100 protein-coding genes and 1 tRNA gene are annotated in these 108,611 nt (G+C 64.9%); 52 read left to right on the top strand and 49 right to left on the bottom strand.

Going from position 1 to position 108,611, the window contains the following annotated elements; genetic code table 11:
• Positions 1 to 221: 221 nt before the first annotated feature.
• Entirely contained in the window at positions 222 to 1,175 is a 954-nt protein-coding gene (locus B5V03_RS03970) for an N-carbamoyl-D-amino-acid hydrolase (RefSeq protein ID WP_129267979.1), read from the bottom strand.
• A gap of 250 nt (positions 1,176 to 1,425) precedes the next feature.
• On the opposite strand from B5V03_RS03970, the gene B5V03_RS03965 reads away from it, so the two are divergent.
• Together B5V03_RS03965 and B5V03_RS03960 are read left to right on the top strand one after the other, a co-directional pair.
• The gene (locus B5V03_RS03965; protein ID WP_129267978.1) at positions 1,426 to 1,650 is read left to right on the top strand and encodes a hypothetical protein; all 225 of its coding nucleotides are present in this window, start codon (positions 1,426 to 1,428) and stop codon (positions 1,648 to 1,650) included.
• Between the two features lie 204 nt (positions 1,651 to 1,854).
• Entirely contained in the window at positions 1,855 to 2,181 is a 327-nt protein-coding gene (locus B5V03_RS03960) for a hypothetical protein (RefSeq protein WP_129267977.1), read from the top strand.
• A 33-nt stretch (positions 2,182 to 2,214) separates the two neighbouring features.
• Here the strand turns inward: B5V03_RS03960 and B5V03_RS03955 are convergent, their stop codons facing one another.
• Positions 2,215 to 3,189: a tripartite tricarboxylate transporter substrate binding protein gene (locus tag B5V03_RS03955; RefSeq protein ID WP_129267976.1), complete on the bottom strand. Its 975-nt coding sequence runs from the start codon at positions 3,187 to 3,189 to the stop codon at positions 2,215 to 2,217.
• A gap of 413 nt (positions 3,190 to 3,602) precedes the next feature.
• A tRNA-Pro gene (locus tag B5V03_RS03950) sits at positions 3,603 to 3,679 on the bottom strand.
• A gap of 50 nt (positions 3,680 to 3,729) precedes the next feature.
• Between B5V03_RS03950 and B5V03_RS03945 the strand changes: the two genes are divergently transcribed.
• The 6 genes from B5V03_RS03945 to B5V03_RS03920 all read left to right on the top strand — a co-directional run bounded on the left by B5V03_RS03945 (position 3,730) and on the right by B5V03_RS03920 (position 9,604).
• On the top strand, positions 3,730 to 4,737 hold the full coding sequence (locus tag B5V03_RS03945; RefSeq protein ID WP_129267975.1) for an L-threonylcarbamoyladenylate synthase: 1,008 nt from the start codon (positions 3,730 to 3,732) through the stop codon (positions 4,735 to 4,737).
• Between the two features lie 101 nt (positions 4,738 to 4,838).
• Positions 4,839 to 6,266 carry an FAD-binding oxidoreductase gene (locus B5V03_RS03940; RefSeq protein ID WP_129267974.1) on the top strand — a complete coding sequence of 476 codons (1,428 nt, stop codon included), beginning with the start codon at positions 4,839 to 4,841 and terminating at the stop codon, positions 6,264 to 6,266.
• The gene (locus B5V03_RS03935; protein ID WP_129267973.1) at positions 6,263 to 6,697 is read left to right on the top strand and encodes a GNAT family acetyltransferase; all 435 of its coding nucleotides are present in this window, start codon (positions 6,263 to 6,265) and stop codon (positions 6,695 to 6,697) included. Before B5V03_RS03940 ends, B5V03_RS03935 begins: the two co-directional genes overlap by 4 nt.
• Positions 6,694 to 7,275, top strand: a complete 582-nt coding sequence (locus B5V03_RS03930; RefSeq protein WP_129267972.1) for an NUDIX domain-containing protein — start codon at positions 6,694 to 6,696, stop codon at positions 7,273 to 7,275. Before B5V03_RS03935 ends, B5V03_RS03930 begins: the two co-directional genes overlap by 4 nt.
• Positions 7,276 to 7,443: 168 nt before the next feature.
• Positions 7,444 to 8,373: a glycine/sarcosine/betaine reductase selenoprotein B family protein gene (locus tag B5V03_RS03925; protein ID WP_129267971.1), complete on the top strand. Its 930-nt coding sequence runs from the start codon at positions 7,444 to 7,446 to the stop codon at positions 8,371 to 8,373.
• Positions 8,374 to 8,410: 37 nt separating this feature from the next.
• Positions 8,411 to 9,604 carry a CaiB/BaiF CoA transferase family protein gene (locus B5V03_RS03920; protein WP_129267970.1) on the top strand — a complete coding sequence of 398 codons (1,194 nt, stop codon included), beginning with the start codon at positions 8,411 to 8,413 and terminating at the stop codon, positions 9,602 to 9,604.
• Between the two features lie 194 nt (positions 9,605 to 9,798).
• Here B5V03_RS03920 and B5V03_RS03915 read toward each other — a convergent pair whose 3' ends face one another.
• A complete protein-coding gene (locus tag B5V03_RS03915) occupies positions 9,799 to 10,563 on the bottom strand; it encodes an SOS response-associated peptidase (protein WP_129267969.1) in 765 nt (254 codons plus the stop codon).
• A 63-nt stretch (positions 10,564 to 10,626) separates the two neighbouring features.
• Here B5V03_RS03915 and B5V03_RS03910 point away from each other — a divergent pair, with 63 nt between their 5' ends.
• The 4 genes from B5V03_RS03910 (at position 10,627) to B5V03_RS03895 (ending at position 12,397) form a co-directional block, all read left to right on the top strand.
• Positions 10,627 to 11,127: a hypothetical protein gene (locus B5V03_RS03910; protein ID WP_129267968.1), complete on the top strand. Its 501-nt coding sequence runs from the start codon at positions 10,627 to 10,629 to the stop codon at positions 11,125 to 11,127.
• Between the two features lie 3 nt (positions 11,128 to 11,130).
• The gene (locus B5V03_RS03905) at positions 11,131 to 11,565 is read left to right on the top strand and encodes an NUDIX hydrolase (RefSeq protein WP_129267967.1); all 435 of its coding nucleotides are present in this window, start codon (positions 11,131 to 11,133) and stop codon (positions 11,563 to 11,565) included.
• Positions 11,566 to 11,612: 47 nt separating this feature from the next.
• Entirely contained in the window at positions 11,613 to 11,990 is a 378-nt protein-coding gene (locus tag B5V03_RS03900) for a TIGR02301 family protein (protein ID WP_129267966.1), read from the top strand.
• Between the two features lie 140 nt (positions 11,991 to 12,130).
• On the top strand, positions 12,131 to 12,397 hold the full coding sequence (locus B5V03_RS03895; RefSeq protein ID WP_129267965.1) for a hypothetical protein: 267 nt from the start codon (positions 12,131 to 12,133) through the stop codon (positions 12,395 to 12,397).
• A 178-nt stretch (positions 12,398 to 12,575) separates the two neighbouring features.
• Here the strand turns inward: B5V03_RS03895 and B5V03_RS03890 are convergent, their stop codons facing one another.
• From B5V03_RS03890 to B5V03_RS03870, 5 genes are all read right to left on the bottom strand, one after another.
• Positions 12,576 to 12,896 carry a cupredoxin domain-containing protein gene (locus tag B5V03_RS03890; protein ID WP_129267964.1) on the bottom strand — a complete coding sequence of 107 codons (321 nt, stop codon included), beginning with the start codon at positions 12,894 to 12,896 and terminating at the stop codon, positions 12,576 to 12,578.
• Between the two features lie 9 nt (positions 12,897 to 12,905).
• On the bottom strand, positions 12,906 to 13,439 hold the full coding sequence (locus tag B5V03_RS03885; RefSeq protein ID WP_129267963.1) for a DUF4142 domain-containing protein: 534 nt from the start codon (positions 13,437 to 13,439) through the stop codon (positions 12,906 to 12,908).
• Between the two features lie 90 nt (positions 13,440 to 13,529).
• Positions 13,530 to 14,234 carry an RNA polymerase sigma factor gene (locus B5V03_RS03880; RefSeq protein ID WP_129267962.1) on the bottom strand — a complete coding sequence of 235 codons (705 nt, stop codon included), beginning with the start codon at positions 14,232 to 14,234 and terminating at the stop codon, positions 13,530 to 13,532.
• A 73-nt stretch (positions 14,235 to 14,307) separates the two neighbouring features.
• The gene (locus tag B5V03_RS03875) at positions 14,308 to 15,177 is read right to left on the bottom strand and encodes a sulfurtransferase (protein ID WP_129267961.1); all 870 of its coding nucleotides are present in this window, start codon (positions 15,175 to 15,177) and stop codon (positions 14,308 to 14,310) included.
• A gap of 152 nt (positions 15,178 to 15,329) precedes the next feature.
• On the bottom strand, positions 15,330 to 16,664 hold the full coding sequence (locus B5V03_RS03870) for a dihydroorotase (RefSeq protein ID WP_129267960.1): 1,335 nt from the start codon (positions 16,662 to 16,664) through the stop codon (positions 15,330 to 15,332).
• Between the two features lie 101 nt (positions 16,665 to 16,765).
• On the opposite strand from B5V03_RS03870, the gene B5V03_RS03865 reads away from it, so the two are divergent.
• From B5V03_RS03865 to B5V03_RS03840, 6 genes are all read left to right on the top strand, one after another.
• The gene (locus B5V03_RS03865; RefSeq protein WP_129267959.1) at positions 16,766 to 17,641 is read left to right on the top strand and encodes a YgfZ/GcvT domain-containing protein; all 876 of its coding nucleotides are present in this window, start codon (positions 16,766 to 16,768) and stop codon (positions 17,639 to 17,641) included.
• A complete protein-coding gene (locus B5V03_RS03860; RefSeq protein WP_129267958.1) occupies positions 17,638 to 18,264 on the top strand; it encodes a DNA-3-methyladenine glycosylase I in 627 nt (208 codons plus the stop codon). The genes B5V03_RS03865 and B5V03_RS03860 overlap by 4 nt, the downstream gene beginning before the upstream one ends.
• Positions 18,261 to 18,875 (top strand): YfbR-like 5'-deoxynucleotidase, encoded by a 615-nt coding sequence (locus B5V03_RS03855; protein ID WP_129267957.1) that lies wholly within the window; start codon positions 18,261 to 18,263, stop codon positions 18,873 to 18,875. The genes B5V03_RS03860 and B5V03_RS03855 overlap by 4 nt, the downstream gene beginning before the upstream one ends.
• A 145-nt stretch (positions 18,876 to 19,020) precedes the next feature.
• Positions 19,021 to 19,527: a tyrosine phosphatase family protein gene (locus tag B5V03_RS03850; RefSeq protein ID WP_129267956.1), complete on the top strand. Its 507-nt coding sequence runs from the start codon at positions 19,021 to 19,023 to the stop codon at positions 19,525 to 19,527.
• A 19-nt stretch (positions 19,528 to 19,546) separates the two neighbouring features.
• Positions 19,547 to 20,515, top strand: coding sequence for an NUDIX hydrolase (locus tag B5V03_RS03845; RefSeq protein WP_129267955.1), 969 nt, complete (start codon positions 19,547 to 19,549; stop codon positions 20,513 to 20,515).
• A gap of 49 nt (positions 20,516 to 20,564) precedes the next feature.
• The gene (locus tag B5V03_RS03840; RefSeq protein ID WP_129267954.1) at positions 20,565 to 23,285 is read left to right on the top strand and encodes a DUF2339 domain-containing protein; all 2,721 of its coding nucleotides are present in this window, start codon (positions 20,565 to 20,567) and stop codon (positions 23,283 to 23,285) included.
• 3 nt (positions 23,286 to 23,288) lie between these two features.
• Here B5V03_RS03840 and B5V03_RS03835 read toward each other — a convergent pair whose 3' ends face one another.
• From B5V03_RS03835 to B5V03_RS03805, 7 genes are all read right to left on the bottom strand, one after another.
• On the bottom strand, positions 23,289 to 24,977 hold the full coding sequence (locus B5V03_RS03835; RefSeq protein WP_164987773.1) for a methyl-accepting chemotaxis protein: 1,689 nt from the start codon (positions 24,975 to 24,977) through the stop codon (positions 23,289 to 23,291).
• A 255-nt stretch (positions 24,978 to 25,232) separates the two neighbouring features.
• Positions 25,233 to 27,203 carry a methyl-accepting chemotaxis protein gene (locus B5V03_RS03830; RefSeq protein ID WP_129267952.1) on the bottom strand — a complete coding sequence of 657 codons (1,971 nt, stop codon included), beginning with the start codon at positions 27,201 to 27,203 and terminating at the stop codon, positions 25,233 to 25,235.
• Between the two features lie 206 nt (positions 27,204 to 27,409).
• Positions 27,410 to 29,116: a methyl-accepting chemotaxis protein gene (locus B5V03_RS03825; RefSeq protein ID WP_129267951.1), complete on the bottom strand. Its 1,707-nt coding sequence runs from the start codon at positions 29,114 to 29,116 to the stop codon at positions 27,410 to 27,412.
• 318 nt (positions 29,117 to 29,434) lie between these two features.
• A complete protein-coding gene (locus B5V03_RS03820; RefSeq protein WP_129267950.1) occupies positions 29,435 to 29,668 on the bottom strand; it encodes a DUF6894 family protein in 234 nt (77 codons plus the stop codon).
• A 154-nt stretch (positions 29,669 to 29,822) separates the two neighbouring features.
• Positions 29,823 to 30,422, bottom strand: a complete 600-nt coding sequence (locus B5V03_RS03815) for a hypothetical protein (RefSeq protein WP_129267949.1) — start codon at positions 30,420 to 30,422, stop codon at positions 29,823 to 29,825.
• Between the two features lie 113 nt (positions 30,423 to 30,535).
• On the bottom strand, positions 30,536 to 31,522 hold the full coding sequence (gene acuI, locus B5V03_RS03810; RefSeq protein ID WP_129267948.1) for an acrylyl-CoA reductase (NADPH): 987 nt from the start codon (positions 31,520 to 31,522) through the stop codon (positions 30,536 to 30,538).
• A gap of 39 nt (positions 31,523 to 31,561) precedes the next feature.
• Positions 31,562 to 32,815 (bottom strand): MFS transporter, encoded by a 1,254-nt coding sequence (locus B5V03_RS03805; protein ID WP_129267947.1) that lies wholly within the window; start codon positions 32,813 to 32,815, stop codon positions 31,562 to 31,564.
• Positions 32,816 to 33,152: 337 nt separating this feature from the next.
• On the opposite strand from B5V03_RS03805, the gene nadA reads away from it, so the two are divergent.
• The 3 genes from nadA to nadC are packed head-to-tail and all read left to right on the top strand — an operon-like array spanning position 33,153 to position 36,763.
• Complete coding sequence (gene nadA / locus B5V03_RS03800; protein ID WP_129267946.1) at positions 33,153 to 34,259, top strand: quinolinate synthase NadA; 1,107 nt, start codon at positions 33,153 to 33,155, stop codon at positions 34,257 to 34,259.
• Between the two features lie 9 nt (positions 34,260 to 34,268).
• Complete coding sequence (locus B5V03_RS03795) at positions 34,269 to 35,873, top strand: L-aspartate oxidase (protein ID WP_129267945.1); 1,605 nt, start codon at positions 34,269 to 34,271, stop codon at positions 35,871 to 35,873.
• Positions 35,874 to 35,884: 11 nt separating this feature from the next.
• Complete coding sequence (nadC, locus tag B5V03_RS03790; RefSeq protein ID WP_129267944.1) at positions 35,885 to 36,763, top strand: carboxylating nicotinate-nucleotide diphosphorylase; 879 nt, start codon at positions 35,885 to 35,887, stop codon at positions 36,761 to 36,763.
• Between the two features lie 113 nt (positions 36,764 to 36,876).
• Here nadC and B5V03_RS03785 read toward each other — a convergent pair whose 3' ends face one another.
• The 3 genes from B5V03_RS03785 to B5V03_RS03775 all read right to left on the bottom strand — a co-directional run bounded on the left by B5V03_RS03785 (position 36,877) and on the right by B5V03_RS03775 (position 42,063).
• Positions 36,877 to 38,343, bottom strand: a complete 1,467-nt coding sequence (locus B5V03_RS03785; protein WP_164987772.1) for a cell wall hydrolase — start codon at positions 38,341 to 38,343, stop codon at positions 36,877 to 36,879.
• Positions 38,344 to 38,886: 543 nt separating this feature from the next.
• Positions 38,887 to 41,811 (bottom strand): pyruvate, phosphate dikinase, encoded by a 2,925-nt coding sequence (ppdK, locus tag B5V03_RS03780; RefSeq protein WP_164987771.1) that lies wholly within the window; start codon positions 41,809 to 41,811, stop codon positions 38,887 to 38,889.
• Positions 41,812 to 41,907: 96 nt separating this feature from the next.
• A complete protein-coding gene (locus B5V03_RS03775) occupies positions 41,908 to 42,063 on the bottom strand; it encodes a DUF3096 domain-containing protein (protein ID WP_007594951.1) in 156 nt (51 codons plus the stop codon).
• Positions 42,064 to 42,283: 220 nt separating this feature from the next.
• Here B5V03_RS03775 and B5V03_RS03770 point away from each other — a divergent pair, with 220 nt between their 5' ends.
• A complete protein-coding gene (locus B5V03_RS03770; RefSeq protein ID WP_164987770.1) occupies positions 42,284 to 42,637 on the top strand; it encodes a DUF1236 domain-containing protein in 354 nt (117 codons plus the stop codon).
• Positions 42,638 to 42,880: 243 nt separating this feature from the next.
• Here the strand turns inward: B5V03_RS03770 and glyS are convergent, their stop codons facing one another.
• The 6 genes from glyS to B5V03_RS03740 all read right to left on the bottom strand — a co-directional run bounded on the left by glyS (position 42,881) and on the right by B5V03_RS03740 (position 48,765).
• Entirely contained in the window at positions 42,881 to 45,223 is a 2,343-nt protein-coding gene (gene glyS / locus B5V03_RS03765) for a glycine--tRNA ligase subunit beta (RefSeq protein WP_129267940.1), read from the bottom strand.
• Positions 45,223 to 46,158 carry a glycine--tRNA ligase subunit alpha gene (locus B5V03_RS03760; protein WP_129267939.1) on the bottom strand — a complete coding sequence of 312 codons (936 nt, stop codon included), beginning with the start codon at positions 46,156 to 46,158 and terminating at the stop codon, positions 45,223 to 45,225. The genes glyS and B5V03_RS03760 overlap by 1 nt, the downstream gene beginning before the upstream one ends.
• A gap of 199 nt (positions 46,159 to 46,357) precedes the next feature.
• The gene (locus tag B5V03_RS03755) at positions 46,358 to 46,546 is read right to left on the bottom strand and encodes a hypothetical protein (protein ID WP_129267982.1); all 189 of its coding nucleotides are present in this window, start codon (positions 46,544 to 46,546) and stop codon (positions 46,358 to 46,360) included.
• Between the two features lie 106 nt (positions 46,547 to 46,652).
• Positions 46,653 to 47,561: a S49 family peptidase gene (locus B5V03_RS03750; protein ID WP_129267938.1), complete on the bottom strand. Its 909-nt coding sequence runs from the start codon at positions 47,559 to 47,561 to the stop codon at positions 46,653 to 46,655.
• 216 nt (positions 47,562 to 47,777) lie between these two features.
• Positions 47,778 to 48,545 carry a tRNA1(Val) (adenine(37)-N6)-methyltransferase gene (locus B5V03_RS03745; protein WP_129267937.1) on the bottom strand — a complete coding sequence of 256 codons (768 nt, stop codon included), beginning with the start codon at positions 48,543 to 48,545 and terminating at the stop codon, positions 47,778 to 47,780.
• Positions 48,538 to 48,765, bottom strand: coding sequence for a DUF2007 domain-containing protein (locus B5V03_RS03740; RefSeq protein ID WP_129267936.1), 228 nt, complete (start codon positions 48,763 to 48,765; stop codon positions 48,538 to 48,540). The genes B5V03_RS03745 and B5V03_RS03740 overlap by 8 nt, the downstream gene beginning before the upstream one ends.
• Before the next feature lie 133 nt (positions 48,766 to 48,898).
• Between B5V03_RS03740 and B5V03_RS03735 the strand changes: the two genes are divergently transcribed.
• From B5V03_RS03735 to B5V03_RS03715, 5 genes are all read left to right on the top strand, one after another.
• Positions 48,899 to 49,906: a polyprenyl synthetase family protein gene (locus B5V03_RS03735; protein WP_092029327.1), complete on the top strand. Its 1,008-nt coding sequence runs from the start codon at positions 48,899 to 48,901 to the stop codon at positions 49,904 to 49,906.
• Between the two features lie 491 nt (positions 49,907 to 50,397).
• Entirely contained in the window at positions 50,398 to 50,913 is a 516-nt protein-coding gene (locus tag B5V03_RS03730) for a winged helix-turn-helix transcriptional regulator (protein WP_129267935.1), read from the top strand.
• Position 50,914: 1 nt separating this feature from the next.
• Entirely contained in the window at positions 50,915 to 52,177 is a 1,263-nt protein-coding gene (fabF, locus tag B5V03_RS03725; RefSeq protein ID WP_129267934.1) for a beta-ketoacyl-ACP synthase II, read from the top strand.
• A gap of 74 nt (positions 52,178 to 52,251) precedes the next feature.
• Complete coding sequence (locus B5V03_RS03720) at positions 52,252 to 52,884, top strand: LysE family translocator (protein WP_129267933.1); 633 nt, start codon at positions 52,252 to 52,254, stop codon at positions 52,882 to 52,884.
• On the top strand, positions 52,877 to 53,755 hold the full coding sequence (locus B5V03_RS03715) for an alpha/beta fold hydrolase (RefSeq protein ID WP_129267932.1): 879 nt from the start codon (positions 52,877 to 52,879) through the stop codon (positions 53,753 to 53,755). Before B5V03_RS03720 ends, B5V03_RS03715 begins: the two co-directional genes overlap by 8 nt.
• A 101-nt stretch (positions 53,756 to 53,856) precedes the next feature.
• Here the strand turns inward: B5V03_RS03715 and B5V03_RS03710 are convergent, their stop codons facing one another.
• The 3 genes from B5V03_RS03710 to B5V03_RS03700 all read right to left on the bottom strand — a co-directional run bounded on the left by B5V03_RS03710 (position 53,857) and on the right by B5V03_RS03700 (position 58,542).
• Complete coding sequence (locus B5V03_RS03710) at positions 53,857 to 54,741, bottom strand: 4-(cytidine 5'-diphospho)-2-C-methyl-D-erythritol kinase (protein ID WP_164987769.1); 885 nt, start codon at positions 54,739 to 54,741, stop codon at positions 53,857 to 53,859.
• A gap of 28 nt (positions 54,742 to 54,769) precedes the next feature.
• Entirely contained in the window at positions 54,770 to 56,566 is a 1,797-nt protein-coding gene (locus B5V03_RS03705; RefSeq protein WP_129267930.1) for a tetratricopeptide repeat protein, read from the bottom strand.
• A gap of 314 nt (positions 56,567 to 56,880) precedes the next feature.
• Entirely contained in the window at positions 56,881 to 58,542 is a 1,662-nt protein-coding gene (locus B5V03_RS03700) for an electron transfer flavoprotein-ubiquinone oxidoreductase (protein WP_129267929.1), read from the bottom strand.
• Positions 58,543 to 58,676: 134 nt separating this feature from the next.
• On the opposite strand from B5V03_RS03700, the gene B5V03_RS03695 reads away from it, so the two are divergent.
• Positions 58,677 to 59,483, top strand: coding sequence for a uracil-DNA glycosylase (locus B5V03_RS03695; protein WP_129267928.1), 807 nt, complete (start codon positions 58,677 to 58,679; stop codon positions 59,481 to 59,483).
• A 150-nt stretch (positions 59,484 to 59,633) separates the two neighbouring features.
• On the opposite strand, the gene B5V03_RS03690 is transcribed toward B5V03_RS03695, so the two are convergent.
• From B5V03_RS03690 to B5V03_RS03675, 4 genes are all read right to left on the bottom strand, one after another.
• Positions 59,634 to 61,142, bottom strand: a complete 1,509-nt coding sequence (locus tag B5V03_RS03690; protein ID WP_129267927.1) for a glycosyltransferase family 39 protein — start codon at positions 61,140 to 61,142, stop codon at positions 59,634 to 59,636.
• 99 nt (positions 61,143 to 61,241) lie between these two features.
• Positions 61,242 to 62,003 (bottom strand): ribonuclease HII, encoded by a 762-nt coding sequence (locus tag B5V03_RS03685; RefSeq protein ID WP_129267926.1) that lies wholly within the window; start codon positions 62,001 to 62,003, stop codon positions 61,242 to 61,244.
• A gap of 77 nt (positions 62,004 to 62,080) precedes the next feature.
• Positions 62,081 to 62,536: a VOC family protein gene (locus B5V03_RS03680; protein WP_129267925.1), complete on the bottom strand. Its 456-nt coding sequence runs from the start codon at positions 62,534 to 62,536 to the stop codon at positions 62,081 to 62,083.
• Between the two features lie 22 nt (positions 62,537 to 62,558).
• Positions 62,559 to 63,722, bottom strand: coding sequence for a PA0069 family radical SAM protein (locus tag B5V03_RS03675; RefSeq protein ID WP_129267924.1), 1,164 nt, complete (start codon positions 63,720 to 63,722; stop codon positions 62,559 to 62,561).
• 212 nt (positions 63,723 to 63,934) lie between these two features.
• Here B5V03_RS03675 and B5V03_RS03670 point away from each other — a divergent pair, with 212 nt between their 5' ends.
• Complete coding sequence (locus B5V03_RS03670) at positions 63,935 to 66,322, top strand: phosphoketolase family protein (RefSeq protein WP_129267923.1); 2,388 nt, start codon at positions 63,935 to 63,937, stop codon at positions 66,320 to 66,322.
• Between the two features lie 4 nt (positions 66,323 to 66,326).
• Entirely contained in the window at positions 66,327 to 67,520 is a 1,194-nt protein-coding gene (locus tag B5V03_RS03665; protein ID WP_129267922.1) for an acetate/propionate family kinase, read from the top strand.
• Positions 67,521 to 67,783: 263 nt separating this feature from the next.
• Here B5V03_RS03665 and B5V03_RS03660 read toward each other — a convergent pair whose 3' ends face one another.
• Complete coding sequence (locus tag B5V03_RS03660) at positions 67,784 to 68,635, bottom strand: RMD1 family protein (protein WP_129267921.1); 852 nt, start codon at positions 68,633 to 68,635, stop codon at positions 67,784 to 67,786.
• Positions 68,636 to 68,962: 327 nt separating this feature from the next.
• Between B5V03_RS03660 and B5V03_RS03655 the strand changes: the two genes are divergently transcribed.
• Positions 68,963 to 69,538 (top strand): glycosyl transferase, encoded by a 576-nt coding sequence (locus B5V03_RS03655; RefSeq protein WP_129267920.1) that lies wholly within the window; start codon positions 68,963 to 68,965, stop codon positions 69,536 to 69,538.
• A 62-nt stretch (positions 69,539 to 69,600) separates the two neighbouring features.
• Positions 69,601 to 70,530 (top strand): bifunctional helix-turn-helix transcriptional regulator/GNAT family N-acetyltransferase, encoded by a 930-nt coding sequence (locus tag B5V03_RS03650; protein ID WP_129267919.1) that lies wholly within the window; start codon positions 69,601 to 69,603, stop codon positions 70,528 to 70,530.
• A gap of 185 nt (positions 70,531 to 70,715) precedes the next feature.
• Here the strand turns inward: B5V03_RS03650 and moaB are convergent, their stop codons facing one another.
• Positions 70,716 to 71,279: a molybdenum cofactor biosynthesis protein B gene (moaB, locus tag B5V03_RS03645; protein WP_129267918.1), complete on the bottom strand. Its 564-nt coding sequence runs from the start codon at positions 71,277 to 71,279 to the stop codon at positions 70,716 to 70,718.
• Positions 71,280 to 71,442: 163 nt separating this feature from the next.
• Positions 71,443 to 72,375, bottom strand: coding sequence for a KPN_02809 family neutral zinc metallopeptidase (ypfJ, locus tag B5V03_RS03640; protein ID WP_129267917.1), 933 nt, complete (start codon positions 72,373 to 72,375; stop codon positions 71,443 to 71,445).
• 412 nt (positions 72,376 to 72,787) lie between these two features.
• Between ypfJ and B5V03_RS03635 the strand changes: the two genes are divergently transcribed.
• The 3 genes from B5V03_RS03635 to B5V03_RS03625 all read left to right on the top strand — a co-directional run bounded on the left by B5V03_RS03635 (position 72,788) and on the right by B5V03_RS03625 (position 75,243).
• Positions 72,788 to 73,915, top strand: coding sequence for a site-specific DNA-methyltransferase (locus tag B5V03_RS03635; RefSeq protein ID WP_129267916.1), 1,128 nt, complete (start codon positions 72,788 to 72,790; stop codon positions 73,913 to 73,915).
• A gap of 182 nt (positions 73,916 to 74,097) precedes the next feature.
• Entirely contained in the window at positions 74,098 to 74,424 is a 327-nt protein-coding gene (locus B5V03_RS03630; RefSeq protein ID WP_129267915.1) for a hypothetical protein, read from the top strand.
• 132 nt (positions 74,425 to 74,556) lie between these two features.
• The gene (locus B5V03_RS03625; RefSeq protein WP_164987768.1) at positions 74,557 to 75,243 is read left to right on the top strand and encodes a glutathione S-transferase family protein; all 687 of its coding nucleotides are present in this window, start codon (positions 74,557 to 74,559) and stop codon (positions 75,241 to 75,243) included.
• 51 nt (positions 75,244 to 75,294) lie between these two features.
• Here B5V03_RS03625 and B5V03_RS03620 read toward each other — a convergent pair whose 3' ends face one another.
• The 3 genes from B5V03_RS03620 to B5V03_RS03605 all read right to left on the bottom strand — a co-directional run bounded on the left by B5V03_RS03620 (position 75,295) and on the right by B5V03_RS03605 (position 80,575).
• Positions 75,295 to 77,304 carry a HAMP domain-containing methyl-accepting chemotaxis protein gene (locus B5V03_RS03620; RefSeq protein WP_129267913.1) on the bottom strand — a complete coding sequence of 670 codons (2,010 nt, stop codon included), beginning with the start codon at positions 77,302 to 77,304 and terminating at the stop codon, positions 75,295 to 75,297.
• Between the two features lie 318 nt (positions 77,305 to 77,622).
• Positions 77,623 to 79,632 carry a methyl-accepting chemotaxis protein gene (locus tag B5V03_RS03615; protein ID WP_164987767.1) on the bottom strand — a complete coding sequence of 670 codons (2,010 nt, stop codon included), beginning with the start codon at positions 79,630 to 79,632 and terminating at the stop codon, positions 77,623 to 77,625.
• A gap of 499 nt (positions 79,633 to 80,131) precedes the next feature.
• Positions 80,132 to 80,575: a nuclear transport factor 2 family protein gene (locus tag B5V03_RS03605; RefSeq protein ID WP_164987766.1), complete on the bottom strand. Its 444-nt coding sequence runs from the start codon at positions 80,573 to 80,575 to the stop codon at positions 80,132 to 80,134.
• 91 nt (positions 80,576 to 80,666) lie between these two features.
• Between B5V03_RS03605 and B5V03_RS03600 the strand changes: the two genes are divergently transcribed.
• Positions 80,667 to 81,581 (top strand): LysR family transcriptional regulator, encoded by a 915-nt coding sequence (locus tag B5V03_RS03600; protein WP_129267910.1) that lies wholly within the window; start codon positions 80,667 to 80,669, stop codon positions 81,579 to 81,581.
• A 192-nt stretch (positions 81,582 to 81,773) separates the two neighbouring features.
• Here the strand turns inward: B5V03_RS03600 and B5V03_RS03590 are convergent, their stop codons facing one another.
• Entirely contained in the window at positions 81,774 to 82,394 is a 621-nt protein-coding gene (locus B5V03_RS03590) for a glutathione S-transferase family protein (protein WP_129267909.1), read from the bottom strand.
• Positions 82,395 to 82,521: 127 nt separating this feature from the next.
• Between B5V03_RS03590 and B5V03_RS03585 the strand changes: the two genes are divergently transcribed.
• On the top strand, positions 82,522 to 83,802 hold the full coding sequence (locus B5V03_RS03585; RefSeq protein WP_129267908.1) for a flavin-dependent oxidoreductase: 1,281 nt from the start codon (positions 82,522 to 82,524) through the stop codon (positions 83,800 to 83,802).
• A gap of 167 nt (positions 83,803 to 83,969) precedes the next feature.
• Here the strand turns inward: B5V03_RS03585 and B5V03_RS03580 are convergent, their stop codons facing one another.
• The 3 genes from B5V03_RS03580 to mutY all read right to left on the bottom strand — a co-directional run bounded on the left by B5V03_RS03580 (position 83,970) and on the right by mutY (position 86,385).
• The gene (locus B5V03_RS03580; RefSeq protein WP_129267907.1) at positions 83,970 to 84,407 is read right to left on the bottom strand and encodes a cupin domain-containing protein; all 438 of its coding nucleotides are present in this window, start codon (positions 84,405 to 84,407) and stop codon (positions 83,970 to 83,972) included.
• Between the two features lie 388 nt (positions 84,408 to 84,795).
• Positions 84,796 to 85,215: a PaaI family thioesterase gene (locus B5V03_RS03575; RefSeq protein WP_129267906.1), complete on the bottom strand. Its 420-nt coding sequence runs from the start codon at positions 85,213 to 85,215 to the stop codon at positions 84,796 to 84,798.
• A 51-nt stretch (positions 85,216 to 85,266) separates the two neighbouring features.
• A complete protein-coding gene (gene mutY, locus B5V03_RS03570) occupies positions 85,267 to 86,385 on the bottom strand; it encodes an A/G-specific adenine glycosylase (RefSeq protein ID WP_129267905.1) in 1,119 nt (372 codons plus the stop codon).
• 160 nt (positions 86,386 to 86,545) lie between these two features.
• Here mutY and B5V03_RS03565 point away from each other — a divergent pair, with 160 nt between their 5' ends.
• From B5V03_RS03565 to B5V03_RS03525, 9 genes are all read left to right on the top strand, one after another.
• On the top strand, positions 86,546 to 87,040 hold the full coding sequence (locus tag B5V03_RS03565; RefSeq protein ID WP_129267904.1) for a DUF721 domain-containing protein: 495 nt from the start codon (positions 86,546 to 86,548) through the stop codon (positions 87,038 to 87,040).
• A 138-nt stretch (positions 87,041 to 87,178) separates the two neighbouring features.
• Positions 87,179 to 87,835, top strand: coding sequence for a DsbA family protein (locus B5V03_RS03560; protein ID WP_129267903.1), 657 nt, complete (start codon positions 87,179 to 87,181; stop codon positions 87,833 to 87,835).
• A gap of 217 nt (positions 87,836 to 88,052) precedes the next feature.
• Positions 88,053 to 91,517, top strand: coding sequence for a chromosome segregation protein SMC (gene smc / locus B5V03_RS03555; RefSeq protein WP_129267902.1), 3,465 nt, complete (start codon positions 88,053 to 88,055; stop codon positions 91,515 to 91,517).
• 60 nt (positions 91,518 to 91,577) lie between these two features.
• A complete protein-coding gene (locus B5V03_RS03550) occupies positions 91,578 to 92,555 on the top strand; it encodes a small ribosomal subunit Rsm22 family protein (protein WP_164987765.1) in 978 nt (325 codons plus the stop codon).
• Positions 92,556 to 92,693: 138 nt separating this feature from the next.
• Complete coding sequence (locus tag B5V03_RS03545; protein WP_129267900.1) at positions 92,694 to 93,254, top strand: LemA family protein; 561 nt, start codon at positions 92,694 to 92,696, stop codon at positions 93,252 to 93,254.
• Positions 93,255 to 93,287: 33 nt separating this feature from the next.
• Complete coding sequence (locus B5V03_RS03540; RefSeq protein WP_129267899.1) at positions 93,288 to 94,532, top strand: M48 family metallopeptidase; 1,245 nt, start codon at positions 93,288 to 93,290, stop codon at positions 94,530 to 94,532.
• Positions 94,533 to 94,739: 207 nt separating this feature from the next.
• On the top strand, positions 94,740 to 95,492 hold the full coding sequence (locus tag B5V03_RS03535) for a hypothetical protein (RefSeq protein ID WP_129267898.1): 753 nt from the start codon (positions 94,740 to 94,742) through the stop codon (positions 95,490 to 95,492).
• A gap of 63 nt (positions 95,493 to 95,555) precedes the next feature.
• Positions 95,556 to 96,224, top strand: a complete 669-nt coding sequence (locus B5V03_RS03530) for a hypothetical protein (protein WP_164987764.1) — start codon at positions 95,556 to 95,558, stop codon at positions 96,222 to 96,224.
• A 90-nt stretch (positions 96,225 to 96,314) separates the two neighbouring features.
• Positions 96,315 to 96,647 (top strand): GIY-YIG nuclease family protein, encoded by a 333-nt coding sequence (locus tag B5V03_RS03525; RefSeq protein WP_129267896.1) that lies wholly within the window; start codon positions 96,315 to 96,317, stop codon positions 96,645 to 96,647.
• A gap of 5 nt (positions 96,648 to 96,652) precedes the next feature.
• Here B5V03_RS03525 and B5V03_RS03520 read toward each other — a convergent pair whose 3' ends face one another.
• The 7 genes from B5V03_RS03520 to petA form a co-directional block, all read right to left on the bottom strand.
• Positions 96,653 to 97,192: an adenine phosphoribosyltransferase gene (locus B5V03_RS03520; protein WP_129267895.1), complete on the bottom strand. Its 540-nt coding sequence runs from the start codon at positions 97,190 to 97,192 to the stop codon at positions 96,653 to 96,655.
• A gap of 9 nt (positions 97,193 to 97,201) precedes the next feature.
• Positions 97,202 to 99,367, bottom strand: a complete 2,166-nt coding sequence (locus B5V03_RS03515) for an anthranilate synthase component I (protein WP_129267894.1) — start codon at positions 99,365 to 99,367, stop codon at positions 97,202 to 97,204.
• A 262-nt stretch (positions 99,368 to 99,629) separates the two neighbouring features.
• Positions 99,630 to 99,749, bottom strand: coding sequence for a type II toxin-antitoxin system RelE/ParE family toxin (locus B5V03_RS43005; protein WP_129267893.1), 120 nt, complete (start codon positions 99,747 to 99,749; stop codon positions 99,630 to 99,632).
• 136 nt (positions 99,750 to 99,885) lie between these two features.
• Positions 99,886 to 100,143, bottom strand: a complete 258-nt coding sequence (locus B5V03_RS03505; RefSeq protein WP_129267892.1) for a hypothetical protein — start codon at positions 100,141 to 100,143, stop codon at positions 99,886 to 99,888.
• 43 nt (positions 100,144 to 100,186) lie between these two features.
• Positions 100,187 to 100,861 carry a dienelactone hydrolase family protein gene (locus B5V03_RS03500; protein ID WP_129267891.1) on the bottom strand — a complete coding sequence of 225 codons (675 nt, stop codon included), beginning with the start codon at positions 100,859 to 100,861 and terminating at the stop codon, positions 100,187 to 100,189.
• A gap of 143 nt (positions 100,862 to 101,004) precedes the next feature.
• Positions 101,005 to 103,068 carry a cytochrome b/c1 gene (fbcH, locus tag B5V03_RS03495; RefSeq protein ID WP_129267890.1) on the bottom strand — a complete coding sequence of 688 codons (2,064 nt, stop codon included), beginning with the start codon at positions 103,066 to 103,068 and terminating at the stop codon, positions 101,005 to 101,007.
• Between the two features lie 62 nt (positions 103,069 to 103,130).
• Positions 103,131 to 103,661 carry a ubiquinol-cytochrome c reductase iron-sulfur subunit gene (gene petA, locus B5V03_RS03490; RefSeq protein ID WP_026232845.1) on the bottom strand — a complete coding sequence of 177 codons (531 nt, stop codon included), beginning with the start codon at positions 103,659 to 103,661 and terminating at the stop codon, positions 103,131 to 103,133.
• A gap of 279 nt (positions 103,662 to 103,940) precedes the next feature.
• On the opposite strand from petA, the gene B5V03_RS03485 reads away from it, so the two are divergent.
• The 6 genes from B5V03_RS03485 to B5V03_RS03460 all read left to right on the top strand — a co-directional run bounded on the left by B5V03_RS03485 (position 103,941) and on the right by B5V03_RS03460 (position 107,694).
• A complete protein-coding gene (locus tag B5V03_RS03485; protein WP_129267889.1) occupies positions 103,941 to 104,399 on the top strand; it encodes a tRNA (cytidine(34)-2'-O)-methyltransferase in 459 nt (152 codons plus the stop codon).
• Positions 104,400 to 104,417: 18 nt separating this feature from the next.
• The gene (queE, locus tag B5V03_RS03480; protein ID WP_129267888.1) at positions 104,418 to 105,050 is read left to right on the top strand and encodes a 7-carboxy-7-deazaguanine synthase; all 633 of its coding nucleotides are present in this window, start codon (positions 104,418 to 104,420) and stop codon (positions 105,048 to 105,050) included.
• A 17-nt stretch (positions 105,051 to 105,067) separates the two neighbouring features.
• Positions 105,068 to 105,433 (top strand): 6-pyruvoyl trahydropterin synthase family protein, encoded by a 366-nt coding sequence (locus B5V03_RS03475; protein ID WP_129267980.1) that lies wholly within the window; start codon positions 105,068 to 105,070, stop codon positions 105,431 to 105,433.
• Positions 105,434 to 105,543: 110 nt separating this feature from the next.
• Positions 105,544 to 106,431, top strand: a complete 888-nt coding sequence (gene hemF / locus B5V03_RS03470) for an oxygen-dependent coproporphyrinogen oxidase (protein ID WP_164987763.1) — start codon at positions 105,544 to 105,546, stop codon at positions 106,429 to 106,431.
• A complete protein-coding gene (locus B5V03_RS03465) occupies positions 106,422 to 107,171 on the top strand; it encodes an HAD family hydrolase (protein ID WP_129267886.1) in 750 nt (249 codons plus the stop codon). The genes hemF and B5V03_RS03465 overlap by 10 nt, the downstream gene beginning before the upstream one ends.
• A gap of 325 nt (positions 107,172 to 107,496) precedes the next feature.
• Positions 107,497 to 107,694 (top strand): DUF2158 domain-containing protein, encoded by a 198-nt coding sequence (locus B5V03_RS03460; RefSeq protein ID WP_129267885.1) that lies wholly within the window; start codon positions 107,497 to 107,499, stop codon positions 107,692 to 107,694.
• Positions 107,695 to 108,611: the final 917 nt, after the last annotated feature.

Below are 108,611 nucleotides of genomic sequence, written 5' to 3'. Positions count from 1 at the left end.
AGGGACTACCCGCCCTGCCCGCACCATGTCGTGCCGACGCTGCTGCGTCCACCGCAAGCCCGGCTCGCGTATCGTGACGACAACATGATCGCCCCTCAAGGATGAGCCGGGATGGGCGACACATACGACAAATCCGAATTTCGGTAAAGTGGAATATTTTCGCGCGGGTGGGTTGACAGAGGCGCGACACAGGCCGGCGCAGGGCGAAGTCCCGTAAGGGGTCACCCCTTCACCGCCGTCCCATCCGCCATCGTCGTCACGCCCTTCCGTTCCACGATCATCCCATAGGCCCGCGGCTGGCGATGAATGTCGAAATTGAAGGTCGTGCGCTTATAGGAATTGCACAGATCGAGATCGCAGCGGGCCAGCGCGATCTCGTCACCCTTGGTCGTGCAGCGCGCGATGATCTCGCCGGAGGGCGCGATGATGCAGCTGCCGCCGATGTGGTCGACGCCCTCTTCGACGCCAGCCTTGGCGACGCCGACCACGAAGGTCCCGTTCTGGTAGGCGCCGGACTGCATCACCAGATGATTGTGGAACAGCGAGAGGTCGTCGTGCTCCGGCGCCGGCGGATTGTGCACCGGCGTGTTGTAGCCGATCATCACCATCTCGACGCCTTGCAAGCCCATCACCCGATAGGTCTCGCTCCAGCGGCGGTCATTGCAGATCGCCATGCCCATCACGCCGCCGAAAGCATCGGTCACGTCAAAACGGCTGCCGGGCTCGAAATAGCGCTTCTCCAGATGCTGGAATTCGCGCCACGGCTCGTGCTCGGCATGGCCGGGCAGATGAACCTTGCGATACTTCAGGACGATCGCGCCGCTCTTGTCGACGAGGATGGAGGCGTTGTAGCGCCTGACGACACCGGCCTCGACGGTCAACTCGGCATAGCCGAGATAGAATCCGATGCCGAGTTCGCGGCCGAGATCGAACAGGCCTCTCGTCTCAGGCCCCGGCATCTCGCGCTCGAAGAAGCCGTCGATCTCGGCCTGATCCTCAAAATACCAGCGCGGGAAGAATGTCGTCAGCGCGAGCTCGGGATAGACGATCAGATCGCAGCCGTTCGCGTGCGCCTGGCGCATCAAGGCCATCAGCCGCGCCACGACCGCGGTCCTCGTCTCCGCTCGCGCAATCGGGCCGAGCTGGCCGGCCGCCACATTCACAAATCTCGCCACGAGTCCGTCCTTCGCTTCGCGTCCTGCACTTGCGTCACCGGCGGTTTTCGGGCGCCGTCGTGATCGCACACATGCAGAATCCGCGCCTAGGGCGCTCTTCGCGCAAGGACAGACCGATCCGCGCCTTCAATCAGGGAACCATCGTTGCCAATCTGCAACGGTTCCCGACGAACTAAGACCTGACAAAAGAAACGCCCATTGCCGCCACGAACCCTGCTCACAACGCCGTGAGACTATCAGGGGAACGACGATGCGTGCACAACGCGTTTGGAAAGTGAACGGGGCCGCCAACATCGGGCACCTTCAATCGAGACTGGACGATCTGAACAACCGCCTCAGCCAGCTCGAAAGCCAGCATCCGGAGAGCCGGAAGGTCGAAGAACTGAGATCGAGCGCGCTCAGCCTGTCGCGCGAGATCGACGACATCCGCTGCGCCGAGGCGACACAGGCCTTGAGCGAGTTGCTGCGGAAGTAGGCCGCCCTCTGGCGATTCGGCACCGCGCAGGAACCAACGCCGCGCACCGCCATTTTCCATGTTGAGCATGGAGCAAGATCATGACCAGGCACCTGACGCGAGCCCACCTCGCGCGCGGCGTGGCCGGCGCGGTGTCCGCGCTGGTCCTGTGCGCGACGGCGGCCTTCACCATCGCGCGCCACTTTGCGTTGTGAGGGATTTCGCATGACGTCCGACCCAGAGGAATCGGTGAGGCTACAAGGTTTTGGCGAGATGACGTTGCGCACCGCGGTCGCAACGCTGATGGCGCTCGCGCCGCGCGAGCGATCCGACGCCGCGATCTTCCGCGTCCGCGATGATGTACGTCTGGCCGAGAGCGAAATCGCGGACCTCGCCTCGGAGTGGGGCATGACGCCGATGGCTGAAATCAGGTCGCCAAAACTCGTCCCGGAGCAGCATTGGCAGGACATCGTTCGCGGCATGGTGCGCGAGGCCCCACTGCCGGCGCTGATGGTGGCGTTCATGCTCGGCGTGCTGGTGGCGAGGCGGTAGTCTCGCGACACCCGCCGGCTACGGCAAGGTTGATTACTTCTGCTCGTTCGCGCGCATGTCTTCGGCATAGGGGCGCAAAGCCTCGGACATGTCGTCGAGGCGTTTCTGCCACTCAGCACCAGGCAGGAAGGCGATCACCGGTTCGTCGCCGGGCGAGCTCGTCACGAACTCGGGATTGCGCAGGCCTTCGGCAATCCCGGCTTCCAGCTTCCTGACGATGTCGTCCGGAACGCTCTTCGGGACCGCGAAGCCGCGCTCTGCCGTCGTCATGACCGGAAAGCCCGCCTCCTCCGCCGTCGGAACGTCCGGCAGCGATGGAAAGCGCTTCTTCGACAGGATCGCGATGACGCGAAGTGGCCCCTTGTTGGTGCCATGCAGTTCGGGAATCTCGCTGAGCGTGACCATTCCGATGTCCAGATGCCCGCCCAGCAGATCGGTCCGCTGTGCGGCCGTTCCTCTGTAGGAGATTTCGTTGGGCTCGACCTTCGCGGCCGCTGCAAGCATGCGAATGGCCAAATGACCGTTGGTGCCGGCACCATTGTGACCAAACGTCACCGAGCCCGGCTTGCTGCGAAGCGCGGCAATGACATCAGGCAAATTGCTGAATCTGCTGTCCGCTGGCACCACGACGACGTTCGGATCCTCGACGACGCGAGCGACCAGCCGGATGTCGTCCGTGGTGTATTGGGTTTTGCGAGTCATCGGCAAAAAATTGTAGCCGGGAACGTTGACGACGCCGATCGAATAGGCGTCGGGCGCCGCGCGCGCGATCGCAGCGAACGCGATCTCTCCACCGGCGCCAGGCTTGTTCAAGACGACAAACTTCGCCTTGCCGCCTAGCGCGCGCTCAACGAAGGGAAGCAGCTTGCGAGCCATGACATCGGTGCCGCCGCCTGGCGCAAAGCCGACCACGACTTCGATTGGCTTGTCGTCCGGCCATGCCGCCCGTGCCGACCCGCAGGAAGCGAGGCCAAAAGCTGCGACGAGCGCGACGATCTTCTTGTTCATGATTTCCAACCCTGTTTTTTGTTGTTGGCCGATCGCGCTCTCGAACGCGCGATCGACTGTGGGTTCATCTAGCCGTCGGCCTGACCGAATGGCAATCGATTGTCCCGGGCGCGGGCGCTTGACGAGCTACGGCGGTTTTGAGGCAATTGCGGAAGCGTCAGAGGAAGCCGCGTCGCGGTCCTTGCTTGGCGGCGCTTTTGATCGGCTCGCTGGCGGCGGGATGGTCGTCCTCTGACCTACCGCATAACGCCGGAGCATCGATGCCGGCGAAAAGGAAGCCATGCCGCCCCAGCAAGCCGCCCTGCCCGGCCAAATCGGCCGTGGACCCGCTCCGAAAATCGTTGCAAAAAGGGCTCCCGAGGCGCTGGCGGCCGGTCCGCCAAGCCTCTGGAAAACGTCAACTTTTGGAAGAATGGTCGGAGTGGCAGGATTCGAACCTGCGACCCCTGCGTCCCGAACGCAGTGCTCTACCGGGCTGAGCCACACTCCGACAAGAAGGCGGCTTATAGCGTCGGGTTTGACGCACCGCAAGCGGCCGGCATGAGGAATTTTGTCCCTGTGAAAACGGGTCTTGAAACGCTGATTTTACCGGCTGGCGAGGCCGGCGCGGATGCCGCCGCCCGGACGCTGGCCGCCGGCGGGCTGGTCGCGTTCCCGACGGAGACGGTCTACGGGCTCGGGGCGGACGCCGCCAACGCCACCGCGATCGCCCATCTCTATGCCGCCAAGGGGCGGCCGGCCTTCAACCCGCTGATCGCCCATGTCGCCGACCTCGCCGCCGCGCGCCGGATCGGGCGGTTCGATCCGCGTGCGTTGAGGCTTGCGGAAGCGTTCTGGCCGGGGCCGCTGACGCTGGTGGTGCCGAAGACGGACGACTGTGCGGTGGCTGAGTTGGCTACCGCTGGGCTCGACACGGTCGCGATCCGCATCCCGGCCCATCCAGTGGCGGAGGCAATTTTGCGCGCCTTTGGCGGGGCGGTGGTAGCGCCGTCCGCCAACATCTCCGGCCACGTCTCGCCGACGCTGGCGGCGCATGTCGCGAGCGATCTTTTGGGGCGGATCGACCTGATCATCGACGGCGGGCCAGTCGCGGTCGGCGTCGAATCGACCATTGTCGGCTGCCTCAACGCGCCGATGCTGCTGCGCCCCGGCGGGCTGTCGCGCGAACGGATCGAGGCCGTGCTCGGCTCAGCCCTGGCGCGGCCGCCGGTGGAGGCCGGGAGCGACGACAGCCAGCCGCTGGCGCCGGGCATGCTGGCCTCGCATTACGCGCCGCGCGCCGCCGTGCGGCTCAACGCGCAGGACGTGGCACCGGGCGAAGCGCTGCTGGCGTTCGGTCCTGAGCGCCTGCCCGGCCTGGAGGCCGTCGCTGCTGTCATGAATTTGTCGCCCGCGGCTGATCTCGATGAAGCCGCCGCCAATCTGTTCGGCTATCTTCGCAGTCTGGATGCGAAGAGCCCGCGGGCGATCGCTGTCATGGCGATTCCCGAGGACGGTCTGGGCGAAGCCATTAACGACCGGCTGCGCCGGGCCGCCGTCGCGCGGTGAAGCATGATCCGGACCCGAAGGGCCGCGTTAGCGCAAAGTGTGTAGCGGTTTTCCGATAAGATCATGCGCAAGAGAATAAGAGCGAAGCAAGAGACGAGACAATGAACATCAACAAGCCTGCCACCCCTCCGCTTGCGCCCGAGCTGATCGACCAATTCCGCAAGATCGTCGGCGAGCGCCACGCGATCACCGAGGCGGCCGACATCGAGGCTTACGTCACCGAGGAGCGAAATCTGTTCCACGGTCGCTCGCCGCTGGTGCTGCGTCCGGGCTCGACGGCGGAAGTCGCCGAAATCTGCAAGCTCGCCTCCAAACACAACATCGCGCTGGTGCCGCAGGGCGGCAATACTGGGCTCGTCGGCGGCCAGACGCCGCACAATGGCGAGGTCGTGGTGTCGCTGCGGCGCCTGGACAAGATCCGCGAGGTCGACACCGCCTCAAACACCATGACGGTCGAAGCCGGCGTGGTGCTGCAGATCGCGCAACAGAAGGCGTCCGATGTGGACCGGCTGTTTCCGCTGTCGCTCGGCGCCGAAGGCAGCTGCACCATCGGCGGCAATCTCTCGACCAATGCCGGCGGCACCGCCGCGCTCGCCTATGGCGTCGCGCGCGAGATGGCGCTGGGGCTGGAAGTGGTGCTCGCCGATGGGCGCGTGCTCAATTCGCTGTCGAAGCTGAAGAAGGACAACACCGGCTACAATCTGCACAACCTCTTCATCGGCGCCGAGGGCACGCTCGGCATCATCACCGCGGCGACATTGAAACTGTTTCCGAAGCCGCGGGCGATCGAGACCGCCTATGTCGGGCTGAAATCGCCGGAGGCCGCGCTGAAGCTGCTCACGATTGCGCAAAGCGAAGCCGCCAATGCGCTGACGAGTTTCGAGCTGCTGTCGGAAATGGCGGTGGACTTCTCGGTCCGCCACGGCATCGACGTGCGCGATCCGCTGGCCGAGAAGCATCCCTGGTACGTGTTGATGGAATTGTCATCCCCGAGCGAGGATGCCCGCACGCCGCTGGAGACGATCCTGGCCCGCGCCATGGAGGAGGAGATCGTCGACGACGCCGTGATCGCGGCCAACCTCACCCAGCGCAACAATTTCTGGAAGCTACGCGAGGAGATGTCGTCGGCGCAGAAGCCGGAGGGCGGCTCGATCAAGCACGACATCTCGGTGCCTGTTGCCGCCGTGCCCGCGTTCATCGACGAAGCCAACGCCGCCGTGGTGAAGCTGATTCCGGGGGCGCGGCCGGTGCCATTCGGCCATCTCGGCGACGGCAATCTGCACTACAATGTCAGCCAGCCTGTTGGCGCCGACACCGCGGATTATCTGGCGCGCTGGCACGAGATGAACGCGGTCGTGTTCGCGATCGTGCTGCGCATGGGCGGCTCGATCTCTGCCGAGCACGGCATCGGCGTGCTCAAGCGCGACGAGCTGCCCGACGTCAAGGACAAGACGGCGATCGAGCTGATGCGGTCGATCAAGGCGATGCTCGATCCGCAGGGCATCATGAATCCGGGGAAAGTGCTGTGACTGTGTCGCTTACGATTGACGCCATTGGGGATGCAGATGTCGAGAACGTCGTCGAACTGTGGCAGCGCTGCGGCCTGACGCGGCCCTGGAACGACCCGCATGCCGACATCGCGCTGGCGCGGCGCCGCGAGAACTCGACCGTGCTGATCGGCCGCGACGGCGGCGCAATCGTTGCCACCGTCATGGTCGGCCATGACGGCCATCGCGGCTGGGTCTATTACGTCGCGGTCGATCCCGATATCCGCAAGCGCGGCTTTGGCCGGGTGATCATGGCGGCGGCCGAAGACTGGCTGCGCGCGGCCGGCATCGCAAAACTCCAGTTGCTGGTCCGCCGCGAGAATGCGCAAGCCAATGCGTTCTACCAGTCGCTGGGTTTCGAGGAGTCCACCTCGGTGATGTTCCAGAAGTGGCTCGACGGAAGACAGCAATGACCATCTCCGACCGCGTCCGCATCAAGGACGTCCGCGTGCTCTCGAACGGCTGGACCACGCTGAAGAACACCACGTTCGACTACCGGCGCGCCAATGGCGAGTGGCAGACGCAGCACCGCGAGACCTATGAGCGCGACAACGCCGCCGCCGTGCTGCCATATAATCGCGCCGGGCGCACGGTGATCCTGGTCAAGCAATTCCGCCTGCCGGCCTTTATCCGCGGCTACGACGATCTCCTGATCGAAGCGGCCGCCGGTGTGCTCGACGATGCCTCGCCCGAGATGCGCATCCGCGCCGAGGCCGAGGAAGAGACCGGCTACCGCCTGGACCACGTCCACAAAGTGTTCGAGGCCTTCATGAGCCCCGGCGCCATCACCGAAAAACTGCATTTCTTCGTCGCCGAGTACGAGCCTTCGATGCGGGTCAGCGACGGCGGCGGCCTCGAACATGAAGGCGAGGACATCGAGGTGCTGGAGCTCGGCATCGACGAGGCGCTGGCGATGATCGCGGACGGCCGGATCATCGACGGCAAGGCGATCATGCTGCTGCAATATGTGGCGCTGCATGTGTTTAAGTAACTAGAGCCATCCGCGCGCACGGTGCCAACCCTTCTCCCCTTGTACAAGGGGAGAGGAAAAACAGCACCCGCGGAGCTGCAATTCAGACCTGCGTCACCCCCGCCCCCGTTGAGCAACGCGAAAACTATCTCTAGTCTGGCCCCAACCAAGAACCAGGAGACGCGCCCCATGTCCGCTTCGCGCGACGACGAATTCGGCTTTGCGCCCGACTACGACGCCCCCATTCCCTATATGCAGCGCACGCGGGATTATTACACCGCGATCGGGTACACCACGGCGTATCGCTGGGCGCACTACACCGAGGCGCCGTTCCAGCCGCTGAAGAAGCCGCTTTCGCAGTCGCGGGTCACCATCGTCACCACCGCTGCGCCGTACGATCCGACCAAGGGCGACCAGGGGCCGGGCGCGGCGTATAATGGCGGCGCGAAATTCTATCAGGTCTATGACGGCGATACGGCGAAGCAGCACGATCTGCGCATCTCGCATATCGGCTACGACCGCAAGCACACCACGGCCACCGACAACGGCACCTGGTTTCCGCTGCCGCAGCTTCTGAAGGCGAGCGCCGCGGGACGGATCGGCGAAGTGGCGCCGCGGTTCTTCGGCGCGCCGACCAACCGCAGCCATCGCGTCACGCTCGACACCGACGCGCCGGAGATCCTGGCGCGGGCCGTCGCGGACAAGGTCGATGTCGCCGTGCTGGTGCCGAATTGCCCGGTCTGCCACCAAACCACCGCGCTGGTGGCACGGCATCTCGAAGCCAACGGCATTCCGACCGTGATCATGGGCTGCGCCAAGGACATCATCGAGCACGCCGCCGTGCCGCGCTTTCTGTTCAGCGATTTCCCGCTCGGCAATTCCGCCGGCAAGCCGCATGACGTCGCCTCGCAGGCGCAGACGCTCGAACTCGCGCTCAAACTGCTGGAGAGCGCGAGCGGGCCGCAGACAACGATGCAGTCGCCGCTGCGCTGGAGCGAGGACGCCTCCTGGAAGCTCGACTACAACAACGTCGCTCAGCTTTCGCCGGAAGAACTGGCGCGCCGCCGCGCCGAATTCGACAAGCAGAAGGAGATCGCGCGCGGCAACCGCGCCGCCTGACGTCCTCCGACAACGAAAACAAGATAGGGAGAGCGACGTGACGCGACCGTTCGAAGGCGTGAAGATTTTGGACTTCACGCAAGTGCTGGCCGGCCCCTATGCGAGCTACCAGCTCGCGCTGCTGGGCGCCGACGTCATCAAGGTCGAGCGGCGCGAGGGCGAGGACATGCGCCGCACGCCGCTCTCGCGCGAATGGGCCGAGCGCGGGCTCGCGCCCGCGTTCCAGGCCATCAACGGCAACAAGCGCAGCCTGACGCTCGATCTGCAAAAGCCCGATGCAATCGCGATCGTGAAGAAGCTGGCGGCACAGGTCGACGTCGTGATGGAAAACTTCCGCCCGGGCGTGATGGATAAGCTCGGGATCGGCTATGAAGCGTTGTCCGCGATCAATCCGAAGCTGATCTATTGCGCGGTGTCAGGTTTTGGCCAGACCGGCCCGCACCGCCTGCAGCCCGGCTATGACGGCAAGATGCAGGCGCTGTCCGGCATCATGGCGATCACGGGCCATCCCGAGACGGGCCCGACCCGCGCCGGCTTTGCCGTGTGCGACGTGCTTTCGGGCGCAACCGCCGCGTTCGGCGTGTCGAGCGCACTGTACCAGCGCGACCGCACTGGCAAAGGCCAGCTCATTGACGTCTCCATGCTGGAGGCGACGATGGCGTTCCTCTCGGGACAGATCGCCGACTGGTCGGTTGCGGGCCATCGCCAGCAGCTGTCAGGCAACCAGGCGGTCAGCCGCAGGACGACGGCGAATTTGTTCAGATGCGGCGACGGCCACATCCTGCTCGCCGTCAACAACGAGAAGCAATACCGCGCGCTGATGTCCGCGCTCGGCCGCGAGGACACGCTGAGCGACCCGCGCTTCGCCGACTGGTTCGCGCGCAACGAGAACGAGCCGGCCCTGCGCGCCATTATCGAAGAGGCGCTCGCAGCAAAGCCCGCGCGCGAATGGGAGACGATTTTGGAGGACGCCGGCGCGCCCTGCGCCAGCATCTGGAAGGTCGAGGAGGTCATCGACCATCCGCAGATCAAGGCGCGCGGTGCGATCCAGGAGCTGGACACGCCCTACGGCCGCCTGCGCTTTGCCGGCAGCGGATTCAAGCTCGCGCATGGCGGGGGCAAGCTCGACCGGATGGCGCCGGAGCTGGGTGCGGATACGGAGACGGTGCTGGGTGAACTGGGGTTTGATGCGGCGGAGATCGCGGCGTTGAGGGCGCGAGAGATTGTTTGAAAACTCCGCTGCAATTCCGCTGTCGTCCCGGACAAGCGTCCGCGCAGATCCGGGGACCCATAACCACAGGACGTGGTTATGACGCGAGATGGTAACTCCGAGTCTTCGCCAAATTCCTCCCTGTGGTTATGGGTCCCGGATCGGCGCGCTTGAAGCGCGCTTGTCCGGGACGACAGCGGAGTTTTTGGCCTCACCTAGAACAACGACCCCTGCCCGTCATCCGTCGACCCGGCCGCAGCCTTCCGCACCGCCTTCTTCGGCTTCACCGCCTCCACCTCCGCCTCCATCTCCTCCGCGCTGATCGGCAGCACGAGCTGCTCATCGTCATTGGCGACGCGGTTGACGCGGGCAGAGACGGGATGCCAGGCGAACTCGCCGATGCGCGGCGCGGTCATCAGCGGCAGGATCGCATCGATCTCGTCGCCCCTGATGTCGAGCCAGCGTTCGAAATCGCGCGGGCTGATTGTCACGGGCACGCGGTCATGCAGCGCGGCCAAATCCTCGCCCGCCGCCGCCGTGACGATCGCGACCGTGTCGACCTCCTCGCCGTTCGGCCCGGCCCAGGTCTCGAACACCGCAGCAAAGCCAAGGGGCTCGCCATCGGCGCGGTGGATGAAGAACGGCTGCTTGCGGCCGTCGACCGCCTTCCATTCATAGTACCCGTCGGCCGGGATCAGGCCGCGACGCCGGCGAATCGCGCGTTTGAATGCGGGCTTCTCCAGCACCGTCTCCGAGCGGGCGTTGATCAGCAGTGTAAATCCCTTTGGATCCTTGACCCAGCCCGGCAGCAATCCCCAGCGCATCAGACGGAAATGCCGCGCGCCGTTCTCGATCAGCACGACCGGAATCGGCTGCGTCGGGGCGACATTGTACCGGGGCGGAAAATTCGGCTGCTCAATGTAGCCAAACAGTTGCCGTAAAGCCGCGGGGGCCGAAGTTATGACAAAGCGTCCACACATCCTGGGGTGTCTATATAGGGTCCGTTCAGGTCCTTTTAACCCCGAACGTTAACACTGCGGCAGATGAGCTCAATGGCCTCCCAGCCGGCGCGAATGCATGGACAGACGGGACCCGAGGCCGCGGCCTGGGCCGAGCGGCTGCGCGTGGCCAACATCAACCCGCGGACCGGGCTTGCCACTGACTATCTCAACCATTTCAATGAAGCAGTGATGCTGCTGGAAATGGTTCCTGACATGCCCGAATGCGCGGAAGATTTTCTGACCTGGTCGCCGCTGTCCTATGCCGAGCATTTCACGGCGTCGAATTTCAAGGCACGGGATCTCGCCATCGAGGCCTATGAGAAGGCCGAGCCCAACGTTCGCGCCCAATTCGACCACATCACCGACACCATGACCTCGATCCTGACCGCGGTCGGCTCGGCCATGCGCGAGGTCGAGAAGGACACGACCCGGGTTCGCCTCGCCGAGCAGGCCACGCTCTGGGTCAAGCCGCTGATCGCCGCCTGCGGCGGCATCATCAATGGCGGCGCGGAAGCCGACATCGATACCATCATGGCGAACTGAGCTGTGGCCGGCCTCGTCCAGCCCACCCATCCCCAACTTGCGGTCTCAGCCGCGATTTTCCGCGACGGCAAGGTGCTGCTGACCCGCCGCGCCCGCTCACCCGCAAAAGGGTTCTATTCACTGCCTGGCGGCCGGGTCGAGTTCGGCGAATCGCTGCATGAGGCCCTGAGCCGCGAGGTTGAGGAGGAGACAGGGCTCGAAATCGAGATCATCGGCCTTGCCGGCTGGCGCGAGGTGCTGCCGGCGGCAGCAGGCGCCGGCCATTACCTCATCATGTCCTTTGCCGCCCGCTGGACGGCTCGGGAGCCGGTCCTGAATGACGAGCTCGACGATTACCGCTGGATCGCCCCGGACGTCCTGGCGAGCCTCGGCGACCTCAAGCTGACCGGGGGGCTGGAGGAGGTCATCCAGTCCGCCCACCGGCTGATCGGACCCTGACGGCCCCGCCTTGCGTCATCAGCCCCGAGGGGGCATACACCCCGCCGATGTCCACGCGATTTCTGGCCATTTTTGCTCTGATTCTCGCCTGCGCCTCCGCGCCCACGAGGGCCCAGGACGTGGCGGCGCCCTTTGACGCCGATTTGCAGCGGCTGGCCGAGATCCTCGGCGGCCTGCACTATCTGCGCGGCATCTGCGGGTCGAACGAGGGCAACAAATGGCGCAGCGAGATGCAGGCGCTGATCGATGCCGAAACCCCCTCCGGCGACCGCCGCACCCGCATGATCGCCGGCTTCAACCGCGGCTATAACGGCTTTCAGCAGACCTACCGGAGCTGCACGCCGGCCGCGACGGTGGCGATCCGCCGCTATATCGAGGAAGGCTCGAAGATCTCGCGCGATCTCACGGCGCGCTACGCGAACTGAGCTCTCGGGAACAACGACATCGTCTTTGTCCACCGCCATTAACCGTTCCTAAAGATGTGGCCTAGCGGTCGTTAATGCGCGTGCTACACCTCACGTGCAGCGCGTCGCCGTGGATCGCGCCCCAGCCCTGATCGAGTTTCATGAGCCATCCAGTGTCCTACGCCCCCGCCCGCGCGTCGCTGCCCGATCACGAGCAGAAGCAGGCCGCATTGAGCTATCTCAACGAGGCCTGGGCCGAAGCGCGCCATGATGGCGTCGACGGCGACTGCCTGGCACAGGCAAGCCTGTTTGCGGCGCTGGCCGAGCTCGTCGGAACCTATGGCGAAGACGCGGTGGCGAAATTCGTCGAGGGTTTTCCCGCCCGCATCCGTAACGGCGAATTCTCCGTCGACATTTCGAGGCAGTGAGCGCTTATCGAAAATGACCCCGCCACGCGGGCGGGGCCAGTTGACGGATGAATGACTCTGCGACGAGGTCGCGAAGTCTGATGCATTTATCGCACGGAAGCCATTTCCGCCGGACAAGCATTAGTCTCGCCACGCCCGGGAGATGTTCCCGGCAGAGTCGGGATTGCGCCCCTCTCCGTCACGGCTCGACCTTGAGCGTCGCTTTCATGTTGGGATGATAGCGGCAGTAGTAGCCGATCGTTCCTGCCTTCTTCAGAACCGATGTCACCGACTTCGTCGGCGGCAAAGTCACGTCGAAGTCGCCGTTCTTCGCGGTGGCGGTGTGGGCGAAGACGTCCTTGTTGATCCATTCGATGGTATCGCCGACCTTCGCGGACATCTCAGCCGGTGAGATCACGAGATTCTCCATCGTAATCTCTATGGTCGCGGCGCGAGCCGGGACGACCAGCGACAGCAAGGTGACCGCAAGTGCGATCGAAGCGAGGCGTCCCGGCTTCATCGAGCCCCCTTACTTCAGCTCGGCCGCGACGTGCTCGGCGTGTTGCTGATGACCCTGGAAGATTTTCAGGCCGGTCTGCAACAGGCTCTTCAGCTCGGCATTGCCAGCGGAGGGGATGAGCTGGGTTTCCAGCGCGCCGTTGACCGCCTTGTGGTAGGCGACCTCGTTCGCGACATAGGCCTTGTCGAAGGCAGCACCATCCAGCTTGTCGAGCTCGGCCAGCTTGTCGCTCGCCTGCTTCGACAGCGCCTTGCTGGTGTCGTTGTCCTCAGGCGTGACGTTCAGCTTCTTGACCAGCGCGAGCGCCTGCTTGTTGACCGCTTCGTGGTCGCGCAGCATGTCCTCGGCGAACGCCTTCACGTCCTTGTTCTTGGCCTTCTTCTGCGCCTGCTTGGCGGCGTTGATGTCGATCACGCCGGCAGTGTAGGCGATGTGGGCGATCTGTGGATCGGTCGGCTTGTCGGCGGCGCTGGCGCCTTGTAACAGCAAGGGGCTGGACAAAAGAATTGCTGCGGCAGTCGCCGCGCTCCATCGAACGAACATGGCTTGACACTCCTGTGGCGCCGGACGTTTTGCCGGTGCGTTGGTTCACAGGAATTGGATGGGAATTTTGCGCGGAGGTTCCCGAAAAATTCAGCCGCCGACGCCGAGCCGCTTCAACACGGCTACCGTCAGGCGCTCGCAGCGCCAGCCCGCAAACGGGAATGCGTCCATCATCACCGGGCCGATCTCCTTCTCGACGTTCTCGCGCAGCATGGTGCGGGCGCGGTGCAGCCGCGTCTTCACGGTCTCGGGCTTCACGCCGAGCAGATCGGCGGTTTCCTCGATGTTCATGCCCTCCATGACGCGAGCGACGAACACCATCCGAAAAACATCCGGCAACTCATCGATGGCGCGTTCGACGACGCGCTGGATTTCACGTTGGGCCATGGTCCTTTCCGGATCGCTCGCCGGAGAAACGGGAAATTTGATGATCTGCGCCTCGAGCGCGGCTTCAGGCACCGCGCCGAGCTCAACATGCGGCTTGGCGCTGCGCGCCCGGCCAAGCGCCTCGTTGATGGCAATGCGTGATAGCCAGGTCGACAGCCCGGAGTCGCCGCGGAAACCGTCGAGATGGGTGAAGGCGCGAACGTAGGTTTCCTGCACCACGTCCTCCGCTTCGCTGTCGCTGCGCAAAATGCCGCGCGCGAGGCGGTAGAGCCGGCGGTTATTGGCCTGCATGATCTCGCGCAACGCGGCCTCGTCCCTGCCCCGCGCGCGGTCGATCAGCTCGGCTTCCGATGTCCTGATTTCTGGTGTCTTGGCGCCGGCGGACAGGCCGGCTGCGGTCCGTTGCATGGCGGTCACCTGTCTCGTTGGTTCCGAACATTGGATGCAGGCCGGCGGAAAAGGTTCCCGACTTTCTTTGCCCCTAATCCGTCTCGATCGGGAGCGCCGGGTCTCTCGCCCATTCGCCCATGGAGGCGTCGTAAAGCGTGAGCTTGTCGTAGCCGAGCTGCGTCAGCATCAGCAGGTCGATCGTCGCCGAGATGCCACCGCCGCAGTAAAGGATCACGTTCTTGTCACGCGTGACGCCCTGGGCGGTGAATTTTGCTTCGGCATCGGCGAGCGAGGTGAGGGTCTTGTCGGCGTTCACGAGCGTCGCCGCCGACACATTGACGCTGCCGGGAACGCGGCCGGGCCGGCCGTAGCGACTCGGCTCGAGACCTTGATGAAATTGTGGCCCGAGTGCGTTGACGATCACGGTCGAGGGATCGCCGATCCGCGCCTTTACGGCGTCCTTGTCGACGAAGAACCCTGCGCGCGGTGCGGCCTTGAAGCTCACGGCCGGATAGCCCTTCGGCGCGCCCATCTCGATCGGGCGCCCCTCTTCCTTCCATTTGTCGAGACCGCCGTCGAGCACCTGCGCATCGACGCCGAGCGAGCGCAGCATCCACCAGAACCTCGTCGACCACATCATGGTGCCGATGCTGTAGAGCACGATGGTCTTGGATGCGTCAGCGCCGTGGCGGCCGAAGGCGGCCTCGAGCTGGGCGACACCAGGCATCATGAAGAATTGTTGCGCCGAGGTGTCGGAGAACTCGCCTTGCAGGTCGAGGAAATCGGCGCCGGGAATGTGGCCGGCCGCGAATGTCTTGTCGCCGGGAACCGCGCGATACGGCACGTCGCTGCCGGGTGGGACCGGCTCGTTGTAGGTCGTGCAATCGTAGAGGCGAAGATTGGGATCGCCGAGAATGGCGGCGAGTTGCTCGGTGGTGATGAGGGGTGTCGGTTGGGGCATCTAACTGCTCTCCCTGTCGAGGGAGTGTAGCTCTCTCCCCTCGTCATTGCGAGCGTAGCGAAGCAATCCAGACTGCCGCCGCGGAAAGATTCTGGATTGCTTCGCTACGCTCGCAATGACGGGGATGGTGCGTTCGTTCCCCGAAAGAAGCCCTACTGCTTCAACGTCTCCAGAAACCGCACCGGCTCGCCCTGCGAGGGCGTCACCAGCTCACCCTGCCACATCACGCGGCGGCCGCGGATGAAGGTGCCGACGGGCCAACCGGTGACGCGGACGCCGTCATAGGGGGTCCAGCCGGCTTTGGACGCGACCCATTTGTTGGTGATGGTCTCGCTGCGCTTGAGGTCGACGATGGTGAAGTCGGCGTCGTAGCCGGCGGCGATGCGACCCTTGCAGGCCATGTTGTAGAGCCGCGCCGGGCCGGCGCTGGTGAGATCGACGAAACGGGCGAGAGAAAGCCGGCCGGCATTGACGTGATCGAGCATCAGCGGCACCAGCGTCTGCACGCCGGTCATGCCGGAGGGCGAAGCGGGATAGGTCTTCTGCTTCTCTTCCAGCGTATGCGGGGCGTGGTCGGAGCCGAGCACGTCGATGATACCCTGCTCGATGCCGCGCCAGATGCCGGCGCGATGGTCCGCGCCGCGCACCGGCGGGTTCATCTGCGCGAGCGTACCGAGCCGCTCGTAGCATTCGGGCGCGACCAGCGTGAGATGATGCGGCGTCGCCTCGCAGGAGGCGACGTCCTTGTGGTCGCGCAAGAACTCGATCTCTTCCTTGGTCGAGATGTGCAGCACGTGGATGCGCTTGCCCGTCTCGTGCGCGAGCTTGACCAGACGCTGCGTCGCCATCAGCGCCGCGGTTTCGTCGCGCCAGACCGGATGCGAGCGCGGGTCACCCTCGATGCGCAGCGACTTGCGTTCGTTGAGGCGGTACTCATCCTCGGCATGGAACGCAGCGCGGCGGCGGATCACCTGAAAAATGCGGCGCAGGCTTTCGTCGTCCTCCACCAGCAGCGCGCCGGTCGACGAGCCGATGAACACTTTTACGCCGGCGCAGCCCGGTGCACGTTCCAGCACCGGCAGGTCCTGCACATTCTCGCGGGTGCCGCCGATGAAGAAGGCGAAATCGCAATGCATGCGGTGATGGGCGCGCTTCACCTTGTCGGTGAAGGTGGCTTCCGTCACGGTCAATGGAGACGTGTTGGGCATCTCGAACACGGCGGTGACGCCGCCCATCACGGCGCTGCGCGAGCCAGTCTCGAGGTCTTCCTTCTGCTCCAGCCCGGGCTCGCGGAAATGCACCTGCGTGTCCATCACGCCGGGCAGGATGTGCAGGCCCTTGCAATCGATCACGTCCGCAGCGCTAGCTTGCGACAACGGGCCCAGCTCGGCGATGCGGCCGTTGGTGATGCCGATATCGCGAACCCCCTCGCCGTCCTGGTTGACGACGGTGCCGCCTTTGAGGATCACATCGAAGCGCTGGGTCATGGCTGGAGGCCTCTCTCATCCCCAAGCGCGGGGCTTGAGGTCTTGTCGTTTATGCCTTGCGGGCTTACGTTCCGGAGCAACATGTCGCAAGAGATTTTCGCATGAAATCAGCGTTTCTTCCTGACCGGGGCGTGATCAAGGTCGCGGGCGAGGACGCGCGCAACTTCCTCAACGGCCTGATCACGACCGATGTCGACAAGCTCAAGCCGGGCCTGGGGCGATTCGGCGCGCTGCTGACGCCACAGGGCAAGATCATCGTGGATTTCCTGATCACGGAGGTGCCCGCAGGCCATGGCGGCGGGTTCCTGATCGATTGTCCGAAAGCGCTGGCCGAGGGCCTCGCCACCAAGCTGAAATTCTACAAGCTGCGCGCCAAGGTCACGGTGGAAAACCTTGATCTCGGCGTGCTCGCGGCCTGGGACGGTGCGCTTGCCGCGCAGCCGGACCTCGCCTTTGCCGATCCGCGCAATGGCGAGCTCGGCTACCGCATCCTGATCCCCGAGGATCTCAAGCAGAAGCTCTCCGATCTCATCGGTGCGGAGCTGGTCGATGCCGCCGCCTACGAGGCGCACCGCATCGCGCTCGGCGTGCCGCGCGGCGGGCTCGATTTCATGTACAGCGATGCGTTCCCGCACGAGACCAACATGGACCGTCTCGCCGGCGTCGATTTCGACAAGGGCTGTTATGTCGGCCAGGAGGTCGTCTCGCGCATGCAGCATCGCGGCACCGCGCGCACGCGCAGCGTGAAGGTGCTGCTCGATGATCTCTCGCCCGAGGCCGGCGTCAGTGTTATGGCCGGCGACAAGTCCGTCGGCACCATGGGCTCGTCGGCGCAAGGCAAGGGTATCGCGCTGGTGCGCATCGACCGCGTCGCCGATGCGCTCGATGCTGGCCAGCCGCTCACTGCCGGTGGCCTCACTCTCACGCTCGCCGAACCCGAAGTCGTCCGCATTCCCTTGAAGCAGCCCATCGCATGAGCCGTGCCCCCCGCCTGCATCCCGACGGAAAGACGCGCTGCCCCTGGCCCGGCGAAGATCCGCTCTATGTCGCCTATCACGACACCGAATGGGGCGTGCCGGAATATGACGACCGCGCGCTCTATGAAAAGCTGATCCTCGACGGTTTCCAGGCCGGCCTGTCCTGGATCACCATCCTGCGCAAGCGCGACAATTTCCGCAAAGCCTTCGATGATTTCCAGCCGGAGAAGATCGCGCGCTACAACGACAAGAAGGTGCACGCGCTGATGAACGATGCCGGCATTGTTCGCAACAAGGCCAAGATCGACGGCGCGATTTTGAGCGCAAAGTCGTATCTCGACATCATGGAGAAGGGCCCGGGCTTTTCGAAGCTGCTGTGGGATTTCATGGACGGAAGGCCCAAGGTCAACAATTTCAAGACCACCGCGAGCGTGCCGGCCTCGACGCCCTTGTCGGCGCAGATCTCAAAGGACCTGTCGTCACGCGGCTTCAAGTTCGTCGGCCCGACCATCGTCTACGCCTTCATGGAGGCGACCGGCATGGTCAACGACCATCTCGTCGACTGCCATTGCCACGCGAGCTGCGGCAAGTCGCAGCGCAAGCCACGTCTCAAGGCCAAATGACGGCGAAGAAGACGGCACGCGACGTCGCCTCCCGCGCCTGGCAGCGCATGCTGTCGGGCCGGCGGCTCGACCTGCTCGATCCCTCTCCGCTCGACGTCGAGATCGCCGACATCGCGCATGGGCTGGCGCGTGTCGCGCGCTGGAACGGGCAGACCACCGGCGCGCATATCTTCTCGGTCGCACAGCACACGCTGCTGGTGGAGACCGTGATGCGGCACGAGAACCCACGCGTCGATCAGCGCGTGCGGCTCGCAGCGCTGCTGCACGATGCACCCGAATATGTCATCGGCGACATGATCTCGCCGTTCAAGGCGGTGCTCGACGGCCATTACAAGGCGGTGGAGAAACGCCTGCTCGGCGCCATCCACATCCGCTTCGGCCTGCCGCCGGCGCTGCCGGACGAAATGACGCAAGCCATCAAGGCCGCCGATCGCGGTGCGGCCTATCTGGAAGCGACCGAGCTCGCCGGCTTCAGCGATGCCGAGGCCAAACGCCTGTTCGGCAAGGATCCCGGCCTCTCCGACAGCGTCCGGCGCGACTATCTCACGCCCTGGACCGCGGCGCGGGCCGAGAAGCAGTTTCTGGAGCGGTTTGGCGCGGTGTTTGCGTAGCACCTTCGAAGCAGGTCCCGTAGGATGGCAAAGGCGCGCTTGCGCCGTGCCCAACATCTTCCCGCGTTTGCGGCAAAAGTGGTGGGCACGCGTCGCTTTGCCCACCCGACGGCACCGGCTATAATCGCCGGCAAAAAGGTCCGCCATGATCCACGTCTGTTCCCTCGCCGCGCTTCCCGAAACCGTCCGCATCACCGGGGCCAGCCATGTGCTGACCGTGATGGCCAATGTCGAGCAGGTGGCGCGTCCGGTGTCGGTGCTGCCGGCCAACCATCTCAAGGTGTCGATGGACGACATCACCGAGGAGATGGACGGTTTTGTCGCGCCATCCGAAGGGCATATCGAGCAGGTGTTGAACTTCGTACGCGGCTGGGACCGCGGCGCGCCGCTGGTGGTGCATTGCTATGCCGGCATCAGCCGCTCCACCGCGAGCGCGTTCGCGGCCGTCTGCGCGCTCAATCCGGATCGCGACGAGGTCGAGATCGCCAGGAAGATCCGCGCGGCCTCGCCGATCGCCTCGCCGAACCGGCGCATCGTCGGCCTCGCCGACCGCGCATTGGGGCGCAACGGCCGCATGCTGCGCGCACTCGACGAGATGGGCCCGGGCGCGATGATGGTCGAGGGACGTCCCTTCCTGATCGAGCTCGAATGACACCTGCGATCATCATCGCATGAGCGACAAGCTGCTGACCCCGATCGAGATCGGCCTGACCGCGGCGATCGTCGCGATCGAGGACCATGAGCCGTTGATCCTTTCCGCGCGCGGCACCGATGGATTGGCCGGCCTGCCGTTCGGTCCGTTCGATGCGCCGAGCCATCGCACCTTCGAGATCGGCCTGCGCGCCTGGGTCGAGGAACAGGCGGGCTTGCGGCTCGGCTATGTGGAGCAGCTCTATACGTTTGGCGATCGCGGCCGTCACGCGGAGGCGGGCGACACCGGTGCGCATATGGTGTCGATCGGATATCTCGCACTCACGCGCGCCGTCGGCGGCGAGCTTGCCGCTAATGGCGCGAGCTTCGAGCCTTGGTATCGCTTCCTGCCCTGGGAAGACTGGCGCGAGGAGCCGCCCGCGATCATCGCGCGCGACATCATTCCGGCGCTGACCAAGTGGGCGGAGGAGGAGACGCCGGAGACGACGCGCGCGCTTCCGCGCAGGGATCGCGTCCGGTTCTATTTCGGTCTCGACGGCGCACCCTGGGACGAGGAGCGCGTGCTCGACCGCTACGAGCTGCTCTACGAGGCCGGGCTGATCGAGGAAGCCCGGCGCGACGGCCGTCCTGCGGCATTGGCGCGCAAGACGCTGCCCGCGCTCGGCACCTCGATGCGCTTCGATCACCGCCGGATCCTCGCCACGGGAATCGCGCGGCTGCGCGCAAAACTGAAGTATCGTCCTGTGGTGTTTGAACTTTTGCCCGCCGAGTTCACACTCACTGAGTTGCAGTACACGGTGGAGGCGATCTCCGGCCGGCACCTGCACAAACAAAATTTCCGCCGTCTGGTCGAAACCGAAGCCCTGGTCGAACCGACCGGGGTGATGTCGACACAGACGGGCGGACGCCCGGCGGCGCTTTACCGCTTCCGCCGTGATGTGCTCCAGGAGCGACCCGCGCCGGGCTTGCGCGTCCGCTCCCGGCGCTAGAGTTTAAGATTCGCGACCGGCCCCTGCCCGCCGGTTGGCTGGAGGCTTCATGTTCGACGGCCCGTTTGACGTCTTTGCGCTGATCATTGCGGTCATCGCCATCCTGATCGCGATCAAGGCGTCCAGCCAGGCGGCCGAGCTGCGCCGCCGGCTGAGCTCGCTCGAAGAGATGTTTTACGCGCAACGGCGGGTGGTGCAGCCGCCGCCGCTGATGCCCGCGCCGGTGCAGGCTGAGGCGCCCGCGACCACGGCCGCAGAGCCACCACCGCTTGCGCCGGACGCCGAACCTGCGCCGCCTCCGCTCGTCACCGAAGAGGTTTCACCGCCGCCGCTCGTAGCGAGCAAGGAGGCCGATGCACCGCCGCCCCTGCCCGCACCTGCGGCTGATTCTAGAGAACCTGGCTTCGAGGAGCGGCTCGGCACGCGCTGGGTGGTGTGGATCGGCGGCCTTGCGCTGGCGCTCGGCGGCTTCTTCATGGTGCGCTACTCGATTGAGGCCGGCCTCGTCGGCCCCGGCGTGCGCGTGTTCCTCGGCGGCCTGTTCGCAGCCGCGCTGCTGGGCGCCGGCGAATGGTCGCGGCGCAAGGAGAGCATCTCAAACATCGCCGCGCTGCCGATCGCCAATATCCCCGCGATCCTCACCGCGGCCGGAACGGCGGTCGCGTTCGCGACCATCTATGCGGCGTACGCTCTCTACGGCTTCCTCGTGCCCGCGACGGCCTTCGTGCTGCTCGGCATCGTCGCGATGGGCACGCTTGCCGCCGCGCTCTTGCACGGACCCGCGCTCGCCGGCCTCGGCGTGGTCGGCGCGTTCGTGACGCCGGTCCTCGTCTCCAGCGGCAAGCCGGACTATTGGGCGCTCTACATCTATCTTGCCATCGTCACGGCCGCGAGCTTCGGCCTCGCGCGCATTCGGCTGTGGCGCTGGCTCGCGGTGACCACCATCGCCTTCGCCTTGCTCTGGGTTTTCCCGGGCCTCGACACCGGCGAATTGCAGGTCGCACCGCACGCCTTCCACGTCATCGCGGGCTTTGTGCTCGCCGCGCTGCTCGTGGTCTGCGGCTTCATGTTCGGTCCGACGATCGAGGACGGGGAGATCGAGCCGGTGTCGTCGAGCTCGCTCGGCGCTTATCTGTTCGGCGCGATGTTGATCGTGCTGTCGAGCGCGCATGCTGATCTGGCGCTGACCGCCTTCACCCTTCTGGTCGGCGGAACGCTGTTCGTTGCCTGGCGTGCGCCCGCAGCCACGGGTGCGCTGGGCGCCGCCGCGGCGACTGTCTTCATCGTGTTCGCGGAATGGGCCGTGCGCGCCAATCCTGACATGCTGGTGCTGCCGGGTGGCCCCATGCCCGGCGTCGGACCCGTTGCAACCGACGGCTCGGTGACGCTGCATCTGGTGACGGCCGCAGTCTTCGCCGCCGGCTTCGGCGTCGCGGGCTTCCTCGCGCAGGGCCGGTCGAGCTCGGCGATCATTCCCGTGGTGTGGTCAGCGGCCGCTGTCGCCACACCCATCGCGATCCTCGTTGCGCTCTACGCACGCATCGCCCATCTCGACCGTTCGATCCCGTTCGCGATCCTCGCGGTGCTACTTGCCGCAACCTTCGGCGCTGCGACGGAAGCGCTTTCGCGCCGCGAAGATCGACCGGGCGCTCCGACCTCCATCGCGCTGTTCGCGACCGGCACGCTCGGTGCGCTCGCGCTGGCGTTGACGTTTGCGCTGGAGAAGGGCTGGCTCACGATTGCGCTGGCGCTGATGTCGCTCGGCACCGCCTGGATCTCGTTGCAGCGGCCGATCCCGGTCCTGCGCCGGCTGGCAGCCATCTTTGCCGCGATCGTCACCGCGCGTATCGCTTACGATCCCCGCATCGTCGGCGATGCCGTCGGCACCACGCCGATTTTCAACTGGCTGCTGTGGGGTTACGGCCTGCCCGCGGCCTCGTTCTGGGGGGCGAGCATCTTCCTGCGCCGCCGTGGCGACGACGCACCGCTGCGCACAGTCGAGGCTGCCGCGATCCTGTTCACGGCCCTGTTCGCCTTCATGGAGATCCGCCATTTTGCCACCGGCGGCGACATGACCTCGCCGCCGTCGCTGCTCGAATGCGCGCTTCAGGTCTGCATCGCGCTCGCCATGGCGATCGGGCTGGAACGCCTGCGGCTGCGCAGCCGCAGTATCGCGCACAATGTGGGTGCGATCGTGCTCACCGCGATCGCCGGCCTGATCAGCGTGTTCGGCCTCTTCATCCTGGAGAATCCACTGATCTGGTACGTCGATGTCGGCGGCGCATTGTTCAACCTGCTGCTGCTCGGCTACGCGCTGCCGGCGGTGCTGATGCTGTTGCTCTCCTATGCCGTGGTCGGCGAGCGAGGCAAGGTCTACGCCAACACGATCGCGGGCGGCGCACTGGTGTTCGCGCTTGCCTATGTCACGCTGGAGATCCGCCGCTTCTATCACGGCCCGATCCTCTCCACCGGCGCGACGACGGGGGCCGAGCAATACACCTATTCGATCGGCTGGCTCGGCTTCGGCGTGGTGCTGCTCGGAATCGGCATCCTCGTCAACTCGGAACGGGCGCGGCTGGCGTCGGCCGCCGTGATCGCGTTGACGATCCTGAAGGCCTTCGTGATCGACATGTCGACGTTGACAGGCGTCTACCGCGCGCTGTCGTTCATGTGCCTCGGCATCGTGCTGGTCGCGATCGGCTGGCTCTACCAGCGCATCCTGTTCCGGCGGCAGGTCGTGCCGCCGCCGGCTCCGCAGACGAATATTTGAGGATCAGGCCGCGCGGACCGAATCCAGGAATTGCGCGACCTCGACCTTGAGGCGCGTGCTGTCGGTCGCGAGCGATTTCGCCGCCGACAACACCTCGGTCGAGGCCTCGCCGGTCTCGATCGCACCGCGCTGCACGTCGGTGATGTTCGACGAGACCTCCTGCGTGCCGACCGAGGCCTGCTGCACGTTGCGCGAAATCTCCTGCGTCGCGGCGCCCTGCTCCTCGACGGCGGCGGCGATGGCCGCCGACACCTCGGACAGACGCTCGATGGTACCGCCGATCTCCTGGATGGCACTGACGGATTCCTGCGTCGCGGCCTGGATGCCCGACACCTGCGCGCCAATCTCGCCGGTCGCCTTCGCGGTCTGCTCAGCCAGCGCCTTGACCTCGGACGCGACGACGGCAAAGCCGCGGCCGGCTTCACCGGCACGCGCCGCCTCGATGGTGGCGTTCAGCGCCAAGAGATTGGTCTGGCCGGCGATGGTGTTGATGAGCTCGACGACGTCGCCGATGCGGGACGCCGCCTGCGACAGCGCGTTGACGCGGTCATTGGTCCGCGTCGCCTGCTCGACGGCTTCCGCCGCCATCCGCGCCGAATCCTGCACGCGGCGGCTGATCTCGGTGATCGAGGACGACAGCTCCTCCGAGGCGGATGCCACGGCCTGGACGTTGGTGGAGGCTTCCTCGGACGCTGCTGCGACCACAGTCGCAAGCTCCTGCCCGCGCTGCGCCGTATTGGTCAGCGTGGTCGCGGACGCTTCAAGCTCGGTGGACGCCGCGGAGACGGTACCGACGACTTCGCCGATCATCGCCTCGAACTTGCGGGTGATGGCATCGACGCGGCGGCCGCGCTCGATCTTGGCCTCGGCATCGGCCGCAGCGGCCTCGTCGGCGGCCTTCTTCGCGATCAGCGCCTGCTTGAAGATCTGGAGCGCATCCGCCATCGAACCGATCTCGGTCTTCTCACCGCGATGCGGCACCTCGGCCGAGAGGTCACCTTCGCCGAGCGATTGCATCGGACGGATGATTGAAGCGATACCACGAGACACGTCGCGCACGAGATAATAGGCAGCTCCGATCGCGATCACGACTGAGAGGACGATGATGCCGACCAGCACGCGGAAGATCGTGGCGTAGCTGTCAGCGGCCTGCCTGGTCTCGAGTTCGGCACCGCGGTTGTTCATCTCGATGCCCTTCTGAAGCAGGGGATCGGCGGCCTGGGCCATCTTCGCGACCCTGGTCTGCAACAGCTCGTTGGCATCGGCCGGGAATTTGCCGACGCTCTTGCGCGACAGCGCCATCACGTCCTGCACGCCGTTCAAATACTCGCCCCACGCCTTGGTCCATTGCTCATAGAGCGCGCGTTCCTCGGCAGACGTGATCAGTGGTTGATAGACCTTGCGGGTCTGGTCGATGCGCCCCTGCAGCGAGGCGAGGCGTTTCTCTGCCGCGTCCTTGCCTTCGGCGCTATCCTGCATCAGGTGCAGGCGGAGCGCGACACGCAGCTCGTTGACGTCGGCGCGGATCGAGCCGAGCGCGCGCACGCTCGGCAGCCAGCTCTCCGCGATCTCGACGGTATGCGAATTGATGTTCTGCATGGTGCCGATCGCCGTCACGCCGACGCCGGCGAGCGAGAGGACGAGGACCGACAACACGGTCAGAAGCTTGAAGACGATCGACAACTTCGACATCACGACAAATCCCGATGATACCTAGCAACGCACAAGTCGCCCGCGCCGCAATCGTCTCGACGGACGACGGGGCGGAGGTCATTCCAACAATGCTGGCTGGTTCTTATCCGGTAAGATTGCGCCCATAGTTGCAAACAGGCGTTAACAGGGACCTACGTAAACCTGCGGATTTCCCTGTCGCCGCGGTCACATGTTCCGCAACCATGTGTTGCAGCGGAGCGAACATCGCGCGGCGGCGCACCAGCGCACCGCATGTCACGCCGCGCGCACTGACTCCAGGAAGCGGGCGACCTCACTCTTCAGCCGGTTGCTCTCCTGCGACAGCGATTGCGCCGCCGAATGCACCTGCGCTGACGCGGCCCCGGTCTCGCCGGCGCCGCGCTGGACGTCGCCGATATTCGCCGAGACTTCCGAGGTGCCCTGCGCGGCATGCTGGATGTTGCGGGAGATCTCCTGCGTCGCTGCGCCTTGTTCCTCTACTGCGGCAGCGATGGTCGACGAAATCTCCGACATCCGAGCGATGGTGTCGCCGATCTCCTTGATGGCGCCAACCGAGTCTTCGGTCGCGGTCTGGATCGCGCCGATGTGCTGGCTGATCTCGCCCGTGGCTTTCGCGGTCTGCTCGGCGAGCGCCTTCACTTCGGTCGCGACCACCGCAAAACCCTTGCCGGCTTCGCCGGCCCGCGCCGCCTCGATCGTCGCATTCAGCGCCAGCAGGTTGGTCTGGCTGGCGATGGTGTTGATCAGCTCGACCACGTCGCCGATGCGGGCGGCGGCCTTCGTCAGCTCAGCGACGCGCGCATTGGTGCGCTGCGCCTGTCCGACCGCGACGTCGGCGACGCGGGCCGATTCCTGCACCTGGCGGCTGATCTCGGAGATCGATGAGGTCATCTCCTCGCTCGCCGAGGACACCGACTGCACGTTGGCGGACGCCTCCTCCGAGGCCGCCGCCACGGCGGTCGCAAGCCCGTTGCCGCGCTCTGCGGCCCGCGTCAGCGTGTTGGAAGAAGCCTCGAGCTCGGTCGCCGCCGACGACACAGTCTCGATGATCTCGCCGACTGCGCCTTCGAAACTATTGGCGAGACGCTGCATGTCGGCCTTGCGCTGCTCGCGCCCATGCGCGTCAGCCTCGGCCTGCTCGGCGCGCAGCCGCTCGGCCTCCGCCATGCTGGTCCTGAACACTTCAACTGCACCGGCCATCTCGCCGATCTCGTCGTTCCGTCCGATCCCGGGAACGGAAATCGAAAGCTCGCCGCGCGCGAGCCGCGTCATCGCAGCGATCATGTCACCGAGCGCTTTCGAGATCGAGCGCCCCAGCAGGAAGCCGACCACGGAGAGCACGACGACGGTGATGCCAAAGGCAACGACCATCCACAGACGCACCGCCTCGCGCGTTGCGGCTTCAGCGGCGTCAGCCTGCTTGTACGCGGCATCGACGGCGGTCCGGACCTCGACCATGACAGGCTCGATCTCGCGGAAGGTCTTCATCATGCTGGCGTCGAGGGCCGCACTCTGCTGCGCGGCCTCGGCCCAGGCCGCGAACCCGGACAGGTATTTCTGGAGCTTGGCCGTGATGTCGTTCATCACCGCCTCAGGGACTGCAACGACCTCTATCGCCTTGGAGAATTCAACCGCAGCCTTCTTCACCTCGGCAATGTATTTCGGGTCGCGCCGCAGCATGAAGTCCTTCTCGTGCCGGCGCATCATCAGCATCCAGGTCGTCGTCCTGGGATCGTCGATCTCCTTCAGCTTGGCCTCGATGTCGTGCACGGCGGCGCGAAGCGAGCCGGACAGGCCGAGCGTCTCGTTCAACCCGAGCCTGGTCTCGGCCGCCACCAGCGTCGCGAAGTCCGACGCGTAACGCTTGAAGCCGTCCTGGGCCAGCTTCATCTTGTCCGACAGCCCATTCATGCCGCCGGCCGCCATCAGCCGCTGCACCTCGTCGAAATCGCGGTTGATCGGCCCAATCAGCTCGGCATGCGCCTTGGCGTAGTTCTCGGTCCGGCGCTGCTGAAAATTCTTCTCGTTGCGGCGTGCCTCCAGCATCTCGATCGAGAGCTGCTTGTCGAGATCTGCGATTGTCCGGGCGCCATTGGCGACCGCGCGGGAGCCGTCCTGGGAGAGGCTGCCGACCTCGTAGATCGCGCCGAAGGCAACGAGACCCAACAGCCCGAACAGTCCGATCGCCATGACCTTATGGGTAAGACGAATGGAAAGGCCGCTCATTGAATGTGCTCCAACAGGCTTGGTACGCAATACGGGGAGGGCGGCAAGCCGCCCGGAATATTGCGGGGATCATGACTGCGTCGGTTTTCCGGAAAGTTAACCGTGCGGCACTTCGCACCGCACTATCCGCTGCGAACGCGTGCGAGCCGCCGCGCATCCTCGCGCGGCGGTTGCAACAGACTAACGATGGATGAAGACGGCCGCCCTCAGGCGGCGCGCACTGTGCCGAGGAACTTGCCGACCTCGAGCTTGAGGCGGTTGCTGTCGCCGGACAGCATCTGTGCCGCCGAGAGCACCTGGGAGGAGGCCGATCCGGTCTCGCTCGCCCCGCGCTGCACCTCGGTGATGTTGGACGATACCTGCTGGGTCCCTTCCGCGGCCTGCGCCACGTTGCGGGAAATTTCCTGCGTCGCTGCGCCCTGCTCCTCGACGGCGGCGGCGATGGTCGAGGAAATCTCCGACAGTTTTTCGATCGTGTCGCTGATGTCCTTGATAGCGCCGACCGAATGTTCGGTCGCGGCCTGAATACTGGCGATCTGCTGGCCAATCTCGCCGGTCGCCTTCGCGGTCTGCTCGGCGAGCGCCTTCACTTCGCTCGCGACCACCGCAAAGCCCTTGCCCGCCTCGCCGGCGCGCGCCGCCTCGATCGTGGCGTTGAGCGCCAGCAAATTGGTCTGGCCCGCAATGGTGTTGATCAGCTCGACGACATCGCCGATCCGCATCGCCGCCTTGGACAGCTCGCCGACCCGATCGTTCGTGGTGCGGGCCTGGCTCACCGCCTCGCTCGCGACCCGTGCCGACTCCTGCACCTGGCGGCTGATCTCGGTGATCGAGGACGACAGCTCCTCGGTCGCAGAGGCCACCGACTGCACGTTGGTGGAGGCTTCCTCGGAGGCCGATGCGACGACGATCGCAAGCTGCTGGGCGTGCTCGGCGGTCGAAGTCAGTGTCGTGGCGGAGGCCTCGAGCTCGGTCGAGGCCGAACTCACGGTCTCGATCACTTCGCCGACGGCGGCCTCGAACTGATCGGCAAGCTGCATCATGTCCTGACGCCGCTGCGCCGCGCTACGCTGCTCCATCTCCCTCTGCTCGGCTTCCATCCGGATCTTGGCGATGCCATTCTCCTTGAAGACCTCGGCAGCCTTGGCGACGTCGCCGACCTCGTCCCTGCGCCCGCCGCCGCGAACCTCGACGGCGTAATTGCCTGCGGCCAGCTCTTGCAGCAAGCCGACAATGGCGCGAATGGGCTTGGCGACGCCGTACTGGCCGAGCACAAACCCGACCACGCCGCCGACGACGACGCCGATGGCCGCCAGCACGATCAATACCCGCGAGGTCGATTCATATTGCTCCCGCGCCTCGCGTGTCTTCTCCTCGACCCGCGCATTCAGCCGATCGGCCACATCGCGAATCCTGGTCTGGAGGTTCTCGGCAGCCGCACTGCTTTTCATCGCAGTATCGCGCAGCTTGTCGGCCCTGTCGCTGAGCTTTGCCGATTTCTCGCCGTCGACGACCGTCAAGGTCACATCGAGCTGGCTCTTGTAGGCGGAGAATGCCTCGCGCACGGCGGGCAGCATCGCCTGGACCTGCTCGTCGCGAGACCCGGTGACATGATCGATGCGCTCCTGGTATTGCTTGAGCTGTACGCTGATCGCCTCCCGCGCCGAAAGGCGATTCTCGTCGCGGGGATCGAGCGCGCTGCGGAACTCCGCGCGATTGAGCGCGATCACGCTCTGGTTCGCGCGTGCGGCCGACAGGGCTCGGCGTGCAGCGCTCGACATGGCGTCGGCCTTGTCGTTGAGATCGGCGAGCGCGGACATGCCGATATAGGCAATGCTCGCGGCGATCGCGCAAAGCAGCGCAACGATGCCGAGGATCTTGGTGAGGATGCGGAAGCGGCCCAGGAAATGCATTGGTGGCTCTCAAAGATGCTTAAATCGGGTTAAGCATCTCGCCGAAGGATTCCCAGTGTCTTAAGAACGGCGGCCGTACAACCACGGGTTTAGTGACTGGCTTCCTTACCTACCGTCGGTTCCAGATCGCGCGGACAGACGGGCTCAGGCTGCCCGGACCGTCTCCAGAAATTTTCCGACCTCGAGCTTGAGACGATGGCTGTCGCCTGACAGAATCTGCGCGGCGGACAGCACCTGCGAGGATGCCGATCCGGTCTCGCTCGCCCCGCGCTGCACCTCGTCGGATTCGTTAACGCGGCGCCATCGTTCGCGGCCGTGTCAACTTACCGCCTCCCCGACGAGACTGATCCGAAACACCGGCTTCTTGTTCTCGTCGAGCAGTTCCATGCACCATTTGGCGTTCGGCTTCAGGTTGCGCGCGATGCTGGCGAGCAGGTTGGCAGAAACCTCGCTCATCTCGGTCCAGGCGGCGTCGCGATCCTCGAACTCGTACGGCTGATCGGCGGCACCGGAATAGCGGCCGGTGCTGATGCGGAAGAAGTACAGCGACATCGTAAAACCCTTGCGCCCCCCGGCCGTCCGCAAACTGGGGCGCGAACAGCTACCAACGCATGAAAGCCGCCGTCCGTATGAATACGGCGCGGCGGCTTCGCTGTCGGTGAATGTTTTCAACGAGAAGAGGCGCGGACCGTCCCGCGCAGCCTGTTCACTGGGTGGAGCGGCGCAGCTCCAGCGGGGCGTCGTTCCTGGCGGGCTCCGATTTGGCTTCGGACTTCACCGGGTCGAGGCGGCCGCTCTCGACACGCGGCGTCTCGATGCGCGCGGCAACTTCGGTGTTCGTCGCGCCGACCGACCCGGTGTGCTCCGAAGAGCGCAGCGAGCGCGGACGCGCTACGGCGCGCGCCATCAGCATCTGATTGCCGCCCTGGTGGTGGAAGTCGCAATAGGCGAAGCCCATGCCCGACACCGAGCCGCGGAAGCTGCGATCGTCGGTCTTTTCCAGATTGAAACAGGGCTCGAACGGAATGCCCTTGATCGAGGCGCAGACGTTCTGGCCGCGGATCTGGAGCGTATTGCCGGGCAGGCGGAGATGTTTCACCGGGCCTGCGCCCGAGAATTGCACCGCGCCAGCGGCGCCGAGGTCGTCCAGGATGCGGCCTGCGCCGCGGGTGCCGTCGAAGCAGGTGAACGCAAACACCTTGCCGGCGACGAAGCGGCGTGCCTCGTCGGCATTCATGCCACCGGCAATGGCCGGCGCAAACGTCACGGCCGCCGTGACGGCCCCCAACACAATACGCGCAAGCATGCTCTACTCCGAACCGACCCCCGCAGCGGGCGATGCCATATCTCTTTACCCGCTGCTTACCATACTAACCAAGGCGACATTGAAGCAGCTTGGTTGGTAAAGTCTGAACGCCGTTAGACAATTTTTACCACGATGCGGCCGCGGACCTGGCCGGCCAGGATTTTCGCGCCCCATTCCGAAACGTCGTCGAGCGAAATTTCGTGAGTGATTTCAGATAGTTTCGTCCGATCCAGGTCCGACGCCAGACGCTGCCAAGCGGCTTTCCGCGGCTCGATCGGGCACATCACGGAATCGATGCCGAGAAGGCACACCCCGCGCAAAATGAAGGGTGCGACAGAGGACGGCAGATCCATGCCGGCGGCGAGGCCGCAGGCGGCGATCGCGCCGCCGTACTTCGTCATCGACAGGAGATTCGCCAGCGTGGTCGAGCCGACGCTGTCCACACCCCCCGCCCAGCGCTCCTTGGCGAGCGGCTTGGCCGCCCCCGACAATTCATTGCGGTCAATGACCTCGGCCGCGCCGATCTCTTTCAAATAGTCAGCTTCCGAGGCGCGGCCGGTCGAGGCAATGACATGGTAGCCGAGCTTCGAGAGCACGGCGATGGCGACCGAACCGACGCCGCCGGCCGCGCCCGTCACCACCACCGGGCCGCTCTTCGGCGAGACGCTCTGCTTCTCCAGTGCCAGCACCGAGAGCATCGCGGTGAAGCCGGCAGTGCCGATCGCCATGGCGTCGCGTGCGGAGAGCCCTTGCGGCAAGGCCACCAGCCAGTCGCCCTGGACCCGCGCCTTCTCGGCATAGGCGCCGAGATGGGTCTCGCCCATGCCCCAGCCGGTGCAGACGACCTTGTCGCCCGCCTTCCACGCGGGATGCGAGGAGGCTTCGACCGTTCCGGCGAAATCGATGCCCGCGATCATCGGGAAGCGGCGCACCACCGGCGCCTTGCCTGTCAGCGCGAGGCCGTCCTTGTAGTTCAGCGTCGACCATTCGACGCGGACGGTGACGTCGCCGTCCATCAGCTCGGCTTCGTCGAACTGCGCGAGCGTGGCGGTGGTGCCCTTGTCCGCCTTATCGATCCGGATCGCCTTGAATGTGGCCACAGCTGAACTCCCTGACTTGTTTCAGGGATGTTTAGCCGATCAGGCGGGCTGCGCAACCGCCCGTGCAATGGGTTTCTCCACGATCGGAAGATTGATCAGCGCCGAGAGCACACCGAACAGGATCGAGAGCCACCAGATCGGCGTGTAGGAACCGAACTTTTCGAACACGATGCCGCCGAGAAAGACGCCGAGGAAGCCGCCAACCTGATGGCTGACGAAGGCAAAGCCATAGAGCGTCGCAAACCAGCGCGTGCCGAACATCAACGCCACCAGCGCCGAGGTCGGGGGCACCGTCGACAGCCAGGTCAGGCCGGAGACCGCACCGAATGCGATCGCCGAGAACGGCGTGATCGGAAACGAGATGAAGGCCAGCGTCGCAAGCGCGCGGGTGAAGTAGATGGTCGAGAGGATGAAGCGCTTGGGCATATAGTTCTGGAGATAGCCGACGCTCAGCGACCCCACGATGTTGAACAGGCCGATTGCCGCGATCACCCAGCCGCCGGTTTGCGTCGAGATGCCGCTATCGACCAGGAAGGCCGGCAGATGCACGGTGATGAACGCGAGCTGGAAGCCGCAGGTGAAGAAGCCGAGCACCAGCAGCACATAGGAGCGATGGCCGAAGGCTTCCGCGAGCGCCTTGGTGAAGGTCTGATCGTCTGCGGGTGCCGCGCTGGCGGAGCTTGCCGCCGGTGGCGTCGAGAGCGCCAGCGATAGCGGGATGATCAGCAGCATCAGGAAGCCGAACACGGTGAGTGCCTGCTGCCAGCCGAAATTGTCGATCAGAGCCACGCCGATCGGTGCGAACAGGAACTGCCCGAACGAGCCCGCCGCGGTGCCGGCACCGAGCGCAAGCCCGCGCTTCTCCGCGGGGAGCAGCTTGGTGAACGCCGACAGCACCAGGTTGAACGAGCAGCCGGCGAGACCGAAGCCGACCATGACACCCGCGCCGATGTTGAGCGACAGCGGCGTCGAGGAATAGCGCATCAACAGCAGGCCACCGGCATAGAGCAGCGCACCGGCGCACATCACGCGGAACAGGCCGAATCGATCGGCGACTGCGCCGGCGACCGGCTGGCCCAATCCCCACAGCAAATTCTGAAAAGCAATCGCAAGGCCGAACACGTCGCGGCCCCAGGCGTATTCATGGCTCATCGGCTGCACGAAGAAGCCCAGCGCCGAGCGCGGGCCGAAGCCAAGCATGCCGATGGCGCAGCCGCAAAGAATGATGATCGCCGGCGTACGCCAGGTCGAGGAACGTGCGGCCGGACCGAGCTCGCTTGCTTGAGTCGACATGGTGTTCCCCGTCTGTCGTTGGCGGATCCGGAATAGGCAGCCGCGGGTCAGCGTTTAATGCAAATGCATGAAAACCCCAAGTCAAAAATGGTTGCGTTCCACGAAGGACTGCCGCGGGAGCATTGCGTTTCATCGCGGCCCTGGACTTCGCAGTGGAATGTGTCTTGACGGGAATGTGTGCGGGGGGACCTAGCGGTCACGGGCCGGGCGTGTTATCTTCGATTTACTCAGATTGAGTATATATAGCTCTGACGAAACCTACCGGCCCTCTCGGCCGGATTTCTCGGGCTTCATATATACTCAATTCGAGCATAATTGACATGCACGGGAGGCTTCGATGCCGATCACTGGAATTTACGGCCCCGACGACTTTGCAGGCCGGCCGCAGGGCCAAACCCCCACCCTTCCCCGCACTGCGCCGGCGCGAACAGAGGCCGCGTTGCCGATGCCCTCGCTGGAATGGACCGATGAGGTCGAGCACGCCACCGCGCCGCTCTATGAGCGCGTCAAGCACGTGATCCCGCCGATCGAATGGCCGCTGATGGCGCCGACCATCAAGGCGATCAACGAGCTGAAGCAGGCGCGCGGCGCGGTGATCCTCGCGCACAACTACCAGGCCCCGGAGATCTTCCACTGCGTCGCCGACATCGGCGGCGACTCGCTCCAGCTTGCGGTCGAAGCCACCAAGGTGAAGGCCGGAATCATCGTCCAGTGCGGCGTGCACTTCATGGCGGAGACCTCAAAGCTGCTCAACCCGGACAAGACGGTGCTCATTCCGGACTCGCGCGCCGGCTGCTCACTCGCCGCCAGCATCACGGGCGCGGACGTGCGGCTGCTGCGTGAAAGATTTCCCGGCGTGCCTGTGGTCGCTTACGTCAACACCTCCGCGGAGGTGAAGGCCGAGGTCGACATCTGCTGCACGTCGTCGAACGCGGTGCAGGTGGTCGAGAGCCTGAACGCACCGACCGTGATCTTCCTGCCCGATCGCTATCTCGCCACCTATGTCGCCTCGAAGACCGACGTAAAAATCATCGCCTGGAAGGGCGCCTGCGAGGTTCACGAGCGCTTCAAGGGCGAAGAGCTGCGCGCCTTGCGCGAGGCCGATCCCTCCGTGCAGATCATCGCGCATCCCGAATGTCCGCCGGACGTGCTCGCCGAGGCCGACTTTACCGGCTCGACTGCGCACATGATCAACTGGGTGCGCGAGAAGCGGCCGCGGCGGCTCGTCATGATCACGGAATGCTCGATGGCCGACAATGTCCGCGCCGAGCTGCCCGACGTGGAGATGCTGCGCCCCTGCAATCTCTGCCCGCACATGAAGCGCATCACGCTGTCCAACATCCTGGAGAGCCTGCTGACACTCGGCGAGGAGGTCACGATCGATCCCGCGCTTGCGGAGCGTGCACGGCGCTCGGTCGAGCGGATGATCAATCTGAAGAATTGAAGGCGAACCATGACCAACAGCATCCACAACCTCACCCGTAGCACCGACGTCGTCATCGTCGGCGGCGGCCTTGCCGGACTCTTTTGCGCACTCAAGCTCGCGCCGCAGCCGGTGACCTTGATCTCAGCCGCCCCGCTTGGCCAGGGTGCATCGTCCGCCTGGGCGCAAGGCGGCATCGCCGCGGCGGTAGCCGAAGGCGACACGCCTGAAGCGCATGCCGCGGACACGATCGCCGTCGGCGGCGGCATCGTCGATGAGGCGGTCGCGCTCGGCATCGCGCGCGAGGCCGCACCGCGCATTCATGACCTTCTTGCCTATGGCGTGCCGTTCGATCGCGATCTCGAAGGCCGGCTTGCGGTGGGGCGGGAAGCCGCGCATTCCGCGCGACGCATCGTGCATGTGCGTGGTGATGGTGCAGGCGCGGCGATCATCGCGGCGCTGAGCGAGGCCGTGCGGCGGACGCCATCAATCCGCCTGATCGAAGGTTTTGTCACCGAAGCGCTGCTGACCGAGGACGGCGCCGTCACCGGGCTTCAATTGCGTGAGGCCGGCAACTTTGCAGCAAAGCCTGTGATGCTCGCCTCACGCGCGGTGGTGCTGGCGACCGGCGGCGTCGGCCATCTCTATGCCGTCACCACCAATCCGCGAGAGGCCAGCGGATCAGGGCTTGCGATCGCCGCGCGCGCCGGCGCCATCATCGCCGACCCCGAATTCGTGCAGTTTCACCCGACCGCCATCATGGTCGGGCGCGATCCGGCGCCGCTGGCGACCGAAGCGCTACGCGGCGAAGGGGCGACGCTGATCAACGGCAATGGCGAGCGCTTCATGCTTGCGCTCCATCCGCTCGCCGAGCTCGCGCCGCGCGATATCGTGGCCCGGGGCGTATTTGCCGAGATTGCGGCCGGACGCGGCGCGTTCCTCGATGCGCGGCAGGCTCTGGGTGCGCGCTTTGCAGAAAAGTTTCCGACCGTGCATGCGAGCTGCATCGCGGCCGGCATCGATCCGGCCACGCAGGCCATCCCGATCGCGCCGGCCGCGCATTATCACATGGGCGGCATCGCGGTGGACGCGCGCGGCCGCAGCTCGATCGACGGGCTCTGGGCCGGCGGCGAAGTGTCGTCCACCGGCGCGCACGGCGCCAACCGGCTTGCGTCGAATTCGCTCCTGGAGGCCGTCGTCTATGCCGCGCGTATCGCCGACGACATCGCCGGGCACACCATTCCCTCGCCTGCCCACATCCCCGATGCGCTGGTGACGCCGCGTGGCGGCGCACCGGATGCTGCGGCGGTGAAGCAGCTGCGCGCGACGATGAGTGCACATGTCGGCGTCATCCGCGACGATGACGGGCTTGCGGAGACCGTGCGCAGCTTTGCCGCGCTCGAACGTGAAGCCAGCAGTGTTGCTGTTCGCAACATGGCGATTTCGGCCCTGCTCGTTGCAGCCTCAGCCTGGACGCGGCGCGAGAGTCGCGGCGCGCATTTCCGCATCGACCATCCAGCGGACGTGCCTGCGCTGGCGCAGAGAACGATGACCACGCTCGCCGCAGCGCGCGAGGTCGCAGAAAACCTCACCGCACCTCTAATGCCGCGCACCGCGCAACCCATGATCGCCTGACGGAGTCTCCCATGATCACCCCGATCTCCCTGCTCTATCCCGACGCCTTCGTCTCGCCGCTCGCGATCGACGAGGCCGTGCATCGCGCGCTCGACGAGGACCTCGGCCGCGCCGGCGACATCACCTCACTGGCGACGATCCCGGAAGCAACAAGGGCGCAAGCCACCCTGGTCGCACGGCAATCCGGCGTGATCGCCGGCCTGCCGCTGGCGCTCGCGACGCTGCAAAAACTCTCGCCCGACATCGAGGTGCGCGCGGATGTTCGCGATGCCGCGCGCGTCGCCCGCGGGCAGCACGTGCTGACGATCTCGGGCCCGGCGCGCGCCATTCTCACCGCGGAGCGGACGGCGCTGAATTTCGTCGGGCGACTGTCGGGCGTCGCAACGCTGACGGCGGACTATGTCGCGCGCACCGAAGGCACCAGGATGCGGGTCTGCTGCACGCGAAAGACCACGCCGGGGTTGCGCGCGTTGGAAAAATACGCGGTGCGCTGCGGCGGCGGCTTCAACCATCGCTTCGGGCTCGACGATGCGATCCTGATCAAGGACAACCACATCGCGGTCGCCGGCGGCATCCGCCCCGTGCTGGAGCGCGCCCGCGCCCATGCCGGCCATCTCGTCAAGATCGAGATCGAGGTCGATACGTTACCGCAACTGCGTGAGGTGCTTGGCACCGGAATGGCTGACGCCGTGTTGCTCGACAACATGGACCTCGCGACGCTGCGCGAGGCTGTCAGGATGAACGAAGGCCGCCTCCAGCTGGAGGCCTCCGGCGGCGTCACGCTGGACTCGATCGCGGCCATCGCGGCGACGGGCGTCGACTACGCCTCATCCGGCGCGCTGACGCATTCGGCGCCGAACTTCGACTGCGCGCTGGATATCGAGGCGTGAGGCGGTCTCTCCGTCATGGCCGGGCTTGTCCCGGCCATCCACGCCTTGCCATGCGGTCCGAAGAACGTGGATGCCCGGGACAAGCCCGGGCATGACGATCTCTTGATGAATGCTCACCGCCGCTCGCTCACACCCATCTCGGCAGAGCTCTTGGCTTCCTGCGCGAGCTCGGCGGAGAGTGCGGCGGTCTGCGCTGGCGTCCCCCAGCTCGGTTCCTCGCTGCCATCGCCCCAGTTGCGCGGCCGATAGAAGGTGTGCACGCCGGTCTTGTACATCTTCTTCATTTCGGCGACCCAGGACGGACGTACCCAATAGGCGTGGTAGTGCGTGGACTTTCCGACTTCGGGCAACCAGATCTGGCCGTCGAGCATCGCCTTCGAGATCTTCTTGGCGCGCTCCCACATCTCGGGTTCGCGGATCACGTCCGGATTGTTGTCGCAGGCGAAGGTGAACTGGCAGGCGAAATGGCGGTGCTTGTTCTGATAGACCGCGCCGCACACGGTATCAGGATATTTGCCGGAGAACACGCGGTTCATCACCACCTGCGCCACCGCCATCTGGCCGCGCACGGCCTCGCCGCGGGATTCGAAGTAGATGGCTTCGGCGAGGCACTTCTCCGACTTCGCGCGCGACTTGTCGTCGAGGGCGAGCCGCTCCGCCGGCGATTTGGCGCGCTGGTTGTCGGCGTTGACCTCGCCTTTCGGCGCGACGCTCTCGCCGCTCTCGATGTCTTTCGCAATATCAGCCGTCGGGGGCGTCAGCGAGGCCGTCACCTTCATGTCGGGGTCGGGCATCACGATCAGCGGCTCGGCGCCGGGCTGCCAGCTCTCGATGCTCTCGAGATTGCCGCCGAGCGAGGAACTGCCGAAGAACAGGTTCGAGGTTTTCACGCGGAAAGGATCGCGCGGCTGTGCCGCCGGAAGGGTGGCCTGCTTCAGCGCGTCGAGCGGCTGGACTGCGAACGCGCGCGCGGCGTCACTGGCTTGCGGCGGATTGGCATATTGCGGCAGCGGCGGCGCACGCAGCGCTTCCGCAAGCTCCGGATCGAGCGCGGCCGCGGACTCAGGCGACATGGCTTGCGACATCACCTGTGGCAACGCGACGGTCTTGGCGCCGAATACCGAGCTGTTCGACGTCGCGGGATCTTCCTGCGCGGGCGTGGCGGCTGGTGCGCCCGCTTCGGGAGCCTGCGTCGGTGTGAGCGTTGCGAGGCGATCACCCTTCATGGAGCGATCGACCTTGGGAAAATCGGCCGCCTGGTAGCGCGGCGGCGCCTGCAGCGCCGGATTACGGCCGATTGCGCCGGTGACGTCGCGGCCATCGAGGCTTGCGAGGCGAACCAACGCGCTCTGCGGAACCGAGGTGCCGATGGGGCGGGAAAAGCTGTAGGTGGCGAGCTGGATCGAGGACGCCGCGGAATAGACCTGCCTCTGCCAACGCTCGGCGACGCCAGGCTGACGGGCCAGTAAAGAGGCAATGTCCTGATAGCCGGTCTCTCTCGGCATCAATGCGAAGATGCAGAGACCGATGCCGAAGGACGCGAACCGCGCGCCCTTCGGATGGTTACGCAACACTGACATCAACACGCTCACGCTAGGCTTACGCTAGAAAAATCGACCCGCAGTACATCCGTGCAATTCGATCTTTATCGTGAGTATCTAATTTAGGTTGCTGGGGCGTTAATCGGCGTTGCGCGCGCGGCACACTCAAGCGATTGCAGGTGTTTTCCCGGAGCGATGATGCGTGTTGGTAAATGTCCGCTGACTTGAGGCGGTAAATATCTGGTCAACGCGCATGGTAAAGGAACTCTTGCGCGCACGTATCATTACGGTACGCGTGATGGGCTCCAGGTGTTGCGCATTGACGATGCGAAAGCAGACTCCTCACCGTCACCCTGAGGTGGCCGCTTCTTCAGCGGCCCTCGAAGGGCGACGGCCCGGCTGCATCCCGGCCGTGCATCCTTCGAGGCTCCCGATGGGACGCGTTGCGTCCCATCGCTCGCACCTCAGGATGACGGAACGACCAACTGCGCAAATTCAATGACGTGGGGAGAGAGCGGTGCGCAAAATGAAAAGAAGCGGGGTTTGGCCCCGCCTCTTCGCATTCAACATTTCAAACTCTTCTTACGCCTGGCTCGCGACCGCCTTGCCGAGCGCGGCTTGCGCGGCGGCGAGTCGCGCGATCGGAACGCGGTAGGGCGAGCACGACACATAGTCGAGGCCAATGTCGTGGCAGAAGGCGACGGAAGCGGGATCGCCGCCGTGCTCGCCGCAGATGCCAACCTTGAGCTTCGGGCGCGTCTTGCGGCCGCGCGCGACGCCGATCTTGACGAGCTCGCCGACACCTTCCTGGTCGAGGGCCACGAAGGGATCGATCGGGAGGATGCCCTTGGACACGTAGGTCCCGAGGAAGCTCGCGGCGTCGTCGCGGCTGATGCCGTAAGTCGTTTGCGTCAGATCGTTGGTGCCGAAGGAGAAGAACTCGGCACTCTCCGCGATCTCGGCCGCGAGCAGGCAGGCGCGCGGCAACTCGATCATGGTGCCGACCTGATAGGTCAGCTTGGTGTTGGTGTCGCGCATCACTGCTTTCGCGGTGGAATCGATCCGCGCCTTAACGAGGTCGAGCTCCATCTTGGTCGCGATCAGCGGCACCATCACCTCGAGGCCGACGGCCTTGCCGGTGCGCTTCTCGGCCTCGACGGCGGCTTCGAAGATCGCACGCGCCTGCATCTCGGCGATTTCAGGATACGCGATCGCGATACGGCAGCCGCGGAAGCCGAGCATCGGATTGAACTCCGAAAGCTCGCGCGCGCGGTCGGCCAGGCGCCGCGGGTCGGTGTTCATGGCACGCGCCACTTCCTCGACCTCGGCATGGGTGTGCGGCAGGAACTCGTGCAGCGGCGGATCGAGCAGGCGGATCGTGACGGGCAGGCCCTTCATGATCTCAAACAGCTCGACGAAGTCGGCACGCTGCATCGGCAGCAGCTTCGCAAGCGCGGCACGGCGCGACTGCTCGTCCTCGGACAGGATCATCTCGCGCACGGTGCGGATGCGGGTCTCCTCGAAGAACATGTGCTCGGTACGGCAGAGGCCGATGCCTTCCGCGCCGAACTTGATCGCGGTGCGCGCATCGTCGGGCGTGTCGCCATTGACGCGAACGCCGATCTTGCGGACCTGGTCGGCCCACTTCATCAGCGTACCGAACTCGCCCGAAAGCTCCGGCTCGATCATCGGCATCCGGCCGGCGAGCACCTGGCCGAGCGACCCGTCGATGGTGATGACGTCTCCGGTCTTGTAGGTGCGCGAGCCGATGCTCATGGTGCCGCGGCCATAGTCGACGCGGATGGTGCCGCAGCCGGAGACGCAGGGCTTGCCCATGCCGCGCGCGACCACGGCGGCGTGCGAGGTCATGCCGCCGCGGGTGGTCAAGATGCCTTCGGCGGCGTGCATGCCGTGGATGTCTTCCGGGCTGGTCTCGATGCGGACCAGGATGACCTTGCGTCCGTCGCCCTGAAGCTTGGCCGCTTCGTCCGAGGAGAACACGATCTCGCCGGAGGCAGCACCTGGCGAAGCCGGCAGGCCAGTCGCGATCACGTCGCGCTTGGCGTCGGGATCGATGGTCGGATGCAACAGCTGGTCGAGCGAGGCGGGATCGATCCGCGTCACCGCTTCATTCTTGGTGATCAGGCCCTCATTGGCGAGTTCGACCGCGATGCGCAGCGCCGCTTTCGCGGTGCGCTTGCCGCCGCGGGTCTGGAGCATCCAGAGCTTGCCCTGCTCGACCGTGAACTCCATGTCCTGCATGTCGCGGTAGTGCTTCTCGAGCAGCGTGTAGATCCGCGTCAGCTCCTTGAAGGCCTCCGGCATCGCCGCTTCCATCGACGCCTTGTCGGAGCCGGATTCCTTGCGCGCGTCCTCCGTGATGTCCTGCGGCGTGCGGATGCCCGCCACCACGTCCTCACCTTGCGCGTTGATCAGGAACTCGCCGTAGAGCTTGCTCTCGCCGGTCGAGGGATTGCGGGTGAAGGCAACGCCGGTCGCCGACGTGTCGCCCATGTTGCCGAACACCATGGCCTGCACGTTGACCGCGGTGCCCCAGGATTCCGGAATGTCGTGCAGCTTGCGGTAGGTCACCGCACGCGCGTTCATCCAGGATGAGAACACAGCACCAATCGCGCCCCAGAGCTGGTCGTGCGGATCCTGCGGAAAGTCCTTGCCGGTCTCGCGGGCGACCGCGTCCTTGTACTTGCCGACCAGCTCGACCCAGTCCTCGGCCGACAGATCGGTGTCGAGCGTGTAGCCCTGGCTGTCCTTGAAGGTGTCGAGGATTTCCTCGAAGTGATGATGCTCGAAGCCGAGCACCACGTCCGAATACATGGTGATGAAGCGGCGATAGCTGTCATAGGCGAAGCGGCGGTCACCTGACAGTTCCGAGAGCGCTTCCACGGTCTCGTCGTTGAGGCCGAGGTTGAGCACGGTGTCCATCATGCCCGGCATCGAGGCGCGCGCGCCGGAGCGCACGGAGACCAGCAGCGGATTCTTGGTGTCGCCGAACACCTTGCCGGTCAACTTGCCGACATGGTCGAGCGCCTTCTCAACCTGCGACTGCAATTCCTTCGGATAGGATTTGTCGTGCGCGTAGAAATAGGTGCAGACCGAGGTTGGGATGGTGAACCCGGGAGGCACGGGAAGGCCGAGATTGGCCATCTCGGCGAGGTTGGCGCCCTTGCCGCCGAGCAGGTCGCGCATCTCGGCTTTGCCCTCGGCCTTGCCGTCACCGAATGTGAACACCCATTTGCCAGCCTTGGCGGCGGCTGGCGCGGCCTTCTTCGGTGCGACCTTCGGCGCAACCGGCTTGGTCACAGCCTTCGCGGCGGGCTTGGCGGCCGGCTTCGAGACCGGCTTGGCAGCGGCTTTCGCCGGGGCCTTGGCAACCGGCTTGGGAGCGCTCTTGGCGAGCGCCTTACGGGCCGCCGGCGCGGCCTTCGCCTTGGCGGAGGGCTTTGATTTCGCTGCAGTTTTAGAAGGCTTCGAGGCGGCTTTGGCCATAGCTTGCACACAACCTGCGAGAGGAATGGGAAATCGCGCGCCTTACACCACTTTGGGCAGGCCCGCGCAAGTCGAAGAGTTCCGGAAAATGAAGGCCTAGAGATGGAGCCACTTCAATAATCCGAGCCCGATCGCACCATTTATGATGAGAAAGATCGCGACAATCAGGTTCAGCAGGCGCGGCATGATCAGAATGAGCACGCCCGCAAGCAGCGACAGGATCGGCGAGATGTGGGCGACGGTGATGTGCATGGATTGTCTTTCCGTACGTTAAGGCGAATCGCGGCCGGATCATACCGGACCGGGTTCCGCGGGTAGAGACGCGCAAGACGCGAGCGGGTTCCCGGCTTCGCGAAATCTGCCCGAAAATGCCGCGTATGCGGCAGGCGTTTTCCGGAACATCGCGCGCGTCGCAGCATTGGCAACCGGTCGCGCCGCTGGCGCCGGCTGAATCATGTCGAAGGAGTTGCCCATGCGGAACAGGATTCTCGCTCTCGCAACGCTTGGCGTTGCGCTCGGTGCGCCGATCGCGGCACAGGCGCAAACCGGCATTACGGTGGGGCGCGCGCCCGTCGTGGTCGAAGGTGGCCCAACGATTACGGTCGAACAGCGGCCGGCTTTCCGCGACTATGTCGTCGAACAACGTGTGCCGGCCTTCCGTATCCCGGATCGCGTGGTGGTCGGCGCCACCTTACCCGAAAGCGGCGTCACCTATTATGACGTGCCGCAACGTTTCGGCGCCACGACCTATCGCTACACCGTCGTGAACGGCGAGACCGTGCTGGTCGAGCCGCGCTCGCGCCGCATCGTCGAGGTGATGGACTAACGCTGCCGCTCAACTCGATGTCCGACGCGTCAAATCAGGCTGACGCGTGAAGCTTGTCGCGGACATCAGGCCCCGCCCGGTCTTCCCCCCGCCGGGCGGGGCACTTTTTGTAGGGCATGCCCTCGTGTCCCGGGCAAGCGAAGCGCAGACCCGGGACACAGAAGCCACGAACTCGCGGCAAGCATGGGCCCCGGCTCTGCAGCGCACCGCCAAGTGGCGCTGCGCTGCGTCCGGGGCACGAGATCAATCCTGGATCTTCGAGAAATCCGCGACCGCGCGCGTGGCACTGCGAATCTCGTTGAGCAGCTTCAACCGGTTCTCACGCACCTTTGGATCGTCGTCGTTGACGCGCACCTTGTCGAAGAACGCATCCACCGGCGGACGCAGCTTGGCCATTGCGCTCATCGCGGCCGCAAAGTCCTCCTTAGCGACGGCGGCACTTGCTTCCGCCTTCACCTCGCCGATCGCCTTGGCCAGCGCCTTCTCCTCATCGAGGCCATAGAGCGCAGCATCCGGCGCGCCGTCGAACGTGCGCTTGTCCTTCTTCTCCTCGATGCCGAGGATATTGCTGGCGCGCTTGATGCCGGCGAGCAGGTTCTTGCCGTCGTCGGTCTCGAGGAATTTGCCGAGCGCCTCGACACGGCGGACGATCATCAGCAGATCATCCTGGCCACCGAGCGCGAACACGGCATCGACGAGATCGTGACGCGCGCCCTGCTCGCGGAGCTGGACCTTGAGGCGGTCGGCGAAGAAGGCGAGGAGTTCTGATGAAACTTCCTTCAGACCACGAAGCTCTCGTAGATAGTGATGTCGACGACTGGCCTCGCGAATCTTCGTCATGGCCTCTTGATCAATTCGCTGTTTGCGCGCCTCCGGCGTAAACAGCGCATCGTCATCGATGATCTTATCGATATTTTCCGCGAACATAGCCTCAAGCTCCAAGGAGCGCGGAACCCTGATCTTCGACATCAAAGTCATCATCTCGGGCTTCCAAGTAAATTTTCTGGCTTCGATTACCGGTGGGCGACCAGCCATTTGGGCAAACATCGATCGATATGCATTCCTGATAATATGGTTGAATTCAATCTTGAGCTGATTTTCTAGCACCAGCCGGATTACACCCAACGCCGCGCGACGGAGAGCGTACGGGTCCTTGCTTCCCGTCGGCTTTTCGTCAATCGCCCAGAACCCGACGAGAGTGTCGATCTTGTCGGCGAGCGCGACAGCGACACTGACTGGTTCCGTCGGAACGCGATCTGCCGGACCTTGCGGCTTGTAATGCTCTTCGCAGGCGGCGGCGACGGAAGCGTCCTCGCCCTGGGCCAGCGCATAGTATTTGCCCATCAGGCCCTGCACCTCAGGGAATTCGCCGACGACTTCGGTCAGCAGATCCGCCTTCGCCAGATGTGCCGCGCGCGTTGCTTTCGCGACATCGGCGCCGACCAGCGGCGCGATCTCGGCGGCAAGGCGCTCAAGGCGCTCGATGCGCTCCGCCTGCGTCCCTAGCTTCTCGTGGAACACGATCTGCTCGAATTTCGGCAGCCGATCTTGCAGCTTCGTCTTCAGGTCCGTCTCGTAGAAGAACTTCGCATCCGACAGGCGCGGACGGATCACGCGCTCGTTGCCTGAGACGATGACCCGGCCGCCGTCAGCCGCCTCGATATTCGCCGTGAGCACGAACTTGTTGGTCAGCTTGCCCGTCTTGGCATCCCTGACCACAAAGCACTTCTGGTTGTTGCGGATGGTGGCGCGGATCACCTCTTCCGGGATCGCGAGATACTCTTCTTCGAACGACCCCATCATGACGACCGGCCATTCGACGAGCCCCGAGACTTCGTCCAGCAGCACCTGATCTTCGACGAGCTCAAAACCTTGCGCGAAGGTCAGCTCCTTGGCGTCCGCAAAGATGATGTCCTTGCGCGCCTGCGGATCGAGGATGACCTTTGCCGCCTTCAGCTTGGCTTCGTAGTCCTCGAAGCGGCGCACGTTAATCGCATCCGGCGCCATGAAGCGATGGCCGTAGGTGGTCTGGCCGGTTGCGATTCCGTCGACCTCGAACTTCACGACATCGGGTTCTTCGGTCTCGGGCCCGAAGGTTGCGGTGATCGCGTGCAGCGGACGCACCCAGCTCAGCGAGCCCGGCTTGCCGGAGCGCGCGCCCCAGCGCATCGATTTCGGCCAGGGGAAGGTGCGGATGATGACGGGCAGGATTTCCGCGAGCACATCGATCGCATCGCGGCCGGGCTTCTCGATCAAGCCGATGTAGAAATCACCCTTGGGGTCGCGCTGGATCTTGGCTTCGTCGAGCGATTTCAGACCTGTCGCCTTCAGAAAACCCTGCACGGCCGCATCGGGCGCGCCGACTTTCGGTCCGCGGCGTTCGGTCTTGAGGTCGGGCTGGCGCGCGGGAATGCCGTGCACGGTGAGCGCAAGGCGACGCGGCGTCGCGAAGGCTTTCGCGCCCTCGTAGACGAGGCCTTCGGCAACGAGCTTGTCGGTGACCATGCGGCGCAGATCGTCGGCCGCCTTGGCCTGCATCCGCGCGGGGATCTCTTCCGAGAACAGTTCAAGCAAAAGTTCGGGCATCAGGCCGCTCCGCCCGCTTCAGTATGGATCCAGGCCTCGCCGCAGGCTTTTGCCAGTTCGCGCACGCGCAAGATGTAGCTCTGCCGCTCGGTCACGGAGATCACGCCGCGCGCATCGAGCAGATTGAAAACGTGGCTCGCCTTGATGCACTGGTCATAGGCCGGCAGCGCCATCAGATGCGCCTCGCGCTTCTCATCCTTCCAGCCGGCATCGAGATATTTGCGGCACGCGGCTTCCGCCATCTTGAACTGCTCGAACAGCATCGCGGTGTCGGCGACTTCAAAGTTGTGCTTCGAATATTCCCGCTCGGCCTGCAGGAAGACATCGCCATAAGTGACCTTCTGATCACCCTCGCGGCCATTAAAATTGAGGTCGTAGACGCGGTCGACGCCCTGCACATACATCGCGAGGCGCTCGAGCCCGTAGGTGAGCTCGCCCGCGACCGGCGCGCATTCAAAACCCGCGACCTGCTGGAAATAGGTGAACTGGCTGACTTCCATGCCGTCGCACCAGCATTCCCAGCCGAGACCCCAGGCGCCCAGCGTCGGGCTCTCCCAGTCGTCCTCGACGAAGCGGATGTCGTGCACGGCGGAATCGATGCCGATCGCGGCGAGCGACTTCAGGTAGAGCTCCTGGAGGTTCGGCGGCGACGGCTTCATGATCACCTGGAACTGGTAGTAGTGCTGCATCCGATTCGGATTCTCGCCGTAGCGGCCATCCTTGGGCCGGCGCGAGGGCTGCACATAGGCGGCATTCCAAGGCTTTGGCCCGAGCGCGCGCAGCGTGGTCGCCGGATGGAAGGTGCCTGCGCCCATCTCCATGTCGTAGGGCTGCAGGATCACGCAGCCCTGCTCGGCCCAGAAGGTCTGGAGCGCGAGGATAAAACCCTGGAACGAACGTTCCGGGCGCATATGGGCGGGCAATGAGGCGTCCATCGTCAGATCAGGCTCTCGCGGGGGGTTTTGAATCGCGCGGGACCGTATCGACGGCGGGGGTGGGAATCAAGGCAAAGGGGCGGATTCGGGCCCGGTTCTCTCCGTCATGGCCGGGCTTGTCCCGGCCATCCACGACCTTTCTCGCGGCACGAAGAACGTGGATGCCCGGGACAAGCCCGGACATGACAAGTGGCGCTAACTAACCCGGCCGATAAGCCCCGGTCACGGGGTCACGCTTCAGCGTCTGGATATTCCCCATATGGGCGGCCTCGGCGACGCGCGAGAGGCGCATCTCCTCCAGCTCCTGGTTGATCCGGACAGCGGTCTTATACGCCCAGCGGACCACGGCAAGCCCGCCCAGGACGCCTGCGAATGCGACGAACGGCATCGGTCGTTCCTTGTTCACAATGCTCACCCCCCATACGCATTCTCGCGCAGACCAGGCCGCGCCGCAATTGGCTCGGCCCGGACCAAATGGCGCGGGCGGGCTCCGCCTAGAACCCGAATTTCGCCCAAATCGCGCGCGTCTCGACCGCCGAGATCAGATCGTCCGGCAACCCGGCCATTGATTCCATGGCCGAAAGCTGGCCCGCACCCGGCGATTTCCGCCCCAAAAGGCCGGACAGCAACCCGGTCGGCTGCGCAATGACGGGGGTGAGAACCTTCTCGCCATAGCGGGCACGAAGAGTTGAGCGCAGATCGCCGATGCTGTCGGCGAGCCCCAGCGCGATTGAACTCTCGCCGGCCCAGTATTCGCCCGTGAATAGCGTGTCGTCGCTGCCCTTGAGGCGCGCACCGCGGCTGTCCTTCACCAAGGCAATGAATATCTGGTGGATCTCGCGCTGAAGCGCCTTCAGCTTGGCGACGTCGTCGGGGTTTTCGGGCAGGAACGGATCGAGCATCGCCTTGTGCGCGCCGGCCGTGTAGAGGCGCCGCTCGATGCCGAGCCGCTTGATCGCCTCCTGGAAACCAAAACTGCCGCCGACCACGCCGATCGAACCGAGAATCGATGATGGATCGCAAATGATCTCATCGCCGGCGCAGGCGATCATGTAGCCGCCGGACGCCGCGACGTCCTCGACGAACACCAGCACCGGCAGCTTCTTCTCCGCCGCGAGCTGCTTGATGCGCAGATAGATCTGGCGCGACTGCACCGGCGAGCCGCCGGGCGAGTTGATCACCAGCGCCACCGCCTTGGCGTTGCGCATCGAAAAGGCCCGCTCCAGCACGCGCGCGACGCCCGCGAGCGACATGCCCGGGCGCAGCGGCGTCACCGCACCAATCACGCCGGAGAGTCGCACCACCGGCACGACGGCCGTGCCGGGGCGGAAGCGCGCCGGCAGATATTGCATGAGCTTGTCGGCCAGGCCGGAACTCCCACGATCGTTCAATTGTTCAGCCATGCCGCTACCTCTGGTTAACCATTTCTTATCACGCGAGTGTCATTGGAAGTGCCTGGAACGTGTTTTGCAGATTCCTCGTTGGGAAGCTGCAATGAAGCAGCGGAGGAAACGTCATGAAGATCTACCTGCTGATGCTGCTGATCGGTGCGCTTTTCATGGCGATCCGCTTGACGTCCCCGCAAGAACAGCAGTCGGAATCGCTTCCGCAGTAAGCCATCACGGTTCCACCAGGGGTAGAACCGATCGTCCCTCCAGAATATCCATCACCTCTTTTTTAGGCACGCGTGACTCTTCGTTAAGCATGAGACCCGGCAACAATCGCGTCGGAGCTCTGCCGCCTTTGGTCGCGCGCACCAGTACGCGGATCGCGGGCCGTCCCGCTTCGCCGTGAATCGGCAGGACCACAAAGCTGCCGAAGCCGCGTGACAGCGCTGCCAAAACATCCGTGATCCCATCTGCGCGCCAGATCAATGTCAGCGCGCCATTCGATCGGAGGATACGCCGCGCTGCATGCACCCACGCATGCAGCGTCTCCTCCGTCGCCACATGCGCGCTGTGGCGCATCTGGTCCGGCGAGCCGCGATGCCGCACCGGATCGTTGAAGGGCGGGTTGGTCAGCACCACGTCGACACTGTCGGGCCCGAGCCCATGTATCGAGAACGCCTGCGCATCGGCCGTGACGTCAAGCACCATCACCTCGGCGGCAATCGCATTCGCCGCCGCATTGGCGCGCGCGAGTTCCGCGAGCTCCGGATCGATCTCGACCAGGCTGAGCTTGACGCCCGCCACACGCCGGGCGAGCGCCAGCCCCGCGGTGCCGATGCCGGCGCCGAGATCGACCACGCGGTCGCCCGCGTGAGCCTCCGTCGCCGCCGCGAGCAGGATCGCGTCATGGCCGGCGCGATGGCCGGACCGCTTCTGCTTCAGCCGCAACTGACCGCCGAGAAAGGCGTCCTCGGTGATATCGGGTGCGGCCTCAATCATCGCCGCGCAGTTCGTGGCTGAGGCCGGCGTCGGTGAGAAGTTCCCTGGCCTCCCGGGCGTCGTCCTCATGGACCAGGATCCGCCGCGGCAAAATGCCGAGCGAGCCCTCGATGATGCTCATGTTCTGGTCCAGCACCAGATGATGGATGTTGGCGCCGTCGAGCAGCGCGCCGATCGCTGACACCAGCACCATATCGTTGGTTCGAACCAGTTCACGCAAAACTGAGGTCTCCTGCCCGAAGGGGGCTAAAGGGGCAAATGTCAATGGTTCCGCAGGCCTTGCCGCATCCGCCGCCAGTTTCTATTGTATTTCCATCAGAATAGCCCTTCCGGGGCAAATATTGGAGACCGGCGTGGCCGTCATCGTACCTTTCGAAACTCCCGGCGCGTCGATCGAACAGCTGGTTGCCCTTGTCGCCGGTGACATGGAGCGCGTCAACGCCACGATCCTGTCGCGGACCGGGTCTGATGTGACCATGATCCCGGAGGTCGCCAACCATCTGATCTCCTCCGGGGGCAAGCGGCTGCGGCCGATGCTGACGCTCGCCATGGCCAACCTCGCCGGCTACACCGGCGACGGCCACATCAAGCTCGCCGCGTCCGTCGAGTTCATGCACACCGCCACGCTCCTGCACGACGACGTCGTCGACGAGAGCGAAATGCGCCGCGGAAAACTCTCGGCGCGCATGCTCTGGGGCAACGAGGCGAGCGTGCTGGTCGGCGACTTCCTGCTCGGACAAGCCTTCCGCATGATGGTCGAGGTCGGCTCGCTCCGCGCGCTGGACATTCTCTCCGCGGCTGCCGCCACCATCGCCGAGGGCGAGGTGATGCAGCTTGCCGCCGCCAAAAACACCGCGACCACCGAGGACGAATATCTCGCCGTGATCCGCGGCAAGACCGCCGAGCTGTTCGCGGCCGCCTGCGAGGTCGGCCCTGTCATCGCCAACCGCCCGAAGGCGGAGCAAACCGCCTGCCGCTCGGTCGGCATGAATCTCGGCATCGCCTTCCAGCTGGTCGACGACGTGCTCGACTATGGCGGCAAGAGCGCAAAACTCGGCAAGAACACCGGCGACGACTTTCGCGAGGGCAAGATCACGCTGCCAGTGGTACTCGCCTTCCGCCGCGGCAACGACACCGAGCGCGCCTTCTGGATCAAGGCGCTCGAGCGCGGCGAGATCGGCGACAGCGACCTCGATCACGCCATCGGGTTGATGAACAAGCACCGCGCACTCGAGGACACGATCAGCCGCGCCCACCACTACGGCGCCATGGCCGTCGACGCGCTGGCGCTGTTCCCGTCCTCGCCGATGAAGAGCGCGCTGGAGCAGGTGGTGGCGTTCTGCCTGGCGCGGTCGCACTGAGCGCGGTCGTCCCAACGCCGCTATCGCTGCCGCACTGCCGCTAGCCTGTCGCCCTTCAGCGACAACCGCTTCGCGGTTGCGCGCGGGTGACGGCGTTGGATTAGTGCGCGATGCCCCCACATGGTCATTGCGAGCGCAGCGAAGCAATCCAGAATCCCTCCGCGGCGACGGTCTGGATTGCTTCGCTACGCTCGCAATGACGGAGAGCTAGACAGCCACGCACTCCTCTCGTGTCCCGGACGCGCTGCAGCGTGCAACGCGCAGAGCCGGGACCCACGCGACACCCAGTGATCGGCAACATGGGCCCCGGCTCTGCAGCGCACCGCTAAGAGGCGCTGCGTTGCGTCCGGGGCACGAGAGCGGCTCAGCCTCGCCCACCGTACATCTCACCACCGGACAGGTTTTGTCACCGCCAACTCCGCTTCGCTCTCCACCCGTATCCGCCCACCCAGTAGCTTGCATTTTGCAAGTCACTAACCTACCTTCCCGCCATGCAGCCCAAATCCCCCTCCATCCTGGAATGCCCGGTCGGTCGCGCCGTGGAGACAGTCGGCGAATGGTGGAGCATCTTGATCCTGCGGGATGCGTTTCAGGGCTCGACGAAGTTCGACGAATTCTCGCAGAGCCTCGGCATCGCGCCGAACATCCTGTCGCGGCGGCTGACCCATCTCACCAAGAGCGGCATGTTCGTCCGCCGCCGCTACAACGAACGCCCGCCGCGTTACGAATATGTGCTGACGAACAAGGCGCGGGATTTCTTCCCCGTGATCGCTACGCTGCTCGCCTGGGGCAACAAGCATCTCGCCCCGAAGGGCGAAGCCATCCTGCTGGCGAACCGGGATGACGTCCGCCCGTTCGATCCGGTCGTCGTCGACGCCGCCGACATGCGTCCGATCACGCTCGCCAATGCGGTCGTCGTTGCAGGTCCGCGCGCCAGCCGCGGGATGCGCGCGCGGCTCGCCTCGCTCAAAGCCATGAACCCGGCCGTTGCGCCGGCTGGAGACTGACATGCGTCGTATCGTCGTGACAGGCATGGGCGCGGTGTCGCCGCTCGGCTGCGGTGTCGAACTGTCCTGGCGCCGACTGCTCGCCGGCCAGAGCGGACTGCGCCCGCTGCCCGAATGGGCGCAAGCCCTGCCCGCGCGCATTGCCGGGCTCGTGCCTGACAAGGCCGATGATGCCGACGGCGGCTTCGATCCCGCGCAAGCCGCCGCGCCAAAAGACCAGCGCAAGATGGATCGCTTTATCCTGTTCGCGCTGCTCGCCACCGCGGAAGCGATCGCGCAAGCGAAATGGACGCCGCAGGACGCGAGCGCGCTGGAACGCACCGCGACAATCATCGCCTCCGGCGTTGGCGGCTTCCCGGCGATGGCGGAGGCGGTGCGCATCACCGAGCACCGCGGCGCGCGCCGGCTCTCGCCGTTCACGATCCCCTCGTTCCTTGCCAATCTCGCCGCCGGCCACGTCTCGATCAAATACGGCTACAAGGGCGCGCTGGGCACGCCCGTTACGGCCTGTGCCGCCGGCGTGCAGGCGATCGGCGATGCTGCGCGCATGATCCGCGCCGGCGAAGCCGATGTCGCCATCTGCGGCGGCGCGGAGGCCTGCATCGATATCGTCAGCCTCGGCGGCTTTGCCGCGGCACGCGCGCTATCGAGCTCCTTTAACGACGAGCCCGCCCGCGCCTCGCGCCCGTTCGATCGCGACCGCGAGGGATTTGTGATGGGCGAAGGTGCCGGCATTTTGGTGATCGAGGATCTCGAGCACGCGCTGGCCCGTGGCGCGACGCCGATCGCGGAAATCATCGGCTACGGCACGACCGCAGACGCCTATCACATGACCTCGGGTCCGCCCGATGGCGACGGCGCACGTCGCGCCATGGAGATCGCACTACGCCAGGCGAAGCTTGAACCCACGGACTTGCAGCATCTGAACGCGCATGCGACGTCAACGCCGGCTGGCGACGAGAGCGAGCTTGGCGCCATCGCCGCGCTGTTCGGCCGGAACCGAAACATCGCTGTCAGCGCGACGAAATCAGCCACCGGCCATCTGCTCGGCGCCGCCGGCGGGCTGGAAGCGATCTTCACGATCCTCGCCCTGCGCGACCAGATCGCGCCGCCGACGCTCAATCTCGAAAACCCCGATCCCGGCGCTGATGGCATCGACATCGTCTCAGGCGCCGCACGGCCGATGCCGATGCAGCACGCCATCTCCAACGGGTTTGGCTTCGGCGGGGTCAACGCCAGCGCGATCTTCCGCCGGATGGACTAAATGACGGGCCTCTAAATGAGAAGCCTCTCAACGAGAAGCCTTGCAATCGCGGCGCGCTGCGCTACGAAAACGGGATGATCGAAACGAATTTCTGGCTGTTCCTGGCCGCAGCCTGTCTCATTGCCGCCGTTCCCGGCCCCGGCATCTTCTACGTCGCGGCGCGGACCTTGTCGGAAGGGCGTGGCAGCGGCTTTGCCTCGACCGCAGGCACGGCGCTGGGCGGGCTGGTTCATGTCGTGGCGGGCAGCCTCGGCATCTCCGCGATCATCCTTGCCAGCGCGGAGCTGTTTGCCGCGATCAAATTCGTCGGTGCGCTCTATCTGGTCTGGCTCGGCATCAAGACGTTTCGCAATGCCGGCCGCGCGCTGTCGCTGGCGAGCGAGCCCGTCGGCGATAAGCGCGCGTTCCGCGATGGCGTGCTGGTCGAGGCTTTGAACCCGAAGACCGCGGCGTTCTTCCTCGCCTTCATTCCGCAATTCCTCGATCCCGCGGGATCGAACCCCACGCTGCAATTCATCGTGCTCGGCGCAATCTCGGTGACGCTGAACACACTCGTCGATGTCATTGTGGTGCTGATGGCCGCGGCAACGCGTACACAGCTGGTCGGCCGGCCGAACCTGATGCGGCGCCTCACCCAGGGCTCCGGCCTCTTCATCGCGGGCCTCGGCCTCTCGCTCGCGCTGGCGCGGCGGCCCGTCAATGGCTAGCGCCCCGCAAAGCCGCTTCTATGAATCGCACCGACTGCGGCTGCATTATGCCGATTGGGGCAACGACGGCGCGCCGCCCCTGATCCTGGTCCATGGCGGCCGTGATCATTGCCGGAGCTGGGACGCGATTGCCCGTGCGCTGCAGCCGCATTTTCACGTGATTGCGCCCGATTTGCGCGGCCACGGCGATTCCGACTGGACCAAAGGCGGCAGCTACGCGCTGACGGAGTATGTCTACGATCTCGCCCAGCTCGTCCGTAGTGTCGCAGCGCCTCAAATCACTCTCGTCGGTCACTCGATGGGCGGCATGGTGAGCCTGATTTTCACGGGATCATTCCCCGAACAGGTCTCGAAGCTGGTCGTGCTCGACGGCGTGACCATGCTGCCGGATTCGCCGAAGGCCCCAACGCATGAGCGCATCAGCAAATGGGTCGGCCAGCTCGACAGGTTGCACGACCGCACACCGCGCCGTTATGCGACGCTCGCGGACGCGGCCGCACAGATGGTGCTGCACAATAAACGGCTGTCTCGCGAGCTAGCGCTGCATCTCGCGACACACGGCGCGCGGCGAAATGAGGACGGCACCTATAGCTGGAAGTTCGATCCCTATCAGCGCTCCTCTGCGCCGCACCGGCTCTGGCCGGACGATCACGTCGCGCTGTGGTCACGCATCGCCTGTCCGACGCTGCTGCTCAATGCCGGCGAGAGCTTTCTGGCCGGCGCGAGGGCGGCGGGCCTGGAGCGTTATTTCCCGAACGCACGCGTCGAGACCATTGCTGGGGCCGGACACTGGCTGCAGCATGACAAGCCGGAAGAGGTGTTGGGCGAGATACGGCGGTTCTTGGACTTGGCCGAGGACGGCGCGGGTTAGCTCCGCTCCATCCGCGTCATTGCGAGCACAGCGAAGCAATCCAGACCGTCACCGCGGGGGGATTCTGGATTGCTTCGCTGCGCTCGCAATGACGAAGAGACCTAGCTCAACGTGCCCGCATGCACCCACCAGCCGGGGTGATCCCTGCGAATCCTCTCAGCGGCGGCGTGCGCTTCGGTGGGCGCGCCGTAGATCGCAAAACACGTCGCACCCGAGCCGGACATGCGGGCGAGCTTGACGCCGGCGGAATCGCGCAAGGCCTCCAGCACCTCGCCGATCACAGGCTCGATCCGCAGCGCAGGCGCTTCGAGATCGTTGGCGACGGTTTCGAGAACATCGACCCAATCGGCAATCGAGCCGCCCTCCTCCGGCCAGGCCGGCGCATCGAGGACCGAGGTGGCGCCGACCAGCAGTTCGCCGTTGCGCAGGCCGAGCTCCTTAAATACGTCCTTGGTCGCAACGGGCACTCGAGGATTGACCATCACGCAGGGCATGCTCGGCAACGCGAGCGGCAACAGCTGCTCGCCGACACCGGTCATGTCGCAGGCGCGCGAGAACAGGCACACCGGCACATCGGCACCGGTCGCGAGTGCGACCTTCTGCAGGCGGGGATCATCGAGCGAGAGATTGTTGAGACGCGCCAGCAGCCGCAGCGCCGCCGCAGCATCCGCCGAGCCGCCGCCGATGCCGGCTGCAACGGGGAGCACCTTGTCGAGCGCGAAGGCCCCGAGCTTCAGGCCCGGCACAGCTTCGGCCAGGAGCTTGGCAGCCTTGAACACGAGATTGTCGGACATCTCGCCACAAGCCGCGGCCAGCGGCCCCGTGGTGGCGAGCTTCAACTCACCGCCCGGCTCCAGCGTCAGCCGGTCGGCGCAGTCGGCGAACGCGACGACGCTTTCGAGATCATGATAGCCGTCGGCACGACGGCCGATCACGCGAAGGGTCAGATTGACCTTCGCGCGCCCTTCTTCAATCAACGCCGGCATCGGCGACACGCCCCCAACTTCAGTCAGTCTAGCCGCCCTTGCCGTCGTCCTTCTTCTTCTCTGCTTGCGCGGCCGAAGAATTCGAAGTGTCCTCGGTCATGCCGTTGGCGATCTTGGCCTCGATCTTCGGAAGCTCATCCGCCTCGGGCTTGAGATCGCGCGCATGCGCCCACTGGAATTTGGCTTCCAGCGTACGGCCGACGCGCCAATAGGCATCGCCAAGGTGATCGTTGATAGTGGGATCTTCGGGCTTGAGGTCGATCGCACGCTCGAGGTTCTTCACCGCCTCTTCGTAATTGCCGATGCGGTAATAGGCCCAGCCGAGGGAGTCGACGATGTAGCCGTCGTCGGGACGCTGCTCGACGGCGCGCTTGATCATCTTCATGCCTTCGTCGAGATTGACGCCCTGGTCGATCCAGGAATAGCCGAGATAGTTGAGGACATGCGGCTGGTCGGGCTGGAGCTCGAGCGCCTTCTTCATGTCGGCTTCGGCCTTGCCCCACTCCTTGGAGCGCTCTTCGCAGATGCCGCGATAATAATACCAGACGCTGTTGGCCTTATCGCTGCCAGCAGGCAGCACGTCGATGCCGCGCGAATAGGTCGCGCCGCAGTCGCCGAACTTCTTGCGGCCACGCTCGATGTTGCCGAGCGCCATGATGGCTTCGAGATCCTTGGCATCCTCAGTGGTGACGCCCTTGAGGATCTTGATCGCTTCGTCGGTGCGGTCGGCGGAATCGAGGTCGATGGCGAGCTGGATCTGCGCGTTGCGCTTCAGCGGCGAGGTCGCCGGCACGCGCTCATAGACCTTGATCGCCATCTGCGGCCGCTTCACCGACTCATAGAGATCGGCGAGCGAGAGCAGCGCCAGCGGATGGGTCGGCTGGAGGTAGAGCGAGAGCTGGAGGTAGACCAGCGCCAGATCCTCGCCGCCGCGGCGGGTCAGCGTGGCGCCGATGCCGTAGAGCGCTTCGGCGGCACCAGCTTGCGCGGAGTCGGCCAGCGGCGGCATCTTCTTGCCGGCCTTGGTGTCGCGCAGGCCTTCCACGATCAGCGGATGGCGGGCGAGCTTCTTGTCGAACGCCTGGTAGACGGCGGTCGCGGCGGCGGAGTCCTTGTTGCGCGACAGCCAGCGCGCATAGGCTTCGGTGACGCGCAGCATGGAATCGTCGAGCTTGTAGGCGCGCTCGAAGCGGGTGCCGGCGTCCTTCTCCTTGCCCGAGAGCTCAAGGATCATACCGGCGTGGAGATCCTTGAACAGCGGATACCATTCCGGACCGGCCAGCTTGTCGATGATGGCGACGCCGCCCTTGGCATCGCCGGCGCCATAGGCGGCCCAGCCGGACAGCAGGGTTGCAACGAGATCGGTGATCGGACCGCGGATCGACTGGTTGATGTTGGTCTGCGCAGTCGCGTACTTCTTGAACTTGAGATCGTGCACGCCGACGACGAGGCGCGCGACGCGGTTGGTCTTGTCGATGGTGAGGATACGCTCGGCAAGCTTCACGGCTTCGTCGATGTCGCCATCGGCGACCGAGGAGATGAAGGCGCGATCAAGCAGCTCGTTGTTCTTCGGGTCGGTGCGGAGCGCCGAGCGGTAGAACGCGGCGGCCGAGGCTGCATCGCGCTCGACGCTGGCGTGGCGGGCGGCGAGATAGCTGCCGGAGGTCGTGAGCGCTTTCAGATCGTTTCGGGTCGGAAACTGCACCGCCGTATCGGACGGATGATCCGGCGTCTGCGCCAGGACCGCGCCGGGGACCGTCGCGATCGCGGTGCCCATCAGGGCGATGGCGGCAACAGTCCAGCGGTTGAAACGATTTGAGAACATCAGGGCTCGCCTTGAGTTGGTAGTGCCTGGGTTTGCAGCAAAAGGCCGTATCGCATGCGAACGCGGCCGGTGGCATCGGGACCCGGAACCGTCGGGCCGACAATGCCGCTTTTGGCGCTTCACCGCAAGGATTCGGGCATGCGATCCCCTCCGCGCGCCCCAAATCGGCCGACAACGCCCCAAGACGCTGCCAGTATGGCCTTATCGTGGCCGGGGGCCCTCACCGAGGCCCGGTTCTCACGCGAACGTGCGTCACAATGCCGGGGCATATCACATTGGCCCCGGCTTGATCGCCCCGGTCCAATTGTTCCGGCTTACATAGCCTCGTAGTTCGGGCCGCCGCCGCCCTCAGGGGGAACCCAGGTGATATTGCCGTTGGGGTCCTTCACGTCGCAGGTTTTGCAGTGGACGCAGTTCTGGGCGTTGATCTGGTAGCGCGGGCTCGAACCTTCCTCGACCCACTCGTAAACGCCGGCCGGGCAGTAGCGATTCGAGGGACCGGCGAAGACATCGTGCTCCGAGGTCTTCTGCAGGTTCATGTCCGTGACCTTCAGATGGACCGGCTGGTCCTCCTCATGGTTGGTGTTGGACAGGAACACCGAGGACAGCTTGTCGAAGGAAATCTTTCCGTCCGGCTTCGGGTAGTTCTTGGGTGCGTGGCTCTTGGCCGGATCGAGCGTCGAGCGATCGGGCTTGGCATGCGACTGCGTGCCGAACAGCGAGGTGCCGAACAGCGTGTTGCACCACATGTCGAAGCCGCCGAGCGCAACGCCGAGCACGGTGCCGAACTTCGACCACAGCGGTTTGACGTTGCGGACCAGGAACAAATCCTTGCCGACCGACGAGGAACGCCACGCGTTCTCGTAGTCGACGATCTCGTCATTGGCGCGATCGGCGGCGAGCGCAGCGGCGACATGTTCGGCGGCGAGCATGCCGGTGCCCATCGCGTTATGCACGCCCTTGATGCGAGGAACGTTGACGAAGCCGGCCGCGCAGCCGACCAGCGCGCCGCCGGGGAAGGTCAGCTTCGGCACCGACTGGTAGCCGCCTTCGGTGATGGCGCGCGCGCCGTAGGCGAGCCGCTTGCCGCCCTCGAAGGTGCCACGGATCGAGGGATGGGTCTTGAAGCGCTGGAACTCGTCGAACGGCGACAGATAGGGATCGTCGTAGTTGAGATGCACGACGAAGCCGACGGCAACGAGGTTGTCGTCGTAGTGGTAGAGGAACGAACCACCGCCGGTCTTCAGATCGAGCGGCCAGCCGAACGAATGCTGGATCATGCCCTTCTGGTGCTTGGCCGGATCGATCTGCCAGACTTCCTTCAGGCCGATGCCGAACTTCGGCGGCTCGCTGTTTGAGTCGAGTGCGAACTTCGCGATCAGCTGCTTGGTCAGGCTGCCGCGCGCGCCTTCGGCGAACAGGGTGTACTTGCCGAGCAATTCCATGCCGCGGGTAAAGGAGTCCTTCGGCTTGCCGTCGCGGCCAATGCCCATGTCACCCGTGGCGATGCCCTTCACCGCACCCTGCTCGTCATAGAGCACCTCGGCGGCAGCAAAGCCCGGATAGATCTCGACGCCGAGCGCCTCGGCCTTGCGCGCGAGCCAGCGGCAGACATTTCCGAGCGAGCCGATATAGCAGTGATGGTTGTCCATCAGCGGCGGCATCATGAAGCCCGGCAGCTTGATCGCGCCGCCAGCCGTCATCCAATAGAAGCGGTCGTCCTTCACCTGCGTTTTCAGCGGGCAATCGGAATCCTCGCGCCAGTCGGGAATCAGCTTGTCGAGCCCGGCCGGGTCGATCACGGCGCCGGAGAGAATATGCGCGCCGACCTCGGAGCCCTTCTCCACCACGACGACGTTGAGATCGGCGTTGATCTGCTTCAGCCGGATCGCCGCGGCTAGGCCCGACGGGCCGGCGCCGACGATGACGACGTCGAATTCCATGGATTCGCGCGGGGGAAGTTCTTCGGTGCTCATCTGATCTCAGCCCTTGAGACGGTCCTCGGTCGTTTGCGCCCTCTTGTTTCCGATTTTTCCGGGTAGGACAACCTCGGAATCGCGTTCCGCTGGGATGCAAGGCGCCCCGAACTGATATAAAAGGCCGACTTCCCATGATCCCCGAGCCCGCACCCACCGTCCGAGAGCTACTCGCCTTCTATCTGGAGGCCGGTGTCGACTGCGCGCTCGCGGAGGAGTCGATAGACCGTCTGGCGGAAATGGATGCCCCGCCGCCGGCCCCGCGCGCCGCGGCTCCGGTCGAGCCGCCACGGCCCGTCGCGGCGCCCACGGTGATGCGCGGCGAGGCCGCGCCCGCGCCTGATATCGCGATTGCCTCCGCACGCGAGGCCGCGCGCACCGCGCCGACGCTGGAGGCCCTGCGCGAGCTGATGCAAAATTTCGAGGGCTGCGCGCTAAAGCATACCGCGACGCGGCTGGTGTTCGCCGACGGCAATCCGCAGGCGCGCATCATGTTCGTCGGCGAGGCGCCGGGCCGCGACGAGGACATCGAGGGGCTGCCCTTCGTCGGGCGCAGCGGCAAGCTGCTCGACCTCATGATCGGCGCGATCGGGCTGAACCGCACCACCGCCTACATCGCCAACGTGATTCCCTGGCGGCCGCCCGGCAACCGCACGCCGACGCCGCAGGAAACACAGATCTGCCTGCCCTTCATCCAGCGCCAGATCGAACTGGTGAATCCGGACGTGCTGGTGACACTCGGAAATCCCTCGACGCAGACGCTGCTATCAACGCGCGAAGGCATCATGCGCACGCGCGGGCGCTGGTTCGACTACGAGACCGGCCAGCGCACCATCCGCGCGCTGGCGACGTTTCACCCGGCGTATCTGTTGCGCTCGCCGTCATACAAACGGCTGGCCTGGCAGGATCTACGCGCGATCGCGAAGGTGCTGGCGGGATAGTGAGCTCTCGTGTCCCGGACGCGGTGCGGCACGCAGTGACGCTCCGCAGAGCCGGGACCCAGAAAGCAACAGGCGCGATGGGGCGAGATGGGCCCCGCCTCTGCAGCGCATCACTTCGTGCTGCGCAGCGTCCGGGGCACAAGACCTAACTCACGTCCCCTTCGGCCGCACAATGGCCCAGCCGATCCGCAACAGCTGCTGACGTCCGGTCACCAGCCATTCGAAGGCGCGCGGCACTTCGGGCACGATGCCGGGGAAGCGCGCGAGGATTTCCGGCGGCGGCGTGCCGGCGGTATCGGAGGCGCGCCAGACCACGACGCCGCCGGTCTCGCTGAATTTGGCCTGGGACGTCCACGGCGTCCGCGCAGGCGCGGCATCGATGAACAGATGGGGCCGGCCGGAATGCAGCGCAATCAGGCTGGCAAGTTGGGTCTCGCCGGCGACCGCGCGCAGGCGGAGATTGGTGCGGCGGGCAAAGCTCTCGTCGAAGAAATCCGAGATCGCGCGCGCGGGCATCGAGGTCGCGATCTCGTTGGTCGCGGTCCAGGGCAGGAGCAGCACGGCGAGCACAACACCGATGGCAGGCGCCACGACGGCGGCGGCCCAGACCATGCGCAGCATCCGTGCGCGGCGCATCGCGATGAGATCGCCGGCCGCGACGACGACGGCAAGCCCGGACATCACCAGCACGACGCCGGCGCCGCCGACGACGGATTCGAGGCCCAGCAGGCTCGAGATCAGCACCGCGCCCAGCGCAGGCGCCAGCGCGAAGAAATACACAAAATTGCGCGCGAGCGGCTCGACCGGCGGGCGATAGATGATCGGCGCGTCCTCGACCTTGGCGACGAACAGGCCGGTGTTGAGGAAGGTCAGCGCCGGGATCGCCGCAGCCCCGAGCACGAGCCCGCCGAGCAGCCAGACCGCGTGGATCGCGCGGGCGTTCAGCTCCGCGACCTCAGGCAAGGCCGGCAGGACCAGCGTCTCGGCGCGCATCAGCCAGACCGCGTAAGGCAACGCCAGCACGGCAACGACGATCAGCGCGAACAGCGGATCGAGTGCGCGCAGCGTGCGGCGGCCGCCGGCGGTCGAGAGCGCAAAGATCACGAGCAGCAGGAGAAGGAAGATCGCCGCGGGCGTGGTCAGCAGCAAGAGGCCCGCCTCGATCGACCAGGCGAACCAGGCATTGCCGCGGCGCTGGCCAATGATCTGCCAGGAGTGCAGCAACAGCAGCGCCCAGAGCGGGCGCGCCAGCACCAGCGGGCCGAAGTCGAGCGCCGGCGAGGAGAACGCCAGCACCGTCATGGTCAAGAGCACCGCCAACACCGCCTGTTGCGAGCCGACCACGGCGCGGGAGAGGTGATAGAGCGTGATGAAGGTGGCGATCTCGCAAAGCTCGGCCAGCACATAGACGCCGAACATGTGGCCGCCGGCCGTGCGGTAGGCGATATCGGCAAGCCAGATCGGCAAGGGCGGGCCGAGATCGGTCCCGACCTGGTACTCGCGGCCGAACGCCAGCAGGGTCGCGAGGCTGCCGGGCGGGCTGCGATAGAACAGCAGCGCCACGAACAGCCACATCGCGGCCTGGAGCAGCACGGCGATCCACACGATCAGCCGCGGCCGGGCGCGAATGAGCTCGATGACCAGGGAGGTAAACCGCATGCAACGCCCGCAAGATGCAGCCAACCCGTCCAGCCGGCCCTATTCGCTCAAGACTGTTTTGATAAAGGGCGTCGCGCGCTGTGGCAACGACCGTCTACCTTAGAGGCCCGCTGAAGCATCGATTTCGACGGCCGCCTCCACCTGCACCTCGACCTCGGTGACCTCGAAGAGGTCCTGCACCGGCTCGACGGTCCAGGGCATGTGCTTGGCACGCGCGGCGGCGACCGGGGCGAAGAAGCTGCGGTGGTGGATGGTGGGACCGAGGCGCTTGAGCGCGTCGAGATGTTCGGGGACGCCGTAGCCCTTGTGCTGCTCGAAACCGTAGCCGGGGCAGTCCTGCGCCAGTGCGCACATCAGCCGGTCGCGTGTCACCTTGGCAACGATGGAGGCAGCCGCGATCGACAGCACGATGCCGTCGCCGCCGATCACGGCCTCGCAGTCGCAAGCCGTGTCGAGCCGGTCGCGGCCGTCGACGAAGACATGACGGGGCGCCTCGGGCAGCGCCACCACGGCGCGCTTCAGCGCCCACAGCGAGGCGCGCAGGATGTTGTCGCGGTCGATTCGCGCGCGCGAGGCGACGGCGACCGAGACCTGTGCGGTGGCGCAGATCCTGTCGAACAGTCTTTCGCGCTCCTCGGCTGTCAGGCGCTTGGAATCGTCGATGCCGCGCGGGATGCGGTCGGGATCGAGAATCACCGCGGCCGCCACCACCGGGCCGGCGAGCGGCCCGCGGCCGGCCTCGTCGCAGCCCGCGACCGGCCAGATGCCGCGCTTGATCAGCGCGCGCTCGCGGCGGAAGCTCGGCTTGGCAGGCGCGGCCTTCTTTGGCGCGTCCTTGGCTGGTTTGTTGTCCCGAATCATGGCCAGGATCGTGCGCAAGCAGCGTCGCCCGCGCAACGGGGAACCGCTCGCAATTCCCGTTATTCAGGCCAGTGGCCCTACTCCGCCAGATGCACCCGACGGTCTTCGCCGACCTCGATGCCGGGGGCGACCACGACCTCCCAGGGATGACCGTCGGGGTCGGCGAAATAGCCGGAATAGCCACCGTAATCGGTCTCATGCGCGGGCTTCAGCAGCCTCGCGCCCTTGTCGAGCGCAAAAGCCAGCACCGCATCGACCTCCTCTCGCGTGCGACAGTTCCAAGCGAGCGTGATGCCACAGAAGGTCGTCGGCCTCGGCTGATCCGGCAATTTGGCATCTGCCGCGAGTTGATCCCAGGGGAACAATCCGAGCACCGGGCCACCGGTGTCGTAGAACGCAACGGCTTCGCCTGTCACCTTCAGCCGGCGCGCAAACCCGAGCGAGTCGTAAAAGGCGATGCTGGCGCGGATGTCGCTGACACCGAGTGTTATGACGGTGAGCCGCGGGATTGGAGCTGGCAGTTCCTGACTCATCTACGCCTCGCTACTTGGTCACTCAGAACAGGCTGAGCTGCTCGCCGTTCTGCTTGGGTTTGGTAAAATGATCCGTCGTCAGCTTTGAACGCCGCTTGTTCAGGCCGAGCCTGTCGCAGGCAATCTCGAAGCGGCGGCCGATGGTCCAGGCCATCGGGCCCGTGCCCTTCATCCGCTCGCCCCATTTGGCGTCGTAGTCGCGGCCGCCGCGCATGTCGCGGATCAGCGTGAAGACGTGGCGATAGCGGTCCGGATAGTTCGCCATCAGCCATTCGCGGAAGAGATCGCGCACCTCCAGCGGCAGCCGCAGCAGCACATAGGAGGCTTCCTTGACGCCGGCGTGCGCCGCGGCATCTAAAATGCGCTCGATCTCGGAATCGTTCAGCGCGGGGATCACGGGAGCGACCATCACGGTGGTGGGAATGCCGGCCTCCGAGAGCTGCTTCAGCGCCTCCAGCCGTTTTGGCGGCGTCGAGGCCCGCGGCTCCATGGTGCGCGCGAGCTTCGGATCGAGCGAGGTCACTGATATCCCGACCTTGGCGAGGTTGCGCTTGGCCATGCGCGCGAGAATGTCGATGTCGCGCACGACCAGCGCCGATTTGGTGACGATGCCGACGGGATGGCCGGTGCGCTCCAGCACCTCCAAAATGCCGCGCATGATTTTGCGCTCGCGCTCGATCGGCTGATAGGGATCGGTGTTGGTGCCGATCGCGATCATCCTGGGCTCGTAGCCGGCCGCGGCGAGTTCCTTCTCGAGCAGCGCAGGCGCGTCCGGCTTCACGAACAGCTTTGTCTCGAAGTCGAGCCCCGGCGACAGGCCGAGATAGGCATGGGTCGGCCGCGCGAAGCAATAGACGCAGCCGTGCTCGCAGCCGCGATAGGGATTGATCGAGCGGTCGAAGCCGATATCGGGGGAGTCGTTGCGGGTGATCACCTTGCGCGAGGTGTCGACCGCAACCGTGGTCTTGAATGGCGGCAGCTCTTCCAGGCTCTGCCAGCCGTCATCGAAGGCGACGCGGGCCTCGGCCTCATAGCGGCCGCTGGCATTGGATTGTGCGCCCCGCCCTCGCCTGCGCTGGCGGTCGATGGCGACCGCCAGCTCAGGGAAGTCGGAAGGCGCACCCGCCGGCTCGGAGGGCGCCGTGACCGGCGGGTGCTTGAGAGCAGAAGACGAAGCTGGACTCATGAAGCCAAGATAGCACGCGCCAGGAACAAATCAAGAACACAAACAAAAAACATGAAAACAACCCCATGCACAGTAGAGCTGCCCAAACTTTGCGCGGCCCTCCTTGAGCTCACGCAACATCACCAACTTCGCGATTTCGTTTGATGGCGCCGAAGGATCGATCCCGCCAGTGCCGGGTTGGTGACGATCCTTGCGCGAAGGGTCGTCGCATCATGACAAATCAACGACAATCGGCCGCCACAGCCGGCGACCTCGATCTGCTCGATCGCTACTGGCGCGCCGCCAACTACCTTTCCGTCGGGCAAATCTACCTGCTCGACAATCCGCTGCTGCGTGAGCCCCTGCGGTCCGAGCACATCAAGCCGCGCTTGCTCGGCCATTGGGGCACGACGCCCGGATTGAACTTCATCTACGCCCATCTGAACCGCATCATCCGCGCGCTCGATGTCAGCGTGCTCTATGTCTGCGGCCCCGGCCATGGCGGCCCGGGCATGGTCGCCAACACCTATCTGGAGGGCAGCTACAGCGAGATCTATCCTGACATCGCGCGCGATGCGGACGGATTGCACAGGCTTTTCCGACAGTTCTCCTTCCCCGGCGGCATTCCGAGCCACGCTGCGCCGGAAACGCCGGGCTCGATCCACGAGGGCGGCGAGCTCGGCTACGCGCTGGTGCATGCCTATGGCGCGGCGTTCGACAATCCCGATCTCATCGTCGCCTGCGTCGTCGGCGACGGCGAGGCCGAGACCGGCCCGCTCGCGGCATCGTGGCACTCCAACAAGTTCCTGAACCCGGCGCATGACGGCGCGGTTCTGCCGATCCTGCATCTCAACGGCTACAAGATCGCCAATCCGACCGTGCTCGGGCGGATGCCCGACGGCGAGATCCGCGATCTCTTCCGTGGGCTAGGCCACGAGCCGCTGTTCGTCGAAGGCGACGATCCCAAACTGATGCACCAGGCCATGGCCGATGCGCTCGACGTCGCATTCGCCAGCATCCGTTCGATCCAGCAGCACGCCCGCAGTGAGCGCGAAAACATCCAGCGGCCGCGCTGGCCGATGATCGTGCTGCGCAGCCCGAAGGGCTGGACCGGGCCGAAGGAGGTCGACGGCAAGAAGGTCGAAGGTTTTTGGCGCGCGCATCAGGTGCCTGTTGCGAGCTGCCGCGAAAACCCGGCGCATCTGAAAATTCTCGAAGACTGGATGCGCAGCTACGAGCCGGAAAAACTGTTCGACAAGAACGGCGCACTTATCCCCGAGCTTCAGGCCCTCGCGCCCGAAGGTCACAGGCGCATGGGCGCCAATCCGCACGCCAATGGCGGGCTCCTCAAGAAGGAGCTGAAGCTGCCGGACTTCCGCAGCTTCGCTGTGGAGGTGCCGCGGCCCGGCGGCGTCACCGGGGAAGCCACGCGCGAGCTCGGCAAATTCCTGCGCGACGTCATCCGCCTCAACGCGCAAGAGCGCAATTTCCGCATCATGGGGCCGGACGAGACCGCGTCAAACCGGCTCGATGCCGTGTTCGAGACGACTGAACGCGTCTGGATGGAGCCGATCGAATCCTACGACGTGCATCTGGCGCAGGACGGCCGCGTGATGGAGGTGCTGAGCGAGCATCTCTGCCAGGGCTGGCTCGAGGGTTACCTGCTCACGGGACGGCACGGCTTGTTCTCCTGCTACGAAGCCTTCATCCACATCGTGGATTCCATGTTCAACCAGCACGCCAAATGGCTGAAGGTGACGCGGCACCTGCCATGGCGGCGCCCGATCGCCTCGCTCAATTATCTCCTCACCTCCCATGTCTGGCGGCAGGACCATAACGGCTTCAGCCATCAGGACCCCGGCTTCGTCGATCTCGTCGCCAACAAGAAGGCCGACATCGTCCGCATCTATTTTCCGCCGGATGCCAACACGCTGCTGTGGATCGCCGACCATTGCCTGCGCACCTATGACCGCATCAACGTCATCGTCGCCGGCAAGCAGCCGGCGCCGCAATGGCTGTCGATGCAGGACGCGGCGACGCACTGCGATGCCGGCATCGGCATCTGGACCTGGGCCGGCAACGAGGACGCAGGACAAGAGCCCGACGTGGTGATGGCCTGCGCCGGCGACGTGCCGACACTGGAGACGCTCGCCGCGGTCGACCTCCTGCGCAAGGCGCTGCCCGACCTCAAGATCCGCGTCGTCAACGTCGTCGATCTCATGACGCTGCAACCGAGCGAACAGCACCCTCATGGGCTTTCGGATCGCGATTTCGACAGCCTGTTCACATCAGACAAGCCCGTCATCTTCGCCTATCATGGCTATCCCCATCTCATTCACCGCCTCACCTATAACCGCACCAACCATGCCGGCCTGCATGTGCGGGGCTTTGCCGAGGAAGGCACCACGACGACGCCGTTCGATATGGTCGTGCTCAACGGGCTCGACCGCTATCACCTCGCGATCGAGGCGATCGAACGCGTGCCAGGACTTGCGACCAAAGCCGCGCAGGTCAAACAGCAGTTCCGCGACAAACTGATCGCCCATTCGCGTTACGTGCGTGAGCACGGCGAGGACATGCCGGAGATCCGCGACTGGGTCTGGCCGGGCAAGACGGGTTGACGTCATGACGGCGTCGGTCCTCGTCCTCAACTCGGGATCGTCGAGCATCAAGTTCGGCCTGTTCGATATTTCTGCGGCCGAGCCTGTCCTGCTCTGCAAGGGCCTTCTCGACGAGCACGAGGACAAGCCGCGGCTCATCGTGAGGAGTTCAGCGGGCGAAAGTCTGTTCGAGACGCGACGGGAAGCGGCGGATGCAGACAGCGGCCATCTGTTCGCCGACGTGCTCGCCTTCATCGAGCACCGGTTCGGCGCGGGCGGCTTGCGCGCGGTCGGCCATCGCATCGTTCATGGCGGCCCGGACTATTCCGGTCCGGTTACGCTGACGGACGACATCATCGCAAAGCTTGAGGCGCTCGCGCCGCTGGCACCGCTGCACCAGCCACGTTGCCTTGCTCCGGTCCGTACCATCGCAACGATCCGACCCGACATGATGCAGATCGCCTGTTTCGACACCGCCTTCCATCACAGCATGACGCCGCCGGCGAACCGCTTCGCCATTCCGAGGCGTTATGAAGATCGCGGCGTCCGGCGCTACGGGTTTCACGGACTGTCGTTCGAACATGTCGCTGGGCGCCTCGCCGGGATCGCGCCGCAGCTCGTCGCAAAGCGTACCGTCATCGCGCATCTCGGCAACGGCGCTAGCCTGTGCGCATTGCGCGATGGCCGCAGCATGGACACCACGATGGGATTGACGCCACTCGATGGCCTCGTGATGGGCACGCGCTGCGGCACCATCGATCCCGGCGTTCTGCTCTATCTGCAACAGCACGAGACAATGTCGGTCGAGGCGGTGCAGCACCTGCTCTATCACGAGTCTGGCCTGCTCGGTGTCTCGGGCATCTCCGCGGACATGCGTACGCTGCTGGCGAGCCGCGAGGCTGCGGCACGAGAAGCGGTCGATCTCTTCACCTTCCGTGCGGCGCAGGAGATCGCTGTGATGGCGAACACGCTCGGCGGGCTCGACTGCCTGGTCTTCACCGGCGGTATCGGCGAGCATGCGAAGGAAATCCGCAGCGCGATCGGCGAGCGGCTCGCATGGCTCGGTGTGCAGATTGATGCTGCTGCGAATGACGAGGGGCGCGAGCGCATCAGCGGCGATGGTGCAGTAGACGTGTTAGTTATTCCGACCAATGAAGAGCTGACGATCGCGCGGCATTGCGTGGCGGTGCTGCAGACGATAGAGGGCTCATTTCATTAGCGTGTGATCTCCGCCAACTCGTCGTTGCGAGCGCAGCGAAGCAATCCAGAGTCTTTCCGCGGAGGTAGTCTGGATTGCTTCGCTGCGCTCGCAATGACGGAGAATGCGGCGACGGTGTCGTAGCGTGGGCAAAGCGACTTGTCCGCCATAGCTCGAAGAGCGAAGGCGGAAGCGTGCCCACCAATTCCGGGGGTGGGCACGGCGCAAGTGCGCCTTTGCCCTCCCTACGATTCCTGACTCGCGGAGAGATACCCCGCTCGCTCCTAATGCGTACCCGACCATATCTGGACGCACCCGATCACGACCTCGATCACGATCAGCACCACCACCGCGATTTCGAGGCGGAGCGAGCGCTGGGTGTCGATGATGTCGGTCAGCGCATCGGCCGTTTCCGCGACGACCGTGAGCTTGCGCTCGAGCGTGTCGAGACGCTCCTTCAGCTCATACTCGTCTTCGAGACGCGCGTAGAGCCGGTCGAGCTGCGGCTTTTCCCAGAGCGCATCGGGCTTCTCGGCAACCGCAACGCGGCCGGCGACGCGCTGCTGGACCAGAAGCGCATTGCCGATGAGCTGCAGGATGCCCTTGCGCCGTCGCGAGGTACGGCCTTTCTCGGCGAGCTCCCGCGCAAAGGGCTCGATGACATCGAACACCGCCGCGACACGCCGCTCGTCGCGGGCGAGCGAGGTGCTCTTGGCGAGCGCGTCCGCAATCAGCAGCAGCCGCTCGTCGGAAAATTTCGTGAGGTTGATCGGCCCGCCCGGCTGGATCGCCTCGGCGTTCTCGTCCTTGCAGAGCTGCGCCTGCGCGATCTCTTCCTCATACGGGCTGAGCTCGCCGGTCACGCGCGGCTTCAGGCTGTCGATCAGCACCTTCTCCTCCGAAGGCAGTTGGCCGATCAGCACGACGACGCCGTAGCGGAAAATCACGACGAGACCGGCATGGACGCGGAAGGCGGCTGGCGTCGAGGAGACCGGCGCACCCAGCTCGAGCCCGGACGGATTGATGCGTTCGCCCAACATCACGGCGCGGATTCGCAAGGTCGGCGCGACGTCCGGCTTCGTATCCATCTTGGGCGATGTTGCAGGAGCACTAACGGCAAGTTGATCGGCATTCATGTGAAGCTCTCGTCAGCATCGCGGATTGCAGGCTTTTCCCGTTTCCGGGCTCGTTTCGCGCGCATCCTCTTCTCGTAGGATTGCGCTCTGCCCACGTGGCGCGCAATATCGGAGCCAAACTCCGGATTAATACTGGGACGGCGAGCCTGCGCCGAAATATTCGGCAACATTGCCACCCCGCAGGGGACATATTTGGATGCGATGGCTCTGGCAGCTTACCATCGAACACCGAGGCTCCGTCGGAAAGTTGCGCTCGGCAATGCCGCGTGTTTATGACAACATCACAATGGACTACGCTTCTCCCGAAGTGCGGACACAATCTCAACCATGCTGAGCGTCATCATACCGACCGAAGGCGTCGAGCAGACGGCGGTCGCAACTCTGGCCGCGCTGGTGCCCGGTGCGGCCGCGGGCATCATCAAGGAAGTGCTCCTTGTCGACGGCACCCGCAACGGCGTCATCGAGCGCGTGGCCGACGTCGCCGGCTGCCGTTTCATCGGCTTTGAAGGCTCCTCACAAGGCGCGGCGCTCGCCGCTGGTGCGCTCCAGGCCCGTTCGCCCTGGCTGATGTTTCTTCCCGCAGGCGCGGTACTGGAGACCGGCTGGATCGAGGAGACCACCCAGTTCATCCAGAGCGTCGCGTCCAGCGGCCGGGATCGCGCGGCGGTGTTCCGCTATGCGCGCTCGCCCTACGCCGATACCGGGTTCCGGGATGCGCTCTGGGCGGTGGTGCGCAAACTGCTCGGCCCGCTCGGCGATCAGGGACTTTTGATCGCGCGTGATCATTACGATCGGATCGGAGGCTACCCGCCCCAGGCCCGCCGTTCCGAGGCGCGGCTGCTGCGGCGGCTCGGCCGCTCGTCCCGGATCATGCTGCGCAGCCGGATCGTCATGGTCGGCTGAGGCCATTCAATACTTGTCAGAGTCAAATGATTGATTGACAATGGCAAGTATTGAGGTGAGCCATGACAATCGACGGGCCCGACGACCAGATCGCAGCGGTTCGCGCCTTCAACCGCTTCTATACCCGCAAGCTCGGCGTGCTCGACCAGCACCTGGGAAATAGCCCGTTTTCGCTCAGCGAGGCCCGCGTCCTCTATGAACTCGCGCATCGCGATGACCTTGCGGCAAAAGAGATCGGAAACGAGCTTGGTCTCGACCCCGGCTATCTCAGCCGCATCGTCCAAAACTTCGATGAGAAGGGGCTGATCACGCGCAGGCCCCTGCCCGCAGATCGCAGGCAATACCAGCTCAGCCTCACCGCCAAGGGCCGCCAGGCCTTCGCCAAGCTCAGCCTGGGTTCGCAAAATGAGGTCGCCGCCATGCTGGCTCAGCTTTCGGCGGGCGATGCAACGCGGCTCACGCAGGCCATGGCGACCATTGAGGCCGTGCTGGAGCAACGCCAAAGCCAGCCCGCGGCCGTCGTGCTGCGCAGCCATCGCGTCGGCGACATGGGCTGGGTCATCTCCAAGCAAGCCGCCGCCTATGCCGCCGACTACCATTGGGATATCAGCTACGAGGCGCTGGTCGCCGAGATCTGCGCACAGTTCATCAAGAATTACGACGCCGCGCGCGAGCACTGCTGGATCGCGGAAGTGGGTGGCGAGCCGGTCGGATCGGTCTTTCTGGTCAAGGCCACGGACGAGATCGCCAAGCTGCGCCTGTTGCAGGTGGAGAAGAAAGCACGGGGGCTCGGTGTCGGCCGCGCGCTGGTCGATCAATGCCTCCAGGGCGCACGCGAGCGGGGCTACAGCAAGATGACGCTGTGGACCCAGAGCATCCTGGTCGCCGCGCGCGGCATCTACAAGAGCGCAGGGTTCGAGCTCGTGAAGGAAGAGAAACACCACAGCTTCGGGCAGGATCTGATTGGCGAGACCTGGGAGCGCGATCTCTGATTATTTCGCAACAAGCGAGATGCGCATGAATGTGCCTCGCCCCTCGCGGGAGTGGCAGCGACGCAGGTAGACACAAGCTCACCTGGGTGAGGGGTATCTCTCCGAGCATTCCGTGCCGATAGATACCCCTCATCCGGCGCTTCGCGCCACCTTCCCCCGCAAGGGGGGAAGGGAAGAAGAAAGGGTTACACCGTCGCGCCTTGCGCCTTCGGCCTGCGCAGATGTTCGTCAAGCCTCGGCATGATCTCGACGAAATTGCAGGGGCGCGTGCGGTAGTCGAGCTGGGCCGCCAAAATGCCGTCCCAGCCGTCGCGGCAGGCGCCGGGCGACCCGGGCAGACAGAAGATGTAGGTCGCGCCCGCAACGCCCGCGGTGGCGCGGCTCTGGATCGTCGAGGTCCCGATCTTGGCGTGGCTCAGCATGTGGAACGCGATCGAGAAGCCGTCCATGCGCTTCTCGAACAGCGGTTCGATCGCCTCCGGCGTGACGTCGCGTCCGGTAAAGCCGGTGCCGCCGGTGGTGATGACGACGTCGATGCCGGCGTCAGTAATCCAGCGGCGGATCACGGCGCGGATCGCCTCGACATCGTCGGTGACGATCTCGCGCGCGGCGAGATGATGGCCGGCGGCCGTGAGGCGGTCGGCGAGCGTCTGGCCGGATTTGTCGTCGGCGAGCGCACGCGTGTCGGACACGGTGAGCACCGCGATGTTGAGCGGGACGAACTGTTTTGCTTCGTCGATGGACGCCATTGAACCGTACCTTCTTTCAACACCCACCGCCGTCATCCTGAGGTGCAAGCCTTGCGATGCAGCGCATCGCAAGGTGAAGCCTCGAAGGATGGGCCACGGGCTCGCCATCCTTCGAGGCTCGCCGAAGGGGCGAGCACCTCAGGATGACGCCACTCATAGATGACTACCCACCGCCGCCGAACGTGTTGCAGGCCTGCACTGTGCCCTGCTGGTAGCCGGTCATGAACCATTGCTTGCGTTGCGCCGCGGAGCCGTGGGTAAACGAATCCGGCACGACGCGGCCCGTGGCCTGGCGTTGCAGCGTGTCGTCGCCGATGGCGCTCGCCGTGGTCAGCGCGGCGTCGATGTCGCCGGGCTCGAGGAAGTTCGGACGCTTCTTCGCCTCGCGATTGACCCAGACGCCGGACAGGCAGTCGGCCTGCAACTCGACCTTGACCTGGAGCGCGTTGGCCTCGGCCTTGCTGCCGGCCTGCTGCTGCAGCCGCGTCACGCGCGGGATGATGCCGAGCAGGTTCTGGATGTGATGGCCGGCCTCATGCGCAATGATGTAGGCGGTGGTGAAATCGCACGCCGACTTGCCGGAGCAGCCGCGGAAGCGCGTCTCGACCTCGCGGAAGAAGCCAGTGTCGAGGAAGATGGTTTTGTCCGGCGGGCAATAGAACGGTCCCATCGCCGATTGCGCCATGCCGCAGCGGCCGCCATTGGTGGCGTTGCGGAACAGCACGACCTTCGGACCGGTATAGGACTGGCCGCTGGCCTGGAAGATCTCGCTCCAGCGATCGTCGATCTCGCCGAGGATGCCGGAGATCATGCTGCCGACGTCGTCGGTCGGCGCCCCGCGCTTGGCCGAGGTCGACTGGCGATCGGTCTGATAGGACGGGGCCTGGCCACCGCCGGTGAGGATCTCGGCGCCGCCGATCAGGATGCGCGGGTCGATGCCGAAGGCGTAGCCGATCAGGCCGAGCACGATGACGGTGCCGATACCGAGCCCGCCGCCGCCCATCGGCAGGCCAAAGCCGCCTCCTCCGCCACCACCACCGCCATCGTCGCGACGATCCTCGACGTCGTCGCTGCGGCGGAAATCATCGTAGCGCATGGCGGGCTTCCCTTAAGTCCTTGAGGGCATCATTTGGGCGCAAGAGCGCAAAGGCTCAACGCGCCACACACGTAAAATTTCCGTTGCATTTATCAATATCGTGGTCGGCAAAAATTGCCTAGTGCGACAGCATGCCGATGCCAGCAATTTTTTCCGAGGGGCAGCAATTTTTTCCGAGAGAATTTTGCAGTCTTTTTTGTGCTCCGGCCGCTCCCGCAACGCGAAGAAATACGAAATAGACTGCAAAACGCGGCGATTGCGCACGACCAACCGCGCGAGACTCGCGTTGCGAGGGCTGCTCACGAAAGCGGCGGGTTAAGTCGATTTTTACTTTGCCGCTTCAATGTACTGATCAGTCGGTTGTTTGGTCCCGCGTCGCCGACAGCGTCGCCTGAGTCAGAGTTCTTGAGTCATGGTAGTGTCGCGTCGCGGGGCGTCTGCAAGGGCGCCCCGCACAAATTTTGAGTCCGCTTCGCACAGCATCATCCTCGGTGATTGCGTCGCCGAGATGTCGAAGCTTCAGGCTGGTTCGGTCGACCTCGTGTTCGCCGATCCGCCCTACAATCTGCAGCTCAAGGGTGATCTCAAGCGCCCTGACGAATCCCATGTCGATGCCGTCAACGACGACTGGGACAAGTTCGATTCATTCTCCGCCTATGACGACTTCACCCGCGCCTGGCTGCTTGCCGCCCGCCGCGCGATGAAGCCGTCGGCGACGATCTGGGTGATCGGCTCCTATCACAACATCTTCCGCGTCGGCGCGATCATGCAGGACCTCGGCTTCTGGCTCCTGAACGACATCGTCTGGCGCAAGACCAATCCGATGCCGAATTTCCGCGGTCGCCGCTTCACCAACGCGCACGAAACCATGATCTGGGCCGCGCGTGACGAAAAAGCCAAGGGCTACACGTTCAACTACGAGGCGCTGAAGGCCGCGAACGAGGACGTGCAGGCCCGTTCCGACTGGCTGATCCCGCTCTGCACCGGCGAGGAGCGCCTCAAGGGCGCCGATGGCAAGAAAGTGCATCCGACGCAGAAGCCGGAAGGCCTGCTCGCGCGCGTGCTGCTGTCCTCGTCGAAGCCCGGCGATCTCGTGATCGATCCCTTCAACGGCACCGGCACCACCGGCGCTGTCGCAAAACGCCTCGGCCGCTCCTATATCGGCTTCGAGCGCGACAAGACCTATGCCAAGGCGGCCGAAGCCCGCATCGCCGCGGTCGAGCCGCTGCCGGAGGCGAGCCTCGCCCCGTTCATGACCGCGCGCGAAGCGCCGCGTGTGGCGTTCTCCGAGCTGATCGAGCGCGGCATGATCATGCCCGGCGCAAAACTGTTCGACGCCAAGAAGAAGCTCGGCGCGCTGGTCCGTGCCGACGGCGCCATCATGTTCGGCGACAAGGTCGGCTCGATCCATCGCATGGGCGCGGTGGCGCAGGGCGCGCAGGCCTGCAACGGCTGGACCTTCTGGCACGTCGAGACCAAGAAGGGTCTCAAGCTGATCGACGAACTGCGTGCGGAGATCCGCGCAGGTATGGCGGAGTAGTCTCCCTCCGCTCTCGCAGATCTCGTAGGGTGGGCAAAGGCGCCCTTGCGCCGTGCCCACCATCTCTCTCGGTCGCAAAAAGTGCGTGGGCACGCTTCGCTTTGCCCACCCTACGGCACCTTGAATGCCGCGGCCGCCAGGACTAGATTCGCCCGATCAGTCCCGTCCTGACCGGTCCTCCCATGCGACGACAGTCCGAGACTTTGCTGCTGGTGCCGCTGCTGCCGATCTTCCTGCTCGGCATGTTTCCGATGTTCCTGATTGCGCTGCTGGGCTTTTTCGGCCTCGCTCTGTTCGGCGTGCTCGTGGTCTGCGTCGGGCTCGCCAGCAGCAACGAGGCGCATGACAACTTCAATCACGACGTCATCGTGCACGGCTATCCGCGCGGATCGGAGCGCGCGGCGCGGACGTCCGACATGCATCTGGCCACGAAGCTCGGGCTGCGCCTGGAGGCGGTCGGCGCGGCGATGGTCATTACGGCGGCGATCGGCCTTTGTTACGCCGGCTGATCTGCGCCTCACGCAGATACCGCCCGGCAAACTCGCCGGTTGCTCTCTCCGACAAGGTTCAGGCAAGACAAGGCCGCCTCGCGGCAATGCCGCCGCGTTCACTCTCGGCCAACAACACTGGGGAGATGATTGATGCTCAAATTCTATTTCAACGGTTCGCCGAACCCGACCAAGGTCGCACTTTATCTGGAAGAGGCCGGCCTGCCGTTCGAGCCGGTGAAGATCGACACCCGCACCGGCGAGCAGTTCACGCCGGATTATCTCAAGATCAATCCAAACGCCAAGGTGCCGGCGATCGACGAAAACGGCACGATCGTTTTCGACAGCAACGCGATCCTGCTCTATCTCGCCGAGAAGACCGGCAAATTCCTGCCCGCCGCCGCTGTCCGCGGCGAGACGCTGTCATGGCTGATGTTCATCGCCACCGGCGTCGGGCCGTATTCGGGCCAGGCCGTGCACTTCAAGCATTTTGCGCCGAAGGACCAGAACCACGATTACGCCCATAACCGCTACCAGTACGAGACCGATCGCCACTACAGGATTCTCGACGCTCACCTCAAAGGCCGCAAATATATGGTTGGCGACAGCTATTCGATCGTCGACATGGCACTGTGGGGCTGGGCGCGGATGGTGCCGTTCAAGCTCGGCGACGACGCCTTTGCGCGCTACCCGAACGTGAAGCGGCTGGTGGACGAGATCTCGGCGCGGCCTGCGGCGGCGCGCGCGCTCGCGCTGAAGGACAAGTTCACCTTCAAGGCGGAGATGGACGACGAGGCGCGCAGCAACATGTTCAAGCACATGACGACCAAGGTCGCCTGATCGCGACAAGCTGCCGTTCGAGGCCACGCGCATGCGCGTGGCCTTTTGCTTTTAGGCGGCGTGGACCGAGTTCAGGAACTTGGTGACCTCTTGCTTCAGGCGGTTGCTGTCTGACGACAGCGAGCGCGCCGCCGAGAGCACCTGCGAGGAGGCCGAGCCGGTCTCGGACGCGCCGCGCTGCACGTCGCCGATATTGGTCGAGACGCGCTGGGTGCCATGGGCCGCCTGCTGGACGTTGCGGGAGATCTCCTGCGTCGCCGCGCCCTGCTGCTCCACGGCAGCCGCAACCGTCGAGGAAATCTCCGACAGCCGCTCGATAGTGCCGCTGATCTCCCTGATGGCACCGACCGATTGCTCGGTGGCGGCCTGGATGCTCGAGATCTGCTGGCCGATCTCGCCCGTCGCTTTCGCAGTCTGCTCCGCGAGCGCCTTGACCTCGGAGGCGACGACCGCAAAGCCGCGGCCGGCCTCGCCGGCACGCGCGGCCTCGATGGTCGCGTTCAGCGCGAGGAGGTTGGTCTGGCCGGCGATGGTGTTGATCAGCTCGACCACGTCGCCGATGCGCGCCGCCGCCTTGGAGAGTTCGCCGACGCGGTCGTTGGTCCGGCTGGCCTGACCCACGGCCTCATTGGCGATGCGAGCGGATTCCTGAACCTGGCGGGCGATCTCGGACACCGAGGAGGACAGCTCCTCGGTGGCGGAGGCCACCGCCTGCACGTTGGTCGAGGCCTCCTGGGAAGCGCTGGCCACCTCCGTCGACAGGTCCTGGGCCCGCGTGGCCGTCGTGGTCAACGTGCCGGCGGACGCTTCGAGCTCGTTCGACGCCGACGACACGGTGTTCACGATCTCGCCGACTGCACGTTCGAACTGGGTGGCCAAATTCCGCATGTCCGCCTTGCGGCTCTCGGCCTGCCGCGCCTCGACCTCGACCTGCTCGTGGCGCAGGCGCTCGGTCTCGACCATGCTCTCCTTGAACACCTGGATCGCCTTGGCCATGTCGCCGATCTCGTCGCGATTTCCACGGCCGGGAATCTCGACCTTGAGATCGCCGCCGGCCAGCAACCCCATCGCCCGGGTCATGGTGGTCAACGGCCCGGCGATGCTGCGCCCGATCAGGAAGGCGACGAACAAGCCGAACAGGACGGCGAGACCGCCGGCGACCTCCTGAATGAAGGTCGTGCTGGCGATGACGCCGTCGGCGGTTGCCCGCGACTTCTGATAATCGGCCTTCAGTCCGGTTTCTGCGACCTTGAGCTTGTCGACGCTGTCCGTGATCAAGGGCGCGATATTGTTGCGGTAGAGTTCGTCGGCCTGGAGGACCGCGGCCGAGGTCGTCTCGAACGCGGCCTTGTAGGCCGACAGCGACGTCTTGACCGGCCCGAGCGTGGCCTTGACCTCGTCCGGCAGTCCCTCCTTCTCCAGCGACACGAGGCGCTGCTGCGCCTGCTCGACATTGGCCCGGAAGGTGGCCGGCCCCTTGGCATCCCGCACCGCGAGGAAGCGCCAGTTTGCGACGCGAACCAGCAGGATCTTGGATTCGAGGTCGAGAACGAAGCTGGCCACGTAGGTATCGCCGATCGCGGTCGCAGCCTGGACCACCTTGCCGGTGCTGGCGGTCAGCTCGTCGCCGCCGGCGAGCAGAGCGACCTTGCCCTTCGCCGCCTCGTTGACGGCGGCACCCATGCGCTCGCGCAGGGACTTCATCTTCTCGATATCACCGAGGAGGCCGTTGTAGATCTTGAGCCGTTCCTCGGAGATCGTCGACTTGGCCGCAGCCTTCAACAGCTCGACCGTCGCCGCCTCGCGCTCGGCGGCTTCCTTGAAGGCGGGCTCGTTGGCGTCGTAGATGTAACGCAAATTGGCGCGCCGCAGCGCCTGGAGGTTGATGGAGATGTCCTGGACGCGCGCCGTGTTGTCCGCGAGCGAGGAGAGCCGTGTCATCTGGCCCTGAACAGCGCCCAAATTCCAGATCGCAACGCCCGCCATGATCAGGCCAACGGCCACAAGAACGGAAAATCCGGCATAGAGACGTCCGCGGATCTTCAAACGCAAGCTCGGCATCACTGTCCACCCATTGCAGCTAGAGAAACGAAGCTGCCGATGCCCCCGAGATCGCAACGGCCGCCCACGCAGCCGCGATCATCATCAACCACTCGTCCTGCGTCGCAGCACAATGCGGAATAATTATTAATTGAGTGCTGTATTTGCGGGGTGTCGACTACGGAGGGTCCGGGCGAAGATGCAATAAAAGCGGCGAGGCGCTGCCGCTTCTGGAATCATCTGAACAGCAATTCGGCAGCCGACGCCGTTCTGCATACCGATCGCGCCACTCCATCATTGGAGGCCACGCGCAAGCGCGTGGCCTTTTGCGTTTGAGCCTCAGGCGGCGTGAACCGAACTGAGAAACTTGGCGACCTCCTGCTTCAACCGGTTGCTGTCGGCCGACAGCAAGCGCGCCGCCGAGAGCACCTGCGAGGAGGCCGAGCCGGTCTCGGAGGCTCCGCGCTGGACGTCGCCGATATTGGTCGAGACGCGCTGGGTGCCATTGGCCGCCTGCTGGACGTTGCGGGAGATCTCCTGCGTCGCCGCGCCCTGCTGCTCCACGGCAGCGGCAACCGTCGAGGAGATCTCCGACAGTCGCTCGATGGTGCCGCTGATCTCCCTGATGGCACCGACCGATTGCTCGGTGGCGGCCTGGATGCTCGAAATCTGCTGGCCGATCTCGCCGGTCGCCTTGGAGGTCTGCTCGGCGAGCGCCTTCACCTCGGAGGCGACGACCGCAAAGCCGCGGCCGGCCTCGCCGGCACGCGCGGCCTCGATGGTGGCGTTCAGCGCCAGCAGGTTGGTCTGGCCGGCGATGGTGTTGATCAGCTCGACCACGTCGCCGATGCGCGCCGCCGCCTTGGAGAGCTCGCCGACGCGTTCGTTGGTCCTGCTCGCCTGCCCCACGGCGTCCTTGGCGATGCGGGCGGATTCCTGCACCTGGCGGGCGATCTCACTGACCGAGGAGGACAGCTCCTCGGTGGCGGAGGCCACCGCCTGAACGTTGGCGGTCGCTTCCTGCGACGCGGACGCCACTTCGGTGGACAGGTCCTGCGCGCGCGTCGCGGTCGCCGTCAACGTTCCGGCGGACGCCTCGAGCTCGTTCGATGCCGACGACACGGTGTCGACGATCTCGCCGACCGCGTGCTCGAACTGGTCGGCGAGCTTGACCATGTCTTTCTTGCGGTCCTCGGCCTGCCGTGCCTCGACCTCGACCTGCTCGTGGCGCAGGCGTTCGGTGTCGATCATGTTGGTCTTGAACACCTCGATCGCCTTGGCCATGTCGCCGATCTCGTCGGCCTTGCCGCGCCCGGGGATCTCGACCGCGAGATCGCCGCCGGCGAGCAGCCCCATCGCACGCGTCATCGAGGTGAGCGGACCGACGATGCTGCGGGCGATCAGGAAGGCGACGATCAATCCGAACAGGGTGGCAAGGCCGCCCGCGATTTCCTGCACGGTCGTCGTGCCCTCGATCACGGCTTCGGCCTGCTTGCGCGAATCCTTGTAATCGTTCTTCAGGGTGGCTTCCGCGACCTTGAGCTTGCCGATGCTCTCGACGATGAGCGGCGCGAGGTTCTTGTGGTAGATCTCGTCGGCCTGGAGCATGGCCGCCGACGTCATCTCGAAGGCGGATTTGTAGATCCCGAGCGAGGTCTTGACCGGCCCGAGCGTGGCACGCAATTCGGTCGCCTGCGGGCTCTTTTCGAGCGCCGTGAGCCGCTGGATGGCCCTGTCGACATTCGTCCTGAAGTTGGCGGGGCCCTTGGTGTCGCGCAGGGCCAGGAACCGCCAGTTTGCGATCTGAACGAGAAGCAGCCTGGATTCGAGGTCCGCCACCAGGGACGCAGTGTCTTCGTCGACGGCCGCGCGCGCCACATCGGTCAGCTTGCCCATCTTGACGGTCAGCTCATCGCCGCTCGGCAGCAGCGTCGCCTTGCCCGTGCGCGCCTCGTTGACGGCGTCGCCGAGATTGTCACGCAGGCTCTTCATCCTGGCGATGTCGGCGATCAGGTCGTTGTAGAGCTTGCGCCGCTCCTCAGAGGCCGTGCCCTGCGCCCCCACCTTCAACAGCTCGGTCGCAGCCGTCTCTCGCTCGGAGGCCTCCTTCATCGCGGGCTCGCTGGCATCGTAGATGTAGCGCAGATTGGCCCGCTGGATGGCCTGAAGATGGGTCGAAATCTCCAGCACCCGCGCGGTGCTGTCCGAAAGTGCGGATTGTCTTCCGACCTGGTCCTGCACGGACCGCAAATTCCAGATGGCGACCACCGCCATCATGAGACCAACCGCCACCAAGGCCATGAAGCCTGCGTACAGGCGTCCCCTGATCCGCAAACGAAACTTCGGCATTCCCACTGTCCACCCGGATCCACGCGAATTCGGGCGGCCGAACTCGTCCGGCTATCGTCACGGCCACCCTCGCAGCCGCGAATCACGTCTTTCGCGATTTACGCTGCACCGCGACACAATGGGGGACACTCGTTAATTGAACCTTCTGATTTTTCGCGCACCTCTCAAGAAGCGCATACAAAATCTGCTGATCTTCTATGCAGTTGCGCAAGGATGTGGCGCGCGGTCGCATGGGGCTCGCGCGGATCGAGGCTCCGGGTGCGGCAAGAGCAATCCGGCTATTTCTGCCGGATAGGCTTCCTCAGCTCGTACGCAATCTCCGATCGGGTCATCCCGCTGTCCTGAAGCTCCCGCTCGCTCATCGCGGCGAGGAGATACCGACCCCGGGACCGCTCTCGCCTGATGCGAATGATCTCTGCCAGCGCCCGCCAGGCCCGCACGACCATCGCCGACCGTGATGAACGAGAGCGGTCTGCGGACGCGACGTCGTTCAACCCAGTCAGCCCGCGGCCTTCACGGCGGCTTGCGGAAACGGGCCGAGCGCCTTCTCGGTCAGGATCGAGTCGCAGTACTCCCTGATCTCCTTGATCTTGCCGTCCTCCAGGCGAAACACCAGGCAATAGTCGTTGTCGTAGCGCACGCCCTCGGGGGTGACGTTGTCGCCCTTGGCTTCGACCACGACGATGTCGCCGTCGGCGATGAAGCGGTGGGCGACCGTGCGGGTACGGTCGACCAGGCGCGTCCGCACATACGCATGCAAATCGTTGAGGATCGACTGCTTGCCGGCGAAGGTGCGCGACCAGGAATACTGGCCGGTCACGACCCATCTGGCGTCATCGGCAAGGCTCGAGGTGAACAAAGCGCGGTCGCGCACGGCCGGATCGGGGTTGGCGGCGGCGGCGAAAATATCCTGCATCAGTTTCTTGTTGGCGCTCGCGCTCATGGCGGCATCTCCGTTTGGTGGCAACTCGGGGATCATCGCCGTCCGATGAGAATTCTTCAAATCGATAGCGGATATGATATCTATTCGCCTCATGAATTTGAATTCGCTCGACCTCAATCTATTGACCGCGCTCGACGCGCTGCTGCGCGAGGCCAATGTCAGCCGCGCCGCCATGCGGATCGGCCTGTCGCAGCCGGCGACGAGCCACGCTTTGCAGCGCCTGCGCGACATCTTTGGCGACCCGCTGCTGGTGCGGACCGGCGCGCGGATGGAGCTGACGCCGCGGGCACAGGCCCTGCGCGCACCGCTGGCGCAGGCGCTCGATCAGGTGCGCGGGCTGTTCGTGCCTGATGAGTTCGACGCGGCGCGCAGCGAGCGGCCTTTCCGCCTGATGATGCCGGATCTCGCCGTCGAGCTGTTGATGCCGCCCTTGATGGAGAAGGTCACGCGCCTTGCGCCCAATGTCCGCATCGACGTCGTGCCGTGGCGGGGACCTGCGATCTTCCACGCCGAGTTCGCCCGCACCATCGACCTCGTGATCTCGATCGGCAATGCCTTCAAGGGCTTTCACCGCCAGCTGCTCTACACCGATGCCGACGCGCTGGCGGTGCGGCGCGGCCATCCCATGGGAGCGAAGCTGAAGCGGCGCGAGACGTTCCTGGCCGCACGGCACGTCGGCGTGATCATCCGCGGCAACAGCGAGGATCTGATCGACACCTGGCTGCGCACTGAGGGCATCGAGCGGCACATTTCGCTGGTGGTGTCAGGCTATCTCGAAGCGCTGCACGTCAGCGCCCGCACCGACCTCGTCGCCTTCGTGCCGCGGCGGCTGATCGCGGCACTGTCGAAACAGCTCGGCCTCGTTACGGTGACACCGCCGTTCGACCCCGGCATCGACGAGCAGTTCATGTTCTATCCGACCCGGGCGCAGATGGACCCGGGCTCGATCTGGCTGAGAAGGCTGATGCTGGAGACGGGGCGGGAGTTGGAGAAGAAGGGGTCGTAGAATGCACCATCGGAAAACTCGGTGTCGTCCCGGACAAGCGCAGCGAAGCGGAGCGCCGATCCGGGACCCATAGCCATAGGGCGTGGTTTGGCGAAGACTCTTGGTTCGGTATTTCTACCGAACGTGATCGATAGATTCCGCGGTATGGGTCCCGGCGTACGCCGGGACGACAGTGGAGAATGACGTCACGCCTCACGCCTTCTGCGCGTCCATCACCTTGCGCACGGCCGGGCGATCCGACATGCGCTTGAAATGGTCGGCGATCTTCGGCGTGGCGTTGATGTCGACGCTGTCGCCTTCGAGCCAGGTCGAGACCGTGTAGAGATAGGGGTCGCAGATCGTGAACTGATCGCCCATCACCCAGGGCCCTTTGAACATCTTCTGCTCGATCAGCGCGAAGCAGGCGGCCATGGTCTGCGGGACCTTCGCCTTCATGTCGGCGAACGAGCTTGCCTCCGTCGCCCAGCGCGCGCCGCGCATCTTGTGGGCATGGTTGATGTGCACGGTCGAGCAGAGATAGGAGTTGAACGACTGCACTTGCGCGAAATCGAAGGGATCGTCGAGCGGGGCGAGTTTCGCCTTGGGGAAGGTCTGCGCGAGATAGGCGAGCATCGCCGGCGTCTCGGTCAGGACGCCGCGATCGGTCACCAGCGCGGGCACGCGGCCCTTCGGGTTGATGGCGAGATAGTCGGGGCTGTTCTGCTGATTGTCCTTGAAGCTCAGGCGTTCGGCCGTGTAGTCGGCGCCGGCCTCCTCCAGGGTCATGTAGGTGGCGAGCGCGCAGGTGCCGGTGGCGTAGTAGAGCTTGAGCATGTCGGACCTCATGGGAAAATTGGAAATTAGCGGCTGTCGCCCCCGAGGTCCATAGCACGACATTCTCTTCGCAGTTGCCCACATCCGCCCGCCTGTGCCAAGACGCCTGCATTCGGAGGGGTTTTTCATGACGGTACTCGTCGCCGGCGGCGGCATCGGCGGGCTGACGCTTGCGCTCAGCCTGCACGGAATCGGCGTTCCCGTAAAAGTGTTCGAGAGCGTTGCCGAGCTGAAGCCGCTCGGCGTCGGCATCAACGTGCTGCCGCATGCGGTGCGCGAGCTGATCGAGCTCGGGCTGATGGACAAGCTCGATGCCAGCGGCGTGCGCACCCGCGAGCTCGCCTATTTCTCCAAGCATGGCAAGCCGATCTGGAGCGAGCCGCGCGGGCTGGAAGCCGGCTACAAATGGCCGCAATTCTCGATCCATCGCGGCACGCTGCAGCAGCTGCTGCTCGACACCGCGATCGAGCGGCTCGGTCGCGACAACATCCTCACCAGCCATCATCTGACCGGCTGGACCGAAACGGCCGGCGGCGTCCGCGCCGACTTCGTCGACAAGGCGACCGGCAAGGCCGCAGGCACCTACGACGGCGCGATCATGATCGCGGCCGACGGCATTCATTCCGCCGCACGAGAAAAGCTCTACCCCAACGAAGGCCCGCCGATCTGGAATGGCCGCATCCTCTGGCGCGGCGTCACGCCGTCAAAGGCCTTCCTCAGCGGCCGCACCATGATCATGGCCGGCCACGAGATCCTGAAGTTCGTCTGCTATCCCATTTCGAAGGAGCCGGACGCGTCCGGCAACCATCTGATCAACTGGGTCGCCGAGCGCCATATGCCGCCGACCTATCAGTGGCGGCGCGAGGATTATAACCGCACCGCGCGGCTGGAGGAGTTTCTGCCCTGGTTCGAGAGCTGGCAGTTCGACTGGCTCGACGTACCCGGCCTGATCAAGAACTGCCCGCATGCCTATGAATATCCGCTGGTCGACCGCGATCCGGTGTCGCAATGGACTTTTGGCAAGGTCACGCTGATGGGCGATGCCGCGCATCCGATGTACCCGATCGGCTCCAACGGCGCCTCGCAGGCGATCCTCGATGCCCGCACCATCACCCGCGAGATCCTGGCGCACGGCCCGACGCAGGCCGCGCTGCTCGCCTATGAAGCCGAGCGGCGGCCCGCGACCACCGACCTCGTCCTGCTCAACCGCAAGAACGGCCCCGAGCAGGTGATGCAGCTCGTCGAAGAGCGCGCGCCTGACGGTTACAAGCTGGTCACCGACGTGCTGTCGCAGAAGGAGCTGGAAGACATCGCCGCGAACTACAAGCGCGTGGCGGGGTTTCAGGTCGAAGCGCTGAATGCGAAGCCGGCGATTGTGAGTGCGGGCGCGAAGCGCGCGAGCACCTAAAGCGCGATGAGTGGGATGAGTAGTCATCGCGCTTTCGATAAATTGCTTGAGCATGATCTCCGCGCAAACGCGTACCGCGTTTGTCGCGAGCGAAATCCGCTCGCACGTTTCCGAATCATGCTCCAGGTCGTCGCCGCACTGTTCGCGATGCCGTTGACGGGCGCGAGTTACCCGGAACGACGACTGCCCAATGCCCACGACTTCCGCTTGAGCTTGTTGATGGCGCGGATGGCATAACCGAGCCCGACCGGATTGGTCTGGCGCAAGAAGGCGACCTTTTTCACATACTTTTCGACGTGCCATTTGGCGTGCGCACCCTCGCGGAAGAAGACAACGTCGCCCGCACCGTAGCGTTTCGGCGGCATGCCATCGCTCTCGATCACCATTGATCCTTCAAGGATCATGATCGTCTCGTCCAGATCGTAGTACCAGTTGAACTTGCCCTCGGTGCAGGACCAGATCAGGGTCATGGCAGTGCCGCACGCGCTGGTCGACAACAGGTGCGAGCGCGCTTCCGGGTTTCCTTCAATGATCCAGGATGGCTCGATCGGAGACGGTTCGAGATCGACGTTGCAGTGGCCGGTCTCAATAAGAGGAAGCGGCATGGCTCACCTCAAGGCCTCAAATAAAGTACGGCTTGGAAAATTACCCCGTCTAACTTTTGTTAAGTTTCTATCGGGCCACTGGCCCACCTACAATCAAGCTTCCACGGAGAATATGAAGTTGCCACTTTGTCGCAAGTCACGTCGTCGATGATCGAACATCGCGATTCGCCTGCAAATTGCCTGCACCCACCCATCTCTTTGCGGCTGCGACAATATGCGCGAGTCCAAATGCTCGCACTGTTAGAGCCCGCAACGATCGGCGCGCTGATTGCGTGTACAACGAATCCGCAAGAAAATCCTCTCATTGCACGCACGGGTAGACCCTGTCCGGTTCCATGCTGATGCGAGGCATTTCCCGCTATTCAAAGAATGTGAACGAGGCCCACCGTCAGCGAACGACCCTCGCAGCATCGAGCAAGCGCTCACTGGCGGTGGCGGTCGCAAGCAGCGTGCCGTCTTCGGCCGTCAGCCTCCCTTCGACGAACGCGATCGTCTTGCCAAGCTGAGTGACCTTGGCCTCAGCGACGATCGGCCCGGGCTTCGCCGGCGCGAGGAAGTTCACAGTCATGCTGATGGTCGTGGTGTAGAGTCTGCCTTCGCTCATCACGAGCACTGCCGGACCCATCGTATCGTCGAGCATGGCCGAGAGCAGACCGCCCTGGATGAAACCGGCGGGATTGCAGAATTCGGGCTTGCCCTCGAAGCCGAGCCTGACCCAGCCTTCCTCGGGGCGGGCATCGAGCAGACGCCATCCCAGAAGTTCGGCGCAGGGCGGCCTCTTGAAATTGTCGAGCGCGGTCTTGACCATTGGCAGCCTCCGTTTCGCTGTCGATAGCGTAACGCTGCTGCCAGCGTGCTGTCAGGAGGGTGGGGCCGTTGAAAGATCCAGCGCGTGCGCGATCACCTTGCGCATGACGTTGGGCAGCGCTTCATCGGCCAACGTCGCGATCGGCACCCATCGCATGCCTGCGGGCGCACGCGTGCGGGCCTCCGCCTTCGCCGTATAGACTACCAGCTCCAGCGGAAAATGCGTGAAGACGTGGGTGACGACGCCCACCTGGCGCTGCCAGCGCGACAGCCCCTTCAACTCGGGCGCCTGCTGCTTTGCCGTCGCGTCGTCGTGGCCGGCGAGCCAGTCCGAGCCCGGCACTTCCGTCATGCCACCAAGCAGGCCCTTTTCGGGCCTCGAGCGGACGAGTAGCTCGTCGCCACGTATCACGACGAAGGCGGCGCCGCGCCGCAACGTTCCGCTCTTCTTCGGCGCCTTGCGCGGAAAGGTGTCCTGCGTGCCCTGCGCGCGCGCGGTGCAATCCTCAGTGAACGGGCATAGCGCGCAGGCCGGCTTCTTCGGCGTGCAGATCGAGGCGCCCAGATCCATCAGCGCCTGGGCGCTATCGCCGGCGCGGGAGTTCGCGAGCAACGTCGCCGCCAATTGCTGGATCAGAGGCTTGGCCTGCGGGAGTTCCTCTTCCACTGCAAAGAGGCGCGACACCACGCGCTCGATATTGCCATCCACCGGCATCGTGTGGCGGTCGAAGGCAATCGCGGCAATCGCCGCCGCGGTATAGGGCCCGATGCCCGGCAGCGCGCGCAGCCCCTCCTCCGTGTCGGGAAACACCCCGCCATGCTCGCGCGTCACCGCAACCGCGCATGCATAAAGATTGCGCGCACGCGAATAATAGCCGAGCCCGGCCCACATCCGCAGCACGTCATCCTGCGACGCGTTTCCCAGTGCCGTGACATCCGGCCAGCGCGCGACGAATTTTTCGAAGTAAGGGACGACGGCCTTCACCGTGGTCTGCTGGAGCATGATCTCCGACAGCCAGACACGGTAGGGATCCGGTGTCTCGCCGGGCATCGCGCGCCATGGCAGACGGCGGCGGTGGCGGTCGTACCATTGCAGGAGTGCGATCGGGCGCGACGAGGTCTCCGCCTGACCGAGTTCCGGTTTTGCCTTCAGTGCGGATTTGCGGCTCATGCTTTCAATGTAACGATGTCACCCCGATCTCTCCACGTCATGCCCGCGCTTGTCGCGGGCATCCACGTCTTTCTTCACAGAAGAACGTGGATGGCCGGGACAAGCCCGGCCATGACGGCGAGGAGCCTGTAGTCGACGGTCCCGAGTGCTATAAGGGCTCATGTCCAAGCTCCGCCCCATGAAACCCGGTCCCATCAGCGCAAAACCGCTGTCGCTCCTGCTCAACGACGTCTTTGCCGAGGCCTATGCCAAACAGGGTTTTGCGGCACGCGAGCTGGTGACACGGTGGGCGCAGATCGCTGGGCCGGAGATCGCAGCCCATGCCGAGCCGTTGAAGATGCAATGGCCGCGGCCGGTCGAGGGCCAGCCGCAGGAGGCGGCGACCCTGGTGCTGCGGGTCGAGGGGCCGATGGCGCTGGAGATCCAGCATTCGGCCGACGTGATCCTGGAGCGGGTCAACCGCTTCTTCGGCTGGAGCGCGGTCGGCAAGCTTGCCTTCCGCCAGGCCCCCCTGTCTCGCGCCCGCAAGCCGGCCCGGCCCGGCCCGCCGGACCCCAAGAGCGTCGCCAAGGTGGCGGAGAGCCTGGGGGATATCGAAGATGAAGACTTGAAGACGGCGCTGGCGCGCCTTGGGGCCGCCATCAAGCGAAATTGAGCCTCATTTCGCGACCAATCTGGACCCGTGCTTGCCGCGCGCCATTGCCTCAAACGACGTTTCAAGCTAGCGACAGGCCGCCCGGGCGGGAACTCGACAAACCCCTGGGGCGAGACCACGCCAATTCGGGAGCCGACCTTGATCATCACCCGCCGCGCCTTCAACACGATGCTGTCGCTGACCGGGCTTGCCGCGCTCGCCGGGCTCTCGCCGCTGCGGTTCATCTCCGAAGCGATGGCGCAGACCGCCGCCGATGTGGCGAAGCCGGTGTCGCTGCCCGACATGGCGCTCGGCCCGAACGATGCCGCCGTCACCATCACCGAATACGCCTCGATGACCTGCCCGCATTGCGCAGCCTTCAACGAGCAGGTGTTCCCGAAGCTCAAGAAGGACTACATCGACACCGGCAAGATCCGTTACATCTTCCGCGAGTTCCCGCTCGACATCAAAGCTGCCGCCGGCTCGATGCTGTCGCGCTGCATCGCCAATGGCGACGCGCCAAAGTACTTCGCGGTCACCGACATGCTGTTCCGCCAGCAGGGCGACTGGGTGACGAAGAACACCACCGAGACCCTGACGCGGATCGGCAAGCAGGCCGGCCTCACCCAGCAGCAGGTCGAGGCCTGCCTGAAGGACCAGGCGCTGCTCGACAAGATCGCCGCCGACCAGAAATACGCCAGCGACATTCTCAAGGTCGATTCCACGCCGACCTTCTTCATCAACGGCGAGAAGATCAAGGGCGAGACCTCGTACGAAGATTTCGTCAAGAAGATCAATTCGCTGCTCAAGAGCTGATTCGCTCGTCAAGATTCTGATTCGCATCTCGAAAGCCGTATCTTTCCCCGCATAAATCCCTTGGGAAAAGCGGCTTTCGCCGGTTGCCCTCGCGACGCACCGCGGCCATTGTCCAGCCGCATGAGGCGCCTCGCGCGACTCGCCCGGATAGCGGCATTGCCTTCCATGGTATTGTCCCGGCAGGGGGATTCGCGCCTGCCAACAGAGATGCGTGCTTATGAAAATCACCCGCCTGCGACTTCACGGCTTCAAGTCCTTCGTTGAGGCCACCGACTTCGTCATCGAGCCCGGCCTGACCGGCGTGGTCGGACCCAACGGCTGCGGCAAGTCGAATCTCGTTGAGGCGCTGCGCTGGGCGATGGGTGAAACCTCGTACAAAAGCTTGCGCGCCGCCGACATGGACGCGGTGATCTTCGCCGGCTCCGGCAACCGTCCGGCGCGCAACCACGCCGAAGTGACGATGACGATCGACAATTCCGATCGCACTGCGCCTGCGGCGATGAACGACAGCCAGCTGCTCGAAATCTCCCGCCGCATCGAGCGCGAGGCGGGCTCGGTCTATCGCATCAACGGCCGCGACGTGCGCGCGCGTGACGTCCAGATCCTGTTCGCTGACGCTGCCACCGGCGCGCGTTCGCCTGCCCTCGTCCACCAGGGCAAGATCGGCGAGATCATCCAGGCCAAGCCCGAGCAGCGCCGCCGCGTGCTGGAAGACGCCGCCGGCGTCGCCGGCCTGCACGCCCGCCGCCACGAGGCCGAGCTGCGGCTGAAGGCGGCCGAAACCAACCTCACCCGCGTCGAGGACGTGATCGGCCAGCTCTCAGGCCAAATGGAAGGCCTGAAGAAGCAGGCCCGCCAGGCCGTGCGCTACCGCGAAGTCGCCGCCAAGGTCCGCAAGGCCGAAGCGACGCTGTTCCACCTGCGCTGGATCGGCGCCCATGCCGACGTCAACGAATCCGGCCAGACCCATGATCTCGCCGTGCGCGAGATGGCCGAGCGCACCCAGCACCAGGCCGAAGCCGCCCGCATCCAGGCGATCCGCGCCGCCGAAATGCCGGCGCTGCGCGATGCCGAAGCGCGCGCAGCCGCCGGGCTCCAGCGCCTGACCAATGCCCGCGAGCTGCTCGACCGCGAGGAAGAGCGCGCCAAGGAGCGGGTCGCCGAGCTCGAACGCCGCCTCGCCCAGTTCGAAGGCGACATCGCGCGCGCCCAGCAGCAGACCATGGACGCCGACGTCGCGCTGCAGCGCCTCGACAGCGAAGATGCCGAGCTGAAGGAAGAGATCAAGTCGCGCGTCGAGAAGCGCTCCGGCGTCGACGAGCGCGTCGGCGAGGCCGAGGCGGTGCTGACCGAAACCGAGCAGCAATTCGCCGAGCTCACCACCGCGCTCGCCGACCTCACCGCCAAGCGCAACCAGCTCGAAGCCAACGTCCGCACCCACCGCGACAAGCTCGCCCGGCTCGACCAGGAAATCGCGAATGTCACCGCGGAAGAGCAGAAGCTTGCCGCCGAGACCGACGGCTTCGGCGACCTCGACGAGCTGACCGCGACGGTCGAGACCGCCGAGCAGACGCTGGCAGCGTCGGAAGCCGCCGCGCAGGCGAGCGAAGCCGCCCACGTTGCCGCGCGTCAGACGCTGGAATCTTCGCGCTCGCCGCTGGTCGAAGCCGACAAGCGCGTGCAGCGGCTCGATACCGAGGCGCGCACGATCTCAAAGATCGTCAACGGCGAGACCAAGAATCTGTGGCCGCCGATCATCGACGGCATCACCGTCGACAAGGGTTTTGAAAAGGCGATCGGTGCAGCCCTCGGCGACGACCTCGACGCGCCGGTCGATCCCTCGGCGCCGATGCGCTGGACCAATGCCGGCGTCACCGACGGCGATCCGGAGCTGCCCGAGGGTGCCGTGCCGCTCGCCAACCATGTTCAGGCTCCGGCCGAGCTGACGCGCCGCCTGGCGCAGATCGGCGTGGTGCCGCGCGAGCGTGGCGCTGAGCTGGTCTCGCAGCTCAAGACCGGCCAGCGACTGGTGTCGCCCGAGGGCGACGTCTGGCGCTGGGACGGCTTTGTCGCCGCGGCCCACGCCCCGACCGGCGCCGCACGGCGCCTGGCCGAACGCGCCCGCCTCGTCGACATCGAGAACGAGTTGGAGCAGGCCCGCATCGACGCGCAGATCAAGCGTCAGGCGCTGGAGAATGCCGAGTCCGAATTGCAGATGGCCGCCAGCACCGAGGGCGCCAGCCGCGAAGCCTGGCGCGCCGCGCAGCGCGAGCTGAACGTCGCGCGTGAGCGCCATGCCACCGCCGAGCGCGAGATCAGCCGCCACGCCGCGCGCAAGGCGACGCTGTCGGAAGCGCACAGCCGTCTCGCCGCCGACCGCGCCGAGGCCGAGGCTGCCTACGAATATGCCGAGGCCGGCATCAGCGGGCTGCCGTCGAGCGAGGACACCGAGACCCGTCTCGCCGCCGTCCGCAGCGACATCGAAGGCCATCGCCGCATGGCCGCCCAGGTCCGCGCCGAGGCGCAGGCGCTGGCGCGCGAAGCCGAACTGGCCGACCGCCGGGTCCAGGCGATCCTCGCCGAGCGCACCGAATGGCAGAACCGCAAGGAGAGCGCGGCCTCCCATATCGACACCATCCAGACCCGCATCACTGAAGTCTCGATCGAGCGCAGCGATCTGGAAAACGCGCCGGCCGTGTTCGCCGAGAAGCGCAGCGCGCTGATCACCGAGATCGAATACGCGGAGAACGATCGCCGCATGGCCGCCGACGCGCTCGCCACCGCGGAGAGCGCGATGGCCGAGACCGATCGCGTCGCCAAGTTGACGCTGGAGGCGCTCTCCAGCTCGCGCGAGGCCACCGCCCGCGCCGAGGAGCGCATGGAAGGTTCGCGGCGCCGGCTCGAGGACATCGAGCGCGAGATCCGCGACATGCTGGAGGTCGAGCCGCAGGCCGTTGCAGGTCTGGCCGAGATCGAGCCCGGCGCGGAGCTGCCGCCCCTGCACGATATCGAGGAAGACCTCGAAAAGATGCGCCGCGACCGCGAGCGCCTGGGCGCGGTCAATTTGCGCGCCGAGGAAGAGCTGCGCGAGGTCGAGACCCAGCACACCGGTCTGGTCACCGAGCGCGACGACCTCGTCGAAGCCATCAAGCGGCTGCGCCAGGGCATCCAGAGCCTCAACAAGGAAGCCCGCGAACGGCTCCTGACCTCGTTCGAGATCGTCAACAACCACTTCAAGCGGCTGTTCGTCGAGCTGTTCGGCGGCGGCGAGGCCGCGCTGCACCTGATCGAGAGCGACGACCCGCTCGAAGCCGGCCTCGAGATCATCGCCAAGCCCCCGGGCAAGAAGCCGCAGACGCTGTCGCTGCTGTCGGGCGGCGAGCAGGCGCTGACCGCGATGGCGCTGATCTTCGCGGTGTTCTTGACCAACCCCTCGCCGATCTGCGTGCTGGACGAAGTCGACGCGCCGCTCGACGACCACAACGTCGAGCGCTACTGCAACCTGCTGCACGAGATGACCAGCTCGACCGACACGCGCTTCGTCATCATCACGCACAACCCGATCACGATGGCGCGGATGAACCGCCTGTTCGGCGTCACCATGGCCGAGCGCGGCGTGTCGCAACTGGTGTCGGTGAGCCTGTCCGAGGCGGTGGACATTCTCGACCAGAACGTGGCGTGATATCTCTGGCGTCATTCCGGGGCTCGCGAAGCGAGACCTTGGAATGACGCGAGGTTGTCGATGATCTCACCCACCCTCCCCGCCGAACTGAAAGCGGCCCTCGACGGCAAGCTCCAGGGTTTCTCGCGAAGCGACGCTGCACAGCGATCGCAGAAAATCTCGACCAATTACCGCTCCGGCGGCGGCTCCGGCACGATCAAGTCGGAAGCCGATGCACTCGCCTACGCGCTCGCGCGCATGCCGGCGACCTACGCTGCGGTCGCCGCGAGCCTGAATGCATTCACCGAGATCGCGCTAGACTTCGCTCCGGAAACATTGCTCGACGTCGGCGCAGGTCCGGGCACCGCGAGCTGGGCCGCTGCGGAGGCATTTCCGTCGCTGCAGGATTTTACGCTGCTCGACTCCAGCGCCACCCTGAGCCGACTGGCGCTCGAACTCGCACACGACAGCACGCGATTGGCGGAATGCCGCTATCTGCCGGGCGATGCCGGCGGTAACCTCGCCGAGGTCTCGCAGGCCGATCTCGTCGTTGCCAGCTACGTCATCGGCGAGCTCAGCGAGGCGGATCAACGTAAGCTCACGGAAGCCATGTGGGCGAAAGCGCGCCACGCGCTGATCGTGATCGAACCCGGCACGCCCGCCGGCTACGCGCGCATCCTCGCACTGCGCCAGCAGTTGATCACGGCTGGCGCTTATGTCGCGGCCCCATGCCCGCATGAAAAGCCCTGCCCACTCACCCCGCCCGACTGGTGTCATTTCAATCAACGCCTGCCGCGCACGCAAGCGCACCGCCAGATCAAGGGCGCCGACGTGCCGTTCGAGGACGAACGTTTTATCTACGTCGCCCTGACCCGCGCAGCGCCCGCGGACCGTGCAGCGCGCGTGCTGGCGCCGCCGGATGCCGGCAAGGTCGAGATCACGGCCAAGCTCTGCACAGCGTACGGCGTTGAACTCGCAAAGGTCCCGCGGCGCGACAAGGCCGCCTATGCAAGCGCCCGGCGCTGGCGCTGGGGCGACGCCGTCCTGTCCGAAAGTTAACCTCGTCCGGCACTTTTGCGTTGAACGCAGATGGTTCCCGATCCGACCAAGTCTTACCTCCCCTCTGCGCCGGGGCTCTCGCTCCGCGCCAATTTGGTCTAGGCTGCGCCCGCCTTCTTCCCCCTTCAGGAGTTCTCCATGTCGACCGGCTGGATCGTTCTCGGCGTCATCGTCGTCCTCGTGTTCCTGGCGTTCAGCGCCTACAACCGCCTGGTGGCACTGGGCCAGCGCGTCGGCCAGGCCTTTGCCGATATCGACGTGCAGCTCAAGCAGCGTCACGACCTGGTGCCGAACCTGGTCGAGACGGTGAAGGGCTATGCTTCGCATGAGCGCGGCACGCTCGACGACGTCATCAAGGCGCGCAATTCGGCAATGTCCGCGCAGGGCCCGTCGCAAGTGTCCGCTGCCGAGAACCAGCTCTCCGGCGCGCTCGGCCGGCTGATCGCGCTGTCGGAGGCCTATCCCGACCTCAAGGCCAACGCCAATTTCCAGCAGCTTGCATCCGAACTCTCCGACCTCGAGAACAAGATCGCGGCGAGCCGCCGTTTCTTCAACAGCGCGGTCCAGGAATACAACACCGGCATCCAGCAGATGCCCGCCGCCCTGTTCGCCGGCATGTTCGGCTTCACCAGGAAGGACTTCTTCGATCTCGGCGCAAGCCGCACCGAGGTCGAGGCAGCGCCTCAGGTGAAATTCTAAAGTTGAGCCGATAGGCCGGCAGGGCATCGCGTCATGGCCGCGTATGGTCTCTACACGCACATCGCCTCGAACAAGATTCGTTCGATGATGCTGCTCGCCGGCCTGTTCGCGCTGATCTATGTGCTGGTCTTTGCCGGCGCACTGATCGCCGAAGTCGTCATCAACAGCAATGAAACCGTCGCCTACTATCTGAGCCACGCCTTCCAGGATCTGAAGGTCGCAGCTCCGGTTGCGACGGTCGTGGCGGCGGTCTGGATCGTGATCGCCTATTTCTTCCACCAGTCGATGATCGATGCCGTGACCGGCGGCCGCCACGTCACCCGGCAGGAGGAACCGCGGCTCTACAATCTGCTCGAAAATCTCTGCATCTCGCGCGGCATCACCATGCCGAAGCTGAAGATCATGGACTCACCGGCGCTGAACGCATTCGCGACCGGCCTCAATCCCAGGCAATATTCGGTCACCGTCACCACCGGCCTCCTCAGCGCGCTTGATGACAAGGAGATCGAGGCGGTTCTGGGCCACGAGCTGACCCACATCAAGAACGGCGACGTGCAGCTGATGGTGGTCGCCGTCATCATCGCCGGCGTGGTCGGCTTCTTCGGCGAGTTGTTCTTCCGCCTGTTCACGAATTTCAGCTGGAGCTCGGGCGGCGGCTCGTGGTCGTCAGGCTCATCCTCCTCGTCGCGATCGTCCTCGTCATCGAGCGACAGCAAGAGCTCCGGCGGCGGCGCGGTGATCGTCATCATCATCGCGGTCGTGCTGATCGTAGTGGCGTGGCTGATGTCGCAGGTGGTGAAGCTGGCGCTGTCCCGCTCGCGCGAATACCTCGCCGACGCCGGCTCGGTCGAGCTGACGAAAGATCCCGACGCCATGATCTCGGCGTTGCGCAAGATCGAGAACCGCGGCGAGCTGCCGGGCGCGACCTCGGCCGTGATGGAGCTATGCGTGGACAATCCGCGCGAGGGCTTTGCCGATCTGTTCGCGACCCACCCGTCGGTGCAGTCGAGGGTCGATGCGCTGGTCAAGTTCGCCGGCGGCCACGATCCCGGCCCGCTGCCGCCGCCCGGCTATGAGACGGACGAGCCCGAGGCGCAGGCCGACCCGCAGGACGCGCCGCCGCCGCTGCACCAAGGGCCCTGGAACGATGCGGGCGGCTCGGCCAGTCCGCCGCCCGTGCCCGCGCCCAGCCCCGCCGGAACCGCGAGCAGCAACCCGATAGGCAATCCCATAGGCAATCCCTTGGGCAATCCTATGGGACCTTGGGGCCGCCATTGAGCGCGTGATTTGATGTCACGCGCGGCAGGTTTCGTCGCGATTGGGAAAAACCTCGGGAATTGCCGTAACTGCATGCCGAGGAATTGAATTCTCCCTTGTTTCTGCCATGTTCGCGCCCAACAGCAGACTTGGGACATCCTTGGGACATCGATTTGGGGCCCGGCCGATTGCGACCTCGCGATCGGGGGCGCGCGTTAGGGGACAGCAATGGCAAAGCCGGCAGTGGTTGTGGTGGGCGCGGACAAGGGCGGGGTCGGCAAGACCACGGTGTCGCGCACCCTGCTCGATTATTTTTCCGCCAACAACGTGCCGACCCGCGCCTTCGACACGGAGTCGCCGCGCGGAACGCTGAAGCGCTTCCATCCTGACATCACCGAGATCGTCGACATGACGACGACGGCCGATCAGATGAAGATCTTCGATACGCTCAATGCGACAAGCCCGTCGGTCACCGTGATCGACGTTCGCGCCGGCCTGCTCTCGCCGGCTCTGGCCTCTCTGCGCGACATCGGCTTCCTCGACGCCGCCAAGGCCGGCCAGATCACTTTCGCGGTGTTCCACATCCTGGGACCCTCGATCGCCTCGCTGGACGAGATCGCCGAGACCGCGGGCTTCATGACCGGCGCGAAATATTTCCTGGTGAAGAACTTCATCAACGACACCCAGTTCTTCCAGTGGGACCAGGCGACCTATAATTCCTACTTCCACCGCATCAAGGATGCGACCGAGCTGACCATCCCGAAGCTCAACGAAATGGCCTATGAGCAGGTCGAGGTGTCCTCCGTCCCGTTCCTGAAATTCGTCGCCAACAAGGGTATCAGCGACGAAGCCGCGAACTATTCATTCGTGCTGCGCGGTTATGTCCGCCACTGGCTGGCGAATGTCTGGAGCGAGTTCGACCGCATCCGCCTGACCGACATCGTCGGATCGAAGCCCGTGACCCGCAACAGCGAAAAATAGTTGCGCAAGCCGGGCGGATACGGCTGGATTGGGGCGGCAAGTTCGCTCAGATAATAGTTCGTGATGCCCGCGACGCCCCTCTACATCATCTGCTCGCCCCGCCCGCAGGTCGGCAAGACCCTGCTGGCGCGGCTGTTGAGCGAATTTTTGCTGCTCAAGAACGGCAACGTCACGGCCTTCGACGTCAATCTGAAGGAGCCGTCACTGCTCGATTATCTGCCGAAGATCACAGAAACCGCCGACGTGATCGACACCTACGGCAAGATGCAGCTGATGGACCGCGTCATCGTCGATGACGGCCTTGCCAAGGTGATCGACCTCGGCTTCCACGCCTTCGACGAGTTCTTCAAGATGACCGACGAGATCGGCCTGCTGAAGGAAGCGGCACGTCGGCACGTGGCGCCCATGATCCTGTTCGTTGCCGACACCGACCGCGTCTCGGCCCGCGCCCATGAGATGCTGCGCGGGCAGATCCCGCGGATGAACCTGATCACGGTGGACAATGAGCACGTCGTGCGCGGCGAGCTGCCCGCCGCGATGGCCACCGGCCGGCTATTCCGCCTGCCCGCGCTGCCCGGCTTCCTCAAGACCTATGTCGACCGGCTAAACTTCTCCTTCACCGGCTATCTGCGCCAGGAGAAGGACGCCTCGACCGAGCTGCATCAATGGACCCGGCGCAATTACCTCGCCTTCCGCGAGCTTGAGCTCAGCCTGATCCTGCAACGGTCGTGAGTCTCATTTTACCCGGATAATATTGACGACGAGCCCCACCCCGCTTATTGAGGACGCCCATCGGCATCCTATCGGCAAGGGTCCACCCTCGTGAGCATCGACCGGAAAGCAGCGACCGCCGCCTACAAGGAGCGGAAGACCATCGCGGGCATCTACGTCGTCCGCTGTGCGGCCTCGGGAGAGGCCTGGGTCGGCCAAGCGCCGAACCTGGAGACGATCCAGAACCGCATCTGGTTCTCGCTCCGCCAGGGCAGCCACACCTGCCACAGCCTCCAGGCCGCCTGGACCACGCATGGCGAGGCGGGCCTGACCTTTGGCGAATGCGAGCGTCTGGAGGATGAGGAGACCGCCTATGTCAGGAACGCGCTGTTGAAGGAGCGCGTGCTGCATTGGCGGACCGAACTGAGGGCCGAGGCGATCTGACGCGCTCAATGCCCCTCGAACGTCATCAGCGTGCGCACCGGCACGTCCATGGCGCGCAGCTTGGCGGCGCCGCCGAGCTCGGGCAGGTCGATGATGAAGCAGGCGGCGACCACGTTGGCGCCGATCTGGCGCAGCAGTTTGACTGCGCCTTCCGCGGTGCCGCCGGTGGCGATGAGATCGTCGACCAGGATGACGCGCTCGCCGGGCGCGATGGCGTCGACATGCATCTCCATCTCGTCGATGCCGTATTCGAGCGAGTATGCGATCCGCACGGTGGTGTGCGGCAGCTTGCCTTTCTTGCGGATCGGCACGAAGCCGGCGGAGAGCTGGTGTGCCACCGCGCCGCCGATGATGAAGCCGCGCGCCTCCATGCCCGCGACCTTGTCGATCTTGTTGCCGGCCCAGGGATTGACCAGCTCATCCACCGCCCGGCGAAACGCGCGCGCGTCCGCGAGCAAGGTCGTGATATCGCGGAAAATGATCCCCGGCTTGGGATAGTCGGGAATGGCGCGGACGCTCGCCTTCAGATCGTGGTCCAAGGTCATCGGTGCCTCTCAATCAACGCGCGCATCCAGCCGGAAGGCGTTTTCTACAATACGCAGACCCACCTCGTTGCCGAGCGACATCAGCGATTCCGGGTGGAATTGCACGCCGGCGACCGGCAGGGTCTTGTGCTCCAGCGCCATGGCGACACCGTCCTCGGTGCTCGCGGTGACGGACAAAACTTCCGGCATGCTGTCGCGCTCGACGAAGAGCGAGTGATAGCGGCCGATGACGATCTCGTTCGGCAGATTGCGCATCAGCCGCCCGCCGCGCACCTGCACCCGCGAGGGCCGGCCGTGGGCGGGATGGGTGAGCTGCCCGAGCTCGCCGCCGAAATATTCGCCGATCGCCTGCACGCCAAGGCAGACGCCGAACACCGGCAGCTTCTTCTCGAGCGCTGCATCGATCGTTGTCTTGATCCCGAAATCCTCCGGGCGTCCCGGACCGGGCGACAGCACCAGCAAGTCCCACCTCTTCCGCTTGAGCATGTCGAGCGCATGCACATGGCGGACCACGGTGACGTCGGCGCCGACCTGGCGGAAATAATCGGCGAGCATGTGCACAAAGCTGTCGTCGTGGTCGATCAGCAGCACCTGCTTGCCCGAGCCTGTCGCATCGGGCGCGAAGGTGGAGAGGGGCTTCGGCGGATCGCCGCGCAGCGCCTGGAACAGCGCGGCGGCCTTGACCTGGCATTCGCGGTCTTCCGCGGCGGGATCGGAATCAAACAGACAGGTGGCGCCGACGCGCACTTCGGCCAGACCATCCTTCATGCGGATGGTGCGGATGGTGAGGCCGGTGTTGATGCTGCCGTCAAAGTTCACCGCGCCGATCGCGCCGGCATACCAGCGCCGCGGCGAGCGCTCGTGGTCCTCGACGAACTGCATCGCCCACAGCTTCGGCGCACCGGTGACGGTGACGGCCCAGGCATGAGTGAGGAAAGCGTCGAGCGCATCGAAGCCGGGGCGCAGCATGCCCTCGACATGGTCGACGGTGTGGAACAGCTTTGAGTAGGTCTCGATCTGGCGGCGCGCCAGCACCTTGATGGTGCCGGGCACGCAGACGCGCGCCTTGTCGTTGCGATCGACGTCGGTGCACATGTTGAGCTCGAACTCGTCCTTTTCCGAGTTCAGGAGCTGACGGATCTGCTCGGCATCGCCGATCGCATCGCTGCCGCGCGCGATCGTGCCCGAGATCGGGCAGGTCTCGACGCGGCGCCCGTCCGAGCGCACGAACATTTCCGGCGAAGCCGAGACTAGGAATTCGCCCTCGCCGAGATTCATCAGCGCGCCGTAAGGCGACGGGTTGATGACGCAGAGCCGCTGGAACACTTCGGCCGGCGAGCGGTCGCAGGGCTCGGCGAACAGCTGCCCGGGCACGGCTTCAAACAGATCGCCGCGGGCAAAGGCCGCGCGCGCGGTCTCGACCGTCGCCTGATATTCGCCGGGTGCGTGATCGGCAAAACCCTGGCGCGGCGTCTTCTGGTACGGGCTCTCGGCGGTCTCGTGCGGCAGACCTGCGGTGGACTGGCCCTTCCAGGTGAAATCGTAGGTGAGTACCACGCCGCGGCCGGTGGCGCGGTCATAGGCCAGCAGGCGATCGGGGACATAGAGCACGATATCGCGCTGATCGCTCTCTCGCGCGCGCTTCTGCACGATGTCCTCGATCTGGAACACGAGGTCGTAGGCGAAGGCGCCGAACAGGCCGAGCAGCCCGTCGTCATTAGCGGAGAAGGCGGCGACGATGTCACGCACGAGCGACATCACGCTGGCACGCCGCGTGCGCTGGTCTTCCTCGATCGGCGCATCGCCGCGGATGATGTGTCCGGCCAAGCGCGTGCCGGTCTTCTCGGAGATCACGACGCAGGGCTCGCGCAGGACGTCTGCGAGGAAGGCGATCAGCACCTGGCCGCGGCCGTTCAACGCCTCCAGCTTGAAATTGATGCCGGTGGTTTCGAGCTTGAGCGGCGGATCGGAGAAGCCGAGGTCGAAGCTCTCGTAGCGGCCGGGCACGGTCGTGCCCGAGGACAGCACCACGCCGCGGCGGCGGTCGAGCAGGTTGATGAGATCGTCGAGCCGGTTGGCGCCGCCGGTGAACTGCTCTGCGACGCGCGTGATGGCGAGACCGCCGCGGGTCACGTACTCGCTTCGGGCCGGGAGGGCAAAGACTGTCCTGTTCATGTGGTCCTCTTACGAAACTTGCCGAGGGAACGCCACACAGGACAAACGATCAGGCCGCCGCACTGTGCAGGCGACCTCAGACGATTTTGAGAGAATAAATCGCACCGGCCACCTCTTAGGAGGTGCGCCACCAAAGACGGGATGGGCGGACGGCGGTGCTCATGGGCCGGATACTCACCATGGCGCGGGGGCGGCGTCAAGGGTGGCGGGCCCCCACGCTGCCCACACAACCGGCTCCCTGGCGGCGAGATCGAGTTTTGGATCAGATTAGTTCGTCCGATTTCGGCACGTCACGCCTTCCGTGACGTACGTGGATGACCTCCAGCGCATCGTCCGCGACGCGGTAATAGATCAGGTACGGAAACGGGACTATCGGAAACACCCGACGCCAGCCATATCAGTCGCACGCCCGAGGCCCGGATACTTTGCAAGCAATTGTGACCGACCGGACACGTCTTACGACGACGCTGGCAGCACGCCGGTCGTGCTGCGCGATATATTCGTGAATTCCGTCGGTATCAGTGCGGGCACGCCGGGCGTACCGGAGCTTCACAGCCCGCACTTCTTCCAGAGCGCCGCCATTTCCTGATCGGTCGCGACTCGCCGCGCTCGGCCTGCTCAAGTCCCTCAAGCACGGCCGCGCGGTGTTCTTCAGGCACAACGAACAGATCGCCGTCGTTGGCGACAATCTGCTCAAGCACCTCGGCGACGTAAGCTTGCCGGTCCTCCGGCAGCTTTCTCACCTTCTCGATCACATCTTCCAAGACCTTGGTCATGGTCGGAATATATACCAGTTGCGGGTCGAAAACGACGTATTCCCTACCCCAGATGCTTCCGGAAAAACTCCGTCGCCCGGCCCCAGGCGAGCTCGGCGGCTTCGCGGTCGTGCACGGCCTGGCGCTGCTCGTTGACGAAGGCGTGTTCGGCGTCATAGCGGAACAGCTCGAGCGACTTGCCGGCGGCCTTCATGCCCTTTTCGAAGGCATCGACCACTTGCGGCGTGCACCAATCGTCCTTGTTGGCGAAATGGGCCTGGAGCGGGATCTTGACGTCGGCGGGCTTGGCCGCCTGCTCCGGCGGGATGCCGTAGAACACGACGCCGGCGGCGAGCTCCGGCACATGCACCGAGCCGATGATGGTGACGGCGCCGCCGAGGCAGAAGCCTGTCAGCCCGACCTTGGCACCGTTGCGCGACAGATATTGCGTGGCGCCCCGCACGGTCTGCGTGGTGGCATCCATGAAGTCGAGCGAGTTCATCTCTTGGCCGGCGGCGTCCGTGTCGTGATAGGGCACGACCTTGCCCTTGTAGAGATCGGGCGCCAGCGTATCGAAGCCGGCCAGCGCGAAGCGGTCGCACAGGCCCTTGATCTGGTCCGACAGGCCCCACCATTCCTGAATCACGACCACGCCCGGCGCATTGCCGCGCGCGGCGTTGGCGAGATAGCCCGAGGCGTCCTTGCCGTCCGGGCGCTTGAAGGTGATGGCGGTTCCCATGGTGTCCTCCGACGAGTTTCTGGGAGCGGTTGACGGTATTTTGGCGGGTGAGCGCGCAATAGGCAATCGCGCCAAACAACACACGCGCGTGTGCAACAAAAAAGCCCCCTTGCGGGGGCTTTTCATGTCTCGTCTCGCGCCGCTCAGTGCGAGTCGGCCCAGACCTTCTTCTTGGTGAAGTACATCAAGAACGCGAAGATGATCAGGAACACGAACACCTGGAAGCCCAAGCGCTTGCGCGCTTCCATGTGCGGTTCGGCGGTCCACATCAGGAACGTGGTGACGTCCTTGGAATATTGGGCGACCGTGGCCGGCGAGCCGTCGTCATAGGTCACCTGGCCGTCGCTGAGCGGCTTCGGCATCTTGATGGCGTGGCCCGGGAAGTACTTGTTGTAGTACGATCCCTCCGGGATGGTCACCCCCTCCGGCACCTTCTCCTCGAACCCCTGGAGCAACGCCGCGACGTAGTCCGGGCCCTGCTCCTGATACTGGGTGAAGAAGTCGATGATGAACATCGGGAAGCCGCGGCCGTAGGAGCGCGCCTTGGTGATCAGCGACAGGTCGGGCGGCGCCGCGCCGCCATTCGCCGCGCGCGCGGCCTGCTCGTTCGGAAATGGCGAAGGGAAATAATCCGCCGGCCGGCCCGGACGCTCGAACATGTCACCGGCGTCGTTCGGGCCGTCCTTGACCTTGTAGTCCGAGGCAAACGCCGCCGCCTGCGCCACCGAATAGCCGGGGCCGCCGGCTTCCGCGAGGTTGCGGAAGGCGATGAAGGACAGGCCGTGGCAGCTGGAGCAGACCTCCTTGTAGACCTTCAGGCCACGCTGGAGCGCGCCGCGGTCGTACTTGCCGAACGGACCGGCGAACGACCATTTGTTGCCCGGCGGCCTGTCGCTGCCTTCGTTGGCACGGGCATCCCCGAGGCTGCCGAGGAACAGCGCGACGGCGGCGACGAGTATGACCGCGACGGAGGCGACGGCCTTGCCGCCCTTGGCCAGGATCGCCTCCGAGATCGAGTTCGGCACCGGGCGCGGCGTCTCGATGCGCGAGAGCAGCGGCAGCACGATCAGGAAGTAGGCGAAGTAGCAGACAGTGAGGACCCGGCCGGCGATCACGTAGATGCCTTCCGGCGGCTGCGCGCCGAGATAACCGAGCAGGATGCAGACCGCGACGAAGATCCAGAAGAACTGTTTGGCCAGCGGCCGGTACTTCGACGACCTCGTCTTGGCGGCGTCGAGCCAGGGCAGGAAGCACAGGATGATGATCGCCGAGAACATCCCGATCACGCCCGCGAGCTTGTTCGGGATCGAGCGCAGGATCGCGTAGAACGGCAGGTAATACCATTCCGGCACGATATGCGGTGGGGTCACGCCCGGGTTCGCCGGAATGTAGTTGTCGGCGTCGCCGAGATAGTTCGGCATGTAGAAGATGAACCAGGCGTAGAGCAGCAGGAAGCAGGCGACGCCAAATCCGTCCTTGATGGTCGCGTGCGGCGTGAACGGAACCGTATCCTTTTCCGTCTTCGGCTCGACGCCGTCAGGATTGTTCTGGCCGGCGACGTGCAGCGCCCAGACGTGGAGCACGACAACGCCCGCGATCAGGAACGGCAGCAGATAGTGCAGCGAGAAGAAGCGGTTCAGCGTCGGATTGCCGACCGAATAGCCGCCCCACAACAGCGTCACGATGCTCTCGCCGACATAGGGAATGGCGGAGAACAGATTGGTGATGACGGTGGCGCCCCAGAAGCTCATCTGGCCCCACGGCAGCACGTAGCCCATGAAGCCCGTCGCCATCATCAGGAGGTAGATGACGACGCCGAGGATCCACAGCACCTCGCGCGGCTCCTTGTAGGAGCCGTAATAGAGACCGCGCAGCATGTGGATGTAGACCGCGAAGAAGAACATCGACGCGCCGCAGGCATGCATGTTGCGCAGCAGCCAGCCATAATTGACGTCACGGACCAGCAGCTCGACCGACTTGAAGGCGAGATCGGCATGCGGCGTATAGTGCATCGCCAGGATCACGCCGGTCAGGATCTGCATCCCCAGCATGAAGGAGAGGATGGCGCCGAAGGTCCACCAATAGTTCAGATTGCGCGGGGTGGGATAGACGACGAAGGAAGAATGGACGAGACCGAGGATCGGCAGACGCCGCTCGATCCATTGCAGGGCCGGATTGCTCGGCTGGTAGTCGGATGGTCCGCTCATGATGCGATCCTGAGGAAATAAGACGACGAGACGGCGCGAGGCTTCGGACGCGGGTCCGAAGCTCAGCCGATCTGGATTTTGGTGTCGGAAACGAACTGGTACGGCGGCACCGGCAGGTTCGCGGGCGCGGGCCCCTGGCGGATGCGGCCGGACGAATCGTACTGCGAACCATGGCAGGGGCAGAAGAATCCGTCGTAATTGCCTTCATGGGCGATCGGGATGCAGCCGAGATGGGTGCAGATGCCGATCACGACCAGCCACTGCTCGTGGCCGGACTTGACCCGGGCCTCGTCGCTCTGCGGATCGGGCAGGCTCGCCACGTTGACGGCGCGCGCCTCGTCGATCTGCTTCTTGGTGCGGTGGCTGATGTAGATCGGCTTGCCGCGCCAGAACACCTTGATGTCCTGCCCCTCGGCGACCGGGCTGAGATCGACCTCGATCGGCGCACCGGCCGCGATGGTCGACGCATCAGGATTCATTTGAGAGATGAAGGGCCAGAGCGCAGCTGCGCCCCCTACTGCAGCAGCTGCCCCCGTTGCAACGAATAAGAAATCACGGCGTGTCGGATGGTCCGCCGAAGACGCTGTCGTCACGATTCCAACCCTTTCTTCTTATGCTGCCAGCGGAACCGCTCCGGGAGCCCCCAAGGTCCCCGGAACAATGCTGCCGGCGCCCGCGGCCCCCCGCGGCGGCAGAACTTGGCTTGTCCCCGCCAAAACAAGGCGAAAACAGCAGTCCAGAATCATTCTATTGGCACCCTTGCCGGGCGAGCGCAAGCTCGCTAACGGCGTGGGGGTGTGCAATGCACGAATTCCGCGGCCAGCGATGTTTTATTGAGACATTTCCGGCCCGCTACCCACCCGATACAGCCCATGCAGATCGCACTTTTTCAACCCGACATCGCCCAGAACACCGGCACGATTCTCAGGCTCTGCGCCTGTCTGGGCATGGCTGCCCATATCATCGAACCGGCGGGCTTCCCGGTCTCCGACCGCTTGTTCCGCCGGGCGGGAATGGATTACCTCGACCATGTCAGCCTGACCCGCCATGACTCCTGGTCCAAATTCGAGGAGTGGCGTGCGGCACAGGGCAACCGCCTGCTGCTGTTCACCACGAGGGCCGCCACCGATTACCGCGATTTTCATTACCAGACGTCGGACATCCTGCTATTCGGGCGCGAGAGCGCCGGGGTCACCGACGCGGTGGTCGAGGCCGCGGATGCGCGGCTGGTGATCCCGATCACTCCCGGGCTGCGGTCGCTCAATGTCGCCATGACCGCAGCGATGGCCGCAGGCGAGGCGCTGCGGCAGACCCGGAACCCGCAAGCTTGAGATGTTGAGGAGAGACGATTGAGTTACGCGGTCAAGGAAATCTTCCTGACCCTGCAAGGCGAAGGCGCCCATGCCGGGCGCGCGTCCGTGTTTTGCCGTTTTGCCGGCTGCAACCTCTGGAGCGGCCGCGAGGCCGACCGTCAGGATGCGACCTGCAAATTCTGTGACACGGATTTCGTCGGCACCGACGGCACGCTCGGCGGACGCTATGCAACGGCTGCGGAACTCGCCGACACCATCGCCGCGCAATGGACCGCCGCCTCCGACAACCGCTACGCGGTGCTGACCGGCGGCGAGCCGCTGCTCCAGGTCGACGGCGCGCTGATCGACGCGCTCCATGCGCGCGGCTTCGAGATCGGCGTCGAGACCAACGGCACGATTGAAGCGCCCGCGGGGCTCGACTGGATCTGCGTCAGCCCCAAGGGCGGCAGCGAGCTCGTCCAGCGCCGCGGCCACGAGCTCAAGCTGGTTTATCCGCAGGCCCTCGCCGCGCCCGAGACCTTCGAGGGCCTCGCCTTCAAGCGCTTCTCGCTCCAGCCGATGGACGGCCCCGACGTCATCAAGAACACCGCACAAGCGATCGATTACTGCCTGCGGCATCCGCAATGGCGGCTCAGCGTGCAGACGCATAAATCGCTCGGCATCAGATAGGATTGGTTTTCGAACAGATGTGGGAATTGACGAAATCGTTCCGCTTCGAGGCGGCGCATTCGCTGACGGGAACGACCTTTGGCGCAGCGAGCGAAGAGATCCACGGCCACTCCTTCCGCGCCGAAGTGACCGTGCGCGGCACACCGGATCCCAAGACCGGCATGGTGGTCGACCTCGGCCTGCTCCAGCGCGCGATCGAGGAGGTGCGCGTGACGCTGGACCACAAGTTCCTCAACAAGATCGAGGCGCTGGGTACACCGACGCTGGAAAACCTGTCGCGCTTCGTCTGGGAGCGGCTGGCTCATATCGGCAAGCTGACCCGCGTCAGCATCCACCGCGACAGTTGCAACGAGAGCTGCACCTATTACGGTCCGCAAGGGTGAATTCGCAGGGTGGGCAAAGCGCAAGCTGCCCACCATTCAAGACAAACGGTGATAGATGGTGGGCACGGCGCAAGGGCGCCTTTGCCCACCCTACGGGACCGGGAATGCAGATGGACGATTCGACGATTGACGACCGCAAGGCCCGCGCCCGCGCCTGGTTCGAGGCTCTGCGCGACGACATCTGCGAAAACTTCGAGCGGCTCGAGGATGACGCGCCGCAAAGCCTCTATCCGGGCGAGGCCGGCCGATTCAAACGCACGCCGTGGCAGCGCACCGACCACTCTGGCGCGCCTGGCGGCGGCGGTGTGATGTCGATAATGTCGGGCCGGCTATTCGAGAAGGTCGGCGTGCACTGCTCGACCGTGCACGGCGAATTCGCGCCCGAGTTTCGCGCGCAGATTCCCGGCGCGGCCGATGACCCGAAGTTCTGGGCCTCCGGCATCTCGCTGATCGCGCACCTGCGCAATCCGCACGTGCCGGCCGTGCACATGAACACGCGCTTCGTCGTCACCACCAAGGCGTGGTTCGGCGGCGGCGCCGATCTGACGCCGATGCTGGACCGAAGGCGCACGCAGGACGATGCCGACACGCTCGCCTTCCACGCCGCGATGAAGGAGGCGTGCACGCAGCCGAACGGCGTTGCCGATTACGACAAGTACAAGAAATGGTGCGACGAGTACTTTTACCTGCCGCACCGGAAAGAGGCGCGCGGCGTCGGCGGCATCTTCTACGACTGGCACGACAGCGGCGACTGGGACGCTGACCTCGCCTTCACCCAGGACGTCGGCCGCGCCTTCCAGAAGATCTATCCCGACATCGTCCGGCGCAATTTCGCGACGAGCTGGACCGCCGAGGATCGCGAGGAGCAATTGATCCGCCGCGGCCGCTATGTCGAATTCAATTTGCTCTACGACCGCGGCACCATCTTCGGGCTCAAGACCGGCGGCAATGTGGACTCCATCCTGTCGTCGCTGCCGCCGGAGGTGAAATGGCCATGACCACTGCAATGAGGCCGCTGCCGCGCGCCATGCTGATCGACATGGACGACACCATCCTGTCGGCCTATGGCCGGCCCGAGATCGCCTGGAACACGATCACGAACGAATTTGCCGAGGAGCTTGCGCCGCTGCAGCCGCAGCAGGTCGCAACCACTGTACTCGCCTTCGCAAAGAACTTCTGGGCCAATGCGGACGCCTCGTGGCGGATGAAACTCGCCGAAGCGCGGCACCTGACGGTCAAGGGCGGCTTTGCTGCGCTTGCAGCCGCCGGTCACCGCGCCCTGCCCGACGACCTCGCCATTCGCCTCGCCGACCGCTTCACCACCTACCGCGAGGAAGCGATCTTCGTTTTCCCCGGCGCACATGATGCGATCGACGCGTTCAGGGCACGCGGCATCAAGCTCGCGCTGGTCACCAATGGCGCCGCCGACATGCAACGCGCCAAGGTCGAGCGCTTCGAGCTGACCCATCGCTTCGATCACATCCAGATCGAGGGCGAGCACGGTTTCGGCAAGCCCGAGGAGCGCGCCTATCTGCACGCGATGGAGGCGCTCGGCGTCACCGCAAAAGACACCTGGATGATCGGCGACAATCTGGAATGGGAAGTCGTGACGCCGCAGCGCCTCGGCATCTATGCGATCTGGATCGACGTGCATGGCGACGGCCTGCCCGAAGGCTCGACCGTCAGGCCCGACCGCATCATCCGCTCGCTGACCGAACTGGTGCCCGGCAGGCCGTAACAGGCCGCGACAACAAAAACATCGAAACAACCCCATGCACAGTAAGGGCGCTCCTGCAAAATCAATTGCTTGCGGATTTTACGAAATCGCTTGACCCGTCGGGCAAAACAGGGGCATGATGCCATCATCGCCGCGTTCGGGACCGAAGAGCCCTTGCGTGCCCCTCGAGCGATCCCCCACTCGAACCTCTGTCATCGGCGTTTCAGTCTGCACGGGCGGATACGCGCATCCGTGGATCCGCAGCCATGACCGGCATGTCGTGACGGCTCGCTAGCCTCTTCTCTCGTCAATCAACTCTCTGTCAACCAACCCGAAAGGACCATCCATGGAACTGAAAGCCGGCGATATCGTCATGCTCAAATCCGGCGGCCAGCCGCTGACCGTCGCGGACGTCAAAGGCAACGACGTGACCTGTCTCTGGATGGGCGTCGAAGGCGACCTGTTTCGGGAGACCCTGCCGCTCGCCGTGCTCGAGCAGCTGGAAGAACTGGACGACGATGAGGACGACGAAGACGAGGAGTAGGCACGTCCAAGGCCACATCCTCGTTGGATCGGAGCGCTCGGCTCCGGCGCCATTGATGTCCGCTGCTCCGCCAATCATGGCGAAGTGGCGGACGTCGCTGTCAAATGTCCTCGTACTTCCGGTCTGCGGCGATCATCGGACGTCTTACGCTGTCGATGTTGAACCAGCAGCTCATCCCGCCATGCTCTAGCGATTACGGTGACAGTCAACGACTACGGTAATTGCCGGAGCTGAGGACAGGCGTCTGGCCAGCACAATCCTTTGAGTCCGCTAAGGGCCCAGGAGCAGTCGTCGCGTGCTGCCAGAAGAGAGTGGACATCCGTCATTCGGTCGAAATATCATTCAGACGGAGGGTCTATGAAAATCGGTTGTTTAACTTTATTTTTCCTCGCCATCGCGCTGCCCTCGGTCGCCGAAGCCCAAAATGCCCCATGCAGCAGATACACGCCGCGTGGCACCAGATGTTTTTGTAATCATGGCATAGTGAAGGGCCACGAAGTCCCAGGCTGGATTCCAGCCGGTGGCGATTACAAACGCAAATGGGTCAGACCGGGATTTCACATGACGAATCTCAAGGGCATGCATTCCAGCGGAAGCATGTGCTTTCGCGACTAGCCACTTACCGCTGACTCTCCCTTGACCGCACAGGTCCACTTCGAGTCAAAAGCCGGCACCGCCAGCCGGACAAACCGTGTCCGCAGGAGCACCCGTCAACGCTACCATCGTACAACGCCCGGTTTCCCGCAGACAGCCGACATGGCGGCGGCCCTTTCGTTGTTCAGCTGAGGGCCGATTGTGTTGAAAAAGGCGACTGTTGCGACGCAGAGGGATCAGTGATTCAGTCAGTCTAATTGGCAGGACTGAAGATCATGATGGGACATCGGCAAGTCGAACAGGCTGCGTTGTTCTACGAGTTC

This window comes from Bradyrhizobium betae (assembly GCF_004123905.1).
Taxonomy (GTDB): Bacteria; Pseudomonadota; Alphaproteobacteria; order Rhizobiales; family Xanthobacteraceae; genus Bradyrhizobium; species Bradyrhizobium betae_A.
Note: the sequence above shows the minus strand (reverse complement) of the source record. Positions and strands in the feature narration are given on the sequence as shown.

Excerpts from the sequence above, each read along its gene's own strand:
- B5V03_RS03965 (WP_129267978.1), top strand. The coding sequence starts at position 1,426 with ATGCGTGCACAACGCGTTTGGAAAGTGAACGGGGCCGCCAACATCGGG.
- B5V03_RS03960 (WP_129267977.1), top strand. The coding sequence starts at position 1,855 with ATGACGTCCGACCCAGAGGAATCGGTGAGGCTACAAGGTTTTGGCGAG.
- B5V03_RS03955 (WP_129267976.1), bottom strand. The coding sequence starts at position 3,189 with ATGAACAAGAAGATCGTCGCGCTCGTCGCAGCTTTTGGCCTCGCTTCC.
- B5V03_RS03945 (WP_129267975.1), top strand. The coding sequence starts at position 3,730 with ATGAGGAATTTTGTCCCTGTGAAAACGGGTCTTGAAACGCTGATTTTA.
- B5V03_RS03940 (WP_129267974.1), top strand. The coding sequence starts at position 4,839 with ATGAACATCAACAAGCCTGCCACCCCTCCGCTTGCGCCCGAGCTGATC.
- B5V03_RS03930 (WP_129267972.1), top strand. The coding sequence starts at position 6,694 with ATGACCATCTCCGACCGCGTCCGCATCAAGGACGTCCGCGTGCTCTCG.
- B5V03_RS03925 (WP_129267971.1), top strand. The coding sequence starts at position 7,444 with ATGTCCGCTTCGCGCGACGACGAATTCGGCTTTGCGCCCGACTACGAC.
- B5V03_RS03915 (WP_129267969.1), bottom strand. The coding sequence starts at position 10,563 with ATGTGTGGACGCTTTGTCATAACTTCGGCCCCCGCGGCTTTACGGCAA.
- B5V03_RS03910 (WP_129267968.1), top strand. The coding sequence starts at position 10,627 with ATGAGCTCAATGGCCTCCCAGCCGGCGCGAATGCATGGACAGACGGGA.
- B5V03_RS03900 (WP_129267966.1), top strand. The coding sequence starts at position 11,613 with ATGTCCACGCGATTTCTGGCCATTTTTGCTCTGATTCTCGCCTGCGCC.
- B5V03_RS03895 (WP_129267965.1), top strand. The coding sequence starts at position 12,131 with ATGAGCCATCCAGTGTCCTACGCCCCCGCCCGCGCGTCGCTGCCCGAT.
- B5V03_RS03890 (WP_129267964.1), bottom strand. The coding sequence starts at position 12,896 with ATGAAGCCGGGACGCCTCGCTTCGATCGCACTTGCGGTCACCTTGCTG.
- B5V03_RS03885 (WP_129267963.1), bottom strand. The coding sequence starts at position 13,439 with ATGTTCGTTCGATGGAGCGCGGCGACTGCCGCAGCAATTCTTTTGTCC.
- B5V03_RS03880 (WP_129267962.1), bottom strand. The coding sequence starts at position 14,234 with ATGCAACGGACCGCAGCCGGCCTGTCCGCCGGCGCCAAGACACCAGAA.
- B5V03_RS03875 (WP_129267961.1), bottom strand. The coding sequence starts at position 15,177 with ATGCCCCAACCGACACCCCTCATCACCACCGAGCAACTCGCCGCCATT.
- B5V03_RS03870 (WP_129267960.1), bottom strand. The coding sequence starts at position 16,664 with ATGACCCAGCGCTTCGATGTGATCCTCAAAGGCGGCACCGTCGTCAAC.
- B5V03_RS03865 (WP_129267959.1), top strand. The coding sequence starts at position 16,766 with ATGAAATCAGCGTTTCTTCCTGACCGGGGCGTGATCAAGGTCGCGGGC.
- B5V03_RS03860 (WP_129267958.1), top strand. The coding sequence starts at position 17,638 with ATGAGCCGTGCCCCCCGCCTGCATCCCGACGGAAAGACGCGCTGCCCC.
- B5V03_RS03855 (WP_129267957.1), top strand. The coding sequence starts at position 18,261 with ATGACGGCGAAGAAGACGGCACGCGACGTCGCCTCCCGCGCCTGGCAG.
- B5V03_RS03850 (WP_129267956.1), top strand. The coding sequence starts at position 19,021 with ATGATCCACGTCTGTTCCCTCGCCGCGCTTCCCGAAACCGTCCGCATC.
- B5V03_RS03845 (WP_129267955.1), top strand. The coding sequence starts at position 19,547 with ATGAGCGACAAGCTGCTGACCCCGATCGAGATCGGCCTGACCGCGGCG.
- B5V03_RS03840 (WP_129267954.1), top strand. The coding sequence starts at position 20,565 with ATGTTCGACGGCCCGTTTGACGTCTTTGCGCTGATCATTGCGGTCATC.
- B5V03_RS03835 (WP_164987773.1), bottom strand. The coding sequence starts at position 24,977 with ATGTCGAAGTTGTCGATCGTCTTCAAGCTTCTGACCGTGTTGTCGGTC.
- B5V03_RS03830 (WP_129267952.1), bottom strand. The coding sequence starts at position 27,203 with ATGAGCGGCCTTTCCATTCGTCTTACCCATAAGGTCATGGCGATCGGA.
- B5V03_RS03825 (WP_129267951.1), bottom strand. The coding sequence starts at position 29,116 with ATGCATTTCCTGGGCCGCTTCCGCATCCTCACCAAGATCCTCGGCATC.
- B5V03_RS03820 (WP_129267950.1), bottom strand. The coding sequence starts at position 29,668 with ATGTCGCTGTACTTCTTCCGCATCAGCACCGGCCGCTATTCCGGTGCC.
- B5V03_RS03815 (WP_129267949.1), bottom strand. The coding sequence starts at position 30,422 with ATGCTTGCGCGTATTGTGTTGGGGGCCGTCACGGCGGCCGTGACGTTT.
- B5V03_RS03805 (WP_129267947.1), bottom strand. The coding sequence starts at position 32,815 with ATGTCGACTCAAGCAAGCGAGCTCGGTCCGGCCGCACGTTCCTCGACC.
- nadA (WP_129267946.1), top strand. The coding sequence starts at position 33,153 with ATGCCGATCACTGGAATTTACGGCCCCGACGACTTTGCAGGCCGGCCG.
- B5V03_RS03795 (WP_129267945.1), top strand. The coding sequence starts at position 34,269 with ATGACCAACAGCATCCACAACCTCACCCGTAGCACCGACGTCGTCATC.
- nadC (WP_129267944.1), top strand. The coding sequence starts at position 35,885 with ATGATCACCCCGATCTCCCTGCTCTATCCCGACGCCTTCGTCTCGCCG.
- B5V03_RS03785 (WP_164987772.1), bottom strand. The coding sequence starts at position 38,343 with ATGTCAGTGTTGCGTAACCATCCGAAGGGCGCGCGGTTCGCGTCCTTC.
- ppdK (WP_164987771.1), bottom strand. The coding sequence starts at position 41,811 with ATGGCCAAAGCCGCCTCGAAGCCTTCTAAAACTGCAGCGAAATCAAAG.
- B5V03_RS03775 (WP_007594951.1), bottom strand. The coding sequence starts at position 42,063 with ATGCACATCACCGTCGCCCACATCTCGCCGATCCTGTCGCTGCTTGCG.
- B5V03_RS03770 (WP_164987770.1), top strand. The coding sequence starts at position 42,284 with ATGCGGAACAGGATTCTCGCTCTCGCAACGCTTGGCGTTGCGCTCGGT.
- glyS (WP_129267940.1), bottom strand. The coding sequence starts at position 45,223 with ATGCCCGAACTTTTGCTTGAACTGTTCTCGGAAGAGATCCCCGCGCGG.
- B5V03_RS03760 (WP_129267939.1), bottom strand. The coding sequence starts at position 46,158 with ATGGACGCCTCATTGCCCGCCCATATGCGCCCGGAACGTTCGTTCCAG.
- B5V03_RS03755 (WP_129267982.1), bottom strand. The coding sequence starts at position 46,546 with ATGCCGTTCGTCGCATTCGCAGGCGTCCTGGGCGGGCTTGCCGTGGTC.
- B5V03_RS03750 (WP_129267938.1), bottom strand. The coding sequence starts at position 47,561 with ATGGCTGAACAATTGAACGATCGTGGGAGTTCCGGCCTGGCCGACAAG.
- B5V03_RS03745 (WP_129267937.1), bottom strand. The coding sequence starts at position 48,545 with ATGATTGAGGCCGCACCCGATATCACCGAGGACGCCTTTCTCGGCGGT.
- B5V03_RS03730 (WP_129267935.1), top strand. The coding sequence starts at position 50,398 with ATGCAGCCCAAATCCCCCTCCATCCTGGAATGCCCGGTCGGTCGCGCC.
- fabF (WP_129267934.1), top strand. The coding sequence starts at position 50,915 with ATGCGTCGTATCGTCGTGACAGGCATGGGCGCGGTGTCGCCGCTCGGC.
- B5V03_RS03720 (WP_129267933.1), top strand. The coding sequence starts at position 52,252 with ATGATCGAAACGAATTTCTGGCTGTTCCTGGCCGCAGCCTGTCTCATT.
- B5V03_RS03715 (WP_129267932.1), top strand. The coding sequence starts at position 52,877 with ATGGCTAGCGCCCCGCAAAGCCGCTTCTATGAATCGCACCGACTGCGG.
- B5V03_RS03710 (WP_164987769.1), bottom strand. The coding sequence starts at position 54,741 with ATGCCGGCGTTGATTGAAGAAGGGCGCGCGAAGGTCAATCTGACCCTT.
- B5V03_RS03705 (WP_129267930.1), bottom strand. The coding sequence starts at position 56,566 with ATGTTCTCAAATCGTTTCAACCGCTGGACTGTTGCCGCCATCGCCCTG.
- B5V03_RS03700 (WP_129267929.1), bottom strand. The coding sequence starts at position 58,542 with ATGAGCACCGAAGAACTTCCCCCGCGCGAATCCATGGAATTCGACGTC.
- B5V03_RS03695 (WP_129267928.1), top strand. The coding sequence starts at position 58,677 with ATGATCCCCGAGCCCGCACCCACCGTCCGAGAGCTACTCGCCTTCTAT.
- B5V03_RS03690 (WP_129267927.1), bottom strand. The coding sequence starts at position 61,142 with ATGCGGTTTACCTCCCTGGTCATCGAGCTCATTCGCGCCCGGCCGCGG.
- B5V03_RS03685 (WP_129267926.1), bottom strand. The coding sequence starts at position 62,003 with ATGATTCGGGACAACAAACCAGCCAAGGACGCGCCAAAGAAGGCCGCG.
- B5V03_RS03680 (WP_129267925.1), bottom strand. The coding sequence starts at position 62,536 with ATGAGTCAGGAACTGCCAGCTCCAATCCCGCGGCTCACCGTCATAACA.
- B5V03_RS03675 (WP_129267924.1), bottom strand. The coding sequence starts at position 63,722 with ATGAGTCCAGCTTCGTCTTCTGCTCTCAAGCACCCGCCGGTCACGGCG.
- B5V03_RS03670 (WP_129267923.1), top strand. The coding sequence starts at position 63,935 with ATGACAAATCAACGACAATCGGCCGCCACAGCCGGCGACCTCGATCTG.
- B5V03_RS03665 (WP_129267922.1), top strand. The coding sequence starts at position 66,327 with ATGACGGCGTCGGTCCTCGTCCTCAACTCGGGATCGTCGAGCATCAAG.
- B5V03_RS03660 (WP_129267921.1), bottom strand. The coding sequence starts at position 68,635 with ATGAATGCCGATCAACTTGCCGTTAGTGCTCCTGCAACATCGCCCAAG.
- B5V03_RS03655 (WP_129267920.1), top strand. The coding sequence starts at position 68,963 with ATGCTGAGCGTCATCATACCGACCGAAGGCGTCGAGCAGACGGCGGTC.
- B5V03_RS03650 (WP_129267919.1), top strand. The coding sequence starts at position 69,601 with ATGACAATCGACGGGCCCGACGACCAGATCGCAGCGGTTCGCGCCTTC.
- moaB (WP_129267918.1), bottom strand. The coding sequence starts at position 71,279 with ATGGCGTCCATCGACGAAGCAAAACAGTTCGTCCCGCTCAACATCGCG.
- ypfJ (WP_129267917.1), bottom strand. The coding sequence starts at position 72,375 with ATGCGCTACGATGATTTCCGCCGCAGCGACGACGTCGAGGATCGTCGC.
- B5V03_RS03635 (WP_129267916.1), top strand. The coding sequence starts at position 72,788 with ATGGTAGTGTCGCGTCGCGGGGCGTCTGCAAGGGCGCCCCGCACAAAT.
- B5V03_RS03630 (WP_129267915.1), top strand. The coding sequence starts at position 74,098 with ATGCGACGACAGTCCGAGACTTTGCTGCTGGTGCCGCTGCTGCCGATC.
- B5V03_RS03625 (WP_164987768.1), top strand. The coding sequence starts at position 74,557 with ATGCTCAAATTCTATTTCAACGGTTCGCCGAACCCGACCAAGGTCGCA.
- B5V03_RS03620 (WP_129267913.1), bottom strand. The coding sequence starts at position 77,304 with ATGCCGAGCTTGCGTTTGAAGATCCGCGGACGTCTCTATGCCGGATTT.
- B5V03_RS03615 (WP_164987767.1), bottom strand. The coding sequence starts at position 79,632 with ATGCCGAAGTTTCGTTTGCGGATCAGGGGACGCCTGTACGCAGGCTTC.
- B5V03_RS03605 (WP_164987766.1), bottom strand. The coding sequence starts at position 80,575 with ATGAGCGCGAGCGCCAACAAGAAACTGATGCAGGATATTTTCGCCGCC.
- B5V03_RS03600 (WP_129267910.1), top strand. The coding sequence starts at position 80,667 with ATGAATTTGAATTCGCTCGACCTCAATCTATTGACCGCGCTCGACGCG.
- B5V03_RS03590 (WP_129267909.1), bottom strand. The coding sequence starts at position 82,394 with ATGCTCAAGCTCTACTACGCCACCGGCACCTGCGCGCTCGCCACCTAC.
- B5V03_RS03585 (WP_129267908.1), top strand. The coding sequence starts at position 82,522 with ATGACGGTACTCGTCGCCGGCGGCGGCATCGGCGGGCTGACGCTTGCG.
- B5V03_RS03580 (WP_129267907.1), bottom strand. The coding sequence starts at position 84,407 with ATGCCGCTTCCTCTTATTGAGACCGGCCACTGCAACGTCGATCTCGAA.
- B5V03_RS03575 (WP_129267906.1), bottom strand. The coding sequence starts at position 85,215 with ATGGTCAAGACCGCGCTCGACAATTTCAAGAGGCCGCCCTGCGCCGAA.
- mutY (WP_129267905.1), bottom strand. The coding sequence starts at position 86,385 with ATGAGCCGCAAATCCGCACTGAAGGCAAAACCGGAACTCGGTCAGGCG.
- B5V03_RS03565 (WP_129267904.1), top strand. The coding sequence starts at position 86,546 with ATGTCCAAGCTCCGCCCCATGAAACCCGGTCCCATCAGCGCAAAACCG.
- smc (WP_129267902.1), top strand. The coding sequence starts at position 88,053 with ATGAAAATCACCCGCCTGCGACTTCACGGCTTCAAGTCCTTCGTTGAG.
- B5V03_RS03550 (WP_164987765.1), top strand. The coding sequence starts at position 91,578 with ATGATCTCACCCACCCTCCCCGCCGAACTGAAAGCGGCCCTCGACGGC.
- B5V03_RS03545 (WP_129267900.1), top strand. The coding sequence starts at position 92,694 with ATGTCGACCGGCTGGATCGTTCTCGGCGTCATCGTCGTCCTCGTGTTC.
- B5V03_RS03540 (WP_129267899.1), top strand. The coding sequence starts at position 93,288 with ATGGCCGCGTATGGTCTCTACACGCACATCGCCTCGAACAAGATTCGT.
- B5V03_RS03535 (WP_129267898.1), top strand. The coding sequence starts at position 94,740 with ATGGCAAAGCCGGCAGTGGTTGTGGTGGGCGCGGACAAGGGCGGGGTC.
- B5V03_RS03530 (WP_164987764.1), top strand. The coding sequence starts at position 95,556 with ATGCCCGCGACGCCCCTCTACATCATCTGCTCGCCCCGCCCGCAGGTC.
- B5V03_RS03520 (WP_129267895.1), bottom strand. The coding sequence starts at position 97,192 with ATGACCTTGGACCACGATCTGAAGGCGAGCGTCCGCGCCATTCCCGAC.
- B5V03_RS03515 (WP_129267894.1), bottom strand. The coding sequence starts at position 99,367 with ATGAACAGGACAGTCTTTGCCCTCCCGGCCCGAAGCGAGTACGTGACC.
- B5V03_RS03505 (WP_129267892.1), bottom strand. The coding sequence starts at position 100,143 with ATGACCAAGGTCTTGGAAGATGTGATCGAGAAGGTGAGAAAGCTGCCG.
- B5V03_RS03500 (WP_129267891.1), bottom strand. The coding sequence starts at position 100,861 with ATGGGAACCGCCATCACCTTCAAGCGCCCGGACGGCAAGGACGCCTCG.
- fbcH (WP_129267890.1), bottom strand. The coding sequence starts at position 103,068 with ATGAGCGGACCATCCGACTACCAGCCGAGCAATCCGGCCCTGCAATGG.
- B5V03_RS03485 (WP_129267889.1), top strand. The coding sequence starts at position 103,941 with ATGCAGATCGCACTTTTTCAACCCGACATCGCCCAGAACACCGGCACG.
- B5V03_RS03475 (WP_129267980.1), top strand. The coding sequence starts at position 105,068 with ATGTGGGAATTGACGAAATCGTTCCGCTTCGAGGCGGCGCATTCGCTG.
- hemF (WP_164987763.1), top strand. The coding sequence starts at position 105,544 with ATGGACGATTCGACGATTGACGACCGCAAGGCCCGCGCCCGCGCCTGG.
- B5V03_RS03465 (WP_129267886.1), top strand. The coding sequence starts at position 106,422 with ATGGCCATGACCACTGCAATGAGGCCGCTGCCGCGCGCCATGCTGATC.
- B5V03_RS03460 (WP_129267885.1), top strand. The coding sequence starts at position 107,497 with ATGGAACTGAAAGCCGGCGATATCGTCATGCTCAAATCCGGCGGCCAG.